Origin of the sequence: uncultured Psychrobacter sp., assembly GCF_947488565.1 — a bacterium.
GTDB lineage: Bacteria > Pseudomonadota > Gammaproteobacteria > Pseudomonadales > Moraxellaceae > Psychrobacter > Psychrobacter saeujeotis.
Genome location: NZ_CANKZC010000001.1, coordinates 346029 through 461371, shown reverse-complemented (window position 1 = coordinate 461371; position 115343 = coordinate 346029). Strand labels below are relative to the sequence as shown.

Here is a 115343-nt window from a genome sequence, read left to right as displayed (position 1 = left end):
CACTTATTAGGCGGTTTAGATACACCAACTGATGGTGAAGTATGGTTGCATGGTAAGTGCTTGAATCATATGAATGAGACGCAGCGCGGCGCCATGCGCAATCAGTATTTGGGTTTTATCTACCAGTTTCACCATCTATTGGCAGAATTCACTGCGGTAGAGAACGTCGCCATGCCTTTATTAATGCGGCCAAAAGTTTCTACAACAGACGCGCGTCTGCAAGCAGTCGAGCTGTTAGAAAACGTGGGTTTGGGTCATCGTTTAGATCATAGACCAGGAGAGTTATCAGGGGGTGAGCGTCAACGCGTGGCTATTGCCCGTGCTTTGGTGACTAAACCATCGCTTATATTAGCGGATGAACCGACTGGTAACTTGGATTATGACAATGCTCAATCTGTCTTTGGTTTGCTATCAGAATTACAAAGTACGATGCAAACAGCGCTGCTAATGGTGACACATGATCGTAATCTGGCTGCATTGGCTGATCGACAATTATTGCTACGAAATGGCCATTGGGCTGAGTATTAAGCCGCTGGGCATGTACCGATAGCAAATTATATTTATATAATTTAAAGTCTGACAAAGTTTATGAGGATACATATTATGACTGATAATAAAGATCCAGTTTCTGCTTTTGGTAGCGCTGAAGAAGGCAATGATCCGCTAAAAGATTATATTGACCCAACGCTGTTTGAGACGATCGATCGACAAGCTCAAATAGAACTGCTAACCCCTGCTTTTGACGCTATTACGCTTGCTGGTGCTGACTATGATCTAAAAGCTCAAGATAGCGCTACAGGGAAGCGTTATACATTACTTAAAAATAAAGAAGTAATAGAGATTTTAGTGATGGACAACAGTTTTACTGATCAAGTCGTTGATGCTATAAACAAAGACCAAGAAGAAGGGTAGTGCTTTTAAAAGTATAACTCACTCAATACAGATGAGTTCTACTACGTCTTCGGTGGTTTATCTGAAGATTCTTTTTGACGCTTTTGCCAGCTTGTCACTGTTTTATAGCGCCAAATCGCTTTAAAGGTTAAACCACAAATAATACTAGTAATTACTGCCAATAGCGCCAGTCCTAAACAAAACGCCGTCAAAGATACTGTACCGCGGTAAGTAACAAAGGGATTGGCACCATTTGCAAGCACCCACAAGCTAAAATCAGCAATCATCCTTCCGATTACTCGTAAGCTAATCATGGGCTCACCCATAATATGAGCACCAACGTAATAACCTGCATAAAAAATAGGTAGGGTAGTAAGAGGGTTGGTGATCCACGTTAGGCCAAGCGCCATGGGTACGTTAGCACGAAAAATAAGTGCACCAATCAAAGCCAACAGCATCTGTCCTGGCAAGGGGAAAAATGCACTAAGTACCCCTATATAAACCGCTTTGTTCAAACTATGACGATTAAACTGCCATAAGCGAGGATCAGCCAAATGCGGCGCAAATAGCTTTAAAGAGCGGCTCTCTAGTATTTTTTCAGGCGTGGGTAGGAGGTTTTTAAGACGTTTTTGGGGCACAGGTTTGCCTTTGATCGTTATCTACAGTTCACTCAGTAGAGCATAAGCGTTTGATATTCGACAATTTTGATAGAACATTGTCAGTAAAGATAAAGTGTTGATAAAAAATAGGACGAGTGGCTATCAATAAAGGCAATCGCGATATGATAAATAGTATAGGGTAATACCGTTAATAATGCTATCATCGGTATTTAGTCGTCTAATGTTAGTTAATAAATAACTAAGCAAATGATGTATGATAAAAGTTGATTGCTCGCTATCTTTTCGACTTTATCTATTCTTCTATGTAGAAGGTTATGGATAGAACATCGTCAGTGGTCAAGTATATATTTAATAAGCCGTCATGCAAGGAGTGCTGATGTATTGGACGATTGGCATCTCAATCATTATAGCGATGGTAGGCACATTATCAATAGGGACGGTAGACTTTGCTCAAGATAGGTTATTAGCATTTGATTTGTCTATAGCAAGCGCTCTTATTTGGCTCTTGTTGATCGTAACAGCGATTATTTTCCTTTTTCTTCTCCAGCGCAGTGCAGCGTTGCCGTCAATAAGCAACTACTCCCTTCATAAACGTCGAACACAAAATCATACGTTATCTTTTAAGTTTATCCGTTATCTACTGATGACGATCATAGCGAGTGTGCTGGTTTTTGGAAGTGCCCTGCAAGCATTGTCTGCCTATCAGCAAGCAGAGACGACAAAAATCACCGAGCCTATGCAGGTACGTGCGTGGGTGACCATCAAGGGCATTAGCGATAGTGTATATGATCCTGAAATAAATAGTGGCTATCGACAAGTTGCAACTTTGCAATTAGTTGAGCCGTTGGTGTCCAAATTAACTTCACAGGATTTACAAGCGCAAACGTTAAGCTATATTGATAATAGCCTAAGTAGTAAAGGTTTGTATAATAAAGACATAAATGGTGACAAAAACTTAGAGCATCGCGTGCTTCTCAATGCTTATCCTAAGCGAACATCTGGTAACACACAAACCATCGATCTTAATAGTCTAAAGCCTGGTGATCAGCTGCTCATGACTTTAAAGCTTGTACCTCTAGTCACCTCTGAACAAACCCTCAATAATCCAACAGGTTTCGACAGCTATCGCTGGTTACGGGGACGTCATATCGATGGTATGGCTACTATCATGGCGACTGGCGAGCCTATCAGAGTATTAAATAACTCATCGACAATGCTTGCTTCAAATACTGCGTTTGACTCATTTCTTAACAGTTTGCGCACTCATATTGACCAGTGGCGTTGGCAGCTGCGTCAGCATTTTTATGCAGATTGGCTGCAGCAAACGACAGCAGAGCAGCAAGCCAAAGCAGTAACGTTAAGTCTATTGACGGGTGATCGTAGTTTAATCAATCACGAGACCAAGGAGCTCTACCAGTTGGCTGGTATCTCGCATCTTTTAGCCATTTCTGGCACACATGTTTTGTTTTTGGCCATCATACTCGCAGGTGCCGCAGTTTGGTTAGTAAACCACCAGTGGCCAGCGCTGTATCGTAATATACCGCGCTGGCAGGTACGTTGGTGGGTCATGATTGGTGTTGCTTTTATCTATGCGTTATTTACTGGGTTTGATGTACCAGCTGCCCGTACCGCTTGGATGCTACTAGCGATAGGGTTGGTGCGATTAACGCTACTGCCTATTAGTACCATGCGTGTGTTACTTGCGATAGCAGTACTCATGGCTTGGTTTGATCCTTATGTATTATGGCAAGCAGGCTACTGGCTATCGTTTGTCGCGGTGGCATTATTATTAAAATATGACGACGCATCATATCAGCGAGATAACGTAGCTTTAGCGCAGTATCGCCATGACATTGCTGATAACAACCACATAAGTAGTACTTTACTGACCCAAATAGGGCTAACGGGTAAACGCGTATTTAAATTGCAGTTTTGGTTATTTATCGCATTGTTGCCTATTACATTGTTACTGTTTGGCAAAGCCTCGCTGTGGGGGCTGTTTATCAACCTATTTGCTATCGGTTTATTCGGTTGGGTCATCGTACCTTTGAATCTGTTAGCAGGGCTCTGCTATCTTTTATTACCTACTGTAGCAGATAGTATTTGGGCATTGGTAAGTAACATAGTCGCAAGCCTGCATGAACTGATAGCATGGCTGACTTCATTACCAGCGTTATCAGACGCTTGGCTATATACGTCAGTGAATATGGCTATATTGCTGATGGCGCTACTGATTATGATGCCATGGTTGCTACCACGCGGGCTTATCAGTCGCGGGCTAGCGTTACCACCTCTAAGCTTGTTAGTGATGACGGTTTATGCCAATCAGCAATCCTTGGCAACAGCTCCTACCTTATACGTGCTACCAACTGGCGATCAGTATTTGAGCGCGACGGTATTGCAGTATCCTATAGTACGTCAACACATAGATAACAGTAGTCATGTTAAAAATAATAATGAAACAGCGCCAGTTTCAGGCGCTGTTTACTGGCTATTTTTAGCAGACCACCGACCTTATGGTAACAGGACGATGCCAAGCACAATGACTGCAGATGATATAACTGCTCACTTAGCACAACAGCTGGGAACGTTATCAATTGACCAGTTAGAAGGTGTCGTCATACAAACCAGTGTACCGATATTGACCGATACTCTTTCTACTAAACAAAACAACAGGAAGATCAAAAGCAATATAAAAAAATCTGAGCTACTACCGATGAGTGTCTTGCAATTAAATCAAAGGATACCTATTAATCAGTACTGGCAAGCAGGACGCCATGAGCGCTGGGCAGCTTATCAGCAGTTATATCTAGAGCAAAAGCAATCTGCGCGAGCAACCACCATTACCGCTCAAAGCTGTGAGCAAGGCAAAACATGGCAGCTAGACAATAAAGATATGGCATTACAAGCGATGACAGGATGGCGTGATATCGATGATAGTAGCGTTTGGGATTGTACTATAGCGATTGCTAGTAAGCAGCCCATTCGCGTCATTCGATATGATGCTAACAATCCACAGCAGTCATTACAGGCAGATTCTCAAACGTTTATTCCACCTGCACCGATATCAAAGGCCAGTCAGAAAACTACCCGTCGAAATGGGGCATTTGAAGCACGTGTGGTCTTAAATGCAGACACTCACTATCGCCTCTGGCAAATGTGGCCCTTGCTGTGTTCAGCTGATTCGTTTGTAGATAGTACCAGCATAAACTATCCTACGCAGTGGCTTGGTCACAGTACATCTCAGGTAACTACAGAGGCATTAAGCCGACAACAGATTGATGAGATAATCACATACGATCGCAAAACTTTAGAGATAGCGCTACGTTTTGATGCTTTGCCATAAAAACGTTACCGATACGGCCAATATCTATTATCAACATCGTAGTATAATGATATTTCACGTTTTCACTATTGAACCATGAGTAAAATACCACCATACTTAATGACCCAGTCATACTAATCATTCATGTATGCAAATTTTTATTATGTTTATCTTCTATCCTCATTTTTACTCGTTTTAGATTGCTTTTTACCTAGGAAGTTATATGCCCAACTGGCCGCCAGACCCTAACAAACGTCCTGATAATTTAGAAAATCAGCCAGCACCATTGCAACAAACATCGCCTAATCAGCCAAATGGACAAGAATGGCGTCTTATTGAAAAAACTTTATTAGCCAGTGTGGAAGAGCAGCGCCGTTCAAGGCGTTGGAGCATCTTTTTTAAGCTACTTACCTTTGGTTATATCTTGTTATTATTTTTAACGATAGGCCGTAGCTGTAGTAACGATGCGCCATCTGGGCTAGAAGGAATTGATACCAGTAAGCCGCATTTAGCGGTGGTTGAGCTACAAGGTACGATAAGTAACGCCGATCCTGCAAATGCTTACGATATTAGTAAAGCGTTAACGCGTGCTTTTGAAAATAATAACTCAAAAGCAGTGGCACTTGATATCAACTCACCTGGTGGCTCTCCGGTACAATCAGATGAGATCTGGCAAACTATGATGAACTTACGTCAGCAGTATCCAGACAAAAAGCTTTATGCGGTGATTGGTGATATTGGTGCGTCAGGCGCTTATTATATTGCATCTGCTGCAGATGAGATTTATGTCAATCCATCAAGCTTAGTAGGCTCGATTGGGGTCATCATGCCAAGCTATAATATTGAAGGCTTAATGGACAAAGTAGGCGTGTCCGACCGTACCATTACCGCAGGCGAGTACAAAGATATTTTAAGCTTGTCGCGTCCGCTTACTACGTTTGAGACACAGCATGTTGAAAACGTACTTGATAATACACATAAGCACTTTATTAATGCAGTCAAAGAGGGTCGCGGCGATCGTCTTAAAGATCCTGAGGCCAACAATTTGTTTTCGGGGCTGTTTTGGACTGGTGAGCAGTCTATCGCACTGGGACTGGCAGACCGATCAGGTAGCATTGCCAGTTTAGAGAAAGATTTAGAATTAGATAACGTGGTAAATTACACGCCACTGGATCCGTTCCAATTATTCATGGATCGCTTCGCGGTTAAACTTGGTGCAGGCGTAGGCTCAAGTATCAATCTTGATGTATTGCCACAAGAAGATGGTAGTATCGAGATGCGTTAAACGTTCTTTTTTCATTTTGAACGGATTATATTTAATGTGTATGATTGTTGAGGCTGAGCATATAACTATGCTCAGCCTCAGTTATATAGTCAGTTTAAATTATAAATAAAGTACTAAATCAAGTACCAATCTTTTAAAAGCAACCTCTATCAGAAACAATGAGAGCCTGTCATGAGTGAAATCAATTTGCAGACCTTTGCATCATTGCCTGTATCTAACATAACCCAAAAACCAGTCATTCATTTTGCCCATGCCAACGGGATGCCAAGTGCGGTCTATCAGCCATTTTTTGAGGCGTTGGCCGAATTTTTTACGGTTGAATACATACCGATGTTAGGTAATGATTCAGATTACCCTGTTGATGATCACTGGCGTAGTCTAACCCAGCAAGTCATCGATAGTATAAAGACTGTCTGTGAGAAACACGGCATCTCACAAGTAGTCGCAGTGGGTCATTCGCTTGGTGCCATGTGTACGCTGCAAGCGTTGTACCGCGCGCCCGAAATATTTCATCAAGCAGTACTTATGGATCCGCCTTGGGTTTATGGCAAGTCAAGCTTGCTATGGCATGTCGCAAAAACAGCTGACAAGTTGCCCCGAATGAATCATCGACTGATGGATAAGCTGTCACCGTCTGGTATCTCTAAGAACCGCCGTGATGTTTGGGATAGTCGTAAAGAGGCTTATGAAAAGATGCGTCATAAAGGGTTTTTTAAAAATTTTGATGAGCGTAGCTTTGAAGGTTATATTCGGCATGGTTTGTGTGAGCGTGCAGATGGCAAGGTCACTTTAGCCATTCCTAAAGCCAGCGAGGTTGCTGTATTTCGTACCAATCCTTCTTGGTACTGGTTGTCACCCAATCGTAGGCCCAAGCTGCCAGTGACGCTCATTATTGGAGAGGATAGTGTATTTTTAAAACGCCGTTTCCCGCAGCAAATCCAAAAGCGTTTAGGTATTCCTTATAAAACCCATGCAGGTGGTCATATGTTTCCGCTTGAGCATCCAGAATCTGTCGCGCAGCAAGTATTAACATTGATTGAGCAGCAATTGTCATCTTAATTGGTGATCAAATACTATATATCACAAATGTTTGTGAGAGTTATTAAGTTACTGTTTTGAGTCTCAATATGTCAAACCGTGCTACTGCTGTAAATAATACAGTGACACCGCAACCCAAGCGTCCAGCTTTGTTTTCGCGCTTGGGAGCATTTTCTCTTGTCATTGGAATGGTCATTGCTTTTTTTATCAGCCAGTTGATAGGAGTATATATCGCAGGCAGGTTATGGCTGCCGGCTACCAAAAGCACAACGATAGGAGATATATTCTTTTTTGGCAGTAATGATGGGACAGTAGTAAGTGTTTCTATTATTATCAGTTGCATACTACTGATGGCACTGAGCTATTTGATTGTACGTGTAAAATCTGGTGATATACGTGAATATTTAGCGATCAAGCCATTTTCCTTGGCAGTTGGCATTGGTATGTTTGGAATACTGCTGTTGTTTATGATTGGCAGCCAAGCATTGACCTATTTTTTAGATAAGTCACCACTGGTTTTTGTAGATCCTTTATATCAGTCTGTCAGCTCGGTGTGGTTGCTCGTGTTTGCGATGGTGATTGTCGCACCGATATATGAAGAGTTGGTCTTTCGCGGCATCTTATGGTCGGCTGTTGCAGAGCAGTTTGCGCCAGCGAAGTTGAATGGCGCACTGCTAGCGAGTATCGTAACCAGCTTTATTTTTGCCGTGATTCACTTGCAGTACGGTATTTATGAAATCACTACTATCGTAGTACTAGCATTTATATTTTGCTACGCGCGTATCAAGTCAGGCTCGTTAGTACTACCTATGTTATTACACATTATTAATAACGGTGTTGCGATGTGGCAATACCTAACCCAAGTTGGTTGAGTAAAATATACTCGACCAAAACACACAAAATAAATTAAGCGTTAGGGTTTAGTTGCAAAACTTCGTCGGCGGCTTTTTTGATATCATCAAGTGTCAGCTGCGGTTTACCACTTAGCGCCTGTCGCCACTTACGAGCACCTGGCAATCCTTGAAATAACCCCAAATAGTGCCGCGCCATCGTCGATAATGTCTCACCTTTTGTAAGCTGCTCCTCTAAATATGGATACAGATGCGCTAAAATATCTTCACGCTTAGGCATCGGCTTATTCCATAAGCTATTAGCTTCTGCTAATAAGTAAGGGTTATGATAAAAAGCCCGTCCAATCATTACCCCATCAATATATTGTAAGTGCGTGGCAATATCAGCGACAGTCTCGATACCACCATTAATCTCAATATCGAGCTCTGGAAAGTCCTGCTTGAGTCGATACACATCATCATAACGCAGTGGTGGTATTTCACGGTTTTGCTTAGGGCTGAGTCCTTGTAGCCAAGCTGTGCGCGCATGTACGATAAAACGCGTACAACCAGCATCAGCTACCGTCTTTACAAAGTCTGCCATAAACTCATAACTGTCAAAATCATCGATACCAATACGATGCTTGACGGTTACCGGAATATCAACGGCCGCTTGCATGTGCGTTACTAAGTTGGCCACAGTGTTAGGCTCTGCCATTAGGCAGGCACCGATTTTATTGTGCTGTACACGGTCGGAGGGGCAGCCAACATTGATATTGACTTCATCATAGTTATGCTGCTGAGCAAATTCGGCGCACTGAGTCATCTCGGCGATATCAGCACCGCCAAGCTGTAGTACCACAGGATGCTCTAATGCATCGAAGCGTAGGTGCCGCGCACGGTTGCCATGTATAAGAGCACCAGTACTAATCATCTCGGTGTACAGATATACTTGCGGGTTAAACAAACGCGCAAAGTAACGATAATCCGTCGTCGTCCAGTCAATCATCGGAGCAACTGATAAACGCTTATTGGTCATATCAACCATGGGTGTTAAGCCTTAATATTTTTTTGAAGTTTGTATTAAATATGATAAAACAGCTGTTTCATTACAGCCAATGTTTGATTGAAAAATCCATAAAACAAGAACAGTAGGTCATCAGATGCTAGATTAACTGATTGATTTTTTTGTACTTAGGCATATTATAAAAATAAAACCCCATGATAATGCCAATCAAACCGATAAAAGCGATATAGAGTGCAGGCGAAAAGCTTACAAACATAGTGGCATAGCCAAGTCCGAAAGGTACGGATACGCCTACAAGTCCATAGATTATATTGTAGCAAAACGCCATGCCTGTCAGGCGTACGTTGGTTGGAAATAACTGTACGAAGATAGCAGGTACCATGCCAATGATGCCAGCACAAAATCCTAAGAGTGCATACATGATCAAGATATAATCACCGCCAGCTTGCATATGGTAGAAAAACGCAAACATTTGAGCAATCAGTAAAACGGAGCCGACTATTAAAATTTTACCAAAGTTCTGGTAGTTAGATAGTATTCCATAAAATACACAGCCAAAAATCATAAACACAATGCCCAAACTGTGTGAAAACCCAAATAAGTCTTTGTCTAAAGCAAACCGTAATTCAATCAAGTCTGGGAGCAACAGTATGATGACAGTCGTAACGCTAGACATAATCAAACTTAGCATCAAACCGATAAATATTGAATGCTTACAGTGTTTGAGAAGTAAGGTAAATGGCTGAGCGGTATGACTATTCGTTTTTACTTTTTTAACTTCTAAAAAAAATGGTGACTCATCAATAAAACGCCATGCTAATAAAGGTAAACAGCTCAAGATTGCTGCAATAAAGAAGGGCAAACGCCAGCCGTAACTGGTTAGCTCTTCAGGGGTCATAGAGCCGGTGAGCCATACAAAAAAAGCATTAGAAAATAGCACCCCTATAAAAAAGCTTGCTGTCACATAGCTACAGCTAACCGATAGATACTGCCGCGGTACATGCTCTGCAAAAAAAACCCAAGCCAATGGGACATAAAGGCCAAATGCCATTCCCTGTATCAGTCTAAGTAGGATAAATAGGATTGGAGCTAGCATGCCCCACTGTGCATACGTGGGCAAAAACGCTATGGTCAGTAAACTGCCTGCAATGATAGCCATGCTGATGAATAGAATTGGCCTGCGACCCTTGATGTCGCCATAACGTCCAAGAATAATGCCACCGAGGGGCCGTGCCAAATAACCCACTGCAAAAAGCCCAAGTCCTTGTAGTCTTAGGATATCAGGATTGGTACTAGTCGGAAAAAAAGCAGACGACACGATGTCTGCGATGTATAAATAAATTAGAAAGTCAAAAAAAGCAACAGCGCTGCAAAAGCAGACAAATAAGACTGTATTTTTGTCTTTAGAGGACATCAGTGCATATTGAGAACGAGAGGGCATAATTGATCACGCATCCACATATAAAAGTGGTTGTTGAGACGGTCATCATGAGATAACCGACCATCATAAAAAACGACAAACCAACATGGGTAAATGCTGGTTTGCCAGAGGAATACTTTAGAACGTTTTATTTAAAAAGGTTTTGACAAAAATATTTTTGGACTATGTAATAAGCAATGATATTGATAACGTTAAAAGAAGACATCGTTGGTATTTACAACAACCAATCAATAGGTAACCAAGACATGACAGTTAGCCATAAGTGATCAGTCAAATCTACTTTTGGTTCTGAATCATACACCACTTTTTCTCCATTTTCGAGCGTATGCCATTGTAACTTATTGTTATCTATTAACTTTACTTCATAAGCTTGACTTAACAGATCGTCACTGAGCGCTTCATGTAGTTGTCTTGCCAGCTCATCGTCATTGATAATCACGCCCATTTCAGTGTTAATATTAGCTGAGCGGGGGTCAACATTATAGGAACCAATGAAGACTTGATGGTCATCTACAGCGAAGGTCTTTGCATGTAAGCTGGTTGACGACTGACTGCGCGCTTTCCATAATTTGTTTTCGCGCTTTTCTTCACTAGCGGTTGATTTTAACTCATATATTTTGACGCCAGCGCCGAGTAGATGAGGACGCCACTTGCTATAACCAGAATGCACAGCAGTTACGTCAGTTGCATTAAAAGAGTTGGTCAAAATCTTTATATCAATTCCTGATTCTGCCAGTTGTACTAACGTATCTACACCTTCTTTGGTTGGGACAAAATAAGATGAGATGATGGTTAGCTTTTCAGAGGGGCTTCCAAGTAGGGTTCTTAACTGATGGACTAAGTTGCTGTCAGTGGGGACAGTTTTGGTCAATTTGCCAACATCATCACTTAAGAACTGCATATCTGTCCAACGAAATGGTACGCGCTTATTAATCAGGTCAGTATCGATAGAGGAGTCTTCAATGGCTGCTTTATAAATCGTTAAACTGTCGCTAGAACGGCTCTTTTCATCTCCATCTAATTTATCTAATCCTGTCAAAAAATTACTGGTAGTGTTTTTATCGAGAGTGACGAGCGTTTCAATATCGAAGGATATAGGGGCTGACCAGTAGCTCATAAAACTGTTATCAATATCAGCGACTACTTTGCCAATAAGTAGCACGTCTAAATCAGCAAATTGACTGCTTTGATCATTACTAAGGTATTCGTTACCAATGTTGCGACCTCCAATAACGGTAATTTGTTTATCAAAAGTCATGCTTTTATTATGCATGCGTCTGTTGATACGCGGCAAACCGGTGACAAAGTTCATCGCTTGAACCTTACGATGCATTAAAGGATTGATAATGCGAACAGCGATATTTGGATGGCTGGCAAAACGTAATAAGTGCTGATCAAGTTTTGCATTGTTATTAAAATCATCAAGTAGTAAGCGTACGATTACCCCGCGTTCAGCAGCTTTCCACAAATCTTTTAGCAACAGCTGACCTGCTTGGTCATCATGCCAAATATAGTACTGTACATCAATACTGCGAGTGGCCATATCAGTTAGGATACTTCGTGACGCAAAAGCATTCGCACCAGTGACAATAGGATGGTAGCCTGATAGCTCAGGGTGTATGTCGTTTTGTTCACTGATGGATGCCACTAAGTCGTTGTTACTGCTGGTGCTGTTTTTACCTTGAGTATTGTCCAGACTACTGTCTTGTTGGTATAGAGCATTAACACGGGCTGATAACGCTTGGCTTTCAGGCAGATGCGGCTGTTTTGGCAAGCTTTGGCATCCACTAAGACCTAATGTTAGGCCAAGTGTTAGACTCAGTGACAAGCTGCTCGGCTCTCTACTTAACATCGACATAACTGGTTTACCTTGATAAGTTTTAAAATGTACTGAAATTTATATAGACTAATGTGGGGGAATAATAGCATTGTTTATAAGGTATGTAATAGCAACGTTTAAAGCCTAGTTAAAAATGCTGCCAAGCTTAGCAGGTGATGCAGTATCTGCCTATCAAAAATACGTTATTTTTCTTAGATTGGTAGTCACTCACGTTGCTATAATAGCTTAAGCTGAGACTAGGTTTTATTATTTAACCATAAGGCCGTCAAAAACAACGCACAGTCAGTGCTTAAAACTGACTATAAACGTTAAGTGTTTTAAATTTGAAACAGACAAACAAGTAAAAGCAATACCTGAAATCTAACGTCTGATATATGGGAGCATGATATGATAAGCGCTTTGACTTATGTATCATGGAAACTATAATCAGCAGTGTCAATACCAACCATAGTAACGGAAAACTTATGAGTCAGTCGCAAGCACATGATGAAAGCAATTCAAATCCACTGGACCCAAACTGGCGCAATGATGCTTTAGACCTAGACCTCGATTACGGCATGCAGACTATTGCAGTTCGTGCAGGGCAGCATCGTACTGATGAAGGAGAGCACGCCGAACCTATCTTTACCACCAGCTCTTATGTCTATACTTCTGCAAGTGATGCCGCTGCGCATTTTAATGGAACAAAGACTGGTAACGTCTATTCGCGCCATACTAACCCCAGCGTGCGTACCTTTGAGCGTCGCCTAGCCGCACTTGAAAACGGTGAACGTGCGGTTGCCACAGCCTCAGGTATGGGTGCGATTTTGACTATGTGCTTGGCCTATCTAAAAGCAGGTGATCATCTGCTTGCAGCCAACCAGCTCTTTGGCTCATCCATTGGTTTATTCAATAATTACATGGCTAAGTTTGGTGTTGAAGTCAGCTATGTCGATTGCTTTGACAATGACGCATGGGCAAATGCCATACGACCAAACACTAAGGTGATTTATTGTGAAAGCCCAAGTAATCCTTTGGCGCAGATTTGTGATATTGGATATCTGAGTCAGCTTTGTAAAGCCAATGATGTATTACTAGTCGTTGACAATTGCTTCGCCACGCCAGCGCTACAGCGGCCGTTAAACTTAGGAGCTGATGTGGTTATTCATTCTGCAACCAAATACTTGGACGGTCAAGGCCGAGTATTAGGCGGCGCGCTTGTCGGTAGTGATAAGCTAATGCAAGCAGCATTTACCGTTGTGCGCTCAGGCGGTATTAGCATGAGTCCGTTCAATGCTTGGGTCTTTACTAAAGGACTTGAGACCCTTAAATTACGTATGCAGGCGCACTGTGCCAATGCCAATCAAGTGGCAGAGTTTTTGGTCAATCATCCTAACGTCAGTAAAGTACACTTTTCAGGGCTCTTAGATCATCCCTCTCATGAGCTTACCAAGCGTCAGCATCATATGAAGAATGGCTATGGCGCCATTATGGGATTTGAGGTTAAAGCGTCTGCTGCCAACAACCAAGCCAATGATCGCGACACAAAAGAAGCTGCTTGGCATGTCATTGACTCAACACAAATGGTCTCTATTACTAATAATTTGGGAGATGCCAAAACCACCGTTACCCATCCTGCGACCACGACTCATTTTAGGCTTACCCCTGAGGCGCGCGCTGAGGCTGGTGTCAAAGATGGGCTTATTCGGTTATCAGTAGGACTAGAAGATGTGGAAGACATTATCAAAGATTTGGCGCGTGGTTTAGACAGTTTATAAAGATGACGGTATAATCAACGTTATCGTATTAATTTTATGATCAAAAGCTATTTATCATTCATCAATATAAAACAAAGAGGCAATTATGAACATCCAAGCACTTATGCAACAAGCTCAGACAATGCAAAAAAAGGTCGAAGCCAATGTTGAAACCGCAAAAAAGGATCTAGCCAATAAAGAAGTCCAAGCAGAGGCGGGTAGTGGTCTAGTAAAAGTTACTATGACTGGTCGTCACGTGGTTAAGCGCTTAAGTATCGATCCAAGCTTGCTTGAAGATGAGCCTGATATGATTGAAGATTTGATCGCTGCTGCTATTAATGATGCGGTCCGTCAAGCAGATGAGCTATATGAAGAAACAATGGCTGGCGCGACGTCAGGTATGGGTCTGCCACCAGGTATGCAAGGTTTATTCTAAGTCTTAATTTGCTGTAATTACTACATTTTGTGGACCATGATGGGGTTGTTATCTATAGGATGCGACCCCATTTTTATATCTACGGTTTATAGATAAAGGAAGCAGATTTGCTTACAGCTAAATTTGATCAGCTGGTTAAACAGCTGCGTATTTTACCAGGGGTTGGGCAAAAAAGTGCCCAGCGTATGGCACTCCACCTACTTACCAAAAAACGTCCGCAAGGGATGGTGCTTGCTCAAGCACTTGATGAGGCAATGCGCGATATTGTTGAGTGTCAGCGTTGCCATAGCTTTAGTGATGAGGCGGTTTGTCCGCTGTGCCAAGATCCAAGACGTGATGATGGATTGTTATGTGTGGTTGAAACCGCCGCTGACGTCATGGCCATTGAGCAAACCGCAGGCTACCGTGGACGCTATTTTGTTTTAGGTGGGCATCTGTCACCGATTGATGGTATTAGCGCTGATGATTTAAACATTGATCAGCTGGTATGGCGTGTTAAACAAGAGCAGGTTGAGGAGCTGATATTGGCAACAGGTACCACTGTTGAAGGTCAGACAACTGCTCACTTTATCAGTGAAGCAGTAGGCCGTCATGTCAATAAAGTCACACGTTTGGCACAAGGCGTACCCATAGGCGGCGAGCTTGAATATCTAGATAGTATGACATTGGGTCAGGCGCTACAAAATCGCTCCTTTTTATAATGTACACAAAGGCTATATGTTTGGGTTCGGACATAATGCTTTAAGTATGTAAATTTTTATACGCGTATTTATTGTTTTATACTAGACGCTGTCATACGAAACGCGCCAAAACTTGAACGCGAATTTGCTATAATTTTCTTTTATCGTCTTTAAGCGCTATTGATAGCGCTCTTCTTTCTTCTATTTAAGCAGGTATCTGCCCGTGTCTGATCTAAGCGCTTTTGATTCAACCTCCCAAACCAGTTTATCTCAAGTCAATTCATCTCAAGATGATGTTTTGCAAGCCGTTGCAATAGAAGGCGTTGACGATGATCAAACGCATGCAGACGCTAATGTGGTAGACATGCCTGCCGAGCCAGATATTGACGCATTGCTAGATATAGCAGGTGAAGCGTCTGTCACTTGGGTACGTGAGCAAGGACAGTTGGATGAGGTCATCAAAGCCTTAGAAGTTTGCGGACGGGTGGCGTTAGATACTGAATTTATCAAGCGTGATACCTACTATCCACGCTTGGCATTGGTGCAGCTTAATACTGGCGATCATATTTATCTATTAGATGCGCCGCAACTACAACTAGCTGAACTTTGGCACGTGCTAACTGAAGTCGATGTGGCGATTTGGCATGCTTGCGGAGAAGATTTGGGTATCTTCTATCTACTCTCTGGTTGCCCACCATTAACCAATATTTTTGATACCCAGATTGCGCTGTCTTATTTAACGGGTCAACTGCAAATGGGCTATCAGCAAGCGCTTGATGACCAGTTGGACATGCAAATTGATAAGGAGCAAAGCCAGTCTGATTGGCTACAACGTCCGTTATCGGATGAACAAGAACAATATGCCATTGATGATGTGCGTTTTTTACCTGCGCTATATTTGAGTCTGGAATATGAATTAAAAAAGCAAGGTTTATATGATTATGTATGGGAGGATTGCCAGCTCTACGCTCATGAGCTATATAAGGTGCAGCATGTTGAGGATGAAGCAATGTACTTGACGATGGCAGATTATCGTTATAACTCGCAGCAGATGGCCATATTGAAAGCAGTGGCTACTTGGCGTGAAGCGCTGGCACGGTCGACCAACCAGCCACGTACCTTTGTAATCAAAAAACAAGCGGTACGTGAGATTATCACTGAGAAACCAACCAGTATGCGCGCGCTTGCCCATAAGACGACGATGCATCGCAGTATGTTGCGACTTTATGGCGAGGAGCTGCTAAAGGTCATTAAAGAGGCAAAAAGCTTAGCGCCTGCTGAACATCCAGAATGTCTACCACCGCCATACCGCTCTAAGAATAAAGTACTGTCAAAAGCGGTGCAACAAGTGATAGATGAGCAAGCTAACAGACTTGGCGTGCCGGCTAACGTGCTCATGCGTAAAAAATGGTTAGGTCAGCTGTATGAGATTATTGCCTTTAATAAAGATTTGGCCGAATTACCAGAAGGACTAAAAGGCTGGCGCAATGAATGGGTGCTACAAGCTTTGATACCCGTCATCAAACAACATAAAACTGAATTGCAGCAAGGGATGGGTATCAAGGTTTAAACGTTTGGATATTTGTCTTGGTTAAATATCAGCGTTTAAATTTTCCGTGCCGTAAAAAGTGCTCAGTTTGCTTAGCCACTGTTTCATTTACTAACATACCTGTATGCGAGACAGGTAAGACGATATGATCGGTGGCCTTGTCAATTTTAGTCTCTTCTACATATACCGTTCCATCATGCACAAGCGCTTGCTTGGGACTTGACTTATCTGCTTTACGCAATTTTCGATTATGATACTGCAAAAACAGTTGCCCTAAACCATAGGGCTTGTTACCTGCAATCACTCCCAAAGTGACATGTTCCGGTAATGGTGCCACCGTCCCGTCTAATGCATCGACGTAAGAGTGGCCTACAATAGCAGGGGTCAGCCGCCAAATATAATCGGCACAAACGCTGCCAACATGCGGAGTACCTAGGGTTACGCAGCGTCCAATCTGCCACTTTGGATAATGATAAACAAAATCACGAATAATCAGCCCGCCTAAACTATGTCCCACCAAATCTATCGGTTGGTCGGGATAATGGTTGTCTTCAAGCCACGTATTAAGACGCTGACTATTGGTCGTAATACTGTCACGCATACTGCGGTAACCATACTGATGAGTACTAAAGCCTGCGGCTTGCAAGCGTTTTGCCAATGGTCGCATAATCCATGCGGTTTGATGCAGACCATGAATAAGAATGACGCGGTTTTTTTGTGGCATGATATTGTCCAAAAAGTGCATTAAATAAAGATCAGCAGTGCCTACTAATAAGTAACGAACATTAATAAGTAACGAATATGCTTTAGTATATCGTTAAATAATCGTGTTAATTGCTCATGTTAAATAGATATGTAAGTAGTGTACAAAATAAAAACCTCCAAATCAGCTACTGACTTGAAGGTTTGTTTTTATATAAAAGACTTAAGACGACTACCTGTTACCACATACTACATATAGTTTTCGATACTTGGGCAAGAGCACATTAGGTTCTTATCACCATAAGCGTCATCAACGCGTGCCACACTTGGCCAGAACTTATGAGCACGGACATAAGGCAGTGGGAACGCAGCGACATCACGGCTGTATGGATGCGTCCATTCGCTATCAGTGATCATAGAAGCTGTATGCGGAGCATTAACCAATGGATTGTCTTCAAGCGTCCAACCATCTTCGCCCGCTTTGGCTTTCATCGCTTCAGCTTTGATAGATTTTAAGGCACTAATAAAGCGATCTAGCTCTTCGACAGACTCAGACTCGGTTGGCTCAATCATCAAGGTACCTGATACTGGGAAGCTCATCGTTGGCGCATGGAAGCCGTAATCCATCAAGCGTTTGGCGATATCACTCTCGCTGATGCCTGTCTCTTCTTTTAGTGGACGAATATCAATGATACATTCGTGTGCGACTTGACCATTTTTACCCGTGTATAGAACAGGGTAGTGGCCTTTTAACTGAGAGGCAACGTAGTTGGCGTTTAAAAGTGCCAGATTGGTCGCTTCGAGTAAGCCATCACGGCCCATCATCGCGATATACATCCATGAAATCGGCAAAATACTCGCTGAACCATACGGTGCTGCTGATACTGCTGAGCAGTCCTTTTGCGCATTATGGACTGGAGTAATGGTATGGTTGGCCATAAATGGCGCCAAATGTGCCTGCATACCGATAGGACCCATGCCAGGACCACCGCCACCATGTGGAATACAAAAAGTCTTGTGAAGGTTCATATGTAGGACGTCTGCACCAACGTCAGCAGGCTGCATGATACCAACCTGAGCGTTCATGTTAGCGCCATCCATATAGACTTGACCACCATGCTTATGGATGAGGTCACAAATCTTGCGAATGCCTTCTTCAAATACACCATGCGTTGATGGATAAGTAATCATCAAGGCGCCAAGGTTTTTGCTGTGTTCTTCACACTTAGCATTAAGATCATCTATATCTACGTTACCGTTATCATCCGTTTTAACCACGACGACTTTCATGCCCATCATCATTGCTGTTGCAGGGTTGGTACCGTGCGCTGATTGAGGAATGAGGCAAACATCACGATCTGTTTCGCCTAGTGATTCATGATAGCGACGAATTGCCAGCAGGCCTGCATACTCACCTGAGGCACCAGAGTTTGGCTGCATAGAGACATCATCAAAACCTGTAATGGCTTTTAGCTGCTCTTGTAAGCTATCAATCATATCGATATAGCCACCAACTTGGTCACGCGGTGCAAAAGGATGCACGTTTGCAAATTCAGGCCAGGTAATAGGTAACATCTCACTAGTAGCGTTTAGCTTCATCGTACAACTACCAAGTGGAATCATACTGCGGTTCATCGCCAAATCTTTATCTTCAAGCGATTTTAAGTAACGCAGCATTTCATGCTCAGTATGATGCGAATTAAACACAGGGTGAGTCAATATATCGTCTGTACGTAAATGATCCGCATCTAAAGAGACAGAAGCCGCTTCAGGTAGGTCATGTGATTTATTGACAAACAGCTGAGTTAAGACATTAAAGTCTTTTTCATCACTAATTTCACTAAATGACACACCCAGTTTATTTTCACTCAAACGCCATAAGTTGTAGCCAACATTGTCTGCATTCTCGAAGATTTGCGTGGCAAGCTTTTCTGAGCCACAATCAACCACCACGGTATCAAAAAACTGCTTATGAACGACGTTTAGTTGATTGTCGCTATCTGCAGTGCTAATAACATCAGCAAAAGCAGTCGCAAATGCATGAATACGAGTAGCGATACGCTTTACACCGCTTGGGCCATGATAGACGGCATACATGCCAGCAAGATTGGCAAGCAATACTTGTGAGGTACAGATATTTGAGTTGGCTTTTTCGCGGCGAATGTGCTGCTCGCGAGTCTGTAACGCCATACGCAGAGCAGTATTGCCTTGTGAGTCTTTTGAGACGCCAATGATACGGCCAGGTGCGGAGCGTTTTGCTTTATCAGAGAAAGCAAAATAGGCGGCATGTGGACCGCCAAAGCCCATAGGGATACCAAAACGCTGCGTACTACCTAGAGCAAGATCTGCACCCATATCAGCAGGTGATTTTAATAATACCAAGCTCATGATGTCGCTGACGACTGACGTGTAGGTTTTATTTTGCTTAACGGCGCTAATAACATCGGTTAAGTCTTTAACATCACCCTCGACACCGACATATTGAAATAAGGCCCCAAAGTAGTCACCAGATTTGGCCAGTTCAAAATCACCAACGACCACTTCCCAACCAAAATACTTAGCACGAGTATGGATGACATCTAGTGTTTGCGGGTAGGTACGATCGTCAACAAAGAATTGGTTTGATTTACTTTTACTCATACGCTTTGACATGGCCATCGCTTCTGCAGCGGCAGTCGCTTCATCAAGTAATGAGGCCCCAGCAAGCTCAAGTCCAGTCAAATCAATACAAACTTGTTGGAAGTTCAGCAATGCTTCTAGACGACCTTGAGCGATCTCAGCTTGATAAGGCGTATAAGCAGTATACCAACCTGGATTTTCTAGCACATTACGCTGAATAACGGCAGGCATACGCACAGGCGAGTAACCTTGACCGATATAGCTCTTATTAACGGTAATGTTGTCTGCCATAGTACGTAATTTGGCAAGCGCTGCATGCTCACTCATCGCAAGTGGCAAATCCAACTCTCTATGTATGCGTACTGGTTCAGGGACCGTATCATTAATAAAACTTGCCATATCTTTGTAACCAATAGCGCTTAGCATATTAGCTTGCTTGGTATCGTTAGAACCTAGATGACGATAAACAAATTCAGTTTCATTAAATAAACCTTTAAAAGTATCAAAGGTAGGTTTTTGAGAGTGAGTCATGAAAATCCTTAATAGACTTGGTAAAAAAGTAATAAGTTAGGATAAAAAGATGGCATAAAATTGAAAGAATAACTTTAGACCAGACACTTATTAAAGGGTTAAAAATACGAGATAGACCGTATAAAGCTCAACAATAGATAAGGTTAAACATAGTGAACAAACTGCTTCTGGTCGAAGCGAAACTGCGAATTATAGATGCCTTTATCAGAACGCTCACCTGCACCAATCATCATTACAATATGATGATCATCGCTAAGTTTGAGCAGCTTTTTCATTGCGGGCTCATCAAAACCGCCCATCGGACAGCTATCAAACCCATGTGCCCGTAGCGCTAGCATTAAGTTCTCAGCGGCAAGTGCCGTATTGTTTGTCGCCCAGTTTTTGACATCTTCAAAGGTATAGTAAGGCGACTTTATTGGCCCTTTTACTCGCCTGGCTACTTGCGTTGCACCCCACTTAACGACAGAGATTGCGTTTATCGGACCACGCAGAAAGTCTGCTGTGACTACTTTGGTGTAGTAGTCCGTCACCTTTTTGGGTACAGGCTTGTCAGGATATTCACGCAACACTTGCTGAGCATGGTCGTGCCAAATATCTGTACGTGCAACAACGGCAATCAAACGGGCAGATGTTTTTGCAGCATTTTGGTTCATACAGTTTTTGACAGCGCGTTTGCGACTATGGGCGCTATCAATGACATAAAACTCCCACGGCTGCAGGTTACTAGAGTTTGGCGCTAGCATTGCAAGTCGTAGGCAGTCTGCGAGCACATCATCAGGAATAGGTGTATCGGTAAAGCGGCGTACCGAACGACGTGACTCTACAACGTCACAAAAGGCTTGTAGCTGCGGTGTATGATTTGGGGTTGCTAGATTGTCTGTTTTGTTTTTCTCTGCTCGAATCTTTGACGCGTCGGCTACATTAATATGGTTGTCGTTAGTATCTGCTTGACTCATATAAAGCTCCAAAACGTCGCGTTAATAGAAAAAACGATAAAAATATAAGCAAAAAACAGGTAATAATAGGATGGTATAAATGGCGTTACACAATAGCCAGTTGGTTTTTTGATAAGGTTAACTATGTCTTATAAGACATAAGCAGACATCAGCCGATGCCAATATCTGCATTTTTCTGTCAGCTAACGTAAGACGTCAGCATAAAAGCTTTAAAAAATTATAGCTCGTTTTGATACTCTTCAGCCGTCAATAGTGCTTCGTAGTCATCCAAGTTGTCAGGCTTCATTCTAAAGAACCAGCCATCGCCATAAGGGTCTGAGTTGATGATTTCTGGATCATCTTCTAGACTTTCATTAATAGCAACGACTTCACCTGAGATAGGCGCGTACACATCAGAGGCCGCTTTTACTGACTCTACCACTGAGATTTCATCATCAACGACGATAGTGTCACCAACTTCTGGTAACTCAACGAACACCACATCACCAAGCAAGTCTTGGGCATGATCAGTGATACCAACGGTGATAGTACCGTCTTCTTCTAAACGTAACCATTCGTGGCTAGCGATGTATTTTAATTCTGCTGGAACATTGCTCATGGTGTCTCTCCTAAATGATAGAGGCTGGTTAATAGAACATATAAAAAATAAGAGCCAACAATAGGCTGTGGTCAATCGACACTTTTGGCGTTACTTTCGGCGTCGTTATCAAAAGTCTCGATTAACCCATAATCAAACAGTATTCGTTTAATTTAGTCAATATTAAAATCAGTCGAACTGCTGTTTACCATTGCGTACAAATGGTAGCTTAAGGACGCGTGCATCTACGAATTTACCTTTACCGCGCAAGTCGATTTGCACTTTATCATCGTCTGATAAGCTGGCTGGAACACGGGCGATAGCGATAGAATTTTTGAGGCTAGGGGAGAATGTGCCACTAGTGATAATGCCTTTTTGCTCGTTGTCCGCTCCTTGGTTAATGGTCACTTCCATCCCTTCACGCAAGACACCGCGAGTTGTCAATAATAGACCAACTTGTTTCATTGCAGTGCCGTCTTCTTTTGCTTGCTTGCGCTGGTTGACCAAGGCTTCACGACCAACAAAGTCGCGATCGTCTTTTAGCGCAAGTGTCCAGCCCATGTTACATTCGTAAGGGCTAATGCTCTCATCCATGTCATGACCATAAAGATTCATACCAGCTTCTAGGCGTAGCGTATCACGTGCGCCAAGCCCAGCAGGCTTGATGCCGTGGGCTTTTAATAGCTCAAAAAAAGCTGGCGCGTCATCAGCATGCATAATGACTTCAACGCCATCCTCACCCGTATAACCAGTACGAGCGACAAACCAATCTGTACCCTCTATGTCGGTAAGATCAGCGCCAACGAAAGGCTTTAGTTCGTCAAGAATAGCGCTCCAGCTCGGTTTGGCTTGAGCCAGTTTTGCGACTGCATTTGGCCCTTGGACGGCAAGCATAGCAAGCTCTGGACGCTCAGTAATCGTAATATCGAAAGCGTCAGCAACTTTATTAAAATGAGCGATATCTTTATCACGAGTACCTGCATTGGATACGATACGATATTCAGTCTCATCAGCAGTTGTTAAGTAGACAATAAGATCGTCAATGATACCGCCTTGCTCATTAAGTATAGGAGAGTATAAAGCTTTACCGACTGTTTTTAGTTTATTAACATCGTTTGCCAGCAGTTTTTGTAACCATGCTTTGGCGTCTTGACCTTTGATATCAGCCACGACCATATGTGAGACATCAAACATACCAGCATCAGTACGTACAGCTTCATGCTCTTCGATCTGCGAGCCATAATGAATTGGCAACTCCCAACCCGAAAAATCTACCATCTTACCATCACTATCGACGTGAGACTGATATAGAGAGGTGCGCTGAGGAGCTTGGCTAGTATTGTCTTGAGAGCTGGAGTTTTGAGAATTGGTAACGGTCATAACAAATCCTTGTGTATACGCTATCGGCCTCTTATAAAGGTACGAGGATGATGAGCGTCATTACAGTAGAGAGAAGCAAAATTGCAAAGCGCAAACATTGCTCCAAAGGGTAGCAAAAAATAAAGCAATAGGCCAAACAGACGCATAACGTCGGTTTAAACAAAAGCCCTATCTGTCCTGTGACCTGAGATTTTCAATACGATAGCTGTGCATTAAAAGCTATGACTCGATGTGAGCATACAGTATCGTATTTTCTCCCCTTCGGTGGGTAAGGCGTCGTTGCTGGCTCCTTACCTCTCTCCAGATTTGTTATGTCACTTGTGTATGCTTGCAAAATTCAAATAAAAAGTGCAAATAAACAACGAAGGACATGCGTTTTTCAGTCCTTTTACCTGAGCGATTGGCAGGGTAGATGCGCCTTCGGTGGTCGTATAACAATACTGATAGTGCCTTATAAATACAGGGCGCGTACTGTTAAACGACTCTCTCCTGAAAAACGCTATTATTATGAAAGGTTAGTCGCGCTTTTACAAGTCATCAGTGGGATTAATATTAACAATTCTATAAAAACCTAACATTTAATAAAGACAAGCAGCAAAAACCAAATAAAGTTGTAATACTAAAAGTCACTATTGATAACAGAGCATGCCATGATAGGCTATAATTCTATTATTCATAAGCATTTTTTATATCAATTGTGATGTGTAATTTGCTTTCATTTTTAGTGTTAGATAGGTGTTTTATGCATTGTGATATTTATAAGTTCCCCAAACATGACGATATGTATGTCTATATTGCTCGTCCTGATTACCCTGATGACACTGACGAAATTAAAGATTGGTTAAGTGTGTTGCCAAAAGATTTTAGAGCCGGTTTGGGTGTGAGCAAGTTTGTTATGCATTTAGATTTAGAGACGACGCCAACGCTTGCTCGCGTCGATAAAAAGGATGTTTTAGCAAAACTAAAATCACAAGGATACTTTGTTCAGATGCCGCCACAAGAGGTGATGCGTCGTCAAGCAGCGCTACGTGCCCGTGAGGCTCAAGACAATATTTACGATTGAGCATCTATATCGTGATAAACTAATCATTTATCAAACTTGTATATTGGTGCCAAGTTGCTGGTCAACTGAAAGACCATTTAGTTAGCAATTTCGCTACCAGTTGATAAGATCATTGTAATCGAATTACAAACCAAGCGATTGATAAACCGAGCAACTTATAAACTTAGGTAACTAAACACGCATGGACTGGTTAAAAAGTATCTTAGACAGCTTACCTTTAGAAAAGCTGAGCGATCTTCTTGGTGAGATTGTTATTTGGTGGAGTCAGATGGTCAAAGACGTGCCACCTGCTGACTTGCCAATGTACGCATACCTTGGTGGTTCTATTATAGTATTATTACTTTGGATATTGGTGGCGCGTATGCTGCCACGTCCATTAGGTGGCATGAGCTGGATGGTTCTGTTTGCAGTTTTATTAGCTCCAGGAACTGCACTGAGTGATCCTAGTGTTATTGCACCAGCGAGCATCAGCGTGGTTTACGCTATCATGATGAAAGACATGACAGGGGCCATTACCAATGCATTACCCATTCTAGTGGTATTAGTTGCAGGGTTGTTTTTGGGTTTTGTCTGGCAGCTTATTCGCGGAGCTTTTGAGTCAAGTTTGGATAAGGCTCGTCATCGTAGCGCTGAAGACACACAAGCCAATCTACAACTGGCAACGGGTAATTATATAGGTCAAAAAGACTATGCAGGTGAGACAAATAATAAGCCTCTGCCAGTGAATACTTCAGTAATTGATAAGACTACCACCAAAGATTCTCTTAATACTAAAACTGAGAAAACTGCTAAAGGCAGTTCAATCGATAATGATAAGAGATGATGATTCTTGGCTAGTACTGACTACAAGTGGTAAAAATCTAACTCTATATATAACTACAGGTTAGATATTGAGCGACATAAAAAAAGACACCTGTGCGTGTCTTTTTTTATGGTCATAGATTTGTTTTATCGTCATAAAACATTTGAGCTTCACTGGCAACCGCGACGCATGAGTATTTGGGCATTAAGATACGCTGTGCTAATCTAAACCATTAATTTTCTATCATTTCACATTGATAACAACGACAGAGATCTTACCATGAGTACTGATAATAAGACTGCAAAACCGAGCTTTACAGGCACCAAAAGCTATATTGCCACTGATGATTTGCAACTGGCAGTTAATGCAGCGATGACGTTACAAAAGCCGCTGCTGATTAAAGGTGAGCCTGGCACAGGTAAAACGCTACTTGCAGAAGAAGTGGCTAACAGCTTAGGCATGCCGCTTATTACTTGGCATATCAAATCGACTACTAAAGCTGAGCAGGGACTGTATGAATATGATGCAGTATCGCGCTTGCGTGATTCGCAGTTAGGGGATGATAAAGTATATGAGATTGGCAACTACATCAAGCCTGGTAAGCTTTGGGAAGCTTTTACCAGTAAAGAGCGTAGCGTACTCCTCATCGATGAAGTGGATAAAGCAGACATTGAGTTCCCTAACGACTTATTGCATGAGCTTGATAAAATGTCGTTTTATGTTTATGAGACAGGCGAGACCATTACTGCCGAGCAGCGTCCTGTGGTCATCATCACCTCAAACAATGAAAAAGAGCTACCAGACGCCTTTTTGCGTCGCTGTTTTCTTCATTATATCGACTTCCCAGAGGAGCAAACCATGCGTCAAATTATTGAAGTGCATTTTCCTAATATCCAAGAAAAGCTGGTCAATGATGCGCTCGATATCTTTTATAAACTGCGTAATATTCAAGGACTCAAAAAGCCACCGTCAACCTCAGAGCTGGTCGATTGGTTAACTTTACTGTTGGCTGATGATATGGCACAAGAAGAATTAGAAGAAAATCTACGCGGCGAGAAGTCCATTCCGCCTCTATACGGTGCGCTCCTAAAAAATGAAGCTGATGTTAATTTATTACAGCGTTTTGCAAATATGATGCGCCGCTAAGGTTAAACACTATGTTTATCAAATTATTTTATACCCTGCGGACTTACGGTGTACCAGTCAGCACGCGTGAGCTACTGGATTTGAATGCCGCGTTAGATCAGGGTCTAATGATGCAGCCGCACCTTGAGAATCCAGCACTGTCCACCTTTGCCAGCCGCGAAGATATGTATCGTCTTATTCGTCTATGTATGGTTAAAGATGAACGCCATTTTGACAAGTTTGATCGCGCCATGGCAGATTATTTTGAAGGAATCGATAGCTTAGATATTGATGAGCTAATGGCAAAGTTGACGGATGTCCCAAAAGAGTGGCTCGATCTCAAACTAGATCCCAAAAATCTAACAGATGAACAGCGGCGCTTATTAAAAAAATATGGCTCGCTTGAGGAGCTGATGAAAGCACTTGAGGAACGCTTAAAAGAGCAAAAAGAGCGTCATCAAGGCGGTAGTAAATGGGTTGGCACAGGTGGTAGCTCGCCGTTTGGCGCTTATGGCGATCATCCAGAGGGCGTACGCGTCGGAGGGGAGTCACGCAAGCGTAGTGCAGCCAAAGTCTGGGAGCAACGTAAATATCGCAACCTTGATGATGATAATCTGCTCGGTACGCGCCAGATTCAGATGGCACTGCGCAATTTACGCCAGTTTGCGCGTACTGGTAGTGCTGATGAACTTGACATTAAAGAGACAATCAAGCGTACTGCTAAAAAAGGTGTGCTCGATATTCATATGCAAGCGGAGCGTCGCAACCGTGTAAAAGTACTGATGCTATTTGATGTGGGCGGCAGTATGGATATTCATGTAGAAGCACTAGAAAAGCTGTTCTCTGCTGCAAAAAATGAATTTAAAACATTAGAGTTCTTTTACTTTCATAATTGTCTTTATGATTATGTCTGGAAAGACAACAATCGACGTCATAGCGCACCGATGCCAACTTTTGAGCTACTAAATACCTATGGTCGCGAGTATCGAGTGATATTCGTCGGTGATGCATCTATGTCACCTTACGAGCTATTTTCAGTCGGCGGCAGCGTCGAGTATATGAATAATGAGGCAGGTATAGTATGGTTAAAAAGAGTGCTAGATCACTTTGATAGAGTCGCTTGGTTAAATCCTGAAACCCCATCTTATTGGAAATATACCCAAACTATTGGTGAAATTAAAAAGGTATTTAATGATCATATGTATCCTATGACATTGCATGGAGTAGAAGACATGACCGCTTATTTAGCACGTTAATCCGTTGTCTTATATACCTACTTAATTTCGTAAATACAAAGTCATTAGTATTAAAAATACCACTACTATAGTTTATGGTAGTGGTATTTTGTATTAGAATTGATAAATTGAATATTCTTTAATAATCGAATTAAGGTTAGCTAAAGACAAATGTTCTTAAAGTTAACAATTATGTAGATGAAAGCTCCTATATACTAATAGCATATAACTTCATTTTTATTGACTATTTCTTATTTATATGAACTTAATTAAAATAATGGATTTAGAGCGTACTGTATGGAATATTTGCATAGCAATCTTGAGCTCAGTCATAAAAAAGAATAGCAATTTTAATGAAATAATTTGATTAGGAAAACTTATCAATAGTAATTTTTTATTTGGTATATGAGTTTTTGCATAGTGATTGCTTTTTGAGATGCTAAAGCGCGTACTTATCGCTATTTAAGCCAAACGAAGCATTTTTTAATAATATTATTAAAGACCATAGCTTATAGATTAGCCATAGTGAACTGTCTAAATAGCCGATAAATGGACGTTTTTGAGTAATTAATCAATAAGGAATTATAATACTTCTTAATCCATTGTATATTTTAGAAAATATAATCTGACTGGCAGTTACATAGGATGATGTTCTATCAAAAAAACTATTATTATATGGTTATATTTTTAAAATTAGTAACAAACATCCTCGCTTAAATAATTAATTGTAAAAACAAACTTTTATATCCTATATGAAAAAGTATGAAAAAGAAGACTTCAAGTCATTTTGGACTCGAGGTCTTTTTTTGTGTCTATCGTTGGCACATATAGCCTTTCACCATACAAAATCTCTATGTTAATCAGATTTTATTTAAGGAATTACTCCTAAAACACTAACTTACTTTGTTGGTTATATGTAAATAAAAGGACAAACGGTTGTAAATAATCGCCTAACGGTATTGTTTCTATATATGTATATCCGTTAAGATGAATGCATATATCCGGAATTATGAATATATATGGAAACAGTCAGTTTACAATACAAAAATTTTTCGCTTCTTAATGCTTAATAACGGGTTACATCTTAACAGGATGTTACGTATATGTAAGTCTAAGGCCCGTTATCTTTTGTTATTTAGACTCTCTGTAACATAGATTTTGGTTTTGTTTTTTATATCTAATAGATCTATTTGGGAGTATATATTATGAATCGCAGTTATAAAGTCATATGGAATGAAGCGTTGCAATGCTTTACAGCAGTTGCTGAAAATGCCAAAGCGAAGGGTAAGTCGTCAAAATCTTCTATCAGTGCTTCAGCTCTAAAGACTGATATAGGGACACAAAGCGACCGTAGTCTACGCCTAAATGCACTACGTTCAGCACTTATTGCCGTCGGCTTGACAAGTTTGGCAGTCGGTATGTCTTCACAAGCTATTGCTGCTGTCGGAGTGAATGGCGGTACAGGAAATGGTACAGCTGTTTCTGAATGTACTAATGATAGCCAAGCAAATTCAGGCACTAATAAAGAAAATATCGCTATTGGCTGCGAATCTTCTACCAGCAACAAGGGATATCAAATCGCTGATCGTGGCAACCCTTACTATACTGATAATGAATTTACGCCTGGGATGAAAAATGGAGGTTCCGTCGCGATTGGAACAGGTGCAAGTACAGAGCATGTATTTAGCGTAGCAATAGGTGAATATGCAAAAACGATTAGTGGCGCAGGTGTGGCTATAGGCGTTGGCTCATTATCTGAAGGCAATACTGCATTAGCGATAGGCCGTCAATCAGTTGCTAGAGGAGATTATTCTCAGGCTATGGGTAATGTCGCTGCTGCTACAGGCACGGGCTCGTTAGCAGTCGGTCATTCTGCAACTGCAACTGGTTATCGTGGTATCGCTATTGGCTCTGCTGATATTGACGGAGCGGATAGTGTCGCTGGACAGGCGGGGGCTGCTTATCAATCTATTGGTCAAACCCAAGCATCTGGTAGGGACACTATTGCTCTTGGTAGCGGAGCACAGGCGACTACTGATGGTTCAGTAGCGATTGGCAGTGGTTCTAATACAATAGCTGATGCAAATAGTGTCACTAGCGCAACTGTAGGCGGTGTCACATTTGATAACTTTGCTGGAGCAGCTAATATCGCAGCAGGTGATCAAGTATCTGTAGGTGCTAGCGGACAAGAACGTCAAATTAAAAACGTGGCAGCAGGCGATGTCATGGAAACCAGCACAGATGCTATCAACGGTAGCCAGCTATTCTCTGTCGCAGATACGTTGAATACTAACATTTCCGGTAATACGACTAACATTACCAATAATACCAATAGAATTAATGATGGTATCAACTTTGGTAATGGCGTTACGGACAATAACTTTGCATTGGGGGGCACCATTAATGTCACTGGTGATGAAAATATAACCTCTACGACAACGACTAATGGGGTACAAGTTCAGCTAAACAGAGACTTAGCCTTAAATAGTGTGACGACTGGTAATACTCTTATTAATAATGACGGTATTACTTTAACAGGTGGTAGCAACCAGACAATTAGGCTTAGTAACAATGGTCTTAATAATGGTGGTAATAAAATCACCAATATCGGTAGAGGCACAGAGGGGTCAGATGCAGTCAACGTTGACCAATTAAATGAAGTTAGAGACAGTGCTACCTCTGCTAACCAAGGTTTCAATGTTAGTGCTCAAGGTGGTAATGAAAGTACCGTTAGACCGGGTGATACTGTTGATCTTAACAATCAAGATGGCAATATTGTGGTCTCTAAAGATACAGATAGTAATGACGTTAGCTTCGATTTAAACAAGGACGTTGATTTAGACAGCGCCACCTTTGGAGATGTCGTCATCTCATCTAATGGCCTAAATAATGGCGGAAATAAGATCACTAACGTCGGTAATGGTACGGTGGCAGCAGGTTCTAGTGATGCCATAACGGGCGATCAGTTAAACAACACTGCAGACTCTATTACTACTGTGATCGGTGGTAACGCTGTAAACAATGGTGGTGTTATTACGACTACTGATATTGGCGGTACTGGTCAAGATACTATCGATGGCGCTATCGGATCGATACAACAAGGTGTGACGAACACTAATACTCAAGTAACTACTAATACGACTAACATCGCTAACAATACGACCAATATTACTAATAATACCAATCGACTGGATGGCGGATTAAACTTTGGTGCGGATAGTGGCAACAATATCAATAAACCAATAGGTGATGATAGCGTACTTGGCTTTGTAGGTGGTAACAACATTACCACTACTGCTCAAGGCAGTAGTATTAGATTCGATCTAAATAATAATATTAATGTAGATAGCGTGACTACAGATAGAGTGGTCGCTGGCAATACCACAGTAAACAATGATGGCGTGACTGTAACTGGTGGCCCAAATAATAATGTCGTTATTAGTAATAATGGTCTAGATAACGGTGGCAACACAATAACTAACGTCGCTGATGGTGTCGAGGATAGTGATGCTGTGAACGTAGGTCAGCTTAACGACCAATTTGATAGTATTGACAGAGTAATCAATGGTCAAATTGCTGATATGGACTCAAAACTTGAGGGCAAGGTTGATTCGCTAGGTTATAGAATCGACGATGTTGAAGACGACGCCAATGCAGGTATCTCGGCGGCAATGGCAATGTCTTCGTTACCGCAAGCTTATATTCCTGGTAAATCAATGGTAGGTGGCGGTGTGGCATCATATAACGGGGAAAGCGCCGTTGCTATTGGTGTGTCCAGAGTCTCTGATAACGGTCGCTGGGTGATGAAAATAAATGGTACAGCAGACACTCAAGGCAATGCTGGCGGCGCTATTGGTGCAGGCTTCCATTTCTAATCCAATCCAACCTATTTTGACGATGTCTGTATTTTGACAGACATTGTCAAATCACTCATGACACATTAAGGAATAAACAATGAATTTATCTACTTATGGCCGCGGATTATTGGCTACTGCCTTATTATTTGCTGTAACTGGCTGTACTTGGCATGTGAGTCCTGGCGCACAGCATGGGACAGTTCATCCTGATGATCTTGTATTCCCTGAGCAAAGTAAGGCATGGCAAAAAGAAGGCAGGATCGTTGAGCAAAATGATGTTGCCAAAATCAAAGTCGGTACGACCAAAAATGAGATTTATAAACTCATCGGTACACCGCACTTTCAAGAAGGTTTTAATTCCCGTGAATGGGATTATATTCTCAAATTCTATGATGCCAATCAAAATGTAGAGACCTGTCGCTATAAAATCATTTTTGACGATAGCTACGAAGGTATACTGCGTAAAGATGAGTTTTATGCCACAGAGACTTACTGGCAACCTGCCTCTTGTGCAAAATATTCACAATTTACCCAGTAGTCTAACTAAGTGTTGAAGTACGAATAAAAGAAGTATAAAAGAGAGAACAAGGCATCTAGTATCTTGTTCTCTTTTTTTATCAGTAGCTATGCGCGCTGAATGTTTCAAATACCAGAATAATACGTCACCCTGTTGTCACGTAAAAATCCAGCCAACCCCAAGCCATAACGTTCAGCGACTCGAACTGCTGTACTAGTAGGGGCAGACATACCGACTAACCAAGGTATGCGGCTACGGATAGATTTTTGTACCAGCTCAATGGATAAGCGAGATGTCATAAGGACGCATTCAACCTCCATTTTGTTCCGCAGTTGCCAGCCAATAAGTTTGTCAAGCGCGTTATGACGTCCTACATCTTCAAATAAATACAAATCATCACCTTGCATCGTTGCCGCTGCATGTACTGCACCTGTCAATTGATGAGTGTGTTGCATAGTATCTACTCGTTGCCGTATTGACAACAGATAGCTGAGGTGTGGGACGAAGTCTTTTACATACTGCCTCTTTTGATGATAGGCACTCAAGTCAGGTAATGCTTGTGTTAGTCCAGTCATACCGCACATGCCGCAGCCAGTACGGCCCGCTAGCTGACGTTTTTGTGCCTGAATACGCTGATGACAACGTTGATTCAATACCAGCTCTACTATATAAACATCATAATCTTGCAGTTGCGCTAAGCTTTGTTCAAGTATTTCGCTTTGTTCAAATATTTCTGTTTCAGAGTTTTTATCGATTGAGCCTTGTATAAAGCCCTCATAGTTGGTTGTATCGGTAAGCTGAGTCACCTCCCAATCTAGCAATTCATGACTATACTCAATTAAGCCCTCACTAAATAAAAACCCAACAGCCAAATACTCCAACTGGTAAGGACTGGCCATCAATACGGCATAATGCACACCATTGATGACGATAGCAACAGCAGCCTCTACTGCCAAACTTGCAGGTTTATTTTCGATATAAGGATGGTAATGGTCATAATAATTTGATGGATAATAGTGCTTTTGCGCCAAATGAGTGTGTGAAAGCGGTGTGACTGACGAGGGTAGTGAAGCATCAATGAAGGCAGGTGCTTGAGATTTATCAATTATATCGGAGACTGTATGAGATACCGAAGCAGATGACGCAACGGTTTCGAGTAGATTGTCTTCTAAGACTTTAGTATGTTCAGTTATCATAAAATCTGCTTTTAACCTAAAGCGTGTTATCAATAAGTACACTTATGCATTTAGTAGTCTTAAAATGGATAAATTTTACTAAACAGTATCAGAAGCCTCGTTAATGTATTCATGTTCATAACGATTTCTTCTTTGTTTAGCGCAATTTACCTCATTTTAAGCCTTGCCATCTAGACTAAAAAATGACCATGGCAAAAATCAAGCCGAAGCTACCAGTCCATCTGCGCTACTAACTTGCGCTTGCTTATCAACTTTACTTGGCTCACGACTATCAGCAGCTACGCGCTCCAAAGTCACAGTTGAGGATTTATAAGCTGGGATGTGCGACTCTGGTGCATGAGTGTCTAAATCAAATAAATCATTACACTCAGGATAGTAAGCAGCGACTGCATTAGAAGCAATATCCATTTCAGTTAAAACGAGTGGACCAAGAGTACGTGCTTGGTTGCTACTGTCTTGACGCGTCACTATAACACTATCTCCTTTTTGCCAGCCTAATCGGCTGATCTCATCAGGATGCATAAAGAGCACATCACGGCGGTTGGTTTGACGATAACGGTCGTTGTAGCCAAAAATCATCGTATTGAACTGATCATGACTACGCACACTGGTAAATTGCCAAACCTTTTGCTGCTCATTTTGAGATGGATTAACCTTTTGTTCAGTCGATGCAGTCTTTTGAGCCATTTGCTCAGCAACATAAGTAATCGGATATTGTGGTACTTCGATTTGAGCCTTACCACTATCTGTATTCCATACGCGATGGCGCGCTGGGTGATATAGATGAAAACCGCGCTCACTATCACGAATACGCTGATTAAAGTTTTCAAAACCATCGATAGCCTGTGATACATAATCGCGCACCACATCATAGTCTTCACTCATTGCTTGCCAATCTATATTGGTTGTCGAGCCTAGTACATGTGTCGCAATATCTGCGACAATCTGCGCTTCAGACTTTAGCGTATCGCTGACAGGTTTAATAGTGCCCTTGGTCGCGACAATTTGACACATAGAGTCTTCGATGGTGGCAAACTGCTCGCCTTTAGCGGTCACTAAACTCTCAATCCGGCTTAAGCAAGGCAGAATAATATTATTGGCACCAGGGTACAGCATGGTGCCATTAAGTTTGGTACCAACAAAAACATTCAATTCGTTGTTCGTTAAAGCTTGTTGAATCGCACTAGTATTTGGTGCTGCTACTGCAAAGTTGCCGCCCATAGCCATAAAAGCTTTAAGCTTGCCGTCGATCAAAGCTTTTGCTCCTGAGACAACATCATAGCCATCTTCTTGCGGCATCGGACGTTCAAACACCCGCTCAAGGCTGTCTAAAAGTTTTTGCTTAGGGCGTTCATGAATACCCATGGTTCTATCGCCCTGCACATTAGAGTGCCCGCGAATTGGCGAAGCGCCAGCACCATCAATACCTATCATGCCCATAAGCAGCAGCAAGTTGGTAATCATAGCTACATTGTCTTCGCCCTGAACATGTTGCGTAACGCCCATGCCCCAAGTACATATCGTCGCTGGACTATCGGCAACCAATTTTGCCAGTTTGACAATCTCTGCTTGTACAATACCACTACCGCGCTCAATATCTGTCCAAGTTTGCTCGGTTAGCCATTCTTTTAATGCCTCAAAACCTGAGGTGTGCTCAGTAATAAAATTGTGATCAATTTTGTCATGCTCGACCAGCCATTTGGCCATACCCGCTAACAAAGCCGTATCGCCACCAATTTGAATCTGGACGACTTCATCAGTCATCTCATCACTTTGACCTGCTGCCATGTGCGTGGGTTTTTGCGGATTTCTAAAAGCCTTTAATCCTTGTTCGCGCATCGGATTGATAGAGATGATACGGCAGCCTTCTTTATGCGCGTGTGCCAGCATCTCAAGCATGCGTGGATGATTGGTGGCTGGATTATGTCCAAAGGATAATAGCAGTTTGGCCTTTTCAAAATCTTCAAGCATGACCGTGGCTTTGCCGACACCCAATTGCTTGCCCAGCATAACGGATGTTGGCTCATGGCACATATTAGAACAATCAGGCAAGTTATTGGTGCCAAAACAGCGTACAAACAGCTGATACATAAAGGCAGGCTCGTTCGTTACCCGCCCTGAGGTATAAAATAAAGCGTCATCTGGCGAGTCAAGCTTATTCAACTCTTTCGCGATAATCTCATAAGCAGCCTGCCAAGAGATAGGGAGATAGCGGTCCTGCGCTGCATCATACCGAAGCGGTTCTGATAGACGACCACTATGCTCAATCTCGTAGCCGTTCCATTTCTGGAGCTCTTTGACGGTATATTTTTCAAAGAATTTGGCATCTGCTTTAGTAGACATGGCTTCACTAGCGATGACTTTGATACCAGTTTCGCAAATATCAAGAGTTTTATGAGACTTATGGTCAGGCCATGCACAGCCTGGACAATCAAAACCCGTCTTAGGCTGATTGCTTTTCAACACGCTTAAACTACCACGCACAAAGGCCTTATAATCCATAAGTTTACGAGTAGAGGCAATGAGCGCTGGCCAACCAGCAGCAGGATGAGAGTAAATAGGAATTTTGCGCATAACAAACCTCACAATAAATGGTAGCAAATAAGCTTTATATAACAACTATATAATGACTAACGAGAAGTTTGTAGATAATTAACTATAGATAACAAAAAACCTTCAAGAAAAGCATATTTGCTTGAAGGTTGTTTATGTGACTGCTAACTCAGTGCTTGTTGGTTAAGAGATTATGAGCTGAGTTTTATTAATTGATAACAACGTATCAGTGTGCATTTTTTAATAAAAATCAGTAGCGCGCGTCCTTGGGCTTTTTACCATTTGGCCAATCATTCACTTTACCAGCAAAGTCAGGGCGCGGCTGATGAGTAAAGAAATGCGCCACATCGACGGCATCTTGATCGCTCAGCACATTTCCATGACCCCATAAGCCTTTGGTTTGAATACCCATCGGCATGTTGTATTTTACAAAAGCTGCCGCTTTATAAGTTCGCGCCATGCCAGCGCCGATGTTGAAAGATTCATCGCCCCATAATGGCGGAAATACGATGTCACCGCGACTGTCTTTGATACCTTCGCCGTTATCACCATGACAGGTCTCACACTGAGCTTTATAAATTTGCTCGCCGCGCGTGGGGTTTGGGGTTAATGATTCGTCAACTTTACCAGCGTTTTGAATATCAACTTTTTGCTCTTTCGGCGTGTTTTGCGATAGCCACTTCATGTAAGCTATCATGGCCAGCATTTCAGATGATTCAGGGTTTAATGGTTTGCCATTCATGGAGCGCTGAAAGCAGCCATTGATGCGTTTGGTTAAATCAATTTCCTTACCAGAGCGTGGCATGACACGAGGATAAGTATTGTAGCTATTAATATAGGGATCGCCAAGAGGCACTTTTCCCTGCGAGATATGACAGCTATTACAGTTCATTTGTGCGCCAACATGCTCTGGCAGTAGACGCTTAGTCTCATTTAATAATCGTTTACCGTAAAATATTTCATCAGCGTTTGGCTCATCCAAAATAGAGGTATCTTGCGGCAACACATAAGTGCCGATATCCTCGTTGGCATCATCAGCGGTGACTAAGCCGTACTCAGGTGCATTTTGCTCAGCAGGCTCTGGTTGTGAGCAACCACTACTGATAGCGGCGACGCCCACTACTGAAGCAGTAAGGATAATTGAGGTTAGTTGGTTCATGGTGGTTTTTTGGGAAATAACGCTAGCAACAGTAAGCAAGTTGAGGGGAGATTTTTTCATTATTTTGCTCCTTCTGTTTGCGTATCAATAGTTAGGTCTGGGGCAATATCGGTACTGGTTTTTGGCTTTTTGACAAGAAATGCGCGCATTTTTACCACATCATCGACATCAATTTTGGGTGCTTGATTGGTCCAGCTGTTACGAACATAGTTGACGACTTCAGCCACATCTGTATCACTTAAATTGGTGAATTCAGGCATGGTAAAGGCCATACGGTCATGCGGGGTCTCAGGCATTCGCCCGCCGCTTAGGGTAATCTGTAAGACTGAATCTGCGTTTTTAGAATAAACTGCACTATTGGCATCAAGTGCTGGGAAAATACGTGCCACACCTTTACCGTCAGCACGATGACAAACTTGGCAATACTCTGCATACAATATTGCACCGCGAGAATCATAGTCGCCATCTAGTAGTTTTTGCGTGGTGATGTCTTGTTTCTGAGGAAGCGTCTCTTCCTTATTTGGGGCAGGAGTCAAGGTTTTTAGATAAGAGGACATGGCGTTGATATCATAGTCAGTCATATATTGGGTGCTGTGCTCGACTACTTCAGCCATGGCACCAAAGGCAGCAGTCGTATCGGTACGACCGGTCTTGAAGAAATCATTTAATTCTGCGATGGTCCAAGTACCAAGTCCGCGTTGTTCACCGCGTATGCTTTTGGCACGCCAGCCATCGATGACCGCGCCGCTTAAATATTCAGCAGAGCCTGCATTACTTAAAGCGACTTCTTGAAAGCCAATACCGCGCCCAGTATGGCAAGAACCGCAATGTCCGGGGCCTTCTATTAAGTATTGACCACGAGTCAGTACGGCATCATCGGTCTCAGGGACAAAATCACGCTTACGATCAAATAAGACTTGCCAGTAAGCCAATGGCCAGCGCCAGTTTGCGACTGGTGGTAGCTCGCTTTCTACATTTGGCTGATTGACTGCTTTGACATCCGACATAAAAAAGGCATACATCGCTGCCATATCTTCATCTGGCATTAGCTGATAAGACGGGTAAGGCATAGCAGGGTATAGCGCTTTATTACCGGGGGCGACGCCGTGTTTGACCGCATTTTTGAAGTCGTCAAAACTATAATTACCGATACCAGTTTCTTTATCAGGGGTAATGTTGGTAGAGTAGATAGCACCAAGTGGGGTTAGCATCGGCAAACCGCCAGCATAAGTTTCACCGTCTAGTGTCGTATGACAAGCGACGCAGTCAGCGGTACGTGCAATGTATTCACCTTGCTTGATGAGAGCCGGATCGGTGATATTGACTTTAATATCGCTACTACTGGTGCGTATATTCGGCAGTAATTGCCCAATGATAAATGCGATGGCCAACCCAATGATGACAATTATGATTGTAATCAGTGGCCATTTTTTTATAAGCCCATTTTTCACAAGCTTACCCTCCATTAGAATTTTTTACTTGCCAAAAAAATATTTAATCGTGCTATTTACTATAATGTAATAGCTTCGATTAATACCATATTATTATTAAGGATTTAATGGGGGATATTACCACATTCTAACTGTATAAAACCATACTGTTTCTAAGGTATTATATTATTTGCCAGCTTGATCAATAAATGAGAAAAATAAAGTAGATAGATGTCCAAGAAGGGTAATGAACTTATAATTATTCTGCTGTAAGTAAAAGATGGTAGAGGAAAATGACTGATTAGGTTTTTTTAGACTTTGCTATATGATTGTAATGTACGATTTTCAGCCAATAAAAAACGCCTGCTACTAAATAGGCGTTGATACTTTTTAAATCCAAACTGTTTAGCTGAGTTGTTTAACTCAAAATCAAGCTATCGTCTTCGACCTTTTCACCGCGTGTTTGCTCAAACATATCGAGAAGATCATGAACAGTCATACCACGACGAATATCGCCAGCAACATCTAAGACCACTTGCCCTTGATGTAGCATGACGGTACGTGTGCCATGTGCTAAGGCTTGCTGCATGGAATGGGTAACCATCATAGTCGTGAGATTATTGTCTGTCACGATTTTATCTGTCAGCTCCAAAACAAATGCCGCTGTCTTAGGATCAAGCGCAGCAGTATGCTCATCTAACAATAAAATCTTAGAAGGCTGTAATGAGGCCATAAGCAAACTAACCGCTTGACGTTGTCCACCTGATAGCAGTCCCATACGGTCGGTTAGACGCTTCTCCAACCCCAATTTCAAGACTGATAATTTTTCTCGGAACAGGTCACGGTTATTTTGGTTCAATGCAAAATTCAGTCCCCGTTTACCGCCGCGCTTATAGGCGAGCGCCATATTCTCTTCAATAGTCAAGGCCTCACAAGTGCCGGCCATCGGATCTTGAAACACACGCGCGACCCAATGGGCGCGCTGATGAGCGGTTTTTTTGGTGACATCAATGCCATTCAATAGTATTGAACCACTATCAACACGTGTGGTACCACTGACTGCATTTAAAAAAGTTGATTTACCGGCGCCATTGGTACCGATGACAGTGACAAACTCACCATCAGCAATGTTTAAATTGATACCGCGTAGGGCAGGGTTTTCGATAGGCGTGCCTGGGTTAAAAGTTAACCGTAAATCTGTGGCTTGCATCATAATCGTGGTTCCTTGTCATCTCTTTAAGCTAAAAGCTTCTTCAAGCTTGTATGGCTATCCTAAGCATCATCAAGCGCGAACTCTACGAGATAAAAACTTAGTTTTAGCTTTTGGCAATACTAATGCCAATACGACGAGTAAAGCAGTAATCAAGTTCAAATCTTGTGGACCAAAGCCAATACTACGTAGCGTATCACTTGATAACGCAACCTGAATAAACAACTTATACAGTACAGCGCCAACGATTACAGCAAAAGTAATGAGCCAAATGCGTTTGGCAGGAATAATGGTCTCACCGATGATCACTGCTGCCAGACCAATGACAATAGTACCAATCCCGATAGAGATATCTGCACCGCCCTGCGTCTGCACAAACAGCGCTCCAGCTAAAGCAATCAAACCATTAGAGACTGCCATACCGATAATAGTCATCCACGAGGTGTTGATACCTTGTGCTTGCGCCATGCGAAGGTTGGAACCAGTCGCGCGCATGGACAAACCCGTTTCGGTGCTATAAAACCAATCTAACAGTAGCTTGGCAACCAAGATAACGACACCAATGATCAGACAGCGCATCCAATAACCGTTGCCATCAGTCACAAGTGAGCTAAATACGGTGGTTTCACCAAGCAGTGGTAGATTGGGTGCGCCCATGATACGTAAGTTGACAGAATATAGGGCAACCATGACCAAAATACTGGCAAGCAGCTGTAAAATACCGAGCTTGACATGCAACCATGCCGTGACGATACCAGCGACTGACCCTGCCAGCATACCAAAAACGCAGGCAAGCCACGGGTTAACACCAGCGACGATAGAGATACCAGCGACCGCGCCACCTAATGGAAAACTTCCATCAGCGGTTAAGTCGGGAAAATCGAGGGTACGAAATGAGATTAGCACACCAAGTGCTACGAGGCCGTAAATCAGACCACTTTCAAGCGCACCAAAAAAAGCGATTAAAGACATAAGAGATCAGTAAGTCATAACCAGGCGTTTAGCGAATCGCATTCTAATGATTGGCTGGTAGGACCAATAAATGGTGTCTGCCAATACTGTTTGTCCCAGCAACATAGAAGCCAATCTCAGCTAAACGTCTAAGTGGTGAATTTAACAGATTAAGTAATCTGCGGTTAGGGTAAATCAAAACATGTCGCTATTGAACATCAAAGCAGACGATAATTGGCGATGTTCATTGTGCTCGCTATTACCGTCTGTTTTACGGTTTTAATTTTAGGCAGCCTACAAAGGTGCGCTATTCTACCACTTCTTTTGCTTGGTCGATGACTGCTTGTGACAAGCTAATACCTTCTTCTTTTGCATGTGTTGGACTGACATACAAGTCAAGCATTTGCGGTGTATATACAGGTATAGCACCTGCTTCTTCACCATTTAAGATACGTACTACGATTTTGCCAGTCTCACGGCCAAGATCGTAATAATTCACACCCAAGGCTGCAACGGCACCGCGCTCAACTGAGCTGGTATCTGACGCAATCAATGGAATCTTACTTTCTTTAGCGATTTGATATAATGACTCGTAAGCTGATACCACGTTGTTATCGGTTGAGGTGTAGATCATATCGACCTTACCTTCAAGGCTACGTGCAGCCATCGCAATATCATTACTACGCTGAGCTGGTGCTTCATGCACATTGATACCAAGTGGCGTCAGTTTTTCTTTTAAGTTTTTCAAAATGATGGTTGAGTTGACTTCGCCTGGACTATAGACATAACCGACGTTTTTGAGATCGGGTATGATTTGACGCATTAAGTCAATTTGTGGCTCATAGGGTAGGGCATCTGAGGCACCTGTGACATTAGTGCCAGAGCCATCAAGCTTAGACACCAGTTTGGCTGCTACTGGGTCAGTCACGGCTGAAAATACCATCGGAATACTGCTGGTAGAGGCAGCAACAGACTGAGCAGACGGGGTTGCAATAGCGACGATGACATCTGGCGCATCTGCAACGAATTGCTTAGCAATTTGACCTGCTGTCGCTGTATTGCCTTGAGCACTTTGGAAGTTGACCGTTAAGTTTTCACCGTCTTTAAACCCTGCATCATTTAATTCGTCGATGACACCCTTACGAACACTATCAAGTGCTGGATGCTCGACAATGGCAGTGATAGCGACAGTCTTCATTGCTGTGACGTCGTCGCTAGTAGCCGCACTATCAGGCGCACTCGTATCTTGTGCCGACTGGTTACAGCCGGTTAAGATGGCAGTACACATACCGCCTAATAACAAAGCTTTGCTAAAATTGAAATGACCAAAACGGTTTTGATAAAACATGGGTCTCGCTCCTAAAATAATAGTGTGTCCGTACACTATATAAATAATTGACGTGCTGATTGTTATCTTACTACTTTTTATTTGGTATCGACATCAGTATCAGTGTTGATGGCATCTTTTAGTAAGTCTGCTGATAAGCTCACTCCTTGCTCAGCTGCATGCTTTGGGCTTGCATACAAAGTTAACGTGTTCATAACCTCAGGTTTAATAGTGTTGACAGCTTCTCCATTTAATACACGATAAACCATTTTGCCAGTAGTACGCCCAAAATCATAGTCATTTACCCCAAGTGCTGCTGTTGCACCGCGTCTGACACTAAATTCATCTGAAGCAATAACTGGAATATCAAGCTCGTTTGCTGCACCTGCCATCGCCTCAAATGCAGACACGACATTATTGTCTAACGAGGTATAAATGACATCAGCGCGCCCAGCAAGACTGCGCGTTGCCATAGCAACATCAGTTGGTCGGTTGGCTGTTACGTCGAGTATTTTGAGTCCACGTGTCGATGCCGCTTCCTTAAGCTGATTCAGCACGACCACAGAGTTGACCTCACCTGGGCTATAAACGTAGCCAATGGTTTTTGCATCGGGGACAATTTTTTGAATGTTCTCTAACTGTGGCTCGATAGGCAATTGGCTGGATAGGCCTGTCACGTTGGTTTGAATGGGAATGCCCTTATCATCGATAAGTTTGGCTGCAACAGGGTCTGAGATGGCAGTATAAACAACTGGAACGGTTTTGGTGGATGCCACGATTGACTGAGCAGATGGCGTTGAGATAGCTACGATGGCATCTGGATTGTCGCCTGCAAATTGCTTAGCGATCTGCCCTGCTGTCGCCGTATTACCTTGTGCACTTTGGAAGTTAACGGTTAAGTTTTGGCCCTCGACATAGCCGTTATCTGCCAACTCATCGATAATACCGCGGCGCATCTCATCTAGCGATGGATGTTCGACGATTTGAGTGATGGCTAATGTCTTGGCAGGTTTGTCAGTATCAGTTGCTGGATTTTCATTAGTCGCTGTTGCAGTATCGGTAGAGTTTGAGCAGCCAATCAATCCAAGAGCGGTGCTGATAGCAGCACCATATAGGCTTAAGCGTAGGGTAGAAGCAATAGTCATTATTAGATTAACTCATAAGTTGTATCAATTCCAAAAACCAGATTCATCAAGCCTAATCATAGTAGTGCTTGCACTCGTCTTCGTGATCTTTGATCTTTAAAGTAGTATTGGAGAATGCAGATTGGTCCGTTCAATGCTATGTTGATGTCAAAATAGCAGGTTAACAATAAAGCAATCGTTCCATCGATCGTTATGTATAGGAGCTGAATTCTATGTAACCCCTATATTATGACAGTAATGCAAGTTATCGCAATAAAAAATTAAAGCGCATTCGTCATAGGTATTATTAAACAATGCTGCGGCACTTTTATAAAGCAATACAAAGTGGTTTTTAGCCATTACGTTATAAAAAAGACACAAATTCAAAAAGACACAAAAAAAGATGCCATGTAGACATCTTTTTTATTATTTCACATTACATTCAAAAACATTCAAAACTTATGCCAAGGTATCACCAACGACACAGTCATCAGGTAGGGTAACGACCGTTAAACCTGTTTTGGGATCACCAGTCGACAACACCATGCCTTCTGAAATACCAAACTTCATCTTTCGCGGGGCAAGATTAGTCACACAAACCACTTTCTTATCAGCCAATTGCTCAGGCTCATAAAACTTACGAATGCCGCTAAATACATTGCGCGGTTTGTCTTCGCCAACATCTAAGGTAAATTGCAGTAGCTTGTCCGCACCTTCGACGTGATTGCACTCTAAAACGTGCGCCACTTTCATCTCAACTTTGGCGAAATCCTCGATGCCGATATAATCCGCTTGCTCAGTATTAGTATTAGTATTAGTATCAGTATTAGTGTTGGCTAGCTGCGTGTTTTTAGCAGCTTTGCTATCATTATTTACATCTGTGTCGCTTGCAACTGACGTGGTAGATTGAGCCAAAGATTCTTTTGACGCCTCAACCATCGCCTCGATATCTTTTTCTTCGATACGCTGCATCAAAGGTTTAAACTTATTGATTTTGTGACCCAGCAGCCACTCATTGCGGCTGGCAAAGCTTAGATCATCAATATTTAAGAACGCTTTGGCATTGGCAGTCAGCTCAGGTAATACTGGCGCAAGATATACCATCAATTGACGGAAAATATTCATCGCCACTGAGCAAACGTCTTGAACTTCTTGCTCAGTACCCTCGATCTTAGCAAGCGACCACGGTTTTTTCTCGTCAATATATTCATTGGCTTTATCCGCACATTGCATAATCAAACGCATGGCACGTGAGAACTCGCGATTCTCATAAGCGGCCGCAATTTCATCACCGGTTTTGGTGATATCTTCTAACAACTCAGGTTCAGCGCAAACGTCTGAGAGCATCCCGTCATACTTTTTAACAATAAAGCCGGCACTGCGACTGGCGATATTAACCACTTTGCCCACCAAGTCAGAGTTGACCTTTTGCATAAAGTCTTCTAAATCAAGGTTGATGTCCTCGACTTTATCAGATAATTTGCTAGCGAAGTAGTAACGCAAGTATTCAGGGTGTAAATGATCAGCGTAAGTTTCGGCCTTAATAAAGGTGCCGCGTGACTTACTCATTTTTTCGCCATTGACCATCAAGAAGCCATGGGCAAAGACACCTGTTGGCGTGCGCAGCTCACTGCCTGCTAGCATGGCTGGCCAAAACAATGCATGAAAGTACACGATGTCCTTGCCGATGAAGTGATAAACTTCTGTTTTGTGCTCGTTTTCTTGTGCCCAGTAACGATCAAAATCAAGTGCCTGATCGGTACCTTCACGCTTATCGCATAGGTTTTTAAAGCTTGCCATATAGCCGACTGGCGCATCTAGCCATACATAAAAGTATTTGTCTGGCTCGTCGCTTGGCGTATCTGGGATTTGGAAACCAAAGTAGGGTGCATCACGTGAGATATCCCAACTGGCAAGTCCAGCTTCAAACCACTCTTGGAGTTTGTTGGCGACCGATACTTGCAAGCGATTATCACTACGCGTCCAATCTTTTAAAAACTGCTCAAATTCTGGCAAGTCAAAGAAATAATGTTTCGAGGTTTTTAGCACAGGCGTGGCATCAGACAACGTTGAGTATGGATTTTTGAGGTCTGTCGCGTCATAAGTTGTGCCGCATACTTCACAGTTATCACCATATTGATCCAGCGCACCGCACTCAGGGCAATCTCCTTTGACAAATCGATCGGCCAAAAATAACTGCTTTTCAGGATCAAATAACTGCTCAACGTCTTTTGTACTGATATGTCCTGCGCTATTAAGACGGCGGTAGATAAGCTCAGAGAAATGTTTGTTTTCTTCAGAGTGAGTGGTGTGATAATTATCAAACTCAATCAAAAATTTGGCAAAGTCCGCTTCATGTGAGGCTTTAACTGAGGCAATCTGCTCCTCTGGCGTAATGCCATTGGCTTCAGCTTTTAGCATGATTGCCGTACCATGTGCATCATCCGCGCAGACATACGTAACCTGATGACCTTGTGCCTTCATCGCACGTACCCAAATGTCGGTTTGAATATATTCTACAAGATGCCCCAAATGGATGTAGCCATTGGCGTAGGGCAGCGCACTGGTTACTAAAATCTCACGCACTTTTGTCACCTATACTTTTATATAAACGGGTTGGTTATCATCATCGCACGCTATTTATGGCGGGCGGACGCGATGTTATCAATAGTAAAGCTTTTAAAAAAGGAAAAATTTAAAAAGTGTGCCTATGATACCGTAATTCAGATAGATTTGTGACAAACCTTAATAATTAATCATGTTAAAAAACCCACTAAGTAAAGTACGAAGTGGGTTTTTTATTCAATCAGTAATAAGGGTATGTTTAGAAAGAACCAAACATCGTACCTAAGATAATGATAGAGGTAACAGCGATTAGCGGAATAACCATGGTGACCATCGCAAGGTTTAAATATGACTGTTTATGGGTCAAGCCGCAAATAGCAAATAACGTGATGACAGCGCCACTATGTGGCAAGGTATCAAGACCACCTGCCGCCATAACTGCCACACGGTGCATAAGCTCTGGATCAATTCCAGCTTCTACCGCCATTCTTAAATAGTCATCACCGAGCGTCGACAGTGCGATACTTAAACCACCAGATGATGAGCCTGTAATACCAGCCAGCGTGGTCATCGCCACGGCTTCTGAGATAAGCGGGTTATCAGGACTTAGATTTAAAATATTATCGCGAATGATAAGAAAGCCTGCCAATGACGCAATCACTGCACCATAACCAACTTCTGATGCGGTATTAAAAATCGGTAACATCGAATCATAAGTACCACGGTTGATGGTTTTTTGTAGGTTATTCCAATGACCAATACGCAGTACGATCAACACGATACAGGCTACAACCAACGAGATAATGATTGACCAAAGTCCAAGTGATCCATCAATATTTAAGTCTGGAAACTGGGCTTGTAAGCCGCTAAAGTCTAATGACGGAAAAACAGCATAAGTAAGTAACGCGTTTAGAGCGATGACCAATACCAGCGGAATCATAGCAATAGTAAATGAGGTTTGATGCGTGTTTTGCATGGCGCTTGATGTTGCTAGATTGCTTTTAGCAATATTGCTTTGCGCTGCATTATTGGTTGTGTCATTTGCAGGCTCTTTTTTAGCATCAATACCGCCGACGCCCACATCATCATCATGTTGACCATAGCCTTCACCTGCAGCATTGGCTTTGCGAGCACGCGACTGCAACCATAACCATCCGCCAATGAACATGATCGTACCGCCGATAATACCTAAGATAGGCGCCGCAAAGACGTTGGTATTATAATAAGGAATCGGGATAGCATTTTGGATGGCAGGCGTACCTGGTAATGCCGTCATGGTAAAGGTAAATGAGCCTAACGCAATCGCCGCCGGAATCAAGCGTTTAGGAATATCAGCAGCTTTAAATAAGTCTTTTGCGATTGGGTAGATAGCAAATGCGACGACGAATAACGAGACGCCACCATAAGTTAAGATGGCACAAACCAAAATAACGGCCAAAATGGCTTTACTGGCACCGAGCTTTTCAACCACGGTATTGGCAATCGCTGTCGCTGCGCCAGAGTCTGCCATCAATCGTCCAAACAATGCACCTAATAAGAAAATAGGGAAGAATTTGAGCAAAAATCCACTTAATGCGCCCATAAATACATCGGTATAGGCAGGAATACTACTTAAAAAATTGCCCGATAAAAATACCGCTAACGTCGCCATAATTGGCGCTAATATAAGCACCGAATAACCGCGATAAGCAAAAAACATCAATAAAAATAAAGTAATAATAATAGCAAGTGTGCTAAACATGACCACCCTCCTTGGCAAAATTCAACTAGCGAGTATATAGTGCCTATCACAGTAGGCCAACAGTAAAACCCATCAATACAGCATAATTACATGCTTTATATTAAGTTTATGTTTGTATTGATATATTTACGTGGTGTTCACCTATACATAATATTTTAAGCTCGCTTTCTAATACTCGCTATCCCTCTAATAATCTTATTCTCTAGTCGCTAAGAGAATAATGTGATAAGTTAGCATAAGTTTTTCGTATAAGATATATCAATACAAAACTTATTGTTATTGAGTTAAATAGTTCATATGATAGTTAGTATATATAGGGTGTTATATATACTTGATAAACATCAGCTTGCTAATGACGGACTTGAATCATAAACATTAAATCGACAAGGAATGTGGATATGTTTAATGCTATCACTAACGCTAGCGTACAACTGGTCAATCGGTATCTACCGTCCCCATTCGTATTCTCAATTATATTAACGCTTATTGCTTTTGCGGTTGGACTTGCTGTTACCGGTCAGAGTATGATTGCTATGGCTGGACATTGGGGTAATGGGTTATGGTCGCTACATAGTTTCGCTATGCAAATGGCGCTCATACTAGTGACAGGCTACGCATTCGCTAGTGCACCTTTTATACAGCGTCTACTGGATAATATTGCCAGCCGTATTCATTCTCCTTCGACCGCTATCATAGTATCGACCTTAGTGGGTTTGGTGGGTTCATGGATAAACTGGGGGTTTGGTCTTATTATTGGCGCTATTTTTGCTAAATCGCTTGCCAAAAAAGTCGCTAACGTCGATTATCCTTTATTGGTAGCCGCAGCCTATTCAGGGTTTGTTATCTGGCATGGGGGCTTTTCAGGATCGATACCGCTAACATTAAGCTCAGGCGGTGATACTTTACTCACGCTATCGGGTAATGTCATGACCGAAGCGGTGCCTTTATCACAGACGATATTTGCTGGTTATAATTTACTTATTGTCTGCTTGCTGGTCGTAATTTTGCCTCTTCTAAATCGTTTTATGCACCCCAAAAACCCTACGGTTATCGACCCCAAGCTCATTAAAAAAGAAGCTTATGTGTCGCCTCGCCGAGATACTCCAGCACAAATATTGGATGACAGCCGTATAGTCGCTATAGTTTTGCTAGCGTTGGCTTTGATGTACTATATCAGTGAATTTAGTAGTAATGGTTTTAATTTAGGGCTCAATATAGTTATTGGGCTATTTTTGTTTGTCGGGTTGTTATCGCATGGCACGCTTGAGCGTTATTATCGTGCAGTAAACTCAGGTATAGGCGGCATCACTGGTATTGTATTGTTGTTTCCGTTTTATGGCGGCATCATGGGTATCATGACCGGAGCAAACGCTAATGGCATCTCTATTAGTACACAAGTTACCGAATTTTTTGTCAATTCTGCCTCAGCAGACAGCTTTCCCATCTTTGCATTTCTAAGCGCAGGCTTGGTTAACGTTTTTGTACCATCAGGCGGCGGTCAGTTTGCTGTACAAGGGCCTGTTATGATACCTGCTGGCGTTGAGCTTGGTGTTAATCCAGCAGTGACAGCGATGGCGGTAGCTTGGGGCGATGCATGGACCAATATGATTCAGCCATTTTGGGCATTACCATTATTGGGTATTGCAGGCTTAGATGCTCGAGCTATTATGGGTTATTGCTTAATAGTGCTTGCCGTATCAGGGGCAATTATTATGGGTGTATTTTGGTTGGTGGTATAGTTAGTAGTATAACTGGAATAACATATCAGCATGTACAAAATGTAAAGACTAGCAAAAGTAATAGAATCAGTTAAAAGTAATAATAGAACGGATGCGTAATGAGTATAAATCAACGAACAGATAATTATAGGAGTCAACCATGAGTCAATCAAAGGTATATAGTAGTGCAGAAGAAGCGTTAAAAGGTATTGTCAGTGACGGCCAAACTCTTGCTATTGGCGGTTTTGGTCTATGCGGCATTCCTGAGGCATTGATCGAAGCATTGCGTGATAGCGGCGTTAAAGATTTAACCTGTATCAGTAACAACGCAGGTGTTGATGACTTTGGCTTAGGATTGCTACTACAAACTCGTCAAATCAAAAAAATGATCTCATCTTATGTGGGCGAAAACAAAGAGTTTGAGCGTCAGTACTTAGCAGGCGAATTAGAGGTTGAGCTGACCCCGCAAGGTACCTTGGCTGAAAAGCTACGGTCGGGCGGCGCGGGTATTCCTGCGTTCTATACTGCTACTGGTGTCGGTACACTTGTCGCAGAAGGTAAAGAGACGCGTGATTTTGATGGTCGCACCTATGTGCTTGAGCATACATTGCGTGCTGATGTGGCGCTAATTAAAGCGCAAAAAGCAGATAAGTCAGGCAACTTAATGTTCAACAAAACTGCCCGTAACTTCAATCCAGACTGTGCAATGGCTGGCAAAATTACCATCGTCGAAGTAGAAGAAATCGTAGAGACTGGCACGTTTGATCCTGATGAAGTGCATCTACCTGGTATCTTTGTGCAGCGTATTGTGTTGAATAATAGTCCTGAAAAACGTATTGAGAAAACGACAACTAAAGCAGTTGAAAGCGCTTAGATGTTGCTTGGACGCTGAATTAGGTTAAGCACTTATTTAGATAAATAAATGAAATAGCTGTTTAAAATATTTTTTAGGATTGGTATAAAAATAAGGAAAATATCATGGCATGGACAAGAGAGCAGATGGCACAGCGTGCCGCAAAAGAATTACAAGATGGTTATTATGTGAACTTAGGAATAGGGCTACCAACCTTAGTGGCCAATTATATCCCTGAGGGTATGGATGTTTGGCTACAGTCAGAAAACGGCCTACTAGGTATTGGCGAGTTTCCCACAGAAGAAAATGTCGATGCTGACTTGATTAATGCGGGTAAACAAACAGTAACCGCAGAGCCGGGTGCCAGTTATTTTGGCAGTTCAGAATCATTTGCCATGATTCGCGGCGGTCATGTCAATCTGGCAATATTGGGCGCGATGGAAGTGTCAGAGCAGGGTGATCTTGCCAACTGGATGATTCCCAAAAAAATGGTCAAAGGTATGGGCGGTGCCATGGATTTGGTTGCTGGCGTGCAGCGTGTGATTGTACTGATGGAACAAGTAAATAAACACGGGGATCCAAAAATCCTTGCCAATTGCGAATTGCCATTAACAGGCAAAGGAGTAGTAGATCGTATTATTACCGAGCTTGCAGTATTAGATGTCACTGATAATGGCTTAAAGCTGGTTGAGCTTGCAGACGGTGTGAGCTTTGATGAGCTGCAAGAAAAAACGCCTGTGAGTATTGCTCAGTAATTATGGTGCATAAATATATCTAGCACAGGCATTCAAAAAGCTATTTAATAAAGGAATACAAAATATGGCGACCGAATTACAGCAAGATTTGACAGGAAAGGTAGCATTAGTCACAGGCTCTGCAAGTGGTATCGGACGTGATATCGCTGAGACTTACGCTAAAGCAGGGGCAGCAGTTGGTATTGCAGATATCAATCTTGAAGCGGCGCAGCAAACGGTTGATGCCATAGAATCAGCTGGCGGACGTGCTCTTGCAATTGCTATGGATGTCACCTCAGAAGATGCCGTAAATGATGGCGTACAACAGTTAGTCGATACCTTTGGTGGTATAGATATTCTCGTCTCTAACGCAGGTATCCAGATCATTGATCCAATTAGTAAAATGGCGTTTGATGACTGGAGAAAAATGCTGGCTATCCATTTGGACGGGGCGTTCTTGACTACCAAAGCTGCCGTACAACATATGTATAAAGAAGACAAAGGTGGTACGGTCATTTATATGGGTTCAGTACACTCGCACGAAGCTTCACTTTATAAAGCACCTTATGTTACCGCTAAGCACGGTCTGCTTGGGCTGTGCCGTGTATTGGCAAAAGAGGGCGCAGCTCATAACGTGCGCTCGCACGTAGTATGTCCAGGGTTTGTGAAAACGCCGTTGGTTGAAAAACAAATCCCTGAGCAAGCGGCTGAAAAAGGTATCAGCGAAGAGGAAGTCGTTAACGATATTATGTTAGTCAATACTGTCGATAAAGAGTTTACCACTGTCGAGGATATTGCTCAGTTAGCGCTATTTTTAGCAGCGTTCCCAAGTAACGTATTTACAGGGCAGTCTATCGTTGCCAGTCATGGCTGGTTTATGAACTGATCTTCTGAATAAATACATTTATCTTTATATTGCTTTAAACAGAACAAAAAGCCTTGTCACTTTATCTTGATGGCTCTATAAGGCTATTAAGATAGGGTTATTAAGGCTTTTTTCTATTAATATCATAGTGATAATATAAGCTGATCATTCACAGGGATAGTTAAGCAAGTCATATTTTAATCTTTAGTTCAAATTTATAGTTGACATTCAGTGCATATCACTCTATAAATAATATTCAATTATAACCAACAGCCCATCGTTGTCACTTTGCTTTTAATGTGTGACAGCAACGTCATGGCGCTGCTCCAGTACCAATTCAGCATCTAACTCTTTACCGATAACCTGTGTAATATCGCAACCTATTGTATATCCTCATCTATTACACATAGCTCTACTGGCAACACTATCCGTATCAAATGAGCGAGCGTATCTTCTAGCGCTAGCGGTTATCTATTTTATATCGACTAGCTATAATATTGATTATCAATATCTATGCTCGTTTTTCTGAGTTGATACCATTATTACCTATCAAAAAACATTCTATAAGTACGATCAAGAACCAGCGTTAATAACAAAAATTTTCTACAATTCGTTATCTCCTCTTCCTAATAACAGCATTCAAATGGCTGTTGTTTATTCAAGACCACGCAATACGAGACACTTCATAATGCGTGTTAACCCTAAGTAATAGGGTCAGAACGCTACAAAAACTGTGCAACGGAACTGCGCATAGCTTATCACTGAGCCACAAAAACAGTGAGTGCGTGCTTAGTTAAAGGCTTGCTACAACCGTAGCGTTTTGCCATTACTATTATACCCACCCATAATAAGGACAAACTATGGTGACCCAAGTACAACAAGATTTGACAGGCAAGGTAGCCTTAATCACTGGTGCAGCTGCTGGTATTGGGCGTGATATTGCTGAGACTTATGCAAAAGCTGGTGCCCTGATCGGCGTCGCTGATATTAATCTTGAAGGCGCTCAAGAAACAGTCGATATGATTACCAAAGCTGGCGGTAAAGCGCTGGCAATCAATATGGATGTCAGATCTGAGGATGCTGTCAACAGTGGTACCAAACAGCTTGTCGATACCTTTGGTGGTATTGATATTTTGGTCTCAAACGCAGGTATTCAGCTTATTAATCCGATTAATAAAATGAGTTTCGACAACTGGAAAAACCTGTTAGCTATCCATCTAGATGGTGGTTTTTTAACCACTAAAGCGGCTGTAGAATACATGTACAAAGATAATAAAGGTGGCACGATTATCTATATCGGTTCAATTCATGCTCATGATGCGTCACTTTTTAAAGCACCTTACATTACTGCAAAGCACGGATTACTAGGCTTGTGCCGCGCTATTGCCAAAGAAGGTGCCCCGCATAATGTACGCTCGCATATGATTTCTCCAGGCTTTGTCAGAACGGCAATGGTTAATGAGCAAATACCACTACAGGCTACTGCAAAAGGTATCAGTGAAGAGGCTGTGATCAACGATATCTTACTTGCGAATACGCTCAATAAAGAGTTTACGACTATCGAAGATGTGTCGCAAACGGCACTGTTTTTGGCCGCTTTTCCAACCAATGTATTTACCGGTCAGTCTATCAATGCCAGTCATGGTTGGTGCATGAGATAAGTTTTTACTCCCATCATTTATAAAAATATTTATAAATAAGAAAATAATTTTTAGATTACCACAAAGCCAGTACTATTGGCATTGTGGTTTTTTTGTTTATCCAAAACCAGTTTATTTATATCCATACGAATTTGAATTGACTATCGCTTGCTAATAAAAAATCAATCCATTAACATCTTGTCTTCTATTGACTTGAGCCAATGATGTTGACTCTTTTTTATTATTGTTTGCTGCACCGCTTAAAGGTTGCTCGGAGTAAGAATAATGAATAACAAAGATGTTGTAGAGACCTTAGCAAAGACATTAAGCTGTGCTACTGAACAGCACGAATTTGAGCAGTCAGTCAATCAATTACAAGACTTGCGCCCCATCGATATTGCTGATGTGCTCGCACTTATGGAGTCTAAACTTGCTTGGCAATTATTAGAACGCCTATCTAATCGCTCCACCATTTTTTCTTATTTAGAGCCTGATGTTCAAGTTGCTATGGCGCATGAGTTTCCTCGGAATATCATGGCAATATTGGTAGGGGAGATGCCTGCTGATGAACGCACTGACTTATATAAACATTTAAACCAAGATCAGCGTGATGCTTTACTTCCAGCACTGGCACAGGCGCAGCGCGAAGACATTCGTAAACTGTCCGCTTATGAAGAGCGCACGGCTGGTGCTTTGATGACATCAGACTATGCTACTTTGAGTGCTCAGATGACGGTTGCCGAAGCTTTGCATGCTCTACGTTTGGAAGCGCCTGATGCTGAGACCATCTACCACACCTACGTAATTGACGACGAACGTAGGTTAATGGGGGTAGTGTCATTACGAGTATTGATTTTAGCGTCGCCTAATCAGGCTATTGCAGACATGATGATGAGTACTGTGGTGTCCTGTCATGTCGATGACGATCAAGAAGTGGTGGCTAAAACCATTGCGCGATATGACTTGATTGCCCTGCCAATCATCGATAATAGTGGTGCCTTGGTAGGCATTGTCACTCATGATGATGCAATGGACGTTGCAAGTGATGAAGCCACTGATGACTTTCACAAGTCAGGCGGCATCTCAACCATGGTAGGCAAGCTCAAAGATGTTAGCATTCGGGTGCTATATCGTAAGCGCGTGTTTTGGTTGGTGTTTTTAGTATTTGGGAACTTACTATCAGGATTAAGCATCTCAAATTTTGAAGAGGTCATTGCAGCCAATCTGGTATTGGTGTTTTTCTTGCCACTATTAGTGGATAGTGGTGGTAATGCTGGGTCGCAGTCTGCGACCTTAATGGTGCGCGCTCTAGCGACTGGGGATGTGGTCATGCGAGACTGGTTTTCATTACTGGCCCGAGAAGCTCTGGTCGCGCTCATGCTTGGTGCTACGATGGCAGTGGCTATCTCTATTATCGGTTACATACGCGGTGATGCTGTGGTATCACTAGTGCTTGCGCTTAGTATGATGTCCGTGGTTATGATCGGCTGTGTGATTGGTATGAGCCTGCCTTTTGTGCTCAATAAACTAGGGTTTGACCCTGCTACTGCGAGTGCACCTTTAATTACCTCAGTGTGTGACGCCTCAGGTGTGCTGATCTACCTCTTTATTGCTTCACAATTTTTGTCCATTTAACAAGGTAAATATAGATACTACAATCGTCGACACCAGTATTTAAGTTAAAAGACAGAAAAAACAGATTGTACAGGGCCTTGTACGATTAGCGTTGTGGTTTTTTTATCCTTGTAATTGAGCTACACTGTCACGATAAAAGGTTTGGCTAAAAAGCTCATGGACTATATGGTTTTTCATATTTATAGCATTGTTAACTGAGCTCTTTTACCATGTCCACCCACTTTTATAGGCAGTAATAGTAGCTATGTTTAACTTTATAAAAAAAATAACGTCAGAAAAACCTGAGACTCCTAAGCAACAGGCAGAACGTGATAGTGCAGTAGATAAAGTACTACTGGGCTATGAAGTAGGTACTGTTAGCATTGCTACCATGATAACAGGACTTGAGCGCAGCGGTAACCAGTTAACCTTAGACTTACGGTTGCCACAAGACAGTGATCCTGAAACCATTCAGCAAGAGCTTGGACAACTGCTGCATCCGCATGGTATCCAAACGATCCATATGAATGTGCGCCTGTCTGCACCAGTAAAAGGTGACGGAACAAGCTTACCGAAACAGATGCCAAAGACGACCGATGCAATGGCTAAGCAAGATAAGTCAAGCGTACAGTCACATACAGACAGCGAACCACCCATAACGAAAGCGGCGCCAACTCAAGCCTCACTAGCAGCACATCCGCGTATTCGACATATTATCGTAGTAGCGTCAGGCAAAGGCGGCGTCGGTAAATCAACCACCACCGTTAATATTGCTTTGGCTTTAAAAGAGCTTGGCAACCGTGTTGGTGTGCTTGATGCTGATATTTATGGGCCTAGTATGCCAACGATGCTGGGCGTCGCTGATGTAAAACCGCAACTAGAAAATGAGCAGTTTGTTCCTGTTGACGCGCATGGCCTAGCGATGCTATCTATAGGTAGCTTGCTTGATAGTGATAATACGCCTGTCGCTTGGCGCGGACCAAAAGCCACGGGTGCGCTCATGCAGCTATATAACCAAACTAACTGGCCACAGCTAGACTATTTGGTCATTGATATGCCGCCAGGTACGGGTGATATCCAGCTGACGCTTGCACAGCGTATTCCGGTGACTGGCGCAGTGATTGTGACGACGCCGCAGCATATTGCCTTACTTGACGCGCAAAAAGGTGTTGAGATGTTCAACAAAACCAGTATTCCAGTACTTGGTGTGGTTGAAAATATGGCATTGCATACGTGTAGCAACTGTCATCATACCGAAGCCATCTTTGGTATTGGAGGCGGTGAGCTTATCGCTGAGCAATATCACGTGCCGCTATTAGGTCAGCTGCCACTCGCCAGCGGTATTCGTGCGCAAGTGGACAAAGGTGAGCCAAGCGTTTTAGCTAATGATGAGTTCGCATCCTACTATCTGAACATTGCTAAGAACATTGAAGCCAATATTAGTAAGTTTGCTAAACCTGTCGATGATAAGCGTATCTTTTAACCGACAATTAACTTAAGTAGGTTTCAAAAAGCCAGCTTAAGCAATTTTGTGATTACTCTATAAATTGATCTATCAATTCCGTATAATCGTCGCTATTAAAAATTTTGAGGAATAACAATGTCTATCAAGTCTGACCGCTGGATTCGTAAAATGGCTGAAGTACATGGCATGATCGAGCCATATGAGGCGGGTCAAGTACGCTTTAATGATGCAGGTGAGCGTCTGGTTAGCTACGGTACTTCAAGCTATGGTTATGACGTGCGCTGTGCACCTGAATTTAAGGTCTTTACTAACGTCCATTCGGTGGTCGTTGACCCTAAAAATTTCGATGAAAAAAGCTTTATCGACATTGTTGGTGATGAGTGTATTATTCCGCCAAATTCTTTTGCATTAGCACGTACGATGGAATATTTTCGTATTCCACGTGATGTATTGACTATTTGTCTTGGTAAATCGACTTATGCACGCTGCGGTATTATCGTCAACGTGACGCCGCTTGAGCCTGAGTGGGAAGGGCACGTCACTTTAGAGTTTAGTAATACTACCAATTTACCTGCACGTATCTATGCGGGTGAAGGTGTGGCACAAATGCTGTTTTTCCAAAGTGATGCGGATGATGTTTGCGAAACCAGCTATAAAGATCGTGGCGGCAAGTATCAGGGTCAACGCGGTGTGACGTTACCAAGAACTTGACTACAAGTGTAAAACTTTACATAAGCAATAAAAAAGCTGAACGTATCAAATGCGTCCAGCTTTTTTGCATCTTGCCATTTACTATTTTAAAACTTTCAAACCTGCTTTGTTATCGCGTTTCGGCTTAGACTCGGTAGTAGTACTCTTGTTGGAAGCAGCTACAGAATCCTCTTCAGGGTTATAGTTTTCATATTCGCTTGGGTCAAAAAACATACCTTGTGAGTTTTCTTTAGCATAAATACCCATGACTGCAGGAAGTGGTACCCAAATCTCTTGTGATACTCCGCCAAAGCGTGCACTGAAGTGAATATAGTCATTTTCCATACTCATATTACCCGTAGCACGGCTAGCGATATTGAGCACAATACGACCGTCTTGCACGTGCTCAGTTGGTATTTTCACGTTTTTGGCAGTGGCATCGACCATTAAATATGGTGTCAGGGCGTTGTCCTCTATCCATTGATATAGCGCACGCACCATATAGGGACGAGTTGGGGTAATAGACGTGGTTTCGCTCATCTGATGATTTCCTATATTTTGTGGTCTTTAATTAATAAAGGTATTTTATATAGCTTGTAGCTAACGGATAAGGATAAGCTTACTTAGCTTATACTGGGTCAGTTGCTATTTTAGGACAGCTGCATAGAGTTGTCTAATTAGTGAATGCTTTTTTGAAAGCTATTACGCTCAAAGAGGCGCGTTTGATAGTCTACCAAAGGACGACTAATCGCACGTGGTAGCTCGATACCCATTTCATCAAGTCGCCATAATAAGGGCGCTAATAGTACATCACACCAGCCAAATTCATCTGACATAAAGTATGATTTATGAGCGAATAATGGCGATAGGGTAATCAACGAATCAGCCAGTTGCTTTTTAGCTAAGGCTGCTTGCGTTTTATTAAAGCTATCTGGATGCCTAAGCAGTCGTTTACCGAGTACCAACCAATCATGTTGAATACGCCATGCCAACTGGCGAAACTGTGCACGCTCTTGTGGCGTATCAGGTAAAAGCTTATTTGCGTGATAACGTTCTTCTAAATACTCAAAAATAACGTTAATCTCGTAAAGTGCAATCTCACGCTGCTGTAATACAGGCAATGTATGATAAGGGTTTAATTCAGTGAGATCTTCAGGACGCTCTGAATGTAGACGTGACAAATAATAATCAAGCTTTTTCTCTTCAAGCAATAGGCGTACCACATGACTGTCGTAGCCATCATCAGCATATAAAATCAGCTGACTACTTGGAATGTCGTTCGCATCAATCATGAAAGCCTAATGTTAATAGTTGAGGTTGTAATCGTAAACAAAGTTACCCTGTTTATCAAGGTAGCGTGCGTAAACATTATATACTGCTAGAGTTTATGTGGTCACAGCAAGTCTATTTTATTTTTAAGATAGATTTTATTGAACTTTAAAACAATGCAAAAAAGGCACTACCTAAGTAGTGCCTAGTTTATACTGAATTTCTACATCTTTAACGTCTACTTATTTTATTATTTTACGTCTTTCCAAAACTCTTTATTAAGCAAGTAAACTGGAATGAGTAGTACCAATAAGAATAAGATGACAAAAAAACCAATTACTTGGCGGTCATGACGGGCAGGTTCAGCCATCCATGCCATAAAATTCACCAAGTCACCGACTTCAGATTCGAATTCTTCAGCACTTAACTCTTCTTGCATATTATGCAATACATGAGGCATGGCCGCATTTGCCAGTACTAAGTTGTTAGCCCCCCAAGGACGGCTAGGATCTTCATAAAACGATAGTAAGTATGTATAAACCCAATCATCACCACGCAGTCTAGTTTCAAGCGTTAAATCTGGTGGTGCAGCACCAAACCATGACGCTTGAATCTCAGGATCAATTTCAGCATTGATATGATCACCGATTTGATCAGTGGTTACCATCAAGTACTTTTCTACAAGCTCAGGCGGTATTTCAAGATCTTTAGCAATACGCGAATGACGGACGTACTGTGCAGAATGACACCCTGCACAGTAGTTCATAAATATTTTTGCACCGTTTTGTAGCGAGCCCTTATTGGTAAAATCAATAGGCGCTGTACTACAGGCTAAGTGTTCTTCAACGCCTTCGGCATTGACAAAAGTCCCGCATCCGCCGCCGCCTGCTGCCAGTGCCGTACCAGCAGTCAAGGTCAATGCCGCGCCTAAGCCTAAACCTGTTAAGGATTTTGTTAGCGTGTTCATTAGTGACCTCCGGTAACACGTTCTGGTGGCTGTTTACACTTCTCGATAGCAGTGTAAATCGGCATCAACAAGAAAAACAAGAAATACAAGATTGTAAAGACACGGGCCATGATAGTTGCAGTTGGTGTCGCAGGCGTAGCACCTAAATAACCCAGTACAATGAAGCTAATAGCAAACACAGTTAATGCAATCTTAGACAAGATACCTTTATAACGTATAGAGCGTACTGGTGATCTATCAAGCCATGGTATTAAGAATAGCACGGCAATTGCGCCACCCATTGCAATAACACCGCCAAGTTTATTTGGAACAGCACGTAAGATTGCATAAAAGGGCGTGTAATACCATACAGGTGCAATATGTTCAGGTGTTTTTAGTGAATTCGCTGTTTCAAAGTTTGGTGGCTCTAGGAAGAAACCGCCGCCTTCTGGGAAGAAGAACACTACAGCAAAGAAACAGATAAAGAAGACAACAATACCGATCATGTCATGCACGGTGTAATAAGGATGGAACTCAATACCATCTAATGGTACACCATTTTTATCTTTAAGCTTTTTAATATCGATACCGTCTGGGTTGTTTGAACCCACATGATGTAAGGCAACGATATGCATAAAGACTAATCCCACAAGTACTAGAGGAATAGCAACGACGTGTAGCGCAAAGAAACGGTTTAACGTGATACCTGAGATAATATAATCACCACGAACCCATTCAGCAAGGCCATCACCAATCACAGGAAGCGCGGCAGGAAGGTTTAAGATAACCTGTGCACCCCAAAATGACATGTTGCCCCAAGGCAGTAGGTAACCAAAGAAACCTTCAGCCATCAATGCCAAATAAATCCCCATCCCGATCAGCCAAATAAGCTCACGAGGCTTTTGGTATGAACCATAAAGCAAGGCACGGAACATATGCAAGTAGACTACAACGAAGAAGGCTGAAGCACCAGTCGAATGCATATAGCGAATAAGCCAACCGCCTTTCACATCACGCATGATATATTCAACAGACGCAAACGCGCCCTCAGCACTTGGGTTGTACATCATCGTAAGCCAAATACCAGTCACCAATTGGTTGACCAATACCACCATCGACAATACGCCAAAAAAGTACCAAAAGTTAAAATTCTTTGGCGCATAGTACTTTGACATATGGTATTCATAGGTTTCGGTCGCAGGAAAGCGTGCGTCCACCCAATGCATTAACTTTTTACCCATACTCATGTTAAGCCTCCCCAACCGTCAAGATAGTACCATCCATACTATATTCTGGGATGGGTAAGTTAAGCGGTGCCGGAACGCCACTATAGACACGACCCGCTAGGTCGTATTTAGAACCGTGACAAGGACAGAAAAACCCACCATACCAGTCATTGCCACCTAAGTCGGCTGCACCAACGTCAGGACGATAGTTCGGTGCACAGCCCAAATGCGTACAAACGCCTTCTACCACCAGTATACCCGGTTCAAGAGAGCGAGTAGGATTGACACAGTATTCAGGTTGTAGCGATGCACTAGAATCAGGGTCAGATAACAGCGGTTTTACTGATTCAAGCGTACCTATCATGTCTTCAGTACGCTTAACCACAAAGATAGGTTTGCCACGATATTTGACGACGATCATTTGTCCATCTTCGACAGAACTGATGTCTTGAGTAACTGCCGCTCCGGCAGCTTCTGCTTTAGCACTTGGGGTCCAAGAACGAACAAAAGGTGTTGCTACAGCAGCTACCCCAGCTGCACCAATTGCGGCAGTCGAGGCAATAAGAACTCTACGACGTTGTACATTAACGCCTTCGGCTTGGCTCATTAATACTTCCTCCAGGTGAATGAAATGGGATTATCCCACACTGGGTTTGTGACTTAGAAATTTACAATACAAATATATAAGCCACGTTAGCTGTGCCTAATTTTGCTAATTGTTGCTATTCTAAGCTATTTTGGTCATAAAATAAATTAATGTGTCAAAAATAAAACGACTCTGACAGCACATTGTTTATAGCTATAGTCTTATGAAAAAGTCACAGCCAAATCAAAGCTGAAACCTCATTATATTAAAATCTGATTGCAATAATCACCTTAAAATTAATAAGGATATTCAAAGACCAAGAATGATACTCGAAATTAGGGCAATGTTCACTAACTTTCCATAGATTTACTATCATTTGGTTTACCTAAACGTATTCCAAACCATCCAAACCTGCTTATTTATGATTTGTTACTATGGTCTATTCATAAACCTAGGTAAGTTGCTTTTGTAGACTGATCTAATTTAACAATGCTCTAATTGTTTTCAAGGGCTTCCCAACGTTCAAGCATATTCATCATCTCATCTTCGATCACTAATAAGCGCTCGCTTGCAACGGTTGCAGCGTCGAAGTCTTCGGTGAACCATGAACCATCCGCTAGTTTCTCTTGTAATTGAGTTTGTTCTTGCTCAAGAGTAGCAATCTGTTTTGGTAGGTTATCAAGCTCACGCTGCTCGTTAAAATTTAATTTTTTAGTTGTTTTTTTAGGTTTGTTTTCCACTGCTGGCTTATTGGTAGATTTGGTATTTTCAGAGGCTTTGTTCGCAGATTTGGCCGCATGAGCAGCTTGGACACGTTTTTTCTGTATCAAATACTCTTGATAACCACCTACATACTCTTTAACCACACCTTTGCCATCTTCGTCTTGGTCAAATACCCAAGTAGAGGTGACCACATTGTCCATAAACGAGCGATCATGGCTAATAAGGAGAATGGTACCGTTAAAACTACTGACCGACTCTTCTAATAGCTCAAGGGTTGCCATATCTAGGTCGTTGGTTGGCTCATCAAGCACTAGGATGTTGGCAGGTTTTAGCAGTTGTTTGGCCAGTAAGACACGATTACGCTCACCACCTGATAGAGCTTTAACCGGGGTACGTGCACGCTCAGGCGCAAATAAGAAATCTTGTAAATAACTCATGATGTGGGTTTTACGACCACCAACTTCGATAAAGTCTGAGCCTTCTGATACATTTTGAGCGACAGTTGCTTCAAGATCTAGCTGATCTCGTAGTTGATCAAAAAAAGCGATTTGCAAATTTGTCCCAAGCTCAACGCTACCAGTCTTGGTTACCTCATCATCAGACATGTCGAGTAGGGCTTTAATAAGTGTGGTTTTGCCTGCACCATTTGGACCTATGATGCCGATTTTGTCACCGCGCATAATAGTGGTTGTAAAATTATCAACCAACACATTACCGTCATACTCTAAATGCAGGTTTTTAACTTTACAGACCAGCTTGCCACTTTTTTCACCTTCACCCATGGTGATATTAACATTACCAACTTGCTCACGGCGTGCGCTACGCTCTTCACGTAATGCTTTTAATTCACGAACGCGGCCTTCATTACGAGTACGACGTGCTTTGATACCTTGACGAATCCATACTTCTTCTTGCGCCAGTTTTTTATCAAAATTGGCATTGTTCTTTTCTTCTGCTAGTAACTGCTGCTCTTTGAGTTCTTGGTAACGGGCATAACCTTTTGCACCCTGGGTCACATCATAGCTTGTCAGCTGCCCGCGGTCGAGCTCTACAATGCGAGTCGCAAGCTTATCAACGAATGCTCTATCGTGAGTGACAAACAGTAGAGTCAGACCTTGCCAGTCAAGCAAGAAGCGCTCTAACCACTCAATACTATCAACGTCTAAATGGTTGGTCGGCTCATCTAGTAAGAGCATATCAGGCTTGGTCACTAACGCCCGTGCCAGTAACACACGGCGCTTACGACCACCAGATAAAGAGGATAAGTCATCTTCAGGATCAAGCCCCATCGTTGTAATTAACCGCCTTGCTTCGCGCTCTAGATCCCAGCCATGCACAGCGTCGATATCATGTTGCAACGTTGCCATACGCTCGCACGCATCCATATCGCCATTTGCGCATAGGTCAGTTTGCTGATTGTATTTAATCAGTAAATCAGCGGTATGGCGGCTACCACCCATGACGATGTCGAGTATCTTACCACTGGTTTCAGGTACATCTTGCTCAAGCATCGCTACGCTTGCACTACCATTGATGATGATTTCACCACTATCAGGCTGTAAAGAGCCGTTGATGAGTTTGAATAAAGTAGATTTACCTTCACCATTGCGGCCGATCAAACAGACGCGCTCACCTTCATTAATGCTAAAATCAATACCATCGAGGACAGGGGCGACGCCAAAGGCGAGATGAATGTTTTTTAAATGTATCAGTGCCATAAATTATCTTAAGCTTATATATAGTGATAAAAACAATGAGTGGACAATAGAGGTTTAAAGAATATTGCCAAATTGTTAACAGTATAACATGCTGCTAGATGACTTTAATGTAAGCAATGACTTTTTATCACCTCTATTATGATTAAAACTTTAGCAAGATGGTTTTGATTCCTATGTTAATACTTTGTTCCCTATAAATGACCTATAATATAAGCTCCATGCTACAAATAATTATGACAATGAGATAAGTATGAAGACAGCATCAAAGAATAATGCAAACCAAAAGGATCATGCAATAGAACTATCTGAACTACAAACACACATGGTCGATCTACAAATGAGCATGGCGCATCTTGAATTGACTGTAGAGCGACTTGATGAGGTAATTGCTCGTCAAGACCAGCATATTCATACGTTACAGCGTCAGCTCCAACTGGTCTATAAGCAAGTAGAAAGCCAGAGGACTGACGACGGCATTGCACCATTCGATGTCATAGCAGATAGACCACCGCATTACTAGCGCGTATAGCTATACCTAGCTATAAAAGTAGACCAATTTCTCTAAACTATTATATTCATATATATACATAAAAACACTCTTTTATGACTATTTAGCCATAAAAGAGAAATAATATATTTTTTCAGTTGTTTTAGTGTGCCAAAAACTTTACTATCTTCGACTTCGGATACTGCTTACTTGTCTACATAGGACGAAGTAGTAAAACAATGCGGACGTTTGGAGATAGACAATGCGCGCAATTTTTCACTTAAAAACTCTCACAGTAGCTGTTGCAGCTCTCTCTGTTGCTAGCGTTGCTAGCGCTGCTGGTCTTGATCGCTCAGGCCAAGATGTTACTGCATTTTTACAAGATGGTACTTATGCAGAAACCGTCTATACCTATATTAATGCTGATGTCACAGGCCATGACAATGCAGTGGTACGTTCTAATAATGAAAACTATGTACAAGGCAAAAAAATAGATGATATTGCGGAATCTTACGACTTTTTTCGTTATGGTGTAAAAACCGTTATTAATGACACCTTTAGTATTGGCGTGTTATACGACGAGCCATTTGGTGCTGCCGCTCTTTACAGTGGCGATAATAACTTTGTTTCAATCGACGATGCTGATGCGATTGTTGCAGGTGGATCAGGAGGAGACATTCCGAATGTTGCAACACTAAATGGTGCAATCGCTCAGGCTAAAGGCGCTCTAGCTAATCCAAATATACCAGACGCTGCTAAGCCAGCTATAGCAGAAGGGCTGGCTCAACTAGAAATTCTAAAAGGGGCAGCAGATACAGCAGGTGAGGCGACCAATGTAGAGGTACGTAGCCATAGTCTAACCGGTATACTGGGCATGAAGTTTGGTCAAAACAAGAACTTCCAAGTGTATGGTGGCCCAGTTGCGCAACGCATAGAAGCTAATGTAAAGCTACGTGGTGCTGCTTATGGTCCAGCTTCGGGCTATACTGCGAATATCAACCCTAGCCAAGATTATGGTTGGTTAGCTGGGGCTTCGTACAGCAAGCCTGAAATTGCTTTAAAAGCCGCCCTGACTTATCGATCTGAAATTGACCACAAAACCCAGATTGGCGAAAGTTTTGATGTAGGTGTTGGTAATTCAATTGAGATTACCACACCAAAATCAGTCAATTTAGATTTCCAAACAGGTGTTAATGCAACGACATTGGCGACTGCAAAAGTGCGCTGGGTACCTTGGGACGACTTTGCAATTACACCACCAAACTACAACGAAGTTAGTAAAGCTCTGACTGGAGATGACAAAGGTTTAGATTTAGTCAGCTATGATGATGAACAATGGGTTGTTGAGCTTGGATTGGCCAAACGCTTAACACCAGCATTAGCAGTTACAGGCAATATCGGGTGGGATAGCGGAGCAGGTGACCCAGTCACGTCTTTAGGTCCTATCGAAGGCTACTATAGTGCAGGTCTTGGTGCCAAATACAATGTTACCGAAAATTGGGCAGTATCAGCAGGCGGTAAGTATTTATGGTTTGGTGATGCAAAAGGTAAGACACCAACCCAAGATATCGTCAGCAACTTTGAAGACAACGACGGTTATTTACTAGGGGTTAAAGTTTCTTACCAAGCGCAATAGTGCTAAGAATTGCACGTCTATCTCTATGTAGCAATAGTCACCTAATACTTATTATTTAATGATAAAAAAGCGATCCAATAAGGGTCGCTTTTTTATTGGTTTTTTAAAATTAAACTTATTTATTGAAAGCGTTCTTGACAGTATAAATTTGGTTGACAAAAAATTGGTATGCATAAGTTATTCGGTTAGAAGAATATCAATAACATTCGATTAAGTGCATAATAATAATTAAGAACTGTCCAGTCATATTTGAGAAATAAAGTGCTTTAAGTGTTGTCTTAGTGTGAGAAAGCCATTACTATTCAAATTAGGAGACCGTTTAAATAATAGGTATGGAAGGAGATTATTCTGACCTACTGATTATAGAAACGGTAAAACAACGAGGACGTTTGGAGATATACAATGCGCACTACCTTTCATTTAAAAACACTTGCGGTAGCAATCGCAACGCTTTCTGTAGCCAGCGTGTCAAGCGCTGCTGGCCTTGATCGCTCGGGTCAAGATGTCACTGCTTTCTTCCAAGATGGCGTTTATGCCGAATCTGTCTATACTTACATTGATGCCGACGTTAGTGGTAGAGATAGCGCTAATAATGTGCCTAGTAGTAATACTTATGTTGAAGGTGGTGACACTGGCGATATTGCTGAATCTTATGATTTTTTTCGTTATGGCGTAAAAGCGGATATCAATGATACCTTTAGTATTGGTCTTTTATATGATGAGCCATTTGGTGCTGCTGCTGAGTATACTGGTGATAGTAATTTCGTTTCAAAAGGCGATATCAATGCTTCTATCACTCAGTTATCAGGTGGTCAAGTCAATGCTCAAACTATTGCTCCTACAATACAAGCTTTGACGAATCAAGCTGCACAAGAGCCTAACGAAGAAATAAGAAACGCAATTGTACAACAAATAGAAGATCTTACTCTTGTGGGTGCAATTGCACAAGCTGAGGCAGGTAATGCAGGTGAAAATACCAATGTAGAGGTTCGTAGCCAAAGCTTAACAGGACTTCTAGGTATGAAGTTCGGTGCTAATAAAGAGTTCCAAGTATATGGTGGTCCGGTCGCTCAGCGTATTGAATCTGAAGTAAAACTGCGCGGACTGGCTTATGGCCCAGCGACTGGTTATACCTCAAACAGTAACCCTGACATGGATTACGGTTGGATCGCAGGTATGTCATACAGCAAACCTGAAATTGCTCTAAAAGCGGCACTGACGTATCGTTCTGAGATTGACCATGATATGAATATAGCCGAAACATATCCGCTAGCTGGCGTTCTAGCTGGTGATCCTGCCGCAGCCAATCGAAGCAGCAAATATGAAATCACAACTCCTGAATCGGTCAACTTTGATTTCCAAACCGGTATCAATCCAACGACTTTAGCTACAGCAAAAGTGCGCTGGGTACCTTGGGGTGATTTTAAAATAACACCGCCATTATATAATGAGGTTAGTCAACGTAGCTATGGTCCTGATGGTTTAAACTTGGTCGACTATGACGACGATCAGTGGCAGGTAGAGCTGGGCTTGGCCAAGCGTTTAGCACCTGCGTTAGCCGTTAGTGGAACAGTTGGCTGGGATAGCGGTGCTGGAGATCCAACGACATCATTAGGTCCTATCGAAGGCTACTATAGTGTGGGTCTAGGCGCTAAGTATAATGTCACTCCAGAATGGGCCGTCTCAGCTGGTGGAAAATACTTATGGTTCGGTGATGCTCAAGGTCAACTGCCAAGCGAAAAAATCGTTGCTGACTTTGACGACAATGACGGTTATATCGTCGGTGTGAAGCTATCATACCAAGCGAAACAAGATTTTTAATCTAACCATAAAAAACCTATCTTATAAGTCTTACTATATTTTATAAAAAAAGCGATCCATAAGAGGTCGCTTTTTTATGGTTATTGTAATGTACCGATTTTATTTCGAACAGAATTTATAATTGTAAAAATAATAATGGTCGCATGCCTTAACAAACTTTGCCGTTTTATTAGATAAATCCAATACCCATCCTATAAATCAAGATAAATTTGTCATTCGCTAAAATGACTTGTGTAAGGTAAGTCATTATCGATAAAAAACTGAAAACAAAAAACCTCGCCAATAGTGACGAGGTTTTTTTATAGCAATAGGACAGTGTATAAGCTTACTTATTTAAGTTTAGCTCCATCTCTTTATATTTGGCAGATACTGAAGGTCTTGGACCACCAGTCATCATACTAACTACAAAGATAGCAATGGTACTTAAGATAAAGCCTGGGACAATTGCATATAACCAGCTATTCAGTGCCATACCATTCATCTCAAATGGACCATATACCCATAAAATAACTGTTAATGCACCAACAACCATACCAGCAACGGCACCATTACGGTTCATACCGCGCCATGTAAGACTAAAGATAACCAGCGGTCCAAACGCTGCACCGAATCCTGCCCAAGCATTAGAAACCAAGTTCAATACCGAGCTATCTGGATCAGACGCTAGTATAATAGCAACGATAGCAACGACGATGACTGAGATACGACCGACCAATACTTGACGGGCTTCTGGTGCATCTTTGTCAAAGAATAATTTGTAGACATCTTTTGTTAAAGAGCTTGATACCACCAATAGCTGAGATGAGATAGTACTCATAATAGCAGCTAAAATAGCAGCCAATAAGAAACCTGACACCAATGGATGGAATAAAAACTGCGTAAATACTAAGAAAATAGTCTCGGGGTCATCGAGAGTCATAGCAGTTTTTTGTACGTAAGCACGGCCAGCAAAACCAGTCATCAATGAACCAATAAGACTAACGACCATCCAGCTCATACCAATATTACGTGCTGTCGGTACATCTTTAACTGAACGAATAGCCATAAAACGTACAATAATATGCGGTTGACCAAAATAACCAAGCCCCCATGCCATCAAGGAGATGATACCAATAACAGTCATACCACTAGTAACATTTAGCAGATTTGTATCAATATTTCCAACCGCTTGTGTAGTAGCTGAAATGCCACCAAGATCGGTAAAGGCAACGATCGGCACGATGACCATCGCAAATAACATAATGATACCTTGCACAAAGTCAGTCATTGAAACTGCTAAGAAACCACCAAATAAGGTGTAGGCGACAACAACACCAGCCGTTACCCAAAGTCCTGTGCTATAAGATAGATTGAGTGAGCTCTCAAAAAGCTTACCACCGCCAACTAAGCTTGCAGCAGTATAAACGGTAAAGAACAAGATAATAACCAATGCTGATATGACACGTAGCATGTGCGACTTGTCTTCAAAGCGATTGGCAAAATAGTCGGGTAGAGTAATTGCATTGTCAGCAACTTCGGTATAAACACGTAGACGCGGGGCGACGATAATGTAGTTTAATAAGGCACCAAGCGTTAAACCAAGCGCAATCCAGACACTGACCACACCGTCAGCGTACATATACCCAGGTAAACCTAGTAATAGCCAGCCTGACATATCTGATGCACCTGCTGATAAAGCGGTAACAGCAGGACCCAAGTTACGGCCGCCGAGCATATAGCCTTCAGTGTCGTTTGCTTGTTTAAAGTAGGCGTAAATGCCAATCCCAATCATTACTAAAAAATAGGCGCCAAGTGATATTAGTACGCCACTAGAAATCCCATTCATATAAACTGTCCTTAACCAACATTGTTGGTTTTAATTATATTTAACTATAAAATATTATGATCAAAAGATGATGTATAAAGACAAAAAAAGCCATTAAGTAGAACAAAATGGCTTTTTGCTTATATAGTCAATCCTATATAAAAACGATACAGTGAGATGAAAAGCTGTTCTTCGCAGCATTTGTCTGCGTAGGCACAACAAGCAAGAAAAACAACTTTTCATTGAGCAGCTTGATAGCCATGTATCTGATTTATTTGGATTCATCTATAGTCAGTACTTACTTATAGTTTTATATGATTGATACTGTTTTTACCGATAATGTTGCATTATCAACCATCAATTAAATTACCTATTCTAAGTCGTTTTAATCAATCGTTATGGACAAAATCAATCATTTAAAACTGTCAACTCTGCATATTAGCTATATTATTCGTTTAGAATAAAATATGTAGAATTTAGTAAATATTAAACATAAAGCACCATTATCAAGAACTGTAACAATAATAGCTATGATCAATAAACCGTTTAATTAAAATAAACGATTAACAAAACAAGTATATTGGCTATCGTAACTTACTAAAAATATTCAATAGGTAATTATCAGTGCTGTTATGGTAACTATATGTTATCGAAATTAACTTAAGCGTATTATAACGTATAGAGGTTATAATTGCGAACCACTGCTTTTTATGTGGGCCGTTAACTACCAAATAACATTATTTGGTAGATTTATTTGCTGACTGTATTGGTAGCTATGTTCAGTAGGCCACATTACTAATCGATAGGAGCAAGCAATTCTAACAGTGCCTCAACGCTACTTGAGCGTGTAAGCTTTGGATTGATAACGACGCCTAGATAGCGCTGTAGCTCGATATTATCGGCCATATTAATACGTTCTAAATCTTGACTGATTAACGTTTGCGGTAATACAGACCATCCAAGTCCCACTGACACGAGCATGCGAATGGATTCTAGAGGGTTGGTACTCATTGTCGCATAAGGTTTTAAATTGTGTTTGGCGAACTCAGCCAAAGTAATTTGACTGGTAAAAGTATTAGCAGAGGGCAGAATAGCAGGATAATGAGCCAACTGCTCTAAAGTTACATTGGTTTTTGTGGCTAATGGCGACAGCGTACCTGTCATAAAATATAATGGATCTGACCACAATGTATGATAGGTTAGACGCTTGTCATAAACAGGTGGTAACGTCAAAAAAGCCAAAGACAAATTGCCATCAAGAACCGCCTTGTGCGCTTCTTCTGAATCCACAAAATGGACTTCGAGCTGTACAGCAGGATAACTTTGGATAAAATCTTTTAGTACTGGTGCAAGATGATGCAAACCAATATGATGACTTGTACCGATGACCAACTTGCCAGAGACCATTTGCTTAGAGTGTTGCAAGTTTATTTTAAAATTTTCATAATCTTCTAACCAGCGTTTGGCATGTGGTAGCATCTCACTTGCTGCTTGAGTCGGTACGATACCTCGACCTACTGTATCAAAAAGGACGATATTGAACTCGTCCTCTAGGTTTTTGATACGTTTACTGACAGCAGGTTGAGTGATAAATAGCTTTTCTGCTGCGCCTGAGATGCTACCTGTTTGCATAACAGTCACAAACGTCGTCAAATTAGTGGTATTCACACCGATGTCCTTAGCTTCAAAATAAGCTATAAATAAAAGTTGGCTTGTCTATTCGTTATATATTAGAAATAAAAGTTTGTGAATAGATAAAAATCATCAATTATTATTATAGAATTAGGCTGCTATAATCACAAGGTATCAAAGTACTTTTTGATGTTTTTATTTTAATCGCTTGATAACTTGTCGATGAATGACGTCCGAACAAAACAATCGCTGTCAAAGTAAACTGTAAGTGCAGACTGTAAGTATAAATAAGTAACTTTAAGCTTCTAAGAACGTTTAGCATGCGCTAGATACAGTGGCATTTCATCATAGACAATTAGCAATTAACAAAGGATAGCAACATGGCCGGTTACACGTTATACGACAAACTTTGGAATGCGCATGAAGTCACACAGCGCGATGATGGTTCGAGCTTAATTTATATCGATCGTCATTTATTGCATGAGGTAACAAGTCCGCAGGCATTTGAAGGATTAGAGCTTGCTAATCGTACCCCATGGCGTTTGTCGGCTAACATTGCTAGTCCTGATCATAACGTACCTACAGTGGTCAAAGAGCGACTTGAAGGAGTCTCTGGTATCAAAGACAAGGTATCGCGTTTGCAGGTTGTAACGTTAGATGATAACTGCGCTAAGTTCGATATTGCTGAATTCACCATTAACGATACTCGTCAAGGTATTTTGCACGTGGTTGGTCCTGAACAAGGCTTGGTACTTCCAGGTATGACGGTAGTGTGTGGTGATTCGCATACTGCAACTCATGGCGCACTTGGTTGTCTTGCTCATGGCATCGGTACCTCTGAGGTAGAGCATGTGCTTGCAACCCAGTGTTTAATCACTAAAAAAATGAAAAACATGCAAATCCGTGTGAATGGTGAGCTTGGTGCTGGCGTGACCTCAAAAGATGTGGTACTTGCTATTATTGCCAAGATCGGGACTGCTGGTGGCAACGGCCATGCCATTGAGTTTGCAGGCAAAGTATTTGAAGATATGAGTATGGAGGGGCGCATGACTGTCTGCAATATGGCAATTGAGGCAGGCGCACGCGTGGGTATGGTAGCTGTAGATGACACAACGATTGACTATGTCAAAGGTCGTCCTTATGCGCCAACTGATGAGCAGTGGGAGCAAGCAGAGGCCTATTGGCGTACATTGTATTCGGATGACGATGCCAAGTTTGATACGATTATAGAGATTGATGGTAGTCAGATTGCCCCGCAAGTGTCTTGGGGCACATCGCCTGAGATGGTCGTTGATATTACTCAGTCGGTACCCACACCTGATCAGGCTGCTGATGAAACGCAGCAAGAGGGTTGGTTACGTGCTTATACCTATATGGGGTTGCAGGCAGGTCAGCCGATTACTGATATCCAACTTGATCGGGTCTTCATAGGTTCTTGTACCAACTCACGTATAGAGGATTTGCGGGACGCAGCAGCAGTGATTAAGGGTCGTAAAATTGCAGATACGATCAAAGAAGCCATCGTAGTAGCAGGCTCTGGACAAGTGAAACGGCAAGCCGAAGCCGAAGGGTTAAACACGCTATTTACTGATGCAGGTTTTGAGTGGCGAGAGCCAGGTTGTTCAATGTGCCTTGCGATGAATGCAGACAAGCTTGAACCAGAAGAGCACTGTGCTTCGACGTCTAATCGTAACTTTGAGGGTCGTCAAGGTACTGGCGGACGTACGCATTTGGTCAGTCCTGCGATGGCCGCCGCCGCTGCATTGGCTGGTCACTTTGTGGATGTACGTACTTTTTAGTTGATAGACCATTGCGTTGTTTAAGCTGCGCATCCGTCACAACGCGTCTGATACTGATTGTATAAAATTATTCATTTGTGTCGATAATACATCATGGGTTGATTTTGCCAAACAGTATCTACCAACACTACTGAGAATACGATAGGAATTATTATGCAAGCTTATAATACTCAAACGGGTATCGTCTGTCCGTTAGATCGCGCAAACGTCGATACCGATCAAATTATCCCTAAACAGTTTTTGAAGTCTATTAAGCGTACTGGTTTTGGCGTCAACTTATTCGATGATTGGCGTTATTTAGATGAAGGCTACCCAGGTCAGGACAACAGCACGCGTCCAATAAATCCAGAGTTTGTACTAAATCAGCCACGCTATCAAGATGCCGTTATTTTACTTGCCCGCAAGAATTTTGGCTGTGGCTCTAGCCGTGAGCATGCGCCTTGGGCGTTGTCCGAGTATGGTTTTCGTACGGTCATTGCCCCAAGTTTTGCTGATATTTTTTACAATAATTGCTTTAAAAATGGCATGCTTCCCATTATTTTGGAGGAAGCAATTGTCGATAAGTTAATGAAAGAAACTTTAAAAAATGACGGTTATGAGTTAAGTGTAGACTTGGAGAGACAAGTCGTTATTGATCCAACTGGACAAGAATACTGTTTTGAAGTTGACGATTTTCGTAAGCATTGCCTATTAAATGGACTAGATGATATTGGGCTTACTCTACAGCAAAGTGATGCGATTAATGCGTACGAACAACAAATGCAACAAAAGACGCCGTGGATATTTAATCCAGTCAAAGCATAAAATTAAGCTTTTAATGTTATATAAATTGATGTTTAATAAAAATGAATTGGTCAATAATACAACGTTGAGTTATCGTAACAAAATGACTAGAATGAAAGGTAATTTGTTATCACTATGAAGTAGTAGTCATCATTATGAATAAAAAACGTATTGCTATATGTACCAGTCTCTCTATCGCAACAAGTTTGCTATTGTCGGGTTGTCAGCTACTAACAGGCTACCAGCAAATAGATGATGCAGAAAGCGCTGATAAGTGGGCAGGGCAAATAAAACCGATTGCTGGAGAAGTAAACATCGCTTGTGCGGGTACTTATCATTGTGAAATTATGCAAATCGACCAAACTTCGGTTATTGCTCCAGATACTCATAAGCCAGTAGATCATAAGCTGTTAAGTGTGATCAATACGGATGATGAGATTGTTGACCGTACACGAACTGAGCTCTTCGTACCGTTGAAGAATCAGCATTCTGTCAAGGTTGTACCGTTATCAGCATCTGGTATAGCTGGGATGACGAACTACTATGCACGGGTTAAGCCTGCAAAACGTGAAGTGCATATAAATTTTTATCCTGAAAATAATATGGGTTATGTTGAGCGTTTTGCTATGATCCACGAGTTTGTAGAGCCGGATACTTATCTACTTCGTGCTTACCGTAAAGAATCTAGCCAAGATACGGGCAGTTTATTGGATACAGCTTCGCCCAATCCTTTATGTATTGATCTGATTCAAAACGATAGTATCAAGCGTCAGTTTTGTAAACAGATGAATAATGAAAGTCAGGGTGAGTTTGTAGAAACGAACGTGACAAACCAAATAAAGCAATCAGCACAAGCAACACAGTCAAAAGCCAAAGTGTAATATTGTATCTTTCGACCCATTAATTTGATGTCACATGTCACGGGCATATATCGGTTAAAGCAACATTAGACGCTTGTCACTTCTTTTTTTTATGTATCAACAAGGATTAGTATGGCAACGATTTTAACATTAGCTGGTGATGGCATTGGTCCTGAAATTATGACCCAAGCCATCGATGTACTACAAGCCGTCAACAAAAAGTTTACATTAAACTTGACTTTTGAGTCTGGATTGATTGGTGGAACAGCTATTGATGCAACTGGTGAACCCTTGCCAGAAGAAACACTTAGCCGAGCACGTGCAGCGGACGCTGTATTGTTAGGTGCAGTTGGTGGGCCCAAATGGGACACCATCGAACGCAGTAAACGTCCTGAGCGTGGTCTGCTAAAAATCCGTAGTGAGCTTGGTTTATTTGCCAACTTACGCGTTGCCAAGCTTTATCCGCAATTGGCGAATGCCTCTAGTATTAAGGCTGAAATTATCTCAGGCCTAGACTTATTAATCGTTCGTGAGCTAACGGGTGGTATCTACTTTGGTGAACCGCGCGGCATTCGTACTTTGGATAATGGTGAGCAGCAAGGCTATAACACCATGGTCTATAAAACCAGCGAGATTGAGCGTATCGGTAAGGTGGCTTTTGATTTGGCGCAAGTTCGTGCTAAAGCAAGTGGTAAACCTGCAAAAATCTGTTCGGTAGATAAAGCAAACGTTTTAGAAGTCACTGAGCTTTGGAAGCAAACCATGACTAAAATGCAAGAATCTCAGTATTCTGACGTTGCACTTAGTCATATGTATGCAGATAATGCTTGTATGCAGCTGATTCGCGATCCAAAGCAGTTTGATGTTATGGTAACGGGCAACATGTTTGGCGATATTTTATCTGATGAAGCGGCTATGCTAACAGGCTCTATTGGCATGTTGCCATCCGCCAGTCTTGATGAAGAGGGTAAAGGGATGTACGAGCCTTGCCATGGTTCTGCACCTGATATCGCTGGACAAGATAAAGCCAATCCATTGGCCACCATACTCTCTGTCGCTATGATGCTACGCTATACTTTTAAGCAAGAACAAGCTGCCCAAGCGATTGAACAGGCAGTGAGTGATGTTCTTGATGATGGCTTACGTACAGTTGATATCTTAGACAGTAGTGAAGCTGATTTACGACAAGTAGGGTGTCAAGAGATGGGACAGGCAGTATTGGCAAAGCTTGTATAAATAAATCTATACGAATGCAATAATAGCCATTAGTATTTGTTTTACAAAAAGTCTTGAAGATAGTTTGCCCGTAAATTGCTCAGCAGTTTACGGGTTTTTTATGAATAAAAATATTTAGATTACAGCGGTTAAATCTATAATCTGTACTGTAGGCGCTTTTTTAACACAGAGACTATAAGACTAGATGTTTGTTAACATAAATCTGTTACATTATACAATGCTATTGTGACATGATTACATTTGCTCAAAGAGTGTGTAAAACTAGTATTTTACAAAGCTATCCATAGAAATAGATTGGCTGTCATCTTGCTTGGTTTTTATCGAAAGCGAAAAACAAAACAACAATTTTGATATGTCTATAATAAAAAATTGAGGAATAAAATATGTATAAACCAAAAAGTAAAAGCATAGGGGCGTTAGGGCTAATTGTAGCACTATTAATGAGCCCAAGTTTTGCTGCTAATACCAATACCAATGCTAGTAACAAATCTTCTAGCACTGATGTTAGTCCAGTGACTAATGGAGTCAGTCAAAAGCTTACTGGAGATAGTGACACGGTAACTTCATTGAACAAGCTATTGCCTACTATTAAGTATACGACAGATAACTTACCAAAGTTTGCTCAAAAGGTGAATAGCGATAGCTGGCAAAAAGGGGTAGAAGTAAATCGTAGCATGAGCACCAAGCTTCAAGCCTTACTGAACTGGAACCAAAGTAGTGTTGGGCCTATAGATGGTTATTGGGGTAAAAACTCTCAAAAAGCCATGCAAGCGTTTCAAAAAGCTCGTGGTTTGAAGGTGACGGATCATCTCAATAATGAGACATGGCAAGCATTAACTAACAATAAAAAGCTTATGTCCCAACCTGTACTGGTTGGCTATAAGCTAAGTGATGCCGATGTGAATATGGAAACTACTAGCATTCCTGCTGGTGCAGAAGCGAAAGCCAAGCTTGAAGGGATGTACTATGAAAGCGTCAGTGAAGCATTAGCAGAAAAATTTCATATGAGTGAGAAGTATCTTAAGACTCTTAACCCGAATGCTAAGTTTGAGGCTGGAGAGACCATCACTGTTTATAACCCTGGTAATCCAAACACAAAACCAATAAGTCGAGTAGTCGCTGATAAAGCGACTGAAACTCTATATGCTTATGATGAGAAAGACAACTTAGTTGCAAGTTATCCAACGACTGTCGGTAGCACAGAAACACCCTCACCATCAGGGACGCATAAAGTTGAAGTAAAAGTACATGAACCTAACTACACTTATACTGGCGAGGATGGCAATCAGGCGATTATTCCGCCAGGGCCGAATAATCCAGTAGGAATAGTATGGATAGGGCTAAGTAAGCCTACTTATGGCATTCATGGTTCACCAGACCCAGCACGCATCAGCAGGCAAGCATCATCAGGATGCATAAGGTTGACCAACTGGGACGCTTTAGCATTACTAGGTACGATCAAAGATGACGCTACAGTAGAATTCAAGTAGTTTCCAAACCCCAAATACAAAAATACCGCTCAAAATTGGCGGTATTTTTTTGGCAAAACTAAGTACGATTGATTATAAAAGGTAGCAAGAAACGGACTACCATTTTTTATTGTTATCGTAAAAATCATTTAGTATTACATAATAACAGGACAATCTACTCAATAATCTATTTAACGACTCAAGAGTAAATAGCTGATATCTTAAAGATAAAATAATATAAGAGATTAGTTTTTGCCACGGTAGGTAATGCGACCTTTAGTCAAATCATAAGGCGTCATTTCTACTTTAACCTTGTCGCCCGTTAAAATACGGATATAGTGCTTACGCATCTTTCCTGAGATATGAGCAATAATCTCGTGTCCGTTTTCTAAACGAACTTTAAACAATGTATTTGGAAGGGTATCAATAACTTCACCTTCAAATTCAATAATATCGTCTTTAGCCATAGTTGGTATCTATCAATGAAAAATAAACCGATATTATACGTAAGTTTAAATATTAAAGCAACAAATCATTGTTTTTGCTTGACAGTGAGCAAGTGTTATGTATATCAGTCGATCATATTTTATTCAGGTAAGTTGAGCCACAGGGGAGTAAGTGGTGAGACTGGCAACAGCTGCTGATAATGCTCAGGATAGTAGGCGTTGATAAAGTATAGTCCGTCACCAGAAGCAGTGGGCGGCGCAATGGTACGGTCTTTTTTTGCCAAAATAGTTAAAAAGTCTGAAGGTTGTAGCTCATGCCTTCCAACCGCATGTAGTGTACCCATCAAGTTACGTACCATATGATGCAAAAAACCATCGGCTTGTATGTCAAAGACAATAAACGCGCCATGCGTAAAAAGCTTTGCGTGACTAACAGTACGTATAGGCTGGTTAGATTGACAAGCTGCTGCACGGTAACTGCTAAAATCATGAGTCCCAGCAACATCAGCTGCCACAAGTTGCATCGCTGCTACATCTAAAGGTTCGTGAATATGAGTCACTTGATGGTTGAGTATGGCAGGACGCGCAGCCTGATTGAGCGTAATGTAACGATAACGACGTGCTATAGCGCCAAAACGAGCATGAAAGTCTGTTTGCATAGGTTGCACCCAGCGTAGGGCAATATCGTCAGGCAATAGACTATTGATACCACGTAGCCAATTATGGGTCGGACGGTAGGCGCAAGTGACAAAATGCGCAATCATATTACCAGCATGGACTCCGGCATCGGTGCGACCCGCTGCGATAACTTCAACAGTTTCGTTGGCGACAGTACTGATGGCTTTTTCTAGTACCTCTTGTACTCCTGTCACCTCTTTTTGACGTTGCCAGCCTCGATAGTTGGTGCCCAAAAACTCGATGGCGATCGCCAAGTTATAAGTAGGGATGTCTTGTTTCTCAGATTCCATTAATCTTTCAACTTCCATAATAATCGTAGCGTTTGAAGTGAGTGCTTGTTTGTTGCTTGGCGCTCACGGTTAGCGGTTTTTGTTCAAAGTCGTTCCTGACTGGTTGACAGTATATGTCCAGCGTTGTCGTCTGCGTGCAGGTGTATCATAACGTAGCAATAACCATAATAACCGCGCATAGATAGCAGGAATAGTTAAGCGTCCACCAGCGATGACATGGTAGTCATATTGCCAACTGCCCGCTGCATAACTATCGCTGACTCCGCCAAATGGGCATTGGCTAGCGCATACCACCATATGACCCTGCTCATATGCACGTTTTAATGCGGTGGCTAAACTCTCAGAGTAGGGAACGTTACCTGCACCAAAACCTAATAAAATGATACCGCAGGGTGGCTCATTCAACAGCGCCTCTAGTTGTTTGCCCAAGATATCAGGTGCGTTGGGAAGGCAGTATAGCGCATGTACGCTCGCCCGTTTAGCACGCGCTTGGATACCGTCACCAACAGTCATTTGGTCATCAAGCCAGTGTTGACGACGAGTGTCTGGCAGCTGCTTTATATAACTGTTGTTTGGATAGCCAGCACGAGTATGACCAGTAAAAGCCATAAAGTCATGACTATGAATCTTTTGTACTGTTTGTGCAGGCCATGACTCGCCGCCAAAGCTAATTTTGACGCCGGATTCTCCAGCAGCAGCCAGACGTAGGGACTCACTAAGATTGTTCCATGCATCGCTATTTGCATCAACAGTATATGTCTGTAACATGTCGCTGTCTAACAGTGGACGCATACTACCTGTAACGATCAAGCACATATCAGTGCCTGCAAAAGCCTCTGCCAAAAATGCACCAAGATAACTCAAAGTATCTGTGCCTGTAATAAGTATAAATTGACGCCCTCCTGTCGCATAGGCATCTAGTAGTAGCCTGTAAAAGTGCATAAAATCGTTTGAAGTTAGTTGGCTACTATCTTTAATTAGTGTGTTATCTAACCATGAGAACTCTGGTAGATAGTTTGTTTGACTGTAATTGGTGAGCAGCGTCTGTAAAGCTGGCAAGAAAATGTCGGCATCTAAAGGCGCCAATGGACGTCCATAACTACCAAAGGTACCACCAGCATAAATGAGCTGAATAGGGTTGGACGATAGATTTGTCGAGGTCGAGGGTAATGACATGGGTTTACCGTACTAGATGTGAGTGAAAAAAATAAAATAGGGTTAATATAAATGATAAACCGTCAAATAGAAACAAGCATCTTATTTTCATAAGATGCTTGTTAATAAATAATCTTTGTTCAAAACACTGTAAAGCACTTTACCCGTATATTAAGCAGTACGCGCTAGCATCTCTTTTGCTTGACTTTGTTGTTCGCTATCACCTTGAGTGACGACTTCATTGAGTAGGCGTTTGGCACTATCGTATTCACCCAGTTGTAAATACTGACCTGCTAAGTCTAACGTCACTTGATTGCTGTCCAAGGTCTGAACAAAATCAAAATCTGTTGCAAACTGTGCGGCAAAATCACTATCGGACGCTGCAACTGTCGTATCGTTTTGAGTATCTACATGGTAGTCCTCGGTGACGCTGATATCAGCTTCATTCTCCACTGGTGTATCGGCAGTAGGTGCAGTTGCAACTTCATCAAAATCAAATTCTTCATCTATTGATAAAGTATCTTCAATACTCTCATCAGTACTATCGTCAATTACTTCCTGAGTCGCTGCTAATTCTAGTTGTGTAGCCTCGCTTACAGTGGGCTCGTCGCTACTGTCTGTTGTCTCGAGTGCAGCAAAACTGTCTACAACGTCGTTTCCTGATACCTGCTCATTTTCATTAAGGTTTTCTTGAGTGTCTAATGAGTTTGTAACAAGTGCGCTATCTTCATCTTCTAGCAGTAACGCAAAATCATCGTTAGTAGGCTGAGTATTGTCTTCTTGATTAGTAGTATCTGTCTCTTTACTGGTAACTGTCTCTTCAACCAAGTCATCAAAGTCTAAAACAAATTCGTCATCTGAGCTGACATCTTGTGACTGGCTGTCTTGCGTTTGAACATCATCGAAATCTAGCTCCGACGAGTTGCTATCATTTGTCATCAAATCGAAATCAAGCATAAAGTCATCATCGACGTTTACGTTATTTACGTGTTGATCCTTATTAACGTCGTCTACAGCAACAGGCTGAGTACTTGTTTCATCAGCATTTGTCACTTCGGTTATATCAAAATCACTGATGTCATCGCCATCTGCTGTAGTTTTTAGCTGAGTAGTTTCTAGCTGAGTAGTTTCTAAATGACTCGTTTCTAGGCTACTGGCGTTTAGATTGTTAGTTTCTGCGTTTGTGTTTTCCAAATCAGCTAACGTTAGATCAAAATTTTCATCAGAATCATTGTTAGCGCTAGGGATGCTTTGTTGTGAGGATACAGAGTCACTAAATGCTTCAGAACTGTCTAAATTGTCGTTGTCTGTATCAGATTTAATATCCGTAACAGTCTGTGAGGTGGATAAGTCAAAATCTATACCTTCAAACGCAGCTTCATTGTCAGATTCAGGCTTTACTGGTTGGTTTTGCGTTTGTTCTTGGTCTAATAAAGCTTTGAGTTTATCCGCATTGTCTATAGCAGTTGCATTACCGGACAATTTGATCGCGTTATAAGTTTTATTAAAATCTTCAAGCTGCTCGGTTGTTGCATAGATATTCAATAGCTTGAGTAATAACTCAGAATCTTGAGGTTTTTCAGTTAAGCCTCGTTCAATGGTTTCAATGGCTTTATCATAACGCTGCTGATCTATAAAGCGTTGAGCCACGGTTAATGGATCAAATTTGGTCGCGTTTTGCTGAACAGGGACTTGTTTTGAGTCTACAGACGCCGTCTTTGGCTTTAATGTGGATGCATGAGCATCTACACTTTGATTGGTCTTATCCAAGTGTTGTGCGGTTGGTTGTTTGGCCTTACTTTTGCGTAGCACGAGTACCGCTACCAGTAAAATTGCTACCAGACCCACAATGATATACAGCATATTATCCATAAATACTCCTAAGCCTACGAGCCTTGTTTACAGCAATTTGTGCTGAGCAGCGAGGCAATTATTGATTGCGTAATTTTTTAAGACGAGCTTCAAGCTCAGCCAGTTTTTGGTTTTGTAGTTGTAATTTTTTGGCATAGCTACCAAGAGTGCTGTTGGTTGCTGCTACCCGCTTAGCCTGCTCATCGGTCCGTTGACGCGCCGATTTTAGCGTGGCTAAAATGTCTGTGCTTAATCCATTACCAGTTGCCGCGGCAGCTTTAGTTTGAGTGCCATCAGCGCTACCATCACGACCAGGCGCAACGACAGAGAAACGTGCTTTTGGCAAGGTTTTAGGGGCGACTTCTGAAGGCTTATTTGACTGTTTAGGTGTTGTTTTTGTGTTAGACGGCATGTCTGTAGATGCTGTTAACTCCTTATCGCTAGTCGAGTCTGCAGCAGTTGTCTTTTTTCTCTCTTTTCTCTCTACGCTCTTTTTTTTAGCCCGGCTGACCTGTATGTAATGTTGTCTTTGAGCTGCAATAGCAGTCTGCAGGCTTTCTTGTGAAGGTACGATGTCATAACTGGGTAAGCTCAGCTCAGCGTTGGCTTTTAGCAAGTCAGCATCCTTTGCAATAAAAGCATCAGGATTTTGCGATTTTATTTGTTTCATCACCGTCGATACATCAACATTATTTTGCTGTGCAATCTGCTGAGAGATAAGCCAAAGATTATCATTACGTTGTACGGTATAGCTTGTCATGGCTGTACTTTTACTGTCTGACATAGAGTCTGTGGCGGCTATATCAGTACCAGTATTTGAGGAAACGGTAGCAGAGGGCAATGGTGCGTTGGATGAAGTGCTTGTCGCCTCAATATCATTTATAAAAGGGGTTGGCCGATTTGGACTATTTTTGAGATCTGTTTTTAGCTGTATTTGACGAGTTACTTGAATATTTAAGATATCGGCTTGTTTGTTGGTATTAACAGCAGTTTCGATAGGGCTAAACGCAGTATTCTTCACGGGCATACTGTTGTTTAGAGCTTTGTTTTTTTGCGTATCATTTTTAGCAGCTAAGCTGGTATTAGAGGCAACCGAATTCTCTAATGCTAAGGCGCTTTTGGGGTCACTGGTATTTACCGGATCTGTTTTACTGGTTTGTTTAGCGTTAGTATTATTCGTCGTTGAATCAACATTGCTCAAACCTTTGTTGTTTAGGTCGTCAGCAGACAAACCGGTTGTCTCTCTCATCTTTGATGAGCTTATCTGTGATGCACGTGAAGTCTGAGATACTGACAAAGGGGTAGTTTCAGCTGGGCTTGTCACTGCTGGTGCATTGACATTAGGTGCTTTACGCAAGACAGTTTTTGGTAATGTCTGCATTGATGTTGGCGTTTGGGTATCTGATGCCATAATCAATGGTGGCGGTGCACCACGTCTGACTGTTAAAGGTTTAGCATTAGAGTTTGACACTACCGGTAAGTTTGGTTTTGGCGCACCTGATACCACTCGTTTGGACTGTTTAATTGGTACGTTATTATTACCAAGAGGCATCAGTAGAGTCTTAGGGATGACATTGCGTTGGCCATTATCATTTATTGCTAATACGACATCTGCAAATGGCATTGATATAGGCTGTGATGTCTGGATAAGTAATTGACCAGCAGTGGCAGAAGTCGGTACAAACCGTACAGCCATAGATGCTGTAGGGGTCAGTCCCATTTGCTGATAAATCATAGGACTTGCAATACTAGCGGCAAAATCTTTAGCATCGATGTTGGTGACCGTAATACTGGCAGTCAAAGGTTCATGCTGAGCAGAGGTAATGGTTGTTTTACCCATAGTGGCTGCTTGAGCAACAGGTAACCACGCAATAGAGCTCACAGAACAAAGGAGTGCTACTGATACCGCGTGATGAATATTGGTCAATCGATGAGGTAAATGCCAAGACATGCGCAGCCCTTTTTATTATGACTTATTGATAAGTGACTTACGAAAATAGCCCAGTACAACAATGTTTATAATGAAGTATTGGGTATTCGTATTGCTTCAATTAAATAATGCTCAATCTCTCGTCAACGTACTTTTCTATCTAACAACATAGCATCCCCATAGCTAAAAAAGCGATACCGATGGCTGATTGCATGTTGGTAAGCTTGTTCAATAGCTGCTTTACCTGAAAATGCGGATACAAGCATTAATAAGGTAGACTTGGGTAAATGAAAATTGGTTAGTAGACGATCAATCACGCCAAACTCAAAACCAGGATAAATAAATATATCGGTATCGCCTGACCATGCAGCAATAATTTGTCCATCGTTTGCCGTTTTTTGATAAGCCGTCTCAAGAACACGTGCAACAGTCGTGCCAACAGCTATGACTTTTTTACCTTTTGCATGGGTTTGATTGATTAGGTCTGCGGTTGTTTGCGGTAAATGGGCATATTCACTATGCATAGTATGATTGAGCAGGTTTTCAGTTTTAACAGGCGCAAATGTACCTGCACCAACGTGTAAAGTGACAAACGCGGTATTAACCCCTTTGGTAGTTAAAGCTGAGAGAGTGGTTTCGTCAAAATGTAAGCTCGCCGTGGGCGCGGCAACGCTGGCCAGTTTGGCAGGATCATGAAACACCGTTTGATAGCGAGTATTGTCAGTTGCATCAGCATGACGCTCAAAGTAAGGCGGAATTGGCAGCTCACCGTAGATTTCTAAATCAGGAAGAATGGGCGCAACAAACGCCAATACAAATAAGTTGTCCTGACGACCGATCATCTCACAGCTCATATTGTCGTCAGCTAACCATAAGCGCTGTCCAATTTTTGGCGCTTTACTGGATTTTACATGACACAGTGCGATATTTTGGCGTGTGGCTAATGATTCATGATTGACAGTTATATCTTCTAGTTCTGCGCTCTCTATCAAACGTTCGATCAATACTTCAACGCGCCCTCCAGTATCTTTTTTACCAAATAGTCGCGCTTTCATTACCTTAGTATCGTTAAAGACGATAAGATCGCCTGTATCAAGTAACGACGGTAATGCGGTAAATAAATGGTCTTGAGGCAGGCTTATTTGTTCTGATTGATTTATAGCGGGTACATAAAGCAGCTTGGAGTCTGAGCGCTTAGCTAGTGGATAGCGCGCGATTAACTCATCTGGTAACTCATAATCATAATCGGCTACGCTTAGATAAGTCAGTGGGCTATCATCATAATTAGTATCGTTCATATTGGTATCGTTATCTATATTAGGAATGGTGGTTTTGATGTTTAAGTTGGTCATAATGAATCATATAGGTAGGTAGAATTTTGGCATTAGTTTAGCAGAAACAAAATAATAGCGGAAAAAGTTCCAAATATAGTCAGATCAGTATAAAAAAGACACGATTAATCGAATAAGGTAAGTTGTGGTAGGGGCTGTGCTGCAGAAGCTAAAGACGAGTAGGTGACTCCTACGAGTCTAATAGGTAGGGCGCGCGGTATGTCTAAAAATAGCTTATCTAACCAGTAATGTGCAGATTCTGCGCTAATAAAAGCCGTGGATAAAGTATGTGAGCGCGTTATTTGTGTGAAGTCAGCGTATTTTACTTTGAGGGTAATGGTATAAGCAATAAGCTGCTTATTGTTCATCTGTTTAAACGCATCAGCGTTCTGCTCATATATCTGCAACCGTAATGGTTCGCAATCATTCAGGTTGTCTTTAAAGGTAGTCTCTGAGCCGACCGATTTGTGCTGACGTTCAGATTTTACTAATCGCTCATCACGTCCATGAGCAATATCATGATAAAACTGTCCTCGTTTACCAAACTCGTTAACTAATGCGGCAGCGGGCACCTGACGAAGATCAGCACCAGTAGACACTCCCATAGCATGTAAGCGTCTGGCCGTTGCTTTACCAATTCCATGAAAACGCTCTATAGGTAGCGTACTAATAAATGCTGCGGCATCATCAGGGGTGATAATCGCTGTACCATTAGGTTTATTCATATCAGAAGCAATCTTTGCTAGCATTTTATTAAACGAAACACCTGCCGATGCCGTTAGTCCTGTTTGCTCTAATATTTGTGCTCGTAACCAGTTAGCCATTAAGGTAGCTGAACCTTTATGTACCTGAAGACCTGTAACATCAAGATAAGCCTCATCTAAAGATAGTGGCTCAACATGCGGTGTCAGACTATACATGATAGAGCGAATTTGGCTACTGACTGATCTATAAACATCAAATCTTGGTCGTACAAATATCACCTCTGGGCACCGCTTGCGGGCTTCATAAGAGGACATCGCAGAGCGTACGCCAAATTTACGCACCTCATAACTGGCCGCAGCGACCACACCGCGACCACTTGGATCTCCACCCACGACTAAAGGCTTGCCACGGTATTGAGGAAAGTCTCGTTGTTCAACACTGGCATAAAAAGCATCCATGTCGAGATGAATAATTTTACGAGAGGTAGATGGGATAGAAGCTGTCATAGATTCTATTCTACCTGAATTTGTAGGTATTTTGAGCAAGCGTTATCGAATATAGGATGTCATTGCGTGGATTGAAGGCGTCGAAAACCAGATGTTAACCAAGGACATGACAATGATTTTAGAAGGAATTGTTTATGTAATAGGCCAATAGGCACATTTTTGAATATATGACCATTCATTAGCCTTAGTAAGCTTTATTTAACAACAATATTACTATTTATGCGTTTGATTTTACCATTTAAGAATACATTTGTACCACTTATGACAATGAAAAAATAAGTAGTAGCCGTCAGTACAATTAGTTTGCTAAGTTAAGTTAAGATTGTTTAAAACCATATTTTAAAGTAGACAATCGAAAATCAGATTATTTAATATTGTTGAATAGTCTACACCAAATATTAACTAAATCTAAAGATTTTTTATTTGGAAGATGGTCCCAATATAAATATTCAACTTTCTTTTGGATAACAAAAGGTAAAACTTCATGTAGCTATAATGTAATAGATCTTTTAAATTTTCAAAAAGAAATAATGACTAAGGAGTTTAAAATGAACAATCAATTAAAAGGTAGTGATCTAACTCGAGCAATGTTAAAAAACGGTGACCATAACATATGGTGTGCAGTAGACGACGAAAGTGATGAGCGGGCTATTACAGACCATAAGAATAATGACTTTACTGCTCGTATTGTATCTTTTGTAGATGGCAAATTCATCTGCACAAGTGGGGCACCATGGACCTATGCTGTCCCCATTAAGATAGTGGCAATTACGCAAGAAGATGCTGGATTATAATTATCAGTCGCAAACAACTTAAAAGGGGATGATTAAGATGATGATTAAAGGGATGAGTTGGTACTGATAAGGTTTATACTTGGATTGGAAAAATATAAAAACCAAGTGACTTATAAAAATAGAACTTAAAAATTTATTTATTTATAGTTGAGTAAATTATATCTTATAGGAATTATTAATATCTTAGTTATGCATTAGTTATGCATTAGTTATGCAATGAGATTTTTTATAATTATTATATCTCTTATAGGTGTTGGATCAAATATAAATAATCTTTATTGTTCAATAATATGAAATTAATTTTCAACAGAAATAAATCTAGTATCTATACAAGTTATCTATATATTAGATAGCACCAATTTTAATACTTTTATAATATTTACCATTAAAGTGTATAACTTTACTATTTTATGTCTACGTTCATTATTTGAACGATTGGTATAGGCGATTAATTATACTAAAAATTCTCACATATAATTTTTAACCAAAAGGCTTGGGGCTGCCATTAGGAATAAACAGTTCTAAGCCCTTTGGTTTTAAAAATATAATAACTGCCTCCATAGCCAACCACTACAAAGTTACTTTTGTAACCTTTGCATTAATCTTATTCACTCGTACTGTTATCTCGACGGCCATTCATAACTTATGTTTTAGGTCTCTTATTCCATCAATGATGAACATCTACCGCTTTATATTATGGGTAATGATATTACTCAATATTCCAATACTCTGACCATATTTCTATAAATAGCTTGCAATTGCTATCTGGTTAATAACGGTTTTCAAAGCTATCTTTCATCTTTGTCTGGTTGCAAAAAAAAATCGATTACAGATTTGTTATCTATGAGCCTTATTCTATATGCCTAATATAAAATGAACATTCGTTCAAATTAAAAATTATCAAACCAAACTTTAGTATAATAATTTAGGAATCGTACTCGTGCTTTTTTCTTAAAAAACATCAAAAAGCAGAGGGTGGGCGTGCTCTACAAAAATATCAATGGTCGAAATAGACGATGAAAGGTAGATTATAGTCCCAAAAGATTACCTGTAGCTATAGATTATAATTACAATTAAGCCTTTAAAATAAAGAAATAGACAAGTATTTATCAATAATATTTTACTTATTATTGAAATATTGTCAACTACATGTATAATTTGCTTTACTATTAACAATTATTTGTTCACTATTGGCGCATATCTTAGCAAATTATTGTTCCAATTCCATTATTTTAAAATTTTGGTGACACTATATTTATGAACATTATTCATCGTACTAGGCTTACCAAATTAAATTTGTTGTCTATAGCTCTTATTGCCTCCGTCATGACTACAGGCTGTGGCAAAAGCACTAAAGTTAGCCAACATACTATTAGCCCGCCAACAGTTAAACAGTTAAGTAGCCCTTCACCCGTTTATTTGACTGGTGCTACCAAGGCTGAAAGTTTGAATGAAAGTAGCATAGAAGCATGGATGACTATAGCCAAAACCAACTATGAGTCAAAGAACTACTCGCGAGCATTGAGAGCGGCTAATGAAGCGCTCAGTATCGACAATCAGATTGTGGAGGCTCGTCAAATTGCAATGTTGTCGTCTGTTAAGGTAATGCAGCTTAATATTGATGCTTACCATAACAATGCATTGATGAGTAGTCACGATAAGGCTACGTTTAAAGATGCTTTAACCAGTATGACCACCTTAATTAATACCTCGGAGTAAACCATCCTTTGGTTAAACCACTCTTGAGTAAACAGGTGCATCAATCCAATACTAATAATAGCGAGTAACGACTTACAATGAACAGTATCAAAAGCAGGATAAAAGTTAGTTTCAAGCTGCCTAAAGCTGTCTTTTCGGGTCTGCTTATTATGGGTACTGCTATAGGTACAGCACATAGTGAGCTTGTCATACAAGAAAAAGATCCAGGCTCAAGCGTTATTAATCAATTCGCTAAGCTTAAAAATGCTGATGCAAGATCACCGCAGCTGCATCAATTAGTTTCAGACCTAAATCACAGACTGTCAGTCAACCCAAATGACTCTTTAGCATGGGAGATTTTGGCACAGATTTATTACAATAATGGCTATCCTGCTTATGCTGTCTATACAGCAAGCGAAGCAATCAATCTGGGTCACAGCACTGCCAAGCTTAAAAAGATACTCTTAAATAGCAGTGCTATCGTCTCTCAAAAGCAATTGCAATCAGACTACTTAACTGATGAGGTTGATGCAGACTTTTTAAAAGAATATCAGCATGCTCTTAGCAAAATCTACGGTGAGATCTACGGTTTTAATTACGATGAGTCTTTACCAAAACCACCAGCGCCTGTCATAAAGCCAAGAGCGGTAAAAAACAAGACTAAATCGAGAAAACAGCGCCGTACATCCGTTAAGAAAAAAGCTTCTCCTGTCAAAAGACAAGCAGCAGTGAAACAAAGGCGCGCTCCTACCAAACCCGTCAAAAAGCAGTCTCCCTCTAAAAGTAGTCCTTCTATAGCTACTGACCCATTTAAAAATGTACGTTCAAAATAGCAATTGCTGAGGTAACTTATTATGGCAAAGCAAGACAGTGTGCAAAAGAAACTAGCAAAAGTACGTGCTCCTCGAGTACATCTTACTTATGACGTCGAAGTTGGCGATGCGATCGAAACTAAGGAGATTCCCTTTGTTGTTGGCGTGCTGGGTGAGTTCTCAGGTGACTCTACGCTTGAACAACCGCGCTTTAAAGACAAGAAGTTTGTTGAAGTAGATTTGGATACTTTCGACGAGGTAATGTCAGGACTAGCGCCGCGCGCGACCTTTAGAGTTCAGAATGATTTGAGTGACACAGGTGGCGAATTTGCGGTTGATTTAGCATTTAATAGTATCGACGATTTTCGTCCTGAAGCTGTGGCCGATCAGATTGAGCCGTTAAAACAGTTGGTACAGGCACGAGATCGATTGGCAGACTTACGCAATAAGATTTCGGCTAATGAAAAACTTGAAGATCTGTTGGATGATGTGCTTAAAAATACTGAGCAAGTCAAAAAAATGGCCGAACAAAATCAAACTGACGGTGAGGATTAAACGATGAGTGCCCAAGCCCAGCAGAACATAGCAACCGATTCGTTGAATAATGAAAGCTACGACTTACTCGAAGAAATCGTCAATAAAAGTAACGTTGCCAAGTCCGATGATGAAAAGAACCGCGCGAAGTCGCAAATCGCAGAGCTGGCCAATGAAGTTATGCAAGGCACAGTAACATTATCAGATAATTTATCGGCATCAATTGACGCGCGTATTGCTCAGATTGATGCGCTGATCTCTAAGCAGTTGACTACGGTTATGCATGCTCCTGAGTTTCAGAAGCTAGAATCTAGCTGGCGCGGTCTACATTATCTATGTAGCCAAACGCCATCAGAATCCATGCTTAAGATACGCATGATGAACACCACAAAGCGCGAGCTTACCAAAGACTTTCAATCTTCGATAGATTTTGATCAAAGCACGTTGTTCAAAAAGATATATGAAGAAGAGTTCGGTAGTTTTGGCGGCGAACCCTATGCAGCAATCGTTGGTGACTTTGAATTTACTCGCCAAAACTCCGATATGTATCTGCTTGAGCAATTGTCTCATGTGGCAGCAGCTTCTCATGCACCATTTGTATCGGCTGCCTCAGCTGAGATGTTTGGATTAGATTCATTTACTGACATTGGACGCCCTAGAGATTTATCCAAAATATTTGAAACGGCAGAATACATACGCTGGCGTGCTTTTAGACAGTCAGAAGATGCACGTTACGTGGCTCTTACGGTGCCTAGATTTTTAGGGCGTCTGCCTTATGACCCAAAAGAAGGGACAGTGGTTGAAGGTTTTAACTTTACAGAAGAAGTCTCGGGTAATGATCATAGCGACTATCTATGGGTGAATGCCGCTTATGCATTTGCATCGCGTCTGACCGCTGCTTTTTCAGATTATCGCTGGTGCGCAGCTATCCGCGGCGTTGAAGGCGGCGGCTTAGTTGAAGGGTTACCTGTCCACACTTTTAAAACCGATGATGGTGATTTGGCACTTAAATGTCCCACCGAGATATCTATCACTGATCGCCGTGAAAAAGAGCTGAGCGATTTAGGTTTTATTCCATTAGTCCATTGCAAAAATACCAATTATGCGGCCTTTTTTGGTGCGCAATCAGTACAAAAAGCCAAAACTTATCAAAACGATGATGCTAATGCCAACGCTGTGTTATCGACCCAACTACAATATATCATGGCAGTATCACGTATTGCCCATTACCTAAAAGCGATGATGCGCGATAAGGTTGGTAGCTTTTTATCGCCTGGTAATGTTGAGTCGTTTTTGAACGACTGGATTTCTCGTTATGTCTTGCTAGACGACGGCGCCTCTCAAGAAGCAAAAGCCCAGTACCCATTGCGCGAAGCTTCTGTACAAGTTGTAGAAGTGCCAGGTAAACCTGGCGTCTACAAGTCAGTGGTCTTTTTGAGACCACACTTTCAACTTGACGAATTGTCTGTTTCTTTGCGTTTGGTCACTCAACTACCGCAGTCTAGCAACAGCTAATCGTTTATTAAAATCCAACGTTAAGTTTAAACTTCTCAAAACAAGGTATGTGATATGAAAGACATTTATATTCAGTTCCGTGGTAAATACAAGATTGACGGCGAGTCTCGTGATAGCGAGCATAAAGGCTGGCTTGAAGTAAATACCTGGGACCATTTGATCCGTCAACCAAAGTCAGCGACAGCCAGTAGTGTTGGTGGTCACACCTCTGAGCGTTGTGAGCATGCTGACATGACGTTTATGAAAGATTTGGATTCTACTAGCCCTAAGCTATGGGAAGCGTGTTCAGCTGGTTATACTTTTGATGAAATTCAAATTGATTTTTATCGTGCTAATGGTGATAAGCGCGTCAAATATCTTGAAGTGAAGCTTAAACATGCGCTTATCGCTAGTGTTGAGCCTACTGTCCGTTCTGAAGGCGTACCTATTGAAAAAGTCGGTATCAAGTATGCCGCCGTTGAGTGGACTTACACGCAACAAGATATCGATGGTACTGCTAAAGGTGCTGTGACTAAGAAGTGGTCGCTGGCTAACAATACTGCCACGTATACCGCTTAAGGTCGGTAGTTTTACGTGATATGGATGTATTGTGATTAAAAAGAAAGGTTTATATTTAGGCCTTTCTTTTTTATTTTTTACGATAGGAATGACTGTATTAATGAATTACGCTGCTAAAGCATCTAATAAAGAAATCGGGTTTCGTCCAAACTTATTTGAACAGTTATTTGATGACCAGCCTCGTCAATTAGCGCATGAGCTTGTTGTGCGTCGTCTAAATATTGAGGAGTTAAAATCTTCTGTTGCACAAGACTTGGAGTCTTTATTGAATACGCGCTGTGTGGTGTCCGGTAAGCTGCAAGAATATAAACATGTGCGCTCATCTATTTTGAATTTCGGAATACTGGACTTTGTCGGACTAAGTAGTGCCAATCCAGCGGATTGCGATTATATTTGTCGTCAAATCGCACAAACAGTGGAGCAACAAGACACCCGTTTAAAAAACGTTAGAGTTTCTCTGGATATTGGTGCTGTAGATGTTAATCAGCTTTGTTTTTCTATTGAAGCCTTACTGAAAGTTTACCCAGCACAAGAGATGGTCAGTTTCGATGCGTTCTTTGAACCAAGCTCTCAACGTTACTTAATAAAATAAACTATGTCACAGTTAAATCTGCATATATAGCAGCGATAAATATATTGAGGCACCATGGACAGTCTACTCCCTTATTTTGAACATGAACTTAGCTTGTTCAATAAGCAGTCGAAAGAGTTTGCCAAAAAATATCCGAAAATAGCAAATAGGCTATTGATGGGACACGATACGGTAGATGATCCGCATATCGAACGGTTGATACAGGCTTTTTCGCTGGTTAGTGCGCGCATTAATAAAAAGCTGGATGATTCATACGCAGATTTTACCGAGTCTTTATTGGAAGTCGTGTATCCCGACTATCTTAAACCTTTCCCTTCAGTATCCATCGCTCAATTTAATCTAGGTGTGCAGGGCAATGCGATGAGTGAGGCTGTCTTAGTACCTAAACAAACCGCGTTCTCTACCCAAAAAATAAATGGCACGCCTTGTCAGTTTCAATCAACCCAAGACGTTACCTTGCTACCACTAGAGATCGATACTGTCAGTTTTGAGACTCATCAAGAAGTGTATGACAATCAGCATGGACTGCTCAATGGTTGTATTAGTATTAAGTTTAAAGGTCTTAACCCAAGCTTTGATTATCAAACATTACTGGGTCACTCGCTGGATTTATATATAGATGAAGATGCCAGTCAAGGTACTAGCCTATGGGACTTGCTATGGTGTGATGTTAGACAAACCCATCTTCACGGTAGTCAAGTTAATAAAGTAGTTGGCAGTCCGTTTGAAATTATTGGCTTCAATCCTGAGCAACAGATTTTGCCGACCCACAGAGTGAGTAATGCTGCTTCCGCTTTGTTAAAAGAATATTTTTATTTTCCAGAAAAATTTAACTTTCTACGCTTAAATCTTGGTCATGCTTGCTCTGAGCTAAAAATTGATAGCAGTGGTTTTGAGATTCGTTGTTATTTTAAGTTTGATAAAAAGAACACTATTCGCCTAAAAAACCTGCAACAGCTGAGTGCAAGCAGTATCAAACTATTTTGCACGCCAGTCGTAAACTTATTCAAGACAGCAGCCAATCCAATTCAAGTGACTCATCGTTCCATCTATTATGATTTAGTGCCCGATACCCGCGCGCTCTTTCAGCATGAAATCTATGAGGTCAATAAAGTCATAGAGTCCAAACAAAATGATAATCGTTTAGTACAGCGTGAGTATCATCCATTTTATGCGCTGAATCATTATGAGCAGCAAGATGACGGTCGTTATTATCATATTAAGCGTGATAAGGATATGGCTGAATTTAAGCAGGGTTTTGAATATCAGATTATGTTTGTAGAAAAGAGCCGCGAAGATTTGTCAGGTGCGGTCAGTATGAGTGCTTCTTTGCTATGCACCAATAGAGACTTGCCTGCCCAAGTGGTGTTCGGTCAAAGTCGTGGTGATCTGTTTAGTGAGGGTATGACAGGATTTAGTAGTCTGTCATTGTTGAAGCAACCAACCAGAACCGTACGTTTTGAATACACCGGTGAAGAGCGCTGGCGACTGATATCACTCATTAGTTTAAACTTTTTATCACTTGCCGCCCAAGACGCTGAGCTGATGAAAGAGTATCTATCGCTGTACGACATTACTCAATCAGCCTCAAATAAACTTTTGGTTGAAGGCATTGTCTCTGTTGCGACCAGCATTAAAGCTCGGCGTATTCAACGTTTGCCACAACCAGGATTTGTGCGTGGAACCGAGATTGATATTCGCATTAATCAAAAAAACTTTGCTGGTGTTAGTATCCGTCAGTTTGCCCATTTACTGGCTCATGTTTTTGGTTATCACGCCAGCTTAAATAGCTTTGTTGAAGTGGTCATTAGTGATGCCGTAACCAAAGAGGAGATATATAGATGTCAGCCACGCAGTGGTCTCAGTCCTCTTATTTAACGGATCTAATCGCGACGCCGCAAGCCTATGATCTATTGCAGGCGTTACGTTTGGTTCGTCATGAAGCCAGTATGGGGCATGCATCTATCGAGGTGCGTTATCGTGCCTCGTTGTCATTGGCTTATCCGCAAGCTGAGATTGAGTCGATGTCGCTAATCGCACAAGACAATATGGACGACAATGCTAATCAAATAAATGCCAGTCAAATAAAGACCAGTCAAGTAAAGGTTAGACAATTAGAGTTGTGCCCAGCGGTTATCGGACTGACTGGGCCAATGTCTGTCTTACCAGCGATGTATACCGATCAGCTAGCATCGCGAGTACATCATGCAAAAGATAAAGCGGCACCAGAATTTTTAGACTTGTTTAACCATCGTCTGACGGACTTATATGTCCAAGCGAGCTGGTTTTATAATTTGCCGTTGCAGTATGAATTAAACGATAAAAAGGACAGCTACCTTTTAAGCCTGCGAGCGCTTGCGCGTCAGCCCAAGAAATTGACGGCAATAGACAGCTTGATTGCCTATGCTGGCATGATTGCCCCAGGGCGTCTGACTGCCGATCAATTAGCACATGTATTGTCACATTTTTTGGATAGCACAGTCAGTGTTCAGCAGTTCGTTCCTGAGTGGTTTGATCTACCAGCTACCGAGCAGACAGCGCTTGGTGGGCAGTACGCAGCGCTTGGTGTGTCAGCATTTTGCGGCGCGCGTGCCGTGCAGTTCGACAGTAAGATTAGAATAGTATTTCATCAATTGGATGCTAAGCGCTATCTCAGGTTATTGCCTGCAGGCGATATGTATCAAGTCATCATTGATTTTATTCGTAAATGGTGCGGTGTGTGTTTGGCGGTCGAGATGCAGCTAGAGCTGGACAAGCAATATATTAAGCCTTTGTCGTTATCTGAAGAGGGTTTTGGTGGTTTGGGGCGCGGTGGTTTTTTAATATCGCAGCCTGCTACTCAGCATCATGACGACACCCGTTATGCGTTACCTATTCAATGAAAGTTATAGCACAGTAAGAGGGTTCACAAGAAGAAGGTTATAGATCAGGAAGACAAGAAACAACCTTCGCCAATTCAGTTAGAGAGTTGTCAGTTAAAGAACTGGTATTGGGTTTATAAATATAATTTTAAATCAAATAAGAATGCTAAGGAAAAGATTTATGAGCCAACTAAAAGCTGTTATTACCCGTTTAAGTCCAAGCTGTCGACAGTGTTTGCAGCAGGCAGCTAGGCTTTGTATCAATAACGGGCATCGCGAAGTCGATACCATCCACTTGCTACACGAACTTATTGCTACACCGCATAATGACGTGGATCAGATATTAAAAGTTAGTAAGATTAATCAGCAGCTATTATTATCACAGCTAGCAGATTTACTAACTGGTTTTGGTCAGGCAGCAGGCTCAACCCCTGTATTTAGTCAGGGCTTAATGGCTTTGTTGGAAGATGCGTGGGAGTTAGCAAGTAGCCTACATGGACAAAGTGAGAACAAAAACAGTCCGCTAGAAATTCGCTCAGGTCACATATTATTGGTTCTATTGACTTATGAGCGGTACCAGTCACTACTCAAAACTTTGCCGGAGCAACTACAGTATATCGATCGCTTTACCCTCAAGGACGATTATGATCGCCAATGTTCCAGTAGTACCGAAGGTAGTGGCTCAGTTAAATCAGACAAAGCTGCGTTAAGCGAGAATGCCAATTTCGGTAGTTCAAAGTCTGATGGTTCAAAGTTTGATGGTACTGATTCTGATAACAGTCAAGATCAGTCAGATATAAGCCAGACCACACCTGCCTTGGATAAATATACTTATGACTTAACTGCCAAAGCCAGAGCTGAACAAATAGACCCAGTCATTGGTCGCGAGTTTGAGATTCATCAACTGATCGATATTTTGATTCGCCGTCGCCAAAACAATCCTATCTTGACGGGTGAAGCAGGCGTTGGTAAAACTGCTGTGGTAGAAGGCTTGGCACAAAAGATAGTCGCAGGTTACGTCCCTGATCAATTAAAAGATGTGACGATACGCAGTCTCGACATGGGGCTACTGCAAGCAGGCGCAAGTGTCAAAGGTGAGTTTGAAAACCGCTTAAAGCAAGTCATCGAAGAAGTTCAAGCCTCATTGCACCCAATTATCTTGTTCATCGATGAGGCGCACACGCTTATCGGTGCTGGCGGGCAGGCTGGTCAAAATGATGCGGCAAACTTACTTAAGCCTGCACTAGCTCGCGGTGAGCTAAGAACGATTGCTGCTACTACTTGGTCAGAGTACAAAAAATACTTCGAAAAAGACGCTGCTTTATCGCGCCGTTTCCAAGTCGTCAAAGTAGATGAGCCTGATATCGATACGGCGGTCGCGATGATTCGTGGTTTGAGTGCCAAGATGCAAGCGCATTTCGGTATATTAATAGACGATGATGCGCTACAAGCGGCGGTCGAGTTATCAGCACGTTATATCAGTGACAGACAATTGCCCGATAAAGCGGTAAGCGTGTTAGATACGGCGGCTGCACGCGTGAGCTTATCAAAGACTGCCATGCCCAATCAGCTTGATAGGCTAAAAGCTAAGGGAATACAGCTAGAGCAACACATTAATAATCTTGGTCAGCAGCTTGAGCGTATTGGCGGTGTTGATGAAAAAGAAAAAGTTAGCCAACAAATTGCCATACTCGATGAGCAGCGCCAGACGAATCAACAAAGCATTTCTGATATGACGAGCCGCTGGCAGGAGCAACGCCAGCTTAATGATCAACTTGATGCGCTCAACCAGCAGTTGAATGGCGAGCTAGATGACTCTGATACGCTTAATGCAAAAGCACGTTTAGAAAAACAAGCAGAGTACCAAAATATTGAGCAGCAATTAAAACAAGTACAAGAAGCAGAGCGTCTTATACACGCGGTACTAGATCGTCAGGTCATCAAACAAATTATCTCAGATTGGACAGGTATCCCGTTGACAGATATGGCAGGTAACGAAAAAAACCACATATTGACCTTGGCTGAGACTTTGCAAGAGCGCGTCATTGGACAAGACCATGCTGTTGCCGCTATTGTCAAGCGTATTCATACAGCGAAAGCACGCTTAGATGATCCTAATCGTCCGCAAGGCGTGTTCTTGTTAGTAGGGCCAAGCGGCGTTGGTAAGACAGAAACGGCATTGGCACTATCTGAAGTATTGTATGGAGGAGAGCGTAATCTAATCACGATTAACCTGTCCGAATATCAAGAAGCTCATAGTGTAGCGTCTTTAAAAGGTTCGCCACCAGGCTATGTTGGTTATGGCGAAGGGGGCGTCTTGACTGAAGCCATCAGACGCCGACCTTATAGTGTTCTATTACTTGATGAGGTGGAAAAAGCCCATCCGGACGTCTTGGATTTATTTTATCAAGTGTTTGACAAAGGGGTAATGGAAGATAGCGAAGGGCGTTTAATCGACTTCAAGAATACGCTTATTTTGCTGACCAGTAATATTGGTTCATCCGCTATTATGCAGCAATGTATCAATACTGATCCTACTGTTACTGATTTTAGCTTACCCGATAGTGACAGCCTAAGACAGGCAATCAATCCACATTTATATAAAGCCTTTAAACCCGCATTTTTGGGCCGTCTGACGGTGATACCTTACTATCCGTTGACTGATGATGCGCTAGCAGAAATTATCCGCTTGAAATTAGATAAAATCACTGGTCGTATTCGTGATAATTATGATGTTCCTTGTATCGTCGATTCTGAGGTTATCGAGCTGATTTTATCGCGTTGTCATGAGGTTGACTCTGGTGCACGCAATGCGGACGCTATCATCAGTCATACGTTGCTACCACAGCTGGCAGGTCAGCTACTTGCTCATGATGATAGTCAAAGTGTACTGAAAAAGATTACGGTATGCGTCGATGAGAACGATAATTTTGCTTATCGTCTCGACTGCGATGCTATTGTGGCTCTCAATCAAATGGCGCAACACAGTGAAGATGAGACTGATGCTAATTCTGACACTGAGAATACTACTAATCTTAATTCAAAAGGCCAGCTTGAAAGTAGCAGTAATGATCAAGTCAATACAGCAGCAACCAAGCAGCTAACTGCAAAACAGGTGGCTAGCAAAAAGACCTCTACAAACAAAGCTACTACCAAAAAGACTCCAGCGAAAAAAACGGCAACCAAAAAGATTACTGAAGAGGATTTATCATAATGAGTGTTGACCATTCTTCTTTAACCAGCATAGAAACTCTTATAGCGCCTATTGTGGATAGTCATCAAGGTGTCGGTGAAGACCTGACCTTTGACCCACGCATCGATGCTATCGTTGCTGCCCGTCAAGAAGATGATCCACTGCTGGCGCAAGGCAACTGGATCACTGAACTCAAAGTCGCTGATTGGGACTTTGTGAAAACTCAATGTACAGACTTGCTGACTAATACCAGTAAAGATATGAAGCTAGCATTATGGTATGTCGATGCACTCAGTCATACCGATCATCTAGCAGGCATTAGTCATGGGTTACGCTTGCTACAGGAGTTAAATGATGAGTATTGGCTCACCATGTATCCACCACTAGATGGTGAAGACGATAGTATGGATATCAGAGCAGGTTTGCTCTCGTGGTTCGTCAAGGCTTTAACAGATGATCTCAAGCAACTACCGCTCTCTGATACTAAGATTGGCAATTATAATTATAACTACTATTTGACTGCACGTGACCATGATAAGCAGCGTCAGCAAAATCCAGACAGTGAAGCCAGTAATCAGTTAACACTTAGTGATTATAACCAAGCTATTAAGAGTAGTAGCGAGTCTTGGCAACAAGCCTTAATGACTGAACTTGATAATATAACTACTCAGTGGCAGACTTTAACTGATCAGCTTAACGATCTCATGGGTATGGATGCTCCGGTTTTTGCGCCAGTGACTGATTTATTAATTGCACTCAAACAACATTTGCACCCGTTGATACCTGAACAATTTGATAATGCAGACAAAACTATTCAAGAGGGTATGACTGATGCGAATATCTATGATAATAGTAATGAAGATGTGACATTAAGGAGTGCTGGGCAGCCATCTGCCTCAACAAACGTCACGTCAACAAGCTTTAATCCTACCAACCGCGATCATCAAAGCAACCGTCGGCAAGCACTCAAACTGTTAGGGCAAATACAAGACTACTTTGCAACCAATGAGCCGCACAGCCCAGTGACGTTTTTACTCGGTCGGGCGATTGATTGGGCAGATATGCCACTGGACCAGTGGCTCACTCATATTATTAAGAACGAAGATCAGTTATCCACACTATCGGACATGATTGGTATTCAGCCCAAACGTGAGTCATCTAATGATAGCTATTGATTCGTTTGTTAATTGGACAGTTGGTTGGGATGTACTAGAGGTTGGGCTGTTGGTTAGCTTGTAGTCTATCCAGAATATTTACACCTTGTCATTTTAAGCTTTAAACCTTGGACTTATAGAGAAGGGCACTTTATGGTATGGACTCAAACAAAGCGGCGTGTGCAACTGAGTAGTGCTCATTCTGATATTGCCACCAGTCTCATTCAGCAGGCTGACTTGGTTGAAAGCTTACTGGGGTTGCCTTTGCCCGACAGCGTTTGGGGTAAGCCTGCGCTTATGCCAACGCCTGACGCTTATCCAAGTCCCTACCATCAAGACCAACGTCAGCAGTCCTATAAACAGCGCCAGCTTGCCCTCTATTGTGGTTATCGTATTAGCATCACCTTACTGCATCCACAAGCAGGACTGGATACCAAAGACTGGATAGGCCAAAGCCTCGCTATCCACTGGCACACAGGTGACTCTCTACTGCCGAGTCAAATTCGCCACGGCATCATCACCGAAGTCATCGCCCTTGGTAGCAACAGCGGCATGGCCGCTTACCGCATCATCTGTGAACCTGCTCTTAGCCAGCTACGCCTAAACAGTCATAACCGCCGTCATCATCATCTCAGCTTAAGCGAGCTTATCACCGATATTATCAGTCCATACGATATAAACGTTGAGATTGACGAGCGCTTAAGTAGCGCCAGCAATTACCATATACAGCACAGCGTCCAATATAACCAAACGGATCTGGCTTACTTGACTCAGTATTTGGCGCTTTTTGGCATTACTGGCTACTATCGTCATGAGGCGGACAAGCACACCCTAGTACTCATTCCCAACGACCATAGCGACTTACGTCCAGATCATAACGATATCCAGAGTATCCTTAGTCAAAACTCCACCAGTCTCGCCGATAGACAAGACCGTATCACTGCCATATACCCACAAATAAGCCAGCACACCCAGCAAAGCGCCATACATCGCTATGACAATCGATTAGTAGGCACCTATACCGGCAGCAGCACCAGCGAGCAAGCCATAGATACAGACAGCTCAAGCAGCCACAGCCGCTTCCTGCACAGTCATAGCTACCTAAATGACGACGGACTAACTGCGCTTGCTACCCGCTATCAGCAGCACGCCCAACAACATGCCAACCTTGGCAGCCTAACCGGCAATATTCGCCATCTGAGTCTACCAAGCGCCCACTACATCGACGGCAACCCGTATCTCACCGAGCCCCTAAGCCTAGTCTCCATCCATCATAGTATCAACAACCACATACCCGTAGACTGGCTTGGCGTAGCACCCTTTGACCCCTTAACCCTACAGCCCAACCCCAATCTAAAGCGCCAGCAGACCGATGACGATGACATCAACAACAATAATAATGACAATGACAACGTCCACCATATCACGGTTTGCTATCTGCCATTTCCGCATCATCACCATATTCCTTTTGGTGAACAGCTTACTAAACTTGGCGCACCGCATCCAAGTCTCACAGGACTCATGAGCGCTAGCATCATAGACACCAATAGCAGTAGTGCGGTAGATAATGACCGCAATCACCGCGCTCACATCCGCTACCACTGGGAAAGTGATAGCAGTGGAGAAACTGGCACTGAACAAAGCGCCCAATGGATACCCATCGCCAGCCACTTAGTCGCCGACCACATGGGACAGACCCATTCTCTGCGCCACGGCCAACACGTCCTCATCGACTTCATCGGTGGCGACATTACCCATCCGATTATCATCGGCAGCACCCACAACGGACAAGGCAATGATAACGCCCAGCATAACCGCATCGCCAGTGACACAGACTTCATTGATGCCACCAGTCCTGCTTGGTTCATCAATCAAAGCCATGCTTATCCCATTGACGGCATCAAAACCCAAAGCATTGACTCCAGCCGTACAGGAGAAGCGACTAAAGACAGCACTATCAACGGCTACAACCAGCTGATGTTTGACGCCCACCCTGAGAGTCCGCAGATTAACCTTTATAGCAGCAGCTACCAGTCCAGCCTCACTATCGGACATCTGTACCAGCACAGCGACCATGTTCGTGGTCAAGCACGTGGACGAGGCATCAGTCTTGAAACTATAACGGCATCAAATGTACAAGGCAGCACCGGACTGCATATTAGCAGTCAGCAATCAACGCAGCACATGAGCCATGACAGTCATAGCAACTTGCAGACAGCTGATCAGCATCAAAGCGCCTATCAAGACTTAGCAGCGGCGCATCAACCTGTCGGGTTAAATAGTACGAACAATAAAAGTAAAGATAAGAGTAATAAAGACGACAGCCAAACGCCCTTTGCCGAGATAAGTCGTGACACCAATGACAGTACCCTCAATGAATCAGGACAATGGCAACAGCCGCATGTGCTCATCGACTCCCAGCGTCACCTTGCCATCATGAGTGGACAACACAGCCAGCAGACCAGCACCCAAAGCACGCACAGTCATGCTTTAGGTAACACCCATCATCACAGCCAAACCCAGATGAACCAGCTAGTGGCAGGGGACATCCATTACTACAGTAACAAAGCACAAACCCATACCGCCGCGTACGGCGATGTGACATTGCACGCCCATCAAGATGAGATGCGTCTGGATAGCGAGCAAGTGCTACGAATCCATAGCCGCGATAGTATTGAGTTTATCGCCCCTGATACCCTAACCCTAAAAGCAGCTGGTAGCGGTATTGAGATATCAGGGGGTAAGGTGACCTTTATTACGCCCAAGCAAGTGGGGTATAAGGCGAGTAAGGTGGATTGGGGAAGTGGGGGTGAACGTGGTCCAACGATTACCATGCCTCAAGATGAGCTTGCCGATTGTGTTGCCAAGACTGGTAGTGCTGGTAATAAAGGTGGAGCAGTCTAAGCATGCTAATACCGAAAGTAGAGTTTCTCGATGATCTTCAAGCGACCGACGCTTATCAAAAGCAACTTAAGGCTTTATATCTAACAGTCTCTGATAATCAATATCAAACGCTGACGGTCCTTATCGATCTAAATACTTACGGTACAGCCGTCTTTGATTTATTGGACTGCGGCATAGATTTGCCATTTAAGCGCACCAAACGCATTCATCATAGCTTTGGCGATGATTTGGCACTTATTGAGATGTCACTAGATAGTAGTAAAGGTCAACGGCTACTTGAGCAGCTACTAGCATTGGCACTATATGAAAACACCTATGATATATCTGGTCATCCGCATCCACGTAGTGTCTGTCTATGGTTGTTTGACCAACCAATCACTGAAACGCTCAAACATAGTATATATCTGATAGGACAGGCGTATGGAATGGGGACAAACAAGCGTCGTTATTTGCGCTATTGGGATCCTAGAGTCATGGCTCTATTGACTCATATTTGGACGGCTGAGCAAAAGCTGCAGGTATATCAGTTAGGATTGACTCATATTTACTATATTGACTGGAATAGTGAGATGACGGTATTGACTTTACCTACGCCAAATGAGGCTTATCCAGCTGCTAATATTCAAAAAACCTTAGGGCAGCTTAAACCATTACCGTTTAGATTTAGTCAGCAGCAGTGGCAGCTGCTTGGGCAAGCGGAGTGGATAAATATGATATTGCGGCAGCTGAAAGAACGAATAGTGATTAACACTCAATCCTATAAAACTGTGATGAACCAAGCATTACTTATTGTTCAAAGTCAAACTACGCAGCAGCAAGCAGTTAAGAATATTGTTGAGAGTTTAGAGCAGCCTAGAAATCAGGGAGTAGGGAGATGAGTAGTGACTTAAGTTTTATGGATAGATTGACAAATAATCATAGAAGTTACCAAGACAAAAAGAAATCCGAGCCTGTAGTATTAGAGTACAACTATGAGATTCCAATTAAAAGCGATGAGCCGCCCGTAGAAGTGCTTGCAGATAAAATAACAGTTATCGCAGAAACGAGCTGTTCTTATAAGTGCGGAAAAGTTGGCATACCGATTTTGCCTGTAGTATTGAGTAAAACAGACTATAAAATATCGCCAAGAGACGAGCGTTACTTTTCCCATTCTATTACTCCTATACCGTCCAGTCACAATGCGGTTGCAAGCATACCCACTCATTCTTATTTATACTGTTATGTAGAAGATAATGAAGGTTATTATTGGTATGAATATTACACAGGGTCTGATGGTGCACTAAAAGAAAAAAGACGTTTGTTTGAGGAGGATTTTGTAGAAGATCATAATCAGTCTGGACAAATAGACGTCCAGAATATAGATGAGTCTGATGACGATAACATTGACGAAGATGCACAGCCATTTACTTGTACAGAAAAAAAACACAGTACGTTGGATAGTAAGTTTATTACTTTACTTCAAGGGGATATAGCATGGTTGATGGTTAGTCACGCCAAGCTAAGTAAATCTACATTAAGAAAGTATATCGATAACGAGGGTTTACGTAATAAACGCATGCAGAAGTTCATTGCCGATGACTTAACTGGCAATAACAATACCGTTAATATGAGCGTGAATGAGACTGACTATATAAAGAGCTTCTCTCGGCGTAAGCAACTTGCTCAAGATAGAGACATCGCTAGTAGAATTGATGTATCAGAGCAAAGTGGAGGCAATGATATAGTAGGAGGTACGGTAGCCGCTACAGCGCTTTATAGAAGTATGGAGAGGAGTATCGCAGAATACGATGAATCTGTTACTTCGGAAATAAAGCCTATTATGGTCGCCCTACCAGATCCTGTAGGTGAGGTATTAGCAGCGACAGAGAAACGGAACTACTTACTTAAAAAACTAGATGATGCTCAAAAAAATGAAAGTAAAATAAGAGAGCAAGTCAATGCTATCATTATTGTTAATATCCGACAAAGTTTAGAAGCAAGTGTTGAGTACGATTCAACTGTACCGCAAGCGCCTGGTACTATGGGTTATCACATAACAGGTCGCAATGAGATCAGCCAAAAAAATAATAAAAACATTTATAACTATATTAATCAAGCAAAATTCCAAACTGTCCTAGAGGAGGCAAAAAAGAGTCGTCAAGATAAAGCCGACATTGCAGCAGCACGACAAATATTCGTAAACACAATTAAACGTCCTGAGTTTGCATTTATCATGCGTGAAGACTTCCCTAAAAATGATGAGGATAGTCATGTAGGTTACGCGCAAATAATCGCCCAAGCAATTCAGGGTATCGGTATTGATGAAAGTAACATCGGCATCCCAGATGCGATATGGACAGATTATAAGCCTGAGCAAGTAACAGGTATGACAGCCAAGCAAGAGTTTGAACAATCGCTATTGACTTGTATCACAGGCGAGAAACCTATTGAAGACAACTGGTTAATTAAAGCGCTTATTGGTTTGAATCAAGAAGACATCAATAGAATGCAAGACGCACCAACCTTTGAAAACCTAGCGCGAGTCAGTGACTTTATCGGTACGGCGACAAACTGGGCAATGGCATTTAAAGCAGAAAGACAAAAGCGAAAAATCAAAGCCAATATAGCTCATGATATTCAGCGTCTTAACGATCTTGCTAACTACAAAGCGCAAGTTGTTCAAACGATCAGTAGTAATATGAGCCATATTAAGGATAACAATAAGTGGCTATACAGGGTTGATCTATGGACACAAGCCACTGTGCATCAAGCTACAGGGTTTAAACTGGCGCAAAGAGTTCTAAAGTACAGTCCAGAAGCCGTACTTAAATGGAGCGAGCAGCGTCTAAGCCGATCTATTAATAAAGCCAAACCTCATCAAACATTACTACCAGCTAGTATAGACAATAGAGTTGTCAGTAATGTCACCTCTGTACAAACGCCAATAGCGCTTGACTTTGTTGGCTCTCACGGGGTCGATTCAAGAGCGTTAGATATCTATGACAGGGCAGCTGCTGGTGATCAGTATGCTCGTACTATCGTCACTATGTATGCAAGCGAGGATGCTGCGCGCGCCACTCAGACCGTCAATCAAGATATTGATAGTCAAGTGGGGCAGTTGAATAAGGATTTAGACCCCATCAGTGGTCAATACAGCCAGCTTGAGCGCCAATCAGCAGGCAAAGCGGCACTAGTATCAGTAGGTATTGGTCTGTTTCAGTTACGTAGTATATGGATGGGCAAGAGCAGTCTTGGTAGTATGGCGCGTAGAGGCGACCGTTTGGGTCTTGAGTTTATGACAGGTTATGCCAGTACGACGCTTGCGCTCACGACTGCCAGCCTTGATGTCGCTAATGCGGGACTACAGATGAAAGCGGCGCGTGGTGCTTGGGTGGCAAGGCTTAGTTTAAGCGTGGGTGTGCTTGGCGCTGTCGGTGCTGGGTTTGAGGTACATAGTTTGGAGCTAAGTCAGCAACGGATGAAAGAAAGTGGTAGTACGACTTCTGCCGATGCTATAACTATTGCTCAAGGTGCGGCAGTAACGGCAGGTGTCGCTGGTTTTGGCTATGGGTTATTATCATTTACAAGTATAGGCGCTTTTGCATTACCTTGGCTTGGCGCTATTATAGCAATTGCTTGGGGCGTCAGCTTGATTGCTCAATGGATTGCCTTTCGCTATGACAAAGGGAATATTCTGCCTGTTCACTATTGGTTAGACGCTGGCGTCTTTGGCAATAGAGCTATGCTAAATGACGAGTATCCTAATAATCCGTTTAAGATACAGGCAATGGGCAGCATTGAGCAAGACATGCATGCTTATAATTTAGCGTTGACTGAGATACAAGTTAATCCAAAATTTGCAACAAACACTGCCGATTTTAGACAAACATTATCGGGACAAATAGAGATAACGTTGAGTCAGTGGAATGATGATAGCGAGCTTGTCGTAGAGTTTATCGGTATTGGCAATCAAGAGCTGGGACTTGATAGAAAGTCCTTTAGCATAGAGACGCTTAAGCGACAAAACAAAGCAATGATCACCGAAGCAGGACTACAAGTTACCTTAGATATACCTAAAACCAGTCACTTTCAAGCACAATACCTAGGCTCATACAAAGAAGGCACGCGAGACCCCAATAAGATACAGCAAATGCAAGAAGCGAGAGAGAGAGCACAAGCTAATCCTAACCGTCAGATTGAACAGTTAAGAGTGGTAGTTTTGTACTCACTAAACCCAAGTATAAATCCATATTATCAACTGCGTACGACGGTGACCAGCTAATAGAGATAGATCAATGATTGAAGACAAACATAGTCAATTTGCCAAACACATTAATGAGTTGCAAGAAGTTCTTGAAAGCCCCTATAGCAGCAAGATAGATAAAACGTTATTAAAAGATAGTGAGGATATCGAGCATCTAAATAAAGAAATTGCTAATATTAATCCTGACTATATGACGTTTTTACCAAGTTATTTCTGGTATTATTATTTTGGAATAGGGTGGGTTTACATAACGGCATTGTTCCTGTCTAATTTCATTTATGATGACATTACTTACGTGTACGTTAGACCTGAAGGATGGGGATTAATCAATATCATAGGTACCTTACTTTATCTTTTTGCAGCGGGAATACCTATCCTTTTACTCTTATATCAATTTATTAGAAAACATCCGTATCGTATCCAGTACTACTTTTTAAAGAAAGAGCAAAAAGTCGCTTATTACTATCGCCCTTTACTACAGTTTTTTAAACCTTTTGAGTTAAAAATAGTAGATTATAAAGATCTCATTCCTGAAATACACACCATCAAAAATAACACAGCATACACTCCATTAAATCTATATATCGCGAATCCTAACACAGGAGATATTACCCACCATATAAAACCGCATGATGTCAGTGTTGACCCGCGTGTGCATTGGGCATTTATTCGTACCTATATGGAAAGTAATGCCACCGACTTACCGATAGATCCTGAGCTCTGTGAGGCTTATCCCACTGATACCAGTAAATCACTATTTGCTTGTAGCGATATCGTCTTTCGTAAATACGGTATATTACCGAGTGATCATTCTGGCGGTGGTCAAATTATGGTCTTTATAATAGGCTCACTATTTACACTTGGCTATCTATTGCAAGGAAATAATTATCAAACTGCCAAACGCGCCATCCTACATCCTGACGTGCAAAAGCTACTCACATGGGACGGTCAAGATAATCCGTATCCGATACAGCCTATAACTGATGAAGCCAGATTAGCCTTTGAAGGTAGAAATTGGGAGGTTAATGTCAGATGGGTATGTATCATACTTATTAACGTTGGCTTATTTGTATGGGCTGTTGTTGCTTATAATAGTTGATAGAGATTGAGATAGCATCATGCAATTACGCGACGACTTTGCTAAACATATCAGTGAGCTGCACAATCCTATTGACCGTCCTTATACCGCTAGTATAGATAAAAGCTTACTAGAAAGTACTGAAGATATTGAACATCTAAATAAAGAAATTCACGATGTCAATCCTGATTATTTGACATTCCTACCTGCGTACTTTTGGGTGTTTTATTTTGTTATCGGCTGGGTGTATTTTTCTTCACATTTTTTTGTAGCTACTTTCATTGGGGATATATTTTACAGAAAGATGTTTCAAGAAGGGACATCTTCAGGGTGGATTTTCTATTTTGATATTTTTTTCCTAATAGCTTTATTTATAGTTTCCTGTACACCACTAATTCTAATCCTCTATCAATTCATTACCAAGAAACCGTTTCGCACCCAATACTACTTCTTAAAGCAGCAGCAAAAGATAGCCTACTACTACCGTCCGTTATGGAAATTTAGACAGCCCTACGAGCTAAAAATAGTAGACTACAAAGACGTACGCCCAGACCTGCACCAAGATCCATACAATCGAGCTTACACACCGCTTAACTTATATGTCGCTGACCCTGAGACTGGAGACATTACTCATCATCTTAAACTTGAGGACTACAGGGTTAATCCGCGCGTGCAATGGGCGTTTATCCGCACCTACATGGAAAGTCCAAGCGAAGCGCTACCCATAGATCATGAAGAATGCCGCGCCTATCCTACGGATACCAGTGGCTCACTATTTGCCTGCGCTGATATTATCTATCGCAAAAACGGCATACTGCCTAGCGATCATTCTGGCGGTGGTCAAATCATGGTCTTTATAATGGGTTCAATAATAGCCTTAGGTAATCTATTTCAGGGTAATCATTACCAATGTACCAAACGCGCCATCTTACATCCTGACGTGCAAAAGCTACTCACATGGGACGGTCAAGATAATTCGTATCCGATACAGCTCATAACTGATGAAGCCAGATTAGCCTTTGAAGGTAGCAATTGGGAGGTTAATGTCAGATGGGTATGTATCATACTGATTAACGTTGGCTTATTTGTATGGGCTGTTGTTGCTTATAATAGTTGAGATTGAGATAATAAATGCAACTACGCAACGACTTTGCTACTCATATTAGTGAGCTTAATAATCCTATAGAGCGTCCATACACTCAGCTTATAGATAAGACGCTACTTAAGGATCATGAAAGTGATATCGACTATCTGAATAGAGAAATCCATAACATAAATCCCGATTATCTGACCTTTTTCCCTGCTTATTTTTGGTATTTTTATTTTATTATTGCATGGGTTTACGTATCAGCTTTGTTCCTATCTAATTTTATCTATGACGACATTACTTACGTTTACGTAAGACCTGAAGGATGGGGTTTAATAAACATCGTAGGTACGATACTTTATTTATTAGCAGCGGGAATACCTCTGCTTTTGCTTCTCTATCAATTCATTACCAAGAAACCGTTTCGCACCCAATACTACTTCTTAAAGCAGCAGCAAAAGATAGCCTACTACTATCGTCCGCTATGGAAAATCAGACAACCCTACGAGCTAAAAATAGTAGACTACAAAGACGTTCATCCAGACCTGCATCAAGACAAAGGCAATCGAGCGTACACACCGCTTAACTTATATGTCGCTAATCCTGAGACCGGAGATATCACCCATCATCTAAAATTAGAAGACTATAACGTCAATCCTAGAGTGCAATGGGCATTTATCCGCACCTATATGGAAAGCCCAAGCGAAGCGCTACCCATAGATCATGAAGAATGCCGAGCTTATCCTACGGATACCAGTGGCTCACTATTTGCCTGTAGTGACATCCTCTACCGTAAGCACGGAGTGCTGAGTAATGAACATGACGGGGCAGGGTCAACTGTGATGTTACTCATGTCTTCATTGTATGTCCTAGGACACTTATTCCAAGGCAGTCACTATCAATGCGTCAAACGCGCTATCTTACATCCTGACGTGCAAAAGCTACTAACTTGGGACGGTCAAGATAATTCGTATCCGATACAGCTCATAACTGATGAAGCCAGATTAGCCTTTGAAGGTAGCAATTGGGAGGTTAATGTCAGATGGGTATGTATCATACTGATTAACGTTGGCTTATTTGTATGGGCTGTGGTGGCTTATAATAGTTGAGCAATGATGGCAATTACTTGGGGCATAAGCCTTATCATCCAGTGGGTCGCCTTCTGCTATGACAAAGGACATATTCTACCTGTCCACTATTGGCTAGATGCTAGCGTATTAGGTAAGACTAGCTTTGCCAATAAGCTCATATATCGAGCAGGGTGGATAGGGATAGTTGGCGCGACATTTGAAGTGGGAAGCTTAGCGATTTATGGTTATCGTAAGTTTAATGATGGGAATACTGAATCTTGGATTTTTAGTGGTACCGCTGCTTTCTCAATAGGCGTCTCAGCTTATGCTGGATTCAATCTATGCTTGTTAGCGATAGCATCGCCCGCTGCCGTGCTACCTGCACTGCCACTATTAGCGATTATGTTTATTGGCATGACCTTAAGCTATACTTTTCAACGTCTAGCTTTCAAATTTGATGATAAACAAAACGTACTTATCGAATATTGGTTAGACAACAGTGTCTTTGGCAATAAAGCCATGCGAACACAGGACTACTTTCTAATAAATCCATTCCAGTCAAAGCCTGATTTTAACAGCTTAGCAGAAGACATTAGCGGCTTTATCACCGCATCCACCTTATTCTTAGCCAATAACCGTTTGCAAACTTTTCAAGGTAATGTGCCTGTGGAGCACAAAACAGAATCAAACAGTGAGATAAGGCTACCGCCAGTCTTTGGCAGTGTGCGAGAGCATCTGACCTTATTTGAAAGTCAGGTTCACATTGGCAATTGGGACAAAGCAAGCCAGTTGACGATAGAAGTCGTCGCTGATAAAAACGGCAGAGAACAAAATTTATATAAAGCGACATTCTATCACTCTGCCAGTGGCAAACCCTCTGCTAGTAGTATCGCATCATCAGCTATTGAGCAGTTAAGGCCTGTAGTGACCAAAGGAGAGTCAGACGATCAGTATATTATTAATACTCAGCTATTAAAGTTTAAACCGCATAGTATTAGTAGGGCAAAAGTGATTGTGACTTATACGCCTGATACTAGCCGCAATCCGTCATATCCTTTAAAAGACGTTGGCTATTTAGATAACAACAAGTATTAAAGGTTGCGAGAAAATAATGATTTATAATCCTCCAAACAATACTCATCCTATCGGAAAGCTATTAAGTAAACCTTATGAAGAAACTATACCTGCTTATCGAGAGAAAATACCTAGCATAGAAAAACTTAGCCGTGATGTGCACGAGGTCAACCCAGATTATCTACTGTTTCATCCTATTATTAACTCGTATCAATTGGTTGGATTTTTAATGGCTTACGCCTTTAGTTGGTTGTTTGGGCAGTCGTTTTTTTTGATGACGGCTATGGTTATGGCAGTTATTAAAGATGGGTCTATATTTGATTATTTCCTAGCTTTTTTTATTATTATTTTAAATTTTTTAATGTTTGGATTATTACCGTACTTAGCATACAAGCAATTTAAAAGTAAAAAGTCTTATTCCAACAAACTCATATTACTAAAACAGACCCAACAAATTGCCTACTATGAGCACAATCGCAAGCAAGAGCCTATCTTTCATCTAATTAATTACAAAGACATTGTTGCCTCAGTCAGACACAATAAGGGCGTCGAATTTGAGGCTTTAAATCTGCATGTAATTAACCCTAAGACAACTCAAAGCATCCAAAACATCAATCTTGAAGACATGCAACTCAACCCTTATGACCAGTGGACGTTTATCCGCACCTATATGGAGCGTCCAGCGGATGAGCTACCGCTTGATCCGAGATATGCCCACGCCTGTCCTACCGATATCAGTACCTCACTATTGGCCTGTGCTGATATTGCTCAAGAAAAAAAGAATAAAGGTTTAACAGGATTACGCCATGAAGTCACTATCATGGGCTGGCTACGCGCCTGTACAGTTAGCTTTTTAGATCTTGCTGAAGGTAATATCTATCAATCTAGTGCTAATCCTGCACTGCATCCTGAAGTACAACGTCGGCTTATGTGGGATGGTCAGAACAATCCCTACAATATTTTGCCCGTTACACCCGAGCGCCAAGCGGCTTTTGATAATGAGAACCAAACGGTAAAGCTGAAATGGTATTCAGGGATTGCAGTCAATGCCACATGGTTTATTGGGTCGATATTGTATGTGATGTTGGTGATTGCTTAAATGAAAACTGGAATGTATTGACCCAGATACCATTGGCAGATTAATGACAGCACTGAACAAAGCGTCATGGACAGCACGTACTTATCGATTTCATTATGGGCGACATCACCCATCCCATTATTGTCGGTATGTAGTGGTAACTTATAATAGCTAACGAAGTCACAATTTTAGACAGTATTTTGATTACAAGCTGCACCTTTAACTTAGTTTTTCTGCTTCGTTATGATGATGACTAATTATATATTGAGTCTGAAAGTCCTAGTTTAGGATATATGGTTATATATAGGTTAAGTATTCAAAAGGGAGCGACAGTATCTAATACCGTCACTCCCTTTATTTTATTAATAGGTCGACTATATCGAGCCATATATTACTAATAGTTAATTTAAGATAGCCTCACCAACTAGTCAACGACGAGGCACTACTTTGACTGATAAAACCATCTGGTGTTTGTCCATTGTTAGCCTGCCAGCTTTGAAATGCCTTACGAGTATTGGTGCCAATAATTCCATCAGCGCCTTTGGTATCATAGCCTGCACTGGTTAAGCGCTGTTGCAAACGGGTCACTTGTGAGGTCGATAGTGGACGCTCATAACGCGGCCATGATTTACGTAGGCCACTTTTTCCAACGATTGCATTACCTAATAAGCTGACCCCCAATGCATAGTTTGATGAGTTATTATAGACTTTTATCACATCGAAGTTAGGGCTAAGCAGTAGGGCTGGGCCATCTTTACCAGCAGGTAGCCAAAGCTCCATCTGCGTATTGGCATCTAAGCTTACATCATCAATGGTATCGAGACCGAGGGCTGCCCATCTAGCAGCAGGCTGCTTGGTACTGACCGTAGAGTAATCAAAAGATGCTGGCAAGGTGACTTCGTAGAATGGTGCCAGACCGCGTACCCAGCCTGAGTTGCTCAGGTAGTTAGCGGTTGATGCCAGCGCGTCAGCCGTTGACCATGGATTGCGATGACCGTTACTGTCGCCATCGACACCATGTTTTACCCAAGTATCAGGGATGAACTGCGTCTGTCCCATACCACCTGCCCAAGAGCCTTCAAGTTGAGACCAAGATACATCGCCACGCTGTAATAGCTGCATAAGTGACAGTAATTGAGTTTCAGCGAATTCTTGACGGCGTCCATCATAGGCAAGGCTTGCAAGTGCACTTGGTAAATAGCTGTTGCCAGTGACTGCACCAAACGAGGACTCCATACCCCAGATCGCAGCAATAATCTCTGCATTAACACCATATCGGGATTCTAAACTTGATAAATACGAGCGTTGCTCTGCAAATTTACGTTTACCAGTTGCGATGCGTCCATCTGACGCCGCTGAGTCTGCATACTCCCACGGCATTTTAGAAAACTCAGGCTGACCTGAGTCGAGTGAAATAACTTGCTCGTTTAGGTAGGCTGAGCTGAGTAAACGCTGAACATCGGATGAGCTATATCCGGCAGACATAGCACGCATAGAAAAGTCTGACTTCCAATCTGAAAAACTGCGGTAGCTAGGTTTAGGAGTAATGACCGTCTGTTGTTGAACAATAACAGGAGCAGGTTTTACTTTAATAGTTTGAGTCTGTGTCACCTGAACGTTGCCTTGACGCACAGGCTTAGTTGGTTGCTGCGTTGTCGGTTGAGTGGCACAACCAGCTGCTAATAGTATAGGCAGTAGGATCGCATATTGCTTATTTAACATCATAAAAGGTCTCGAATATCAATAAATACTAGAACAATAGTAGAAAAATAGGTCAAATTTAAAACAAGTTTGAGGTCATAAAGGATCGGTGCTGAGAGCTATTATGAACCAACAACGAAAAATTACTGTAGCAATAAACAGGCATAAAGTCGATGGTATAAATACGGTTATTATTGATTTTGAAATAGATAATCAGAAGGGAGGTACTGTTTGGCGGGTTTAGTTTTGAGTGTAGAGATATAGAGTTTCGTTTAAGAATACTGGCGTAATCTATTAGACAAAAAAACCTCAAGTAAACGAATACTTGAGGTGATTTTTTTAAACGTATAAATATTTTGTTTTGAACATGACATTCATCAAGGTTCTCTTGAACGCATACTATCTAGAATCAATGCCTTTAATAAACTAATAGCCATCAAAATAATGATAAACGAAAAGGGTATTGCTGCAATGATCATAGCGGAGGTGATAGCATCTAAGCCTCCAGCTAATAGCAATGCCGCTATCACAGAACTCAATGCAACGCCCCAAATAATTATATGTTTTGAGCTATTTTCTACTTTAACTTTACCTCCAGAATTGACCGTATTGACAACTAATAATGCAGAGTCAGCAGAAGTGACTAGGTAAGTAAGTAGCAATATAACAACCATGGTTGACATCATATTGGCCATAGCAGGATCTAACATAAAGCCAATGATTTCAAACAACTGAGCGGTCAATCCTGATTCAAAAATCTTACCGCCGGCAATACCGCTTAGCTCTAAATTAATACCTGTACCACCGATAAAGGAGAACCAGACAAACAATGTCAGGCTAGGCGCTACAATACCGATTAAACCAAATTCACGAATCGTACGGTTTTTGGAGATACGAGCCAAGAATATACCAACGAACGGCGCAAAAGCAATCCACCATGCCCAATAAAAAATTGACCAGCTGGTTTGCCAAGCACCTAGTTCAGTATTGGGATCCCAGACAGTAATGACCATCGCAGGTAGGTTGACGACATAGCTAAAAATACCTTTTCCTAGCATCTCTAAGGCAAACATAGTCGCGCCAAAAATTAAGAAAAATGCTAAAAGTAAAAAAGATAACACCATATTGATGTTACTAAGCCATTTTATACCGCGTCCAACTCCTGATAAAGCAGAGCCTATCGAAAGACACATTACCACAAATAGCGATAGCAACAATGCTCCTGTGGTTGGCTCAGGGTTGACAGGGTCGGTCACCAACCAGGCGATACCTGTAATACTATATAGCCCTGAAGCAAAGGAGCTTAAGCCTATACCAATGGTTTGAGAAATACCAAATATCGTAGCAATTACCGCAGATATGTCAATAATGTTCCCTAGTGGTCCTTCTAAATGCTTACCAAATAAGGGTGTAAGAGCTGAGCGCATGGTCAGCGGTAAGCCGCGAGAATAGCAAAAAAAGGCCAAACAGATACCAACTAGACAATAAGTTGCCCATGCATTGATACCCCAATGAAGAAAGGAGTAGCGAAAGGCTGCATCTAAGGCAGCTTCGGTTTTGGGAATTATCACGCCATCAATAGGTGCTAAGGTATTAGCAGTAATTTGCTCTTG

Annotated in this window: 87 protein-coding genes and 2 riboswitches (2 of these 89 cut by a window edge); of the genes, 51 read left to right on the top strand and 36 right to left on the bottom strand. The window is 41.9% G+C overall.

Annotation, left to right across the window (positions count from 1 at the left end; translation table 11 throughout):
- Both lolD and Q0890_RS01730 read left to right on the top strand, forming a co-directional pair.
- On the top strand, positions 1 to 528 hold the 3' portion of the coding sequence (lolD, locus tag Q0890_RS01735) for a lipoprotein-releasing ABC transporter ATP-binding protein LolD (protein ID WP_299216709.1). It extends 153 nt beyond the left edge of the window; the window shows 528 of its 681 coding nt (coding positions 154–681); its start codon lies off the left edge, out of view; the stop codon is at positions 526 to 528.
- A 75-nt stretch (positions 529 to 603) separates the two neighbouring features.
- Positions 604 to 912 (top strand): hypothetical protein, encoded by a 309-nt coding sequence (locus Q0890_RS01730; RefSeq protein ID WP_299216706.1) that lies wholly within the window; start codon positions 604 to 606, stop codon positions 910 to 912.
- A 41-nt stretch (positions 913 to 953) separates the two neighbouring features.
- Here the strand turns inward: Q0890_RS01730 and Q0890_RS01725 are convergent, their stop codons facing one another.
- On the bottom strand, positions 954 to 1529 hold the full coding sequence (locus Q0890_RS01725; RefSeq protein ID WP_299216703.1) for a DUF2062 domain-containing protein: 576 nt from the start codon (positions 1527 to 1529) through the stop codon (positions 954 to 956).
- 358 nt (positions 1530 to 1887) lie between these two features.
- Between Q0890_RS01725 and Q0890_RS01720 the strand changes: the two genes are divergently transcribed.
- From Q0890_RS01720 to Q0890_RS01705, 4 genes are all read left to right on the top strand, one after another.
- Positions 1888 to 4857 (top strand): ComEC/Rec2 family competence protein, encoded by a 2970-nt coding sequence (locus Q0890_RS01720; RefSeq protein ID WP_299216700.1) that lies wholly within the window; start codon positions 1888 to 1890, stop codon positions 4855 to 4857.
- A gap of 202 nt (positions 4858 to 5059) precedes the next feature.
- Entirely contained in the window at positions 5060 to 6121 is a 1062-nt protein-coding gene (gene sppA / locus Q0890_RS01715; protein ID WP_299216698.1) for a signal peptide peptidase SppA, read from the top strand.
- Between the two features lie 171 nt (positions 6122 to 6292).
- Entirely contained in the window at positions 6293 to 7180 is an 888-nt protein-coding gene (locus tag Q0890_RS01710; protein WP_299216695.1) for an alpha/beta hydrolase, read from the top strand.
- A gap of 68 nt (positions 7181 to 7248) precedes the next feature.
- Positions 7249 to 8031, top strand: a complete 783-nt coding sequence (locus tag Q0890_RS01705) for a CPBP family intramembrane glutamic endopeptidase (RefSeq protein WP_299216692.1) — start codon at positions 7249 to 7251, stop codon at positions 8029 to 8031.
- Between the two features lie 34 nt (positions 8032 to 8065).
- Here Q0890_RS01705 and dusA read toward each other — a convergent pair whose 3' ends face one another.
- The 3 genes from dusA to Q0890_RS01690 form a co-directional block, all read right to left on the bottom strand.
- Complete coding sequence (gene dusA, locus Q0890_RS01700) at positions 8066 to 9037, bottom strand: tRNA dihydrouridine(20/20a) synthase DusA (protein ID WP_299216689.1); 972 nt, start codon at positions 9035 to 9037, stop codon at positions 8066 to 8068.
- A 118-nt stretch (positions 9038 to 9155) separates the two neighbouring features.
- On the bottom strand, positions 9156 to 10457 hold the full coding sequence (locus tag Q0890_RS01695) for an MFS transporter (RefSeq protein ID WP_299216686.1): 1302 nt from the start codon (positions 10455 to 10457) through the stop codon (positions 9156 to 9158).
- A 214-nt stretch (positions 10458 to 10671) separates the two neighbouring features.
- On the bottom strand, positions 10672 to 12315 hold the full coding sequence (locus Q0890_RS01690; protein WP_299216683.1) for a phospholipase D family protein: 1644 nt from the start codon (positions 12313 to 12315) through the stop codon (positions 10672 to 10674).
- 446 nt (positions 12316 to 12761) lie between these two features.
- On the opposite strand from Q0890_RS01690, the gene Q0890_RS01685 reads away from it, so the two are divergent.
- The 4 genes from Q0890_RS01685 to Q0890_RS01670 all read left to right on the top strand — a co-directional run bounded on the left by Q0890_RS01685 (position 12762) and on the right by Q0890_RS01670 (position 16719).
- Positions 12762 to 14054, top strand: coding sequence for an O-succinylhomoserine sulfhydrylase (locus tag Q0890_RS01685; RefSeq protein ID WP_299216680.1), 1293 nt, complete (start codon positions 12762 to 12764; stop codon positions 14052 to 14054).
- Between the two features lie 85 nt (positions 14055 to 14139).
- Positions 14140 to 14469 (top strand): YbaB/EbfC family nucleoid-associated protein, encoded by a 330-nt coding sequence (locus tag Q0890_RS01680; protein WP_299216677.1) that lies wholly within the window; start codon positions 14140 to 14142, stop codon positions 14467 to 14469.
- Positions 14470 to 14576: 107 nt separating this feature from the next.
- Positions 14577 to 15170 (top strand): recombination mediator RecR, encoded by a 594-nt coding sequence (gene recR, locus Q0890_RS01675; RefSeq protein ID WP_299216674.1) that lies wholly within the window; start codon positions 14577 to 14579, stop codon positions 15168 to 15170.
- A gap of 202 nt (positions 15171 to 15372) precedes the next feature.
- Positions 15373 to 16719: an HRDC domain-containing protein gene (locus tag Q0890_RS01670; protein ID WP_299216671.1), complete on the top strand. Its 1347-nt coding sequence runs from the start codon at positions 15373 to 15375 to the stop codon at positions 16717 to 16719.
- Positions 16720 to 16747: 28 nt separating this feature from the next.
- On the opposite strand, the gene Q0890_RS01665 is transcribed toward Q0890_RS01670, so the two are convergent.
- The 5 genes from Q0890_RS01665 to gcvT all read right to left on the bottom strand — a co-directional run bounded on the left by Q0890_RS01665 (position 16748) and on the right by gcvT (position 23463).
- Positions 16748 to 17422, bottom strand: coding sequence for an alpha/beta fold hydrolase (locus tag Q0890_RS01665; protein WP_299216668.1), 675 nt, complete (start codon positions 17420 to 17422; stop codon positions 16748 to 16750).
- Positions 17423 to 17649: 227 nt separating this feature from the next.
- Complete coding sequence (gene gcvP / locus Q0890_RS01660) at positions 17650 to 20550, bottom strand: aminomethyl-transferring glycine dehydrogenase (RefSeq protein WP_299216664.1); 2901 nt, start codon at positions 20548 to 20550, stop codon at positions 17650 to 17652.
- Between the two features lie 143 nt (positions 20551 to 20693).
- Complete coding sequence (locus tag Q0890_RS01655) at positions 20694 to 21506, bottom strand: nitroreductase family protein (RefSeq protein ID WP_299216661.1); 813 nt, start codon at positions 21504 to 21506, stop codon at positions 20694 to 20696.
- Between the two features lie 217 nt (positions 21507 to 21723).
- Positions 21724 to 22104, bottom strand: a complete 381-nt coding sequence (gene gcvH, locus Q0890_RS01650; protein WP_075102841.1) for a glycine cleavage system protein GcvH — start codon at positions 22102 to 22104, stop codon at positions 21724 to 21726.
- Between the two features lie 168 nt (positions 22105 to 22272).
- A complete protein-coding gene (gene gcvT / locus Q0890_RS01645; protein WP_299216656.1) occupies positions 22273 to 23463 on the bottom strand; it encodes a glycine cleavage system aminomethyltransferase GcvT in 1191 nt (396 codons plus the stop codon).
- A 162-nt stretch (positions 23464 to 23625) separates the two neighbouring features.
- A riboswitch (glycine riboswitch) is annotated at positions 23626 to 23777 on the bottom strand.
- Positions 23778 to 23833: 56 nt separating this feature from the next.
- A riboswitch (glycine riboswitch) is annotated at positions 23834 to 23965 on the bottom strand.
- Between the two features lie 240 nt (positions 23966 to 24205).
- Between gcvT and Q0890_RS01640 the strand changes: the two genes are divergently transcribed.
- The 6 genes from Q0890_RS01640 to Q0890_RS01615 all read left to right on the top strand — a co-directional run bounded on the left by Q0890_RS01640 (position 24206) and on the right by Q0890_RS01615 (position 32083).
- Positions 24206 to 24526 (top strand): YcgL domain-containing protein, encoded by a 321-nt coding sequence (locus Q0890_RS01640; protein WP_299216653.1) that lies wholly within the window; start codon positions 24206 to 24208, stop codon positions 24524 to 24526.
- Positions 24527 to 24707: 181 nt separating this feature from the next.
- A complete protein-coding gene (locus tag Q0890_RS01635; RefSeq protein WP_299216650.1) occupies positions 24708 to 25349 on the top strand; it encodes a hypothetical protein in 642 nt (213 codons plus the stop codon).
- Between the two features lie 258 nt (positions 25350 to 25607).
- Positions 25608 to 26474 carry a MoxR family ATPase gene (locus tag Q0890_RS01630; RefSeq protein WP_299216647.1) on the top strand — a complete coding sequence of 289 codons (867 nt, stop codon included), beginning with the start codon at positions 25608 to 25610 and terminating at the stop codon, positions 26472 to 26474.
- Positions 26475 to 26485: 11 nt separating this feature from the next.
- Positions 26486 to 27709 (top strand): VWA domain-containing protein, encoded by a 1224-nt coding sequence (locus Q0890_RS01625; protein WP_299216644.1) that lies wholly within the window; start codon positions 26486 to 26488, stop codon positions 27707 to 27709.
- Positions 27710 to 28893: 1184 nt separating this feature from the next.
- On the top strand, positions 28894 to 31563 hold the full coding sequence (locus tag Q0890_RS01620) for a YadA family autotransporter adhesin (RefSeq protein WP_299216642.1): 2670 nt from the start codon (positions 28894 to 28896) through the stop codon (positions 31561 to 31563).
- A gap of 79 nt (positions 31564 to 31642) precedes the next feature.
- Positions 31643 to 32083: an outer membrane protein assembly factor BamE gene (locus Q0890_RS01615; RefSeq protein WP_299216639.1), complete on the top strand. Its 441-nt coding sequence runs from the start codon at positions 31643 to 31645 to the stop codon at positions 32081 to 32083.
- 104 nt (positions 32084 to 32187) lie between these two features.
- Here the strand turns inward: Q0890_RS01615 and fdhD are convergent, their stop codons facing one another.
- From fdhD to Q0890_RS01565, 10 genes are all read right to left on the bottom strand, one after another.
- The gene (gene fdhD, locus Q0890_RS01610) at positions 32188 to 33258 is read right to left on the bottom strand and encodes a formate dehydrogenase accessory sulfurtransferase FdhD (RefSeq protein WP_299216636.1); all 1071 of its coding nucleotides are present in this window, start codon (positions 33256 to 33258) and stop codon (positions 32188 to 32190) included.
- Positions 33259 to 33456: 198 nt separating this feature from the next.
- Positions 33457 to 35832, bottom strand: a complete 2376-nt coding sequence (locus tag Q0890_RS01605) for an FdhF/YdeP family oxidoreductase (RefSeq protein WP_299216633.1) — start codon at positions 35830 to 35832, stop codon at positions 33457 to 33459.
- Between the two features lie 229 nt (positions 35833 to 36061).
- On the bottom strand, positions 36062 to 37030 hold the full coding sequence (locus Q0890_RS01600) for a c-type cytochrome (protein ID WP_299216630.1): 969 nt from the start codon (positions 37028 to 37030) through the stop codon (positions 36062 to 36064).
- Entirely contained in the window at positions 37030 to 38421 is a 1392-nt protein-coding gene (locus Q0890_RS01595) for a cytochrome c (RefSeq protein ID WP_299216626.1), read from the bottom strand. Before Q0890_RS01595 ends, Q0890_RS01600 begins: the two co-directional genes overlap by 1 nt.
- Before the next feature lie 397 nt (positions 38422 to 38818).
- Positions 38819 to 39613, bottom strand: a complete 795-nt coding sequence (locus tag Q0890_RS01590; RefSeq protein WP_299216624.1) for an ABC transporter ATP-binding protein — start codon at positions 39611 to 39613, stop codon at positions 38819 to 38821.
- 69 nt (positions 39614 to 39682) lie between these two features.
- Positions 39683 to 40582 carry an ABC transporter permease gene (locus tag Q0890_RS01585; RefSeq protein WP_299216621.1) on the bottom strand — a complete coding sequence of 300 codons (900 nt, stop codon included), beginning with the start codon at positions 40580 to 40582 and terminating at the stop codon, positions 39683 to 39685.
- Positions 40583 to 40868: 286 nt separating this feature from the next.
- Entirely contained in the window at positions 40869 to 41909 is a 1041-nt protein-coding gene (locus Q0890_RS01580; protein WP_299216618.1) for an ABC transporter substrate-binding protein, read from the bottom strand.
- A gap of 77 nt (positions 41910 to 41986) precedes the next feature.
- Entirely contained in the window at positions 41987 to 43033 is a 1047-nt protein-coding gene (locus tag Q0890_RS01575) for an ABC transporter substrate-binding protein (RefSeq protein WP_299216615.1), read from the bottom strand.
- Between the two features lie 438 nt (positions 43034 to 43471).
- Positions 43472 to 45598, bottom strand: a complete 2127-nt coding sequence (metG, locus tag Q0890_RS01570) for a methionine--tRNA ligase (protein ID WP_299216612.1) — start codon at positions 45596 to 45598, stop codon at positions 43472 to 43474.
- Between the two features lie 238 nt (positions 45599 to 45836).
- Positions 45837 to 47318, bottom strand: coding sequence for a GntP family permease (locus Q0890_RS01565; protein WP_299216609.1), 1482 nt, complete (start codon positions 47316 to 47318; stop codon positions 45837 to 45839).
- 398 nt (positions 47319 to 47716) lie between these two features.
- Here Q0890_RS01565 and Q0890_RS01560 point away from each other — a divergent pair, with 398 nt between their 5' ends.
- The 8 genes from Q0890_RS01560 (at position 47717) to dcd (ending at position 56918) form a co-directional block, all read left to right on the top strand.
- On the top strand, positions 47717 to 49057 hold the full coding sequence (locus Q0890_RS01560; protein WP_299216606.1) for a TIGR00366 family protein: 1341 nt from the start codon (positions 47717 to 47719) through the stop codon (positions 49055 to 49057).
- 139 nt (positions 49058 to 49196) lie between these two features.
- On the top strand, positions 49197 to 49910 hold the full coding sequence (locus tag Q0890_RS01555) for a CoA transferase subunit A (RefSeq protein WP_299216603.1): 714 nt from the start codon (positions 49197 to 49199) through the stop codon (positions 49908 to 49910).
- 104 nt (positions 49911 to 50014) lie between these two features.
- The gene (locus Q0890_RS01550; RefSeq protein ID WP_299216600.1) at positions 50015 to 50644 is read left to right on the top strand and encodes a CoA transferase subunit B; all 630 of its coding nucleotides are present in this window, start codon (positions 50015 to 50017) and stop codon (positions 50642 to 50644) included.
- 64 nt (positions 50645 to 50708) lie between these two features.
- Positions 50709 to 51509: a 3-hydroxybutyrate dehydrogenase gene (locus tag Q0890_RS01545; RefSeq protein WP_299216597.1), complete on the top strand. Its 801-nt coding sequence runs from the start codon at positions 50709 to 50711 to the stop codon at positions 51507 to 51509.
- 839 nt (positions 51510 to 52348) lie between these two features.
- Positions 52349 to 53149 (top strand): 3-hydroxybutyrate dehydrogenase, encoded by an 801-nt coding sequence (locus Q0890_RS01540; protein WP_299216594.1) that lies wholly within the window; start codon positions 52349 to 52351, stop codon positions 53147 to 53149.
- Between the two features lie 264 nt (positions 53150 to 53413).
- On the top strand, positions 53414 to 54763 hold the full coding sequence (gene mgtE, locus Q0890_RS01535; RefSeq protein ID WP_299216591.1) for a magnesium transporter: 1350 nt from the start codon (positions 53414 to 53416) through the stop codon (positions 54761 to 54763).
- A 244-nt stretch (positions 54764 to 55007) separates the two neighbouring features.
- Positions 55008 to 56225: an iron-sulfur cluster carrier protein ApbC gene (apbC, locus tag Q0890_RS01530; RefSeq protein WP_299216588.1), complete on the top strand. Its 1218-nt coding sequence runs from the start codon at positions 55008 to 55010 to the stop codon at positions 56223 to 56225.
- 117 nt (positions 56226 to 56342) lie between these two features.
- Complete coding sequence (gene dcd, locus Q0890_RS01525) at positions 56343 to 56918, top strand: dCTP deaminase (protein WP_299216585.1); 576 nt, start codon at positions 56343 to 56345, stop codon at positions 56916 to 56918.
- An 81-nt stretch (positions 56919 to 56999) separates the two neighbouring features.
- Here dcd and Q0890_RS01520 read toward each other — a convergent pair whose 3' ends face one another.
- The 6 genes from Q0890_RS01520 to Q0890_RS01495 form a co-directional block, all read right to left on the bottom strand.
- Positions 57000 to 57437: a ClpXP protease specificity-enhancing factor gene (locus tag Q0890_RS01520; protein WP_299216582.1), complete on the bottom strand. Its 438-nt coding sequence runs from the start codon at positions 57435 to 57437 to the stop codon at positions 57000 to 57002.
- 137 nt (positions 57438 to 57574) lie between these two features.
- Positions 57575 to 58189 (bottom strand): glutathione S-transferase N-terminal domain-containing protein, encoded by a 615-nt coding sequence (locus Q0890_RS01515; RefSeq protein WP_299216579.1) that lies wholly within the window; start codon positions 58187 to 58189, stop codon positions 57575 to 57577.
- A 227-nt stretch (positions 58190 to 58416) separates the two neighbouring features.
- The gene (locus Q0890_RS01510) at positions 58417 to 59133 is read right to left on the bottom strand and encodes a cytochrome c1 (protein ID WP_299216576.1); all 717 of its coding nucleotides are present in this window, start codon (positions 59131 to 59133) and stop codon (positions 58417 to 58419) included.
- Positions 59133 to 60338 (bottom strand): cytochrome bc complex cytochrome b subunit, encoded by a 1206-nt coding sequence (locus Q0890_RS01505; protein ID WP_299217979.1) that lies wholly within the window; start codon positions 60336 to 60338, stop codon positions 59133 to 59135. Before Q0890_RS01505 ends, Q0890_RS01510 begins: the two co-directional genes overlap by 1 nt.
- Before the next feature lie 22 nt (positions 60339 to 60360).
- On the bottom strand, positions 60361 to 60945 hold the full coding sequence (gene petA / locus Q0890_RS01500; protein WP_299216574.1) for a ubiquinol-cytochrome c reductase iron-sulfur subunit: 585 nt from the start codon (positions 60943 to 60945) through the stop codon (positions 60361 to 60363).
- Between the two features lie 473 nt (positions 60946 to 61418).
- On the bottom strand, positions 61419 to 63365 hold the full coding sequence (locus tag Q0890_RS01495; protein WP_299216571.1) for an ATP-binding cassette domain-containing protein: 1947 nt from the start codon (positions 63363 to 63365) through the stop codon (positions 61419 to 61421).
- Between the two features lie 250 nt (positions 63366 to 63615).
- On the opposite strand from Q0890_RS01495, the gene Q0890_RS01490 reads away from it, so the two are divergent.
- The 3 genes from Q0890_RS01490 (at position 63616) to Q0890_RS01480 (ending at position 67309) form a co-directional block, all read left to right on the top strand.
- Positions 63616 to 63885: a SlyX family protein gene (locus Q0890_RS01490; RefSeq protein ID WP_299216568.1), complete on the top strand. Its 270-nt coding sequence runs from the start codon at positions 63616 to 63618 to the stop codon at positions 63883 to 63885.
- A 229-nt stretch (positions 63886 to 64114) separates the two neighbouring features.
- A complete protein-coding gene (locus tag Q0890_RS01485; RefSeq protein WP_299216565.1) occupies positions 64115 to 65488 on the top strand; it encodes a hypothetical protein in 1374 nt (457 codons plus the stop codon).
- 402 nt (positions 65489 to 65890) lie between these two features.
- Positions 65891 to 67309 carry an outer membrane protein transport protein gene (locus Q0890_RS01480; RefSeq protein WP_299216563.1) on the top strand — a complete coding sequence of 473 codons (1419 nt, stop codon included), beginning with the start codon at positions 65891 to 65893 and terminating at the stop codon, positions 67307 to 67309.
- A 325-nt stretch (positions 67310 to 67634) separates the two neighbouring features.
- Here Q0890_RS01480 and putP read toward each other — a convergent pair whose 3' ends face one another.
- Together putP and Q0890_RS01470 are read right to left on the bottom strand one after the other, a co-directional pair.
- On the bottom strand, positions 67635 to 69134 hold the full coding sequence (gene putP, locus Q0890_RS01475) for a sodium/proline symporter PutP (RefSeq protein WP_299216561.1): 1500 nt from the start codon (positions 69132 to 69134) through the stop codon (positions 67635 to 67637).
- Between the two features lie 774 nt (positions 69135 to 69908).
- Entirely contained in the window at positions 69909 to 70781 is an 873-nt protein-coding gene (locus Q0890_RS01470; protein WP_299216559.1) for a LysR family transcriptional regulator, read from the bottom strand.
- Between the two features lie 344 nt (positions 70782 to 71125).
- Here Q0890_RS01470 and leuC point away from each other — a divergent pair, with 344 nt between their 5' ends.
- From leuC to Q0890_RS01445, 5 genes are all read left to right on the top strand, one after another.
- Positions 71126 to 72544: a 3-isopropylmalate dehydratase large subunit gene (leuC, locus tag Q0890_RS01465; protein ID WP_299216557.1), complete on the top strand. Its 1419-nt coding sequence runs from the start codon at positions 71126 to 71128 to the stop codon at positions 72542 to 72544.
- A 153-nt stretch (positions 72545 to 72697) separates the two neighbouring features.
- Positions 72698 to 73348, top strand: coding sequence for a 3-isopropylmalate dehydratase small subunit (gene leuD / locus Q0890_RS01460; protein ID WP_299216555.1), 651 nt, complete (start codon positions 72698 to 72700; stop codon positions 73346 to 73348).
- 134 nt (positions 73349 to 73482) lie between these two features.
- Positions 73483 to 74208 (top strand): hypothetical protein, encoded by a 726-nt coding sequence (locus Q0890_RS01455; RefSeq protein ID WP_299216553.1) that lies wholly within the window; start codon positions 73483 to 73485, stop codon positions 74206 to 74208.
- A 111-nt stretch (positions 74209 to 74319) separates the two neighbouring features.
- On the top strand, positions 74320 to 75423 hold the full coding sequence (gene leuB / locus Q0890_RS01450) for a 3-isopropylmalate dehydrogenase (protein ID WP_299216551.1): 1104 nt from the start codon (positions 74320 to 74322) through the stop codon (positions 75421 to 75423).
- Positions 75424 to 75806: 383 nt separating this feature from the next.
- On the top strand, positions 75807 to 76913 hold the full coding sequence (locus tag Q0890_RS01445) for a L,D-transpeptidase (RefSeq protein WP_299216549.1): 1107 nt from the start codon (positions 75807 to 75809) through the stop codon (positions 76911 to 76913).
- Positions 76914 to 77137: 224 nt separating this feature from the next.
- Here the strand turns inward: Q0890_RS01445 and infA are convergent, their stop codons facing one another.
- From infA to dinB, 7 genes are all read right to left on the bottom strand, one after another.
- On the bottom strand, positions 77138 to 77359 hold the full coding sequence (gene infA / locus Q0890_RS01440) for a translation initiation factor IF-1 (protein WP_068036477.1): 222 nt from the start codon (positions 77357 to 77359) through the stop codon (positions 77138 to 77140).
- A 119-nt stretch (positions 77360 to 77478) separates the two neighbouring features.
- The gene (gene truA, locus Q0890_RS01435; RefSeq protein ID WP_299216547.1) at positions 77479 to 78306 is read right to left on the bottom strand and encodes a tRNA pseudouridine(38-40) synthase TruA; all 828 of its coding nucleotides are present in this window, start codon (positions 78304 to 78306) and stop codon (positions 77479 to 77481) included.
- A 69-nt stretch (positions 78307 to 78375) separates the two neighbouring features.
- Positions 78376 to 79482, bottom strand: a complete 1107-nt coding sequence (locus tag Q0890_RS01430) for an asparaginase (protein WP_299216545.1) — start codon at positions 79480 to 79482, stop codon at positions 78376 to 78378.
- Positions 79483 to 79632: 150 nt separating this feature from the next.
- Positions 79633 to 81333 carry a FimV/HubP family polar landmark protein gene (locus tag Q0890_RS01425; RefSeq protein WP_299216543.1) on the bottom strand — a complete coding sequence of 567 codons (1701 nt, stop codon included), beginning with the start codon at positions 81331 to 81333 and terminating at the stop codon, positions 79633 to 79635.
- Positions 81334 to 81391: 58 nt separating this feature from the next.
- Positions 81392 to 83263: a peptigoglycan-binding protein LysM gene (locus Q0890_RS01420; RefSeq protein WP_299216542.1), complete on the bottom strand. Its 1872-nt coding sequence runs from the start codon at positions 83261 to 83263 to the stop codon at positions 81392 to 81394.
- A gap of 122 nt (positions 83264 to 83385) precedes the next feature.
- A complete protein-coding gene (queA, locus tag Q0890_RS01415; protein ID WP_299217977.1) occupies positions 83386 to 84540 on the bottom strand; it encodes a tRNA preQ1(34) S-adenosylmethionine ribosyltransferase-isomerase QueA in 1155 nt (384 codons plus the stop codon).
- 158 nt (positions 84541 to 84698) lie between these two features.
- Positions 84699 to 85784: a DNA polymerase IV gene (gene dinB, locus Q0890_RS01410; protein WP_299216541.1), complete on the bottom strand. Its 1086-nt coding sequence runs from the start codon at positions 85782 to 85784 to the stop codon at positions 84699 to 84701.
- A 548-nt stretch (positions 85785 to 86332) separates the two neighbouring features.
- Here dinB and Q0890_RS01405 point away from each other — a divergent pair.
- The 19 genes from Q0890_RS01405 (at position 86333) to Q0890_RS01315 (ending at position 112050) form a co-directional block, all read left to right on the top strand.
- A complete protein-coding gene (locus Q0890_RS01405) occupies positions 86333 to 86578 on the top strand; it encodes a hypothetical protein (protein WP_299216540.1) in 246 nt (81 codons plus the stop codon).
- 1326 nt (positions 86579 to 87904) lie between these two features.
- Positions 87905 to 88297, top strand: a complete 393-nt coding sequence (locus tag Q0890_RS01400) for a tetratricopeptide repeat protein (RefSeq protein WP_299216539.1) — start codon at positions 87905 to 87907, stop codon at positions 88295 to 88297.
- 149 nt (positions 88298 to 88446) lie between these two features.
- Positions 88447 to 89109, top strand: coding sequence for a hypothetical protein (locus Q0890_RS01395; protein ID WP_299216538.1), 663 nt, complete (start codon positions 88447 to 88449; stop codon positions 89107 to 89109).
- 21 nt (positions 89110 to 89130) lie between these two features.
- Positions 89131 to 89643, top strand: a complete 513-nt coding sequence (tssB, locus tag Q0890_RS01390) for a type VI secretion system contractile sheath small subunit (RefSeq protein WP_058367813.1) — start codon at positions 89131 to 89133, stop codon at positions 89641 to 89643.
- Positions 89644 to 89646: 3 nt separating this feature from the next.
- Positions 89647 to 91137: a type VI secretion system contractile sheath large subunit gene (gene tssC, locus Q0890_RS01385; RefSeq protein WP_143505628.1), complete on the top strand. Its 1491-nt coding sequence runs from the start codon at positions 89647 to 89649 to the stop codon at positions 91135 to 91137.
- 54 nt (positions 91138 to 91191) lie between these two features.
- Positions 91192 to 91695, top strand: coding sequence for a type VI secretion system tube protein Hcp (locus Q0890_RS01380; protein ID WP_025651832.1), 504 nt, complete (start codon positions 91192 to 91194; stop codon positions 91693 to 91695).
- 31 nt (positions 91696 to 91726) lie between these two features.
- Positions 91727 to 92287, top strand: a complete 561-nt coding sequence (gene tssE, locus Q0890_RS01375; RefSeq protein WP_299216537.1) for a type VI secretion system baseplate subunit TssE — start codon at positions 91727 to 91729, stop codon at positions 92285 to 92287.
- A gap of 54 nt (positions 92288 to 92341) precedes the next feature.
- Entirely contained in the window at positions 92342 to 94165 is a 1824-nt protein-coding gene (gene tssF, locus Q0890_RS01370; protein ID WP_299216536.1) for a type VI secretion system baseplate subunit TssF, read from the top strand.
- Positions 94129 to 95169 carry a type VI secretion system baseplate subunit TssG gene (tssG, locus tag Q0890_RS01365; protein ID WP_299216533.1) on the top strand — a complete coding sequence of 347 codons (1041 nt, stop codon included), beginning with the start codon at positions 94129 to 94131 and terminating at the stop codon, positions 95167 to 95169. The genes tssF and tssG overlap by 37 nt, the downstream gene beginning before the upstream one ends.
- A gap of 160 nt (positions 95170 to 95329) precedes the next feature.
- Positions 95330 to 98362 (top strand): type VI secretion system ATPase TssH, encoded by a 3033-nt coding sequence (tssH, locus tag Q0890_RS01360; RefSeq protein ID WP_299216530.1) that lies wholly within the window; start codon positions 95330 to 95332, stop codon positions 98360 to 98362.
- Positions 98362 to 99516 (top strand): type VI secretion system protein TssA, encoded by a 1155-nt coding sequence (tssA, locus tag Q0890_RS01355; RefSeq protein WP_299216527.1) that lies wholly within the window; start codon positions 98362 to 98364, stop codon positions 99514 to 99516. Before tssH ends, tssA begins: the two co-directional genes overlap by 1 nt.
- A gap of 132 nt (positions 99517 to 99648) precedes the next feature.
- The gene (locus Q0890_RS01350; protein ID WP_299216524.1) at positions 99649 to 102399 is read left to right on the top strand and encodes a contractile injection system protein, VgrG/Pvc8 family; all 2751 of its coding nucleotides are present in this window, start codon (positions 99649 to 99651) and stop codon (positions 102397 to 102399) included.
- A 2-nt stretch (positions 102400 to 102401) separates the two neighbouring features.
- Entirely contained in the window at positions 102402 to 103277 is an 876-nt protein-coding gene (locus Q0890_RS01345; protein WP_299216521.1) for a hypothetical protein, read from the top strand.
- Complete coding sequence (locus tag Q0890_RS01340; protein ID WP_299216518.1) at positions 103274 to 106660, top strand: toxin VasX; 3387 nt, start codon at positions 103274 to 103276, stop codon at positions 106658 to 106660. Before Q0890_RS01345 ends, Q0890_RS01340 begins: the two co-directional genes overlap by 4 nt.
- A 13-nt stretch (positions 106661 to 106673) precedes the next feature.
- On the top strand, positions 106674 to 107741 hold the full coding sequence (locus Q0890_RS01335) for a hypothetical protein (protein WP_299216516.1): 1068 nt from the start codon (positions 106674 to 106676) through the stop codon (positions 107739 to 107741).
- A gap of 19 nt (positions 107742 to 107760) precedes the next feature.
- Positions 107761 to 108837 (top strand): hypothetical protein, encoded by a 1077-nt coding sequence (locus Q0890_RS01330; RefSeq protein ID WP_299216513.1) that lies wholly within the window; start codon positions 107761 to 107763, stop codon positions 108835 to 108837.
- A gap of 14 nt (positions 108838 to 108851) precedes the next feature.
- Positions 108852 to 109916, top strand: a complete 1065-nt coding sequence (locus Q0890_RS01325; protein ID WP_299216510.1) for a hypothetical protein — start codon at positions 108852 to 108854, stop codon at positions 109914 to 109916.
- A 3-nt stretch (positions 109917 to 109919) separates the two neighbouring features.
- The gene (locus tag Q0890_RS01320; RefSeq protein WP_299216507.1) at positions 109920 to 110972 is read left to right on the top strand and encodes a hypothetical protein; all 1053 of its coding nucleotides are present in this window, start codon (positions 109920 to 109922) and stop codon (positions 110970 to 110972) included.
- A gap of 16 nt (positions 110973 to 110988) precedes the next feature.
- Entirely contained in the window at positions 110989 to 112050 is a 1062-nt protein-coding gene (locus Q0890_RS01315) for a hypothetical protein (protein ID WP_299216504.1), read from the top strand.
- A gap of 396 nt (positions 112051 to 112446) precedes the next feature.
- Here the strand turns inward: Q0890_RS01315 and Q0890_RS01310 are convergent, their stop codons facing one another.
- Together Q0890_RS01310 and Q0890_RS01305 are read right to left on the bottom strand one after the other, a co-directional pair.
- The gene (locus Q0890_RS01310; RefSeq protein ID WP_299216501.1) at positions 112447 to 113754 is read right to left on the bottom strand and encodes a lytic murein transglycosylase; all 1308 of its coding nucleotides are present in this window, start codon (positions 113752 to 113754) and stop codon (positions 112447 to 112449) included.
- 353 nt (positions 113755 to 114107) lie between these two features.
- Positions 114108 to 115343, bottom strand: partial view of a BCCT family transporter gene (locus Q0890_RS01305; protein ID WP_299216498.1) — the 3' portion only. Its footprint extends 501 nt past the window's final position; only the last 1236 of its 1737 coding nucleotides appear in the window; its start codon lies off the right edge, out of view — the gene reads right to left on this strand; it ends in the stop codon at positions 114108 to 114110.

What these genes read in the sequence shown, in the direction of transcription:
- Q0890_RS01730 (WP_299216706.1), top strand. Translation starts at nt 604, where the DNA reads ATGACTGATAATAAAGATCCAGTTTCTGCTTTTGGTAGCGCTGAAGAA.
- Q0890_RS01720 (WP_299216700.1), top strand. Translation starts at nt 1,888, where the DNA reads ATGTATTGGACGATTGGCATCTCAATCATTATAGCGATGGTAGGCACA.
- sppA (WP_299216698.1), top strand. Translation starts at nt 5,060, where the DNA reads ATGCCCAACTGGCCGCCAGACCCTAACAAACGTCCTGATAATTTAGAA.
- Q0890_RS01710 (WP_299216695.1), top strand. Translation starts at nt 6,293, where the DNA reads ATGAGTGAAATCAATTTGCAGACCTTTGCATCATTGCCTGTATCTAAC.
- Q0890_RS01705 (WP_299216692.1), top strand. Translation starts at nt 7,249, where the DNA reads ATGTCAAACCGTGCTACTGCTGTAAATAATACAGTGACACCGCAACCC.
- dusA (WP_299216689.1), bottom strand. Translation starts at nt 9,037, where the DNA reads ATGGTTGATATGACCAATAAGCGTTTATCAGTTGCTCCGATGATTGAC.
- Q0890_RS01695 (WP_299216686.1), bottom strand. Translation starts at nt 10,457, where the DNA reads ATGCCCTCTCGTTCTCAATATGCACTGATGTCCTCTAAAGACAAAAAT.
- Q0890_RS01690 (WP_299216683.1), bottom strand. Translation starts at nt 12,315, where the DNA reads ATGTCGATGTTAAGTAGAGAGCCGAGCAGCTTGTCACTGAGTCTAACA.
- Q0890_RS01685 (WP_299216680.1), top strand. Translation starts at nt 12,762, where the DNA reads ATGAGTCAGTCGCAAGCACATGATGAAAGCAATTCAAATCCACTGGAC.
- Q0890_RS01680 (WP_299216677.1), top strand. Translation starts at nt 14,140, where the DNA reads ATGAACATCCAAGCACTTATGCAACAAGCTCAGACAATGCAAAAAAAG.
- Q0890_RS01665 (WP_299216668.1), bottom strand. Translation starts at nt 17,422, where the DNA reads ATGCCACAAAAAAACCGCGTCATTCTTATTCATGGTCTGCATCAAACC.
- gcvP (WP_299216664.1), bottom strand. Translation starts at nt 20,550, where the DNA reads ATGACTCACTCTCAAAAACCTACCTTTGATACTTTTAAAGGTTTATTT.
- Q0890_RS01655 (WP_299216661.1), bottom strand. Translation starts at nt 21,506, where the DNA reads ATGAGTCAAGCAGATACTAACGACAACCATATTAATGTAGCCGACGCG.
- gcvH (WP_075102841.1), bottom strand. Translation starts at nt 22,104, where the DNA reads ATGAGCAATGTTCCAGCAGAATTAAAATACATCGCTAGCCACGAATGG.
- gcvT (WP_299216656.1), bottom strand. Translation starts at nt 23,463, where the DNA reads ATGACCGTTACCAATTCTCAAAACTCCAGCTCTCAAGACAATACTAGC.
- Q0890_RS01640 (WP_299216653.1), top strand. Translation starts at nt 24,206, where the DNA reads ATGCATTGTGATATTTATAAGTTCCCCAAACATGACGATATGTATGTC.
- Q0890_RS01635 (WP_299216650.1), top strand. Translation starts at nt 24,708, where the DNA reads ATGGACTGGTTAAAAAGTATCTTAGACAGCTTACCTTTAGAAAAGCTG.
- Q0890_RS01630 (WP_299216647.1), top strand. Translation starts at nt 25,608, where the DNA reads ATGAGTACTGATAATAAGACTGCAAAACCGAGCTTTACAGGCACCAAA.
- Q0890_RS01625 (WP_299216644.1), top strand. Translation starts at nt 26,486, where the DNA reads ATGTTTATCAAATTATTTTATACCCTGCGGACTTACGGTGTACCAGTC.
- Q0890_RS01620 (WP_299216642.1), top strand. Translation starts at nt 28,894, where the DNA reads ATGAATCGCAGTTATAAAGTCATATGGAATGAAGCGTTGCAATGCTTT.
- Q0890_RS01615 (WP_299216639.1), top strand. Translation starts at nt 31,643, where the DNA reads ATGAATTTATCTACTTATGGCCGCGGATTATTGGCTACTGCCTTATTA.
- fdhD (WP_299216636.1), bottom strand. Translation starts at nt 33,258, where the DNA reads ATGATAACTGAACATACTAAAGTCTTAGAAGACAATCTACTCGAAACC.
- Q0890_RS01605 (WP_299216633.1), bottom strand. Translation starts at nt 35,832, where the DNA reads ATGCGCAAAATTCCTATTTACTCTCATCCTGCTGCTGGTTGGCCAGCG.
- Q0890_RS01600 (WP_299216630.1), bottom strand. Translation starts at nt 37,030, where the DNA reads ATGAAAAAATCTCCCCTCAACTTGCTTACTGTTGCTAGCGTTATTTCC.
- Q0890_RS01590 (WP_299216624.1), bottom strand. Translation starts at nt 39,613, where the DNA reads ATGATGCAAGCCACAGATTTACGGTTAACTTTTAACCCAGGCACGCCT.
- Q0890_RS01585 (WP_299216621.1), bottom strand. Translation starts at nt 40,582, where the DNA reads ATGTCTTTAATCGCTTTTTTTGGTGCGCTTGAAAGTGGTCTGATTTAC.
- Q0890_RS01580 (WP_299216618.1), bottom strand. Translation starts at nt 41,909, where the DNA reads ATGTTTTATCAAAACCGTTTTGGTCATTTCAATTTTAGCAAAGCTTTG.
- Q0890_RS01575 (WP_299216615.1), bottom strand. Translation starts at nt 43,033, where the DNA reads ATGACTATTGCTTCTACCCTACGCTTAAGCCTATATGGTGCTGCTATC.
- Q0890_RS01565 (WP_299216609.1), bottom strand. Translation starts at nt 47,318, where the DNA reads ATGTTTAGCACACTTGCTATTATTATTACTTTATTTTTATTGATGTTT.
- Q0890_RS01560 (WP_299216606.1), top strand. Translation starts at nt 47,717, where the DNA reads ATGTTTAATGCTATCACTAACGCTAGCGTACAACTGGTCAATCGGTAT.
- Q0890_RS01555 (WP_299216603.1), top strand. Translation starts at nt 49,197, where the DNA reads ATGAGTCAATCAAAGGTATATAGTAGTGCAGAAGAAGCGTTAAAAGGT.
- Q0890_RS01550 (WP_299216600.1), top strand. Translation starts at nt 50,015, where the DNA reads ATGGCATGGACAAGAGAGCAGATGGCACAGCGTGCCGCAAAAGAATTA.
- Q0890_RS01545 (WP_299216597.1), top strand. Translation starts at nt 50,709, where the DNA reads ATGGCGACCGAATTACAGCAAGATTTGACAGGAAAGGTAGCATTAGTC.
- Q0890_RS01540 (WP_299216594.1), top strand. Translation starts at nt 52,349, where the DNA reads ATGGTGACCCAAGTACAACAAGATTTGACAGGCAAGGTAGCCTTAATC.
- mgtE (WP_299216591.1), top strand. Translation starts at nt 53,414, where the DNA reads ATGAATAACAAAGATGTTGTAGAGACCTTAGCAAAGACATTAAGCTGT.
- apbC (WP_299216588.1), top strand. Translation starts at nt 55,008, where the DNA reads ATGTTTAACTTTATAAAAAAAATAACGTCAGAAAAACCTGAGACTCCT.
- dcd (WP_299216585.1), top strand. Translation starts at nt 56,343, where the DNA reads ATGTCTATCAAGTCTGACCGCTGGATTCGTAAAATGGCTGAAGTACAT.
- Q0890_RS01520 (WP_299216582.1), bottom strand. Translation starts at nt 57,437, where the DNA reads ATGAGCGAAACCACGTCTATTACCCCAACTCGTCCCTATATGGTGCGT.
- Q0890_RS01515 (WP_299216579.1), bottom strand. Translation starts at nt 58,189, where the DNA reads ATGATTGATGCGAACGACATTCCAAGTAGTCAGCTGATTTTATATGCT.
- Q0890_RS01510 (WP_299216576.1), bottom strand. Translation starts at nt 59,133, where the DNA reads ATGAACACGCTAACAAAATCCTTAACAGGTTTAGGCTTAGGCGCGGCA.
- Q0890_RS01505 (WP_299217979.1), bottom strand. Translation starts at nt 60,338, where the DNA reads ATGCATTGGGTGGACGCACGCTTTCCTGCGACCGAAACCTATGAATAC.
- petA (WP_299216574.1), bottom strand. Translation starts at nt 60,945, where the DNA reads ATGAGCCAAGCCGAAGGCGTTAATGTACAACGTCGTAGAGTTCTTATT.
- Q0890_RS01495 (WP_299216571.1), bottom strand. Translation starts at nt 63,365, where the DNA reads ATGGCACTGATACATTTAAAAAACATTCATCTCGCCTTTGGCGTCGCC.
- Q0890_RS01490 (WP_299216568.1), top strand. Translation starts at nt 63,616, where the DNA reads ATGAAGACAGCATCAAAGAATAATGCAAACCAAAAGGATCATGCAATA.
- Q0890_RS01485 (WP_299216565.1), top strand. Translation starts at nt 64,115, where the DNA reads ATGCGCGCAATTTTTCACTTAAAAACTCTCACAGTAGCTGTTGCAGCT.
- Q0890_RS01480 (WP_299216563.1), top strand. Translation starts at nt 65,891, where the DNA reads ATGCGCACTACCTTTCATTTAAAAACACTTGCGGTAGCAATCGCAACG.
- putP (WP_299216561.1), bottom strand. Translation starts at nt 69,134, where the DNA reads ATGAATGGGATTTCTAGTGGCGTACTAATATCACTTGGCGCCTATTTT.
- leuC (WP_299216557.1), top strand. Translation starts at nt 71,126, where the DNA reads ATGGCCGGTTACACGTTATACGACAAACTTTGGAATGCGCATGAAGTC.
- leuD (WP_299216555.1), top strand. Translation starts at nt 72,698, where the DNA reads ATGCAAGCTTATAATACTCAAACGGGTATCGTCTGTCCGTTAGATCGC.
- Q0890_RS01455 (WP_299216553.1), top strand. Translation starts at nt 73,483, where the DNA reads ATGAATAAAAAACGTATTGCTATATGTACCAGTCTCTCTATCGCAACA.
- leuB (WP_299216551.1), top strand. Translation starts at nt 74,320, where the DNA reads ATGGCAACGATTTTAACATTAGCTGGTGATGGCATTGGTCCTGAAATT.
- Q0890_RS01445 (WP_299216549.1), top strand. Translation starts at nt 75,807, where the DNA reads ATGTATAAACCAAAAAGTAAAAGCATAGGGGCGTTAGGGCTAATTGTA.
- infA (WP_068036477.1), bottom strand. Translation starts at nt 77,359, where the DNA reads ATGGCTAAAGACGATATTATTGAATTTGAAGGTGAAGTTATTGATACC.
- truA (WP_299216547.1), bottom strand. Translation starts at nt 78,306, where the DNA reads ATGGAATCTGAGAAACAAGACATCCCTACTTATAACTTGGCGATCGCC.
- Q0890_RS01430 (WP_299216545.1), bottom strand. Translation starts at nt 79,482, where the DNA reads ATGTCATTACCCTCGACCTCGACAAATCTATCGTCCAACCCTATTCAG.
- Q0890_RS01425 (WP_299216543.1), bottom strand. Translation starts at nt 81,333, where the DNA reads ATGGATAATATGCTGTATATCATTGTGGGTCTGGTAGCAATTTTACTG.
- Q0890_RS01420 (WP_299216542.1), bottom strand. Translation starts at nt 83,263, where the DNA reads ATGTCTTGGCATTTACCTCATCGATTGACCAATATTCATCACGCGGTA.
- queA (WP_299217977.1), bottom strand. Translation starts at nt 84,540, where the DNA reads ATGAACGATACTAATTATGATGATAGCCCACTGACTTATCTAAGCGTA.
- dinB (WP_299216541.1), bottom strand. Translation starts at nt 85,784, where the DNA reads ATGACAGCTTCTATCCCATCTACCTCTCGTAAAATTATTCATCTCGAC.
- Q0890_RS01405 (WP_299216540.1), top strand. Translation starts at nt 86,333, where the DNA reads ATGAACAATCAATTAAAAGGTAGTGATCTAACTCGAGCAATGTTAAAA.
- Q0890_RS01400 (WP_299216539.1), top strand. Translation starts at nt 87,905, where the DNA reads ATGACTACAGGCTGTGGCAAAAGCACTAAAGTTAGCCAACATACTATT.
- Q0890_RS01395 (WP_299216538.1), top strand. Translation starts at nt 88,447, where the DNA reads ATGGGTACTGCTATAGGTACAGCACATAGTGAGCTTGTCATACAAGAA.
- tssB (WP_058367813.1), top strand. Translation starts at nt 89,131, where the DNA reads ATGGCAAAGCAAGACAGTGTGCAAAAGAAACTAGCAAAAGTACGTGCT.
- tssC (WP_143505628.1), top strand. Translation starts at nt 89,647, where the DNA reads ATGAGTGCCCAAGCCCAGCAGAACATAGCAACCGATTCGTTGAATAAT.
- Q0890_RS01380 (WP_025651832.1), top strand. Translation starts at nt 91,192, where the DNA reads ATGAAAGACATTTATATTCAGTTCCGTGGTAAATACAAGATTGACGGC.
- tssF (WP_299216536.1), top strand. Translation starts at nt 92,342, where the DNA reads ATGGACAGTCTACTCCCTTATTTTGAACATGAACTTAGCTTGTTCAAT.
- tssG (WP_299216533.1), top strand. Translation starts at nt 94,129, where the DNA reads ATGTCAGCCACGCAGTGGTCTCAGTCCTCTTATTTAACGGATCTAATC.
- tssH (WP_299216530.1), top strand. Translation starts at nt 95,330, where the DNA reads ATGAGCCAACTAAAAGCTGTTATTACCCGTTTAAGTCCAAGCTGTCGA.
- tssA (WP_299216527.1), top strand. Translation starts at nt 98,362, where the DNA reads ATGAGTGTTGACCATTCTTCTTTAACCAGCATAGAAACTCTTATAGCG.
- Q0890_RS01350 (WP_299216524.1), top strand. Translation starts at nt 99,649, where the DNA reads ATGGTATGGACTCAAACAAAGCGGCGTGTGCAACTGAGTAGTGCTCAT.
- Q0890_RS01345 (WP_299216521.1), top strand. Translation starts at nt 102,402, where the DNA reads ATGCTAATACCGAAAGTAGAGTTTCTCGATGATCTTCAAGCGACCGAC.
- Q0890_RS01340 (WP_299216518.1), top strand. Translation starts at nt 103,274, where the DNA reads ATGAGTAGTGACTTAAGTTTTATGGATAGATTGACAAATAATCATAGA.
- Q0890_RS01335 (WP_299216516.1), top strand. Translation starts at nt 106,674, where the DNA reads ATGATTGAAGACAAACATAGTCAATTTGCCAAACACATTAATGAGTTG.
- Q0890_RS01330 (WP_299216513.1), top strand. Translation starts at nt 107,761, where the DNA reads ATGCAATTACGCGACGACTTTGCTAAACATATCAGTGAGCTGCACAAT.
- Q0890_RS01325 (WP_299216510.1), top strand. Translation starts at nt 108,852, where the DNA reads ATGCAACTACGCAACGACTTTGCTACTCATATTAGTGAGCTTAATAAT.
- Q0890_RS01320 (WP_299216507.1), top strand. Translation starts at nt 109,920, where the DNA reads ATGATGGCAATTACTTGGGGCATAAGCCTTATCATCCAGTGGGTCGCC.
- Q0890_RS01315 (WP_299216504.1), top strand. Translation starts at nt 110,989, where the DNA reads ATGATTTATAATCCTCCAAACAATACTCATCCTATCGGAAAGCTATTA.
- Q0890_RS01310 (WP_299216501.1), bottom strand. Translation starts at nt 113,754, where the DNA reads ATGATGTTAAATAAGCAATATGCGATCCTACTGCCTATACTATTAGCA.